108 protein-coding genes and 2 pseudogenes (1 of these 110 only partly in view) are annotated in these 112,575 nt (G+C 72.3%); 46 read left to right on the plus strand and 64 right to left on the minus strand.

Features of this window, described 5'->3' with window-relative positions:
• The 11 genes and pseudogenes from BG482_RS06160 to BG482_RS06210 all read right to left on the minus strand — a co-directional run.
• Positions 1–752, minus strand: a 752-nt coding sequence (locus tag BG482_RS06160) for an aldo/keto reductase (RefSeq protein WP_069767843.1), incomplete at its 3' end; no start/stop codon positions are given.
• 46 nt (positions 753–798) lie between these two features.
• Complete coding sequence (locus BG482_RS06165; RefSeq protein ID WP_069767844.1) at positions 799–1,761, minus strand: sugar kinase; 963 nt, start codon at positions 1,759–1,761, stop codon at positions 799–801.
• The gene (locus BG482_RS06170; RefSeq protein WP_069767845.1) at positions 1,758–2,399 is read right to left on the minus strand and encodes a bifunctional 4-hydroxy-2-oxoglutarate aldolase/2-dehydro-3-deoxy-phosphogluconate aldolase; all 642 of its coding nucleotides are present in this window, start codon (positions 2,397–2,399) and stop codon (positions 1,758–1,760) included. Before BG482_RS06170 ends, BG482_RS06165 begins: the two co-directional genes overlap by 4 nt.
• Positions 2,396–3,157 (minus strand): SDR family oxidoreductase, encoded by a 762-nt coding sequence (locus BG482_RS06175; protein WP_069767846.1) that lies wholly within the window; start codon positions 3,155–3,157, stop codon positions 2,396–2,398. The genes BG482_RS06170 and BG482_RS06175 overlap by 4 nt, the downstream gene beginning before the upstream one ends.
• Entirely contained in the window at positions 3,154–4,197 is a 1,044-nt protein-coding gene (locus BG482_RS06180; RefSeq protein WP_069767847.1) for a zinc-binding dehydrogenase, read from the minus strand. Before BG482_RS06180 ends, BG482_RS06175 begins: the two co-directional genes overlap by 4 nt.
• On the minus strand, positions 4,194–4,631 hold the full coding sequence (locus BG482_RS06185; protein ID WP_069767848.1) for an RbsD/FucU domain-containing protein: 438 nt from the start codon (positions 4,629–4,631) through the stop codon (positions 4,194–4,196). Before BG482_RS06185 ends, BG482_RS06180 begins: the two co-directional genes overlap by 4 nt.
• A pseudogene (locus BG482_RS06190) lies at positions 4,622–5,441 on the minus strand (amidohydrolase). Before BG482_RS06190 ends, BG482_RS06185 begins: the two are co-directional and overlap by 10 nt.
• A complete protein-coding gene (locus BG482_RS06195; protein ID WP_069767849.1) occupies positions 5,434–6,759 on the minus strand; it encodes an L-fuconate dehydratase in 1,326 nt (441 codons plus the stop codon). The pseudogene BG482_RS06190 and the gene BG482_RS06195 overlap by 8 nt, the downstream one beginning before the upstream one ends.
• A 94-nt stretch (positions 6,760–6,853) precedes the next feature.
• Positions 6,854–7,897, minus strand: coding sequence for an ABC transporter permease (locus BG482_RS06200; protein ID WP_069767850.1), 1,044 nt, complete (start codon positions 7,895–7,897; stop codon positions 6,854–6,856).
• Positions 7,890–9,452 carry a sugar ABC transporter ATP-binding protein gene (locus BG482_RS06205; RefSeq protein ID WP_069767851.1) on the minus strand — a complete coding sequence of 521 codons (1,563 nt, stop codon included), beginning with the start codon at positions 9,450–9,452 and terminating at the stop codon, positions 7,890–7,892. Before BG482_RS06205 ends, BG482_RS06200 begins: the two co-directional genes overlap by 8 nt.
• A 56-nt stretch (positions 9,453–9,508) precedes the next feature.
• Positions 9,509–10,573, minus strand: coding sequence for a sugar ABC transporter substrate-binding protein (locus tag BG482_RS06210; RefSeq protein ID WP_069767852.1), 1,065 nt, complete (start codon positions 10,571–10,573; stop codon positions 9,509–9,511).
• Positions 10,574–11,037: 464 nt separating this feature from the next.
• Here BG482_RS06210 and BG482_RS06215 point away from each other — a divergent pair, with 464 nt between their 5' ends.
• From BG482_RS06215 to BG482_RS06230, 4 genes are all read left to right on the plus strand, one after another.
• Positions 11,038–13,269, plus strand: a complete 2,232-nt coding sequence (locus BG482_RS06215; protein WP_069767853.1) for an alpha-L-fucosidase — start codon at positions 11,038–11,040, stop codon at positions 13,267–13,269.
• Positions 13,270–13,533: 264 nt separating this feature from the next.
• Complete coding sequence (locus BG482_RS06220; protein ID WP_079141634.1) at positions 13,534–15,996, plus strand: SpoIIE family protein phosphatase; 2,463 nt, start codon at positions 13,534–13,536, stop codon at positions 15,994–15,996.
• 90 nt (positions 15,997–16,086) lie between these two features.
• A complete protein-coding gene (locus tag BG482_RS06225) occupies positions 16,087–16,326 on the plus strand; it encodes a hypothetical protein (protein ID WP_069767854.1) in 240 nt (79 codons plus the stop codon).
• A complete protein-coding gene (locus BG482_RS06230) occupies positions 16,326–16,709 on the plus strand; it encodes a toxin Doc (RefSeq protein WP_069767855.1) in 384 nt (127 codons plus the stop codon). Before BG482_RS06225 ends, BG482_RS06230 begins: the two co-directional genes overlap by 1 nt.
• Positions 16,710–16,737: 28 nt before the next feature.
• Here the strand turns inward: BG482_RS06230 and BG482_RS06235 are convergent, their stop codons facing one another.
• The 4 genes from BG482_RS06235 to BG482_RS06250 form a co-directional block, all read right to left on the minus strand.
• Entirely contained in the window at positions 16,738–18,201 is a 1,464-nt protein-coding gene (locus tag BG482_RS06235; protein ID WP_069767856.1) for a glycosyltransferase 87 family protein, read from the minus strand.
• Complete coding sequence (locus tag BG482_RS06240; protein WP_069768036.1) at positions 18,198–18,965, minus strand: class I SAM-dependent methyltransferase; 768 nt, start codon at positions 18,963–18,965, stop codon at positions 18,198–18,200. Before BG482_RS06240 ends, BG482_RS06235 begins: the two co-directional genes overlap by 4 nt.
• Before the next feature lie 92 nt (positions 18,966–19,057).
• On the minus strand, positions 19,058–19,714 hold the full coding sequence (locus BG482_RS06245) for a DUF2064 domain-containing protein (protein WP_069767857.1): 657 nt from the start codon (positions 19,712–19,714) through the stop codon (positions 19,058–19,060).
• On the minus strand, positions 19,711–20,430 hold the full coding sequence (locus tag BG482_RS06250) for a glycosyltransferase family 2 protein (RefSeq protein WP_107450410.1): 720 nt from the start codon (positions 20,428–20,430) through the stop codon (positions 19,711–19,713). Before BG482_RS06250 ends, BG482_RS06245 begins: the two co-directional genes overlap by 4 nt.
• Positions 20,431–20,542: 112 nt before the next feature.
• Here BG482_RS06250 and BG482_RS06255 point away from each other — a divergent pair, with 112 nt between their 5' ends.
• Both BG482_RS06255 and BG482_RS06260 read left to right on the plus strand, forming a co-directional pair.
• Positions 20,543–21,265 (plus strand): response regulator transcription factor, encoded by a 723-nt coding sequence (locus BG482_RS06255; RefSeq protein ID WP_069767858.1) that lies wholly within the window; start codon positions 20,543–20,545, stop codon positions 21,263–21,265.
• Entirely contained in the window at positions 21,255–22,367 is a 1,113-nt protein-coding gene (locus tag BG482_RS06260; RefSeq protein WP_069767859.1) for a sensor histidine kinase KdpD, read from the plus strand. Before BG482_RS06255 ends, BG482_RS06260 begins: the two co-directional genes overlap by 11 nt.
• A 100-nt stretch (positions 22,368–22,467) precedes the next feature.
• On the opposite strand, the gene BG482_RS06265 is transcribed toward BG482_RS06260, so the two are convergent.
• The 4 genes from BG482_RS06265 to BG482_RS06280 all read right to left on the minus strand — a co-directional run bounded on the left by BG482_RS06265 (position 22,468) and on the right by BG482_RS06280 (position 25,879).
• Positions 22,468–23,520 (minus strand): NAD(P)-dependent oxidoreductase, encoded by a 1,053-nt coding sequence (locus BG482_RS06265; RefSeq protein WP_069767860.1) that lies wholly within the window; start codon positions 23,518–23,520, stop codon positions 22,468–22,470.
• A gap of 53 nt (positions 23,521–23,573) precedes the next feature.
• Positions 23,574–24,194, minus strand: a complete 621-nt coding sequence (locus tag BG482_RS06270) for a hypothetical protein (protein ID WP_069767861.1) — start codon at positions 24,192–24,194, stop codon at positions 23,574–23,576.
• A gap of 147 nt (positions 24,195–24,341) precedes the next feature.
• Complete coding sequence (locus BG482_RS06275; protein WP_069767862.1) at positions 24,342–24,746, minus strand: hypothetical protein; 405 nt, start codon at positions 24,744–24,746, stop codon at positions 24,342–24,344.
• Entirely contained in the window at positions 24,743–25,879 is a 1,137-nt protein-coding gene (locus BG482_RS06280; RefSeq protein WP_069767863.1) for a molybdopterin-dependent oxidoreductase, read from the minus strand. The genes BG482_RS06275 and BG482_RS06280 overlap by 4 nt, the downstream gene beginning before the upstream one ends.
• Positions 25,880–26,103: 224 nt before the next feature.
• Between BG482_RS06280 and BG482_RS06285 the strand changes: the two genes are divergently transcribed.
• The 5 genes from BG482_RS06285 (at position 26,104) to BG482_RS06305 (ending at position 29,825) form a co-directional block, all read left to right on the plus strand.
• Positions 26,104–26,538, plus strand: coding sequence for a VOC family protein (locus BG482_RS06285; protein WP_069767864.1), 435 nt, complete (start codon positions 26,104–26,106; stop codon positions 26,536–26,538).
• 52 nt (positions 26,539–26,590) lie between these two features.
• Complete coding sequence (locus tag BG482_RS06290) at positions 26,591–26,881, plus strand: hypothetical protein (RefSeq protein ID WP_069767865.1); 291 nt, start codon at positions 26,591–26,593, stop codon at positions 26,879–26,881.
• 238 nt (positions 26,882–27,119) lie between these two features.
• Entirely contained in the window at positions 27,120–28,172 is a 1,053-nt protein-coding gene (locus tag BG482_RS06295) for a hypothetical protein (protein WP_069767866.1), read from the plus strand.
• 333 nt (positions 28,173–28,505) lie between these two features.
• Positions 28,506–28,955: a spore-associated protein gene (locus BG482_RS06300; protein ID WP_069767867.1), complete on the plus strand. Its 450-nt coding sequence runs from the start codon at positions 28,506–28,508 to the stop codon at positions 28,953–28,955.
• A 267-nt stretch (positions 28,956–29,222) separates the two neighbouring features.
• Entirely contained in the window at positions 29,223–29,825 is a 603-nt protein-coding gene (locus BG482_RS06305; protein ID WP_069767868.1) for a sugar O-acetyltransferase, read from the plus strand.
• A gap of 273 nt (positions 29,826–30,098) precedes the next feature.
• Here BG482_RS06305 and BG482_RS06310 read toward each other — a convergent pair whose 3' ends face one another.
• The gene (locus BG482_RS06310) at positions 30,099–30,341 is read right to left on the minus strand and encodes a DUF5302 domain-containing protein (protein ID WP_069767869.1); all 243 of its coding nucleotides are present in this window, start codon (positions 30,339–30,341) and stop codon (positions 30,099–30,101) included.
• Positions 30,342–30,507: 166 nt separating this feature from the next.
• Between BG482_RS06310 and BG482_RS44995 the strand changes: the two genes are divergently transcribed.
• The 5 genes from BG482_RS44995 to BG482_RS06335 all read left to right on the plus strand — a co-directional run bounded on the left by BG482_RS44995 (position 30,508) and on the right by BG482_RS06335 (position 35,263).
• Positions 30,508–31,005: a hypothetical protein gene (locus BG482_RS44995; protein WP_256096283.1), complete on the plus strand. Its 498-nt coding sequence runs from the start codon at positions 30,508–30,510 to the stop codon at positions 31,003–31,005.
• 233 nt (positions 31,006–31,238) lie between these two features.
• Positions 31,239–31,592, plus strand: coding sequence for an STAS domain-containing protein (locus tag BG482_RS06320; protein WP_069767870.1), 354 nt, complete (start codon positions 31,239–31,241; stop codon positions 31,590–31,592).
• 187 nt (positions 31,593–31,779) lie between these two features.
• Positions 31,780–33,537: a diacylglycerol kinase family protein gene (locus BG482_RS06325; protein WP_069768039.1), complete on the plus strand. Its 1,758-nt coding sequence runs from the start codon at positions 31,780–31,782 to the stop codon at positions 33,535–33,537.
• Position 33,538: 1 nt separating this feature from the next.
• Entirely contained in the window at positions 33,539–34,492 is a 954-nt protein-coding gene (locus BG482_RS06330) for a YihY/virulence factor BrkB family protein (protein WP_069767871.1), read from the plus strand.
• Positions 34,493–35,263: a phosphatase PAP2 family protein gene (locus BG482_RS06335; protein ID WP_069767872.1), complete on the plus strand. Its 771-nt coding sequence runs from the start codon at positions 34,493–34,495 to the stop codon at positions 35,261–35,263.
• Positions 35,264–35,466: 203 nt separating this feature from the next.
• Here BG482_RS06335 and BG482_RS06340 read toward each other — a convergent pair.
• The 5 genes and pseudogenes from BG482_RS06340 to BG482_RS06360 form a co-directional block, all read right to left on the minus strand.
• Positions 35,467–37,019 (minus strand): annotated as a pseudogene (locus tag BG482_RS06340) (FAD-dependent oxidoreductase).
• Positions 37,016–37,747 (minus strand): methyltransferase domain-containing protein, encoded by a 732-nt coding sequence (locus BG482_RS06345; protein WP_069767873.1) that lies wholly within the window; start codon positions 37,745–37,747, stop codon positions 37,016–37,018. The pseudogene BG482_RS06340 and the gene BG482_RS06345 overlap by 4 nt, the downstream one beginning before the upstream one ends.
• Before the next feature lie 128 nt (positions 37,748–37,875).
• The gene (locus tag BG482_RS06350; protein ID WP_069767874.1) at positions 37,876–39,072 is read right to left on the minus strand and encodes a lycopene cyclase family protein; all 1,197 of its coding nucleotides are present in this window, start codon (positions 39,070–39,072) and stop codon (positions 37,876–37,878) included.
• Positions 39,073–39,243: 171 nt separating this feature from the next.
• Positions 39,244–39,654, minus strand: coding sequence for a hypothetical protein (locus BG482_RS06355; RefSeq protein ID WP_069767875.1), 411 nt, complete (start codon positions 39,652–39,654; stop codon positions 39,244–39,246).
• A gap of 328 nt (positions 39,655–39,982) precedes the next feature.
• A complete protein-coding gene (locus tag BG482_RS06360; protein ID WP_069767876.1) occupies positions 39,983–40,621 on the minus strand; it encodes a sigma-70 family RNA polymerase sigma factor in 639 nt (212 codons plus the stop codon).
• Between the two features lie 339 nt (positions 40,622–40,960).
• Here BG482_RS06360 and BG482_RS06365 point away from each other — a divergent pair, with 339 nt between their 5' ends.
• The 6 genes from BG482_RS06365 (at position 40,961) to BG482_RS06390 (ending at position 48,097) form a co-directional block, all read left to right on the plus strand.
• Positions 40,961–42,292 (plus strand): polyprenyl synthetase family protein, encoded by a 1,332-nt coding sequence (locus BG482_RS06365; RefSeq protein WP_079141636.1) that lies wholly within the window; start codon positions 40,961–40,963, stop codon positions 42,290–42,292.
• Entirely contained in the window at positions 42,289–43,869 is a 1,581-nt protein-coding gene (gene crtI, locus BG482_RS06370; protein ID WP_069767877.1) for a phytoene desaturase family protein, read from the plus strand. Before BG482_RS06365 ends, crtI begins: the two co-directional genes overlap by 4 nt.
• Positions 43,866–44,924, plus strand: a complete 1,059-nt coding sequence (locus tag BG482_RS06375; RefSeq protein ID WP_069767878.1) for a phytoene/squalene synthase family protein — start codon at positions 43,866–43,868, stop codon at positions 44,922–44,924. Before crtI ends, BG482_RS06375 begins: the two co-directional genes overlap by 4 nt.
• The gene (locus BG482_RS06380) at positions 44,921–46,009 is read left to right on the plus strand and encodes a DUF5914 domain-containing protein (RefSeq protein WP_069767879.1); all 1,089 of its coding nucleotides are present in this window, start codon (positions 44,921–44,923) and stop codon (positions 46,007–46,009) included. The genes BG482_RS06375 and BG482_RS06380 overlap by 4 nt, the downstream gene beginning before the upstream one ends.
• A gap of 210 nt (positions 46,010–46,219) precedes the next feature.
• The gene (locus BG482_RS06385) at positions 46,220–47,464 is read left to right on the plus strand and encodes an NAD(P)/FAD-dependent oxidoreductase (protein ID WP_069767880.1); all 1,245 of its coding nucleotides are present in this window, start codon (positions 46,220–46,222) and stop codon (positions 47,462–47,464) included.
• A gap of 51 nt (positions 47,465–47,515) precedes the next feature.
• Entirely contained in the window at positions 47,516–48,097 is a 582-nt protein-coding gene (locus BG482_RS06390; RefSeq protein ID WP_069767881.1) for a DUF488 family protein, read from the plus strand.
• A gap of 14 nt (positions 48,098–48,111) precedes the next feature.
• Here BG482_RS06390 and BG482_RS06395 read toward each other — a convergent pair whose 3' ends face one another.
• Together BG482_RS06395 and BG482_RS06400 are read right to left on the minus strand one after the other, a co-directional pair.
• Positions 48,112–49,074: a sensor histidine kinase gene (locus BG482_RS06395; RefSeq protein ID WP_069767882.1), complete on the minus strand. Its 963-nt coding sequence runs from the start codon at positions 49,072–49,074 to the stop codon at positions 48,112–48,114.
• Positions 49,071–49,877 (minus strand): MEDS domain-containing protein, encoded by an 807-nt coding sequence (locus tag BG482_RS06400; protein WP_069767883.1) that lies wholly within the window; start codon positions 49,875–49,877, stop codon positions 49,071–49,073. Before BG482_RS06400 ends, BG482_RS06395 begins: the two co-directional genes overlap by 4 nt.
• Before the next feature lie 246 nt (positions 49,878–50,123).
• On the opposite strand from BG482_RS06400, the gene BG482_RS06405 reads away from it, so the two are divergent.
• Positions 50,124–50,618 carry an NUDIX hydrolase gene (locus tag BG482_RS06405; RefSeq protein ID WP_069767884.1) on the plus strand — a complete coding sequence of 165 codons (495 nt, stop codon included), beginning with the start codon at positions 50,124–50,126 and terminating at the stop codon, positions 50,616–50,618.
• A gap of 156 nt (positions 50,619–50,774) precedes the next feature.
• On the plus strand, positions 50,775–50,945 hold the full coding sequence (locus BG482_RS06410) for a hydrophobic protein (RefSeq protein WP_069767885.1): 171 nt from the start codon (positions 50,775–50,777) through the stop codon (positions 50,943–50,945).
• A 40-nt stretch (positions 50,946–50,985) separates the two neighbouring features.
• Here BG482_RS06410 and BG482_RS06415 read toward each other — a convergent pair whose 3' ends face one another.
• Both BG482_RS06415 and BG482_RS06420 read right to left on the minus strand, forming a co-directional pair.
• Complete coding sequence (locus BG482_RS06415; RefSeq protein ID WP_069767886.1) at positions 50,986–51,600, minus strand: dihydrofolate reductase family protein; 615 nt, start codon at positions 51,598–51,600, stop codon at positions 50,986–50,988.
• A gap of 129 nt (positions 51,601–51,729) precedes the next feature.
• Entirely contained in the window at positions 51,730–56,400 is a 4,671-nt protein-coding gene (locus tag BG482_RS06420) for a CHAT domain-containing protein (RefSeq protein ID WP_141746548.1), read from the minus strand.
• A 42-nt stretch (positions 56,401–56,442) separates the two neighbouring features.
• Here BG482_RS06420 and BG482_RS43790 point away from each other — a divergent pair, with 42 nt between their 5' ends.
• Positions 56,443–56,610: a hypothetical protein gene (locus BG482_RS43790; RefSeq protein ID WP_176741317.1), complete on the plus strand. Its 168-nt coding sequence runs from the start codon at positions 56,443–56,445 to the stop codon at positions 56,608–56,610.
• A gap of 15 nt (positions 56,611–56,625) precedes the next feature.
• Here the strand turns inward: BG482_RS43790 and BG482_RS06425 are convergent, their stop codons facing one another.
• The gene (locus tag BG482_RS06425; protein ID WP_069767888.1) at positions 56,626–57,723 is read right to left on the minus strand and encodes a HAMP domain-containing sensor histidine kinase; all 1,098 of its coding nucleotides are present in this window, start codon (positions 57,721–57,723) and stop codon (positions 56,626–56,628) included.
• A 10-nt stretch (positions 57,724–57,733) separates the two neighbouring features.
• A complete protein-coding gene (locus BG482_RS06430; protein WP_069767889.1) occupies positions 57,734–58,492 on the minus strand; it encodes a response regulator transcription factor in 759 nt (252 codons plus the stop codon).
• 227 nt (positions 58,493–58,719) lie between these two features.
• Between BG482_RS06430 and BG482_RS06435 the strand changes: the two genes are divergently transcribed.
• Together BG482_RS06435 and BG482_RS46075 are read left to right on the plus strand one after the other, a co-directional pair.
• Complete coding sequence (locus BG482_RS06435) at positions 58,720–59,817, plus strand: endonuclease/exonuclease/phosphatase family protein (protein WP_079141637.1); 1,098 nt, start codon at positions 58,720–58,722, stop codon at positions 59,815–59,817.
• 394 nt (positions 59,818–60,211) lie between these two features.
• Positions 60,212–62,209: a DUF4157 domain-containing protein gene (locus BG482_RS46075; protein ID WP_069767890.1), complete on the plus strand. Its 1,998-nt coding sequence runs from the start codon at positions 60,212–60,214 to the stop codon at positions 62,207–62,209.
• A gap of 67 nt (positions 62,210–62,276) precedes the next feature.
• Here BG482_RS46075 and BG482_RS06445 read toward each other — a convergent pair whose 3' ends face one another.
• Positions 62,277–63,155: a YihY/virulence factor BrkB family protein gene (locus BG482_RS06445; RefSeq protein ID WP_069767891.1), complete on the minus strand. Its 879-nt coding sequence runs from the start codon at positions 63,153–63,155 to the stop codon at positions 62,277–62,279.
• Between the two features lie 144 nt (positions 63,156–63,299).
• Positions 63,300–63,719: an ATP-binding protein gene (locus tag BG482_RS06450; RefSeq protein ID WP_256096284.1), complete on the minus strand. Its 420-nt coding sequence runs from the start codon at positions 63,717–63,719 to the stop codon at positions 63,300–63,302.
• Positions 63,720–63,941: 222 nt separating this feature from the next.
• On the opposite strand from BG482_RS06450, the gene BG482_RS06455 reads away from it, so the two are divergent.
• Positions 63,942–64,307: an STAS domain-containing protein gene (locus BG482_RS06455; protein WP_069767893.1), complete on the plus strand. Its 366-nt coding sequence runs from the start codon at positions 63,942–63,944 to the stop codon at positions 64,305–64,307.
• Between the two features lie 219 nt (positions 64,308–64,526).
• On the opposite strand, the gene BG482_RS06460 is transcribed toward BG482_RS06455, so the two are convergent.
• The 7 genes from BG482_RS06460 to BG482_RS06490 all read right to left on the minus strand — a co-directional run bounded on the left by BG482_RS06460 (position 64,527) and on the right by BG482_RS06490 (position 70,292).
• The gene (locus BG482_RS06460) at positions 64,527–65,030 is read right to left on the minus strand and encodes an ATP-binding protein (protein WP_069767894.1); all 504 of its coding nucleotides are present in this window, start codon (positions 65,028–65,030) and stop codon (positions 64,527–64,529) included.
• Positions 65,031–65,164: 134 nt separating this feature from the next.
• Positions 65,165–65,503, minus strand: coding sequence for an STAS domain-containing protein (locus BG482_RS06465; protein ID WP_069767895.1), 339 nt, complete (start codon positions 65,501–65,503; stop codon positions 65,165–65,167).
• Positions 65,500–66,786: a PP2C family protein-serine/threonine phosphatase gene (locus BG482_RS06470; RefSeq protein ID WP_069767896.1), complete on the minus strand. Its 1,287-nt coding sequence runs from the start codon at positions 66,784–66,786 to the stop codon at positions 65,500–65,502. The genes BG482_RS06465 and BG482_RS06470 overlap by 4 nt, the downstream gene beginning before the upstream one ends.
• Positions 66,786–67,589, minus strand: coding sequence for an alpha/beta fold hydrolase (locus tag BG482_RS06475; protein WP_069767897.1), 804 nt, complete (start codon positions 67,587–67,589; stop codon positions 66,786–66,788). Before BG482_RS06475 ends, BG482_RS06470 begins: the two co-directional genes overlap by 1 nt.
• A gap of 137 nt (positions 67,590–67,726) precedes the next feature.
• Positions 67,727–67,897 carry a hydrophobic protein gene (locus BG482_RS06480; RefSeq protein ID WP_069767898.1) on the minus strand — a complete coding sequence of 57 codons (171 nt, stop codon included), beginning with the start codon at positions 67,895–67,897 and terminating at the stop codon, positions 67,727–67,729.
• A 146-nt stretch (positions 67,898–68,043) separates the two neighbouring features.
• Entirely contained in the window at positions 68,044–68,889 is an 846-nt protein-coding gene (locus BG482_RS06485; protein WP_069767899.1) for an RNA polymerase sigma factor SigF, read from the minus strand.
• 572 nt (positions 68,890–69,461) lie between these two features.
• Positions 69,462–70,292 (minus strand): hypothetical protein, encoded by an 831-nt coding sequence (locus BG482_RS06490; RefSeq protein WP_069767900.1) that lies wholly within the window; start codon positions 70,290–70,292, stop codon positions 69,462–69,464.
• 308 nt (positions 70,293–70,600) lie between these two features.
• Between BG482_RS06490 and BG482_RS06495 the strand changes: the two genes are divergently transcribed.
• Together BG482_RS06495 and BG482_RS06500 are read left to right on the plus strand one after the other, a co-directional pair.
• Positions 70,601–71,263, plus strand: a complete 663-nt coding sequence (locus tag BG482_RS06495) for a response regulator transcription factor (RefSeq protein ID WP_069767901.1) — start codon at positions 70,601–70,603, stop codon at positions 71,261–71,263.
• Positions 71,260–72,639 (plus strand): sensor histidine kinase KdpD, encoded by a 1,380-nt coding sequence (locus tag BG482_RS06500; RefSeq protein WP_069767902.1) that lies wholly within the window; start codon positions 71,260–71,262, stop codon positions 72,637–72,639. The genes BG482_RS06495 and BG482_RS06500 overlap by 4 nt, the downstream gene beginning before the upstream one ends.
• 29 nt (positions 72,640–72,668) lie before the next feature.
• Here the strand turns inward: BG482_RS06500 and BG482_RS06505 are convergent, their stop codons facing one another.
• Together BG482_RS06505 and BG482_RS06510 are read right to left on the minus strand one after the other, a co-directional pair.
• Positions 72,669–73,460, minus strand: coding sequence for a hypothetical protein (locus BG482_RS06505; protein ID WP_069767903.1), 792 nt, complete (start codon positions 73,458–73,460; stop codon positions 72,669–72,671).
• 246 nt (positions 73,461–73,706) lie between these two features.
• Positions 73,707–74,213, minus strand: coding sequence for an RICIN domain-containing protein (locus BG482_RS06510; protein WP_069767904.1), 507 nt, complete (start codon positions 74,211–74,213; stop codon positions 73,707–73,709).
• A gap of 314 nt (positions 74,214–74,527) precedes the next feature.
• Between BG482_RS06510 and BG482_RS06515 the strand changes: the two genes are divergently transcribed.
• Positions 74,528–75,517: an Ig-like domain-containing protein gene (locus BG482_RS06515; protein ID WP_256096285.1), complete on the plus strand. Its 990-nt coding sequence runs from the start codon at positions 74,528–74,530 to the stop codon at positions 75,515–75,517.
• A gap of 60 nt (positions 75,518–75,577) precedes the next feature.
• On the opposite strand, the gene BG482_RS06520 is transcribed toward BG482_RS06515, so the two are convergent.
• Positions 75,578–78,682 (minus strand): tetratricopeptide repeat protein, encoded by a 3,105-nt coding sequence (locus tag BG482_RS06520; RefSeq protein ID WP_069767905.1) that lies wholly within the window; start codon positions 78,680–78,682, stop codon positions 75,578–75,580.
• Positions 78,683–78,996: 314 nt separating this feature from the next.
• Between BG482_RS06520 and BG482_RS06525 the strand changes: the two genes are divergently transcribed.
• Positions 78,997–79,476 carry a hypothetical protein gene (locus tag BG482_RS06525; protein ID WP_069767906.1) on the plus strand — a complete coding sequence of 160 codons (480 nt, stop codon included), beginning with the start codon at positions 78,997–78,999 and terminating at the stop codon, positions 79,474–79,476.
• Between the two features lie 420 nt (positions 79,477–79,896).
• Here BG482_RS06525 and gdhA read toward each other — a convergent pair whose 3' ends face one another.
• Positions 79,897–81,243, minus strand: coding sequence for an NADP-specific glutamate dehydrogenase (gene gdhA / locus BG482_RS06530; protein WP_069767907.1), 1,347 nt, complete (start codon positions 81,241–81,243; stop codon positions 79,897–79,899).
• 404 nt (positions 81,244–81,647) lie between these two features.
• Here gdhA and BG482_RS06535 point away from each other — a divergent pair, with 404 nt between their 5' ends.
• Genes BG482_RS06535 through BG482_RS06545 form a run of 3 tightly spaced genes read left to right on the plus strand, consistent with a single transcriptional unit; the run spans position 81,648 to position 82,932 of the window.
• On the plus strand, positions 81,648–82,007 hold the full coding sequence (locus tag BG482_RS06535; RefSeq protein WP_069767908.1) for a DUF1330 domain-containing protein: 360 nt from the start codon (positions 81,648–81,650) through the stop codon (positions 82,005–82,007).
• A 53-nt stretch (positions 82,008–82,060) separates the two neighbouring features.
• Entirely contained in the window at positions 82,061–82,477 is a 417-nt protein-coding gene (locus BG482_RS06540) for an SRPBCC family protein (protein ID WP_069767909.1), read from the plus strand.
• Positions 82,477–82,932, plus strand: coding sequence for a MarR family winged helix-turn-helix transcriptional regulator (locus BG482_RS06545; RefSeq protein WP_069767910.1), 456 nt, complete (start codon positions 82,477–82,479; stop codon positions 82,930–82,932). Before BG482_RS06540 ends, BG482_RS06545 begins: the two co-directional genes overlap by 1 nt.
• A 73-nt stretch (positions 82,933–83,005) precedes the next feature.
• On the opposite strand, the gene tatA is transcribed toward BG482_RS06545, so the two are convergent.
• On the minus strand, positions 83,006–83,251 hold the full coding sequence (gene tatA / locus BG482_RS06550; protein WP_069767911.1) for a Sec-independent protein translocase subunit TatA: 246 nt from the start codon (positions 83,249–83,251) through the stop codon (positions 83,006–83,008).
• 148 nt (positions 83,252–83,399) lie between these two features.
• Between tatA and BG482_RS06555 the strand changes: the two genes are divergently transcribed.
• Complete coding sequence (locus BG482_RS06555) at positions 83,400–84,971, plus strand: LCP family protein (RefSeq protein ID WP_069767912.1); 1,572 nt, start codon at positions 83,400–83,402, stop codon at positions 84,969–84,971.
• A gap of 88 nt (positions 84,972–85,059) precedes the next feature.
• Here BG482_RS06555 and mgtA read toward each other — a convergent pair whose 3' ends face one another.
• Positions 85,060–87,726, minus strand: coding sequence for a magnesium-translocating P-type ATPase (gene mgtA, locus BG482_RS06560; protein ID WP_069767913.1), 2,667 nt, complete (start codon positions 87,724–87,726; stop codon positions 85,060–85,062).
• The gene (locus BG482_RS06565; RefSeq protein ID WP_069767914.1) at positions 87,719–88,075 is read right to left on the minus strand and encodes a metalloregulator ArsR/SmtB family transcription factor; all 357 of its coding nucleotides are present in this window, start codon (positions 88,073–88,075) and stop codon (positions 87,719–87,721) included. The genes mgtA and BG482_RS06565 overlap by 8 nt, the downstream gene beginning before the upstream one ends.
• Positions 88,076–88,259: 184 nt before the next feature.
• Here BG482_RS06565 and BG482_RS06570 point away from each other — a divergent pair, with 184 nt between their 5' ends.
• Entirely contained in the window at positions 88,260–88,526 is a 267-nt protein-coding gene (locus BG482_RS06570; protein WP_069767915.1) for a GlsB/YeaQ/YmgE family stress response membrane protein, read from the plus strand.
• Positions 88,527–88,614: 88 nt separating this feature from the next.
• Here BG482_RS06570 and BG482_RS06575 read toward each other — a convergent pair whose 3' ends face one another.
• Positions 88,615–89,580 (minus strand): alpha/beta fold hydrolase, encoded by a 966-nt coding sequence (locus BG482_RS06575; protein WP_079141638.1) that lies wholly within the window; start codon positions 89,578–89,580, stop codon positions 88,615–88,617.
• Positions 89,581–89,880: 300 nt separating this feature from the next.
• On the opposite strand from BG482_RS06575, the gene BG482_RS06580 reads away from it, so the two are divergent.
• The 3 genes from BG482_RS06580 (at position 89,881) to BG482_RS06590 (ending at position 92,276) form a co-directional block, all read left to right on the plus strand.
• A complete protein-coding gene (locus tag BG482_RS06580) occupies positions 89,881–91,014 on the plus strand; it encodes an ABC transporter substrate-binding protein (RefSeq protein WP_069767917.1) in 1,134 nt (377 codons plus the stop codon).
• A gap of 272 nt (positions 91,015–91,286) precedes the next feature.
• Positions 91,287–91,520 (plus strand): WhiB family transcriptional regulator, encoded by a 234-nt coding sequence (locus tag BG482_RS06585; RefSeq protein WP_069767918.1) that lies wholly within the window; start codon positions 91,287–91,289, stop codon positions 91,518–91,520.
• Between the two features lie 261 nt (positions 91,521–91,781).
• Positions 91,782–92,276: a lamin tail domain-containing protein gene (locus BG482_RS06590; RefSeq protein ID WP_069767919.1), complete on the plus strand. Its 495-nt coding sequence runs from the start codon at positions 91,782–91,784 to the stop codon at positions 92,274–92,276.
• A 135-nt stretch (positions 92,277–92,411) separates the two neighbouring features.
• Here the strand turns inward: BG482_RS06590 and glpK are convergent, their stop codons facing one another.
• The 8 genes from glpK to BG482_RS06630 form a co-directional block, all read right to left on the minus strand.
• A complete protein-coding gene (gene glpK / locus BG482_RS06595) occupies positions 92,412–93,929 on the minus strand; it encodes a glycerol kinase GlpK (RefSeq protein ID WP_069767920.1) in 1,518 nt (505 codons plus the stop codon).
• A gap of 24 nt (positions 93,930–93,953) precedes the next feature.
• Positions 93,954–94,799, minus strand: coding sequence for an MIP/aquaporin family protein (locus tag BG482_RS06600; protein ID WP_069767921.1), 846 nt, complete (start codon positions 94,797–94,799; stop codon positions 93,954–93,956).
• 126 nt (positions 94,800–94,925) lie between these two features.
• Positions 94,926–95,237 carry a DUF3592 domain-containing protein gene (locus BG482_RS42400; protein ID WP_107450396.1) on the minus strand — a complete coding sequence of 104 codons (312 nt, stop codon included), beginning with the start codon at positions 95,235–95,237 and terminating at the stop codon, positions 94,926–94,928.
• A gap of 27 nt (positions 95,238–95,264) precedes the next feature.
• On the minus strand, positions 95,265–96,878 hold the full coding sequence (locus BG482_RS06610; RefSeq protein WP_069767923.1) for a carboxylesterase/lipase family protein: 1,614 nt from the start codon (positions 96,876–96,878) through the stop codon (positions 95,265–95,267).
• A gap of 15 nt (positions 96,879–96,893) precedes the next feature.
• Positions 96,894–97,532, minus strand: coding sequence for a GPP34 family phosphoprotein (locus BG482_RS06615; protein ID WP_069767924.1), 639 nt, complete (start codon positions 97,530–97,532; stop codon positions 96,894–96,896).
• A gap of 114 nt (positions 97,533–97,646) precedes the next feature.
• A complete protein-coding gene (locus BG482_RS06620) occupies positions 97,647–98,306 on the minus strand; it encodes a response regulator transcription factor (protein WP_069767925.1) in 660 nt (219 codons plus the stop codon).
• On the minus strand, positions 98,303–99,472 hold the full coding sequence (locus BG482_RS06625) for a sensor histidine kinase (RefSeq protein WP_176741318.1): 1,170 nt from the start codon (positions 99,470–99,472) through the stop codon (positions 98,303–98,305). Before BG482_RS06625 ends, BG482_RS06620 begins: the two co-directional genes overlap by 4 nt.
• A 67-nt stretch (positions 99,473–99,539) precedes the next feature.
• Positions 99,540–100,433 (minus strand): LysR family transcriptional regulator, encoded by an 894-nt coding sequence (locus tag BG482_RS06630; protein ID WP_069767926.1) that lies wholly within the window; start codon positions 100,431–100,433, stop codon positions 99,540–99,542.
• Positions 100,434–100,536: 103 nt separating this feature from the next.
• On the opposite strand from BG482_RS06630, the gene BG482_RS06635 reads away from it, so the two are divergent.
• The 3 genes from BG482_RS06635 to BG482_RS06645 all read left to right on the plus strand — a co-directional run bounded on the left by BG482_RS06635 (position 100,537) and on the right by BG482_RS06645 (position 102,426).
• The gene (locus BG482_RS06635; RefSeq protein ID WP_069767927.1) at positions 100,537–100,902 is read left to right on the plus strand and encodes a nuclear transport factor 2 family protein; all 366 of its coding nucleotides are present in this window, start codon (positions 100,537–100,539) and stop codon (positions 100,900–100,902) included.
• A gap of 59 nt (positions 100,903–100,961) precedes the next feature.
• Positions 100,962–101,879, plus strand: a complete 918-nt coding sequence (locus tag BG482_RS06640; protein WP_176741323.1) for an NAD-dependent protein deacetylase — start codon at positions 100,962–100,964, stop codon at positions 101,877–101,879.
• A 145-nt stretch (positions 101,880–102,024) separates the two neighbouring features.
• Complete coding sequence (locus tag BG482_RS06645) at positions 102,025–102,426, plus strand: hypothetical protein (RefSeq protein WP_218108773.1); 402 nt, start codon at positions 102,025–102,027, stop codon at positions 102,424–102,426.
• 159 nt (positions 102,427–102,585) lie between these two features.
• Here the strand turns inward: BG482_RS06645 and BG482_RS06650 are convergent, their stop codons facing one another.
• On the minus strand, positions 102,586–103,572 hold the full coding sequence (locus tag BG482_RS06650; protein WP_069767930.1) for an NADPH:quinone reductase: 987 nt from the start codon (positions 103,570–103,572) through the stop codon (positions 102,586–102,588).
• Positions 103,573–103,592: 20 nt separating this feature from the next.
• A complete protein-coding gene (locus BG482_RS06655) occupies positions 103,593–104,171 on the minus strand; it encodes a PadR family transcriptional regulator (RefSeq protein WP_069767931.1) in 579 nt (192 codons plus the stop codon).
• A gap of 125 nt (positions 104,172–104,296) precedes the next feature.
• On the opposite strand from BG482_RS06655, the gene BG482_RS06660 reads away from it, so the two are divergent.
• On the plus strand, positions 104,297–104,689 hold the full coding sequence (locus BG482_RS06660; protein ID WP_256096286.1) for an ester cyclase: 393 nt from the start codon (positions 104,297–104,299) through the stop codon (positions 104,687–104,689).
• A gap of 65 nt (positions 104,690–104,754) precedes the next feature.
• On the opposite strand, the gene BG482_RS06665 is transcribed toward BG482_RS06660, so the two are convergent.
• Positions 104,755–105,420 (minus strand): response regulator transcription factor, encoded by a 666-nt coding sequence (locus BG482_RS06665; RefSeq protein WP_069767933.1) that lies wholly within the window; start codon positions 105,418–105,420, stop codon positions 104,755–104,757.
• Entirely contained in the window at positions 105,417–106,592 is a 1,176-nt protein-coding gene (locus BG482_RS06670) for a sensor histidine kinase (protein ID WP_069767934.1), read from the minus strand. Before BG482_RS06670 ends, BG482_RS06665 begins: the two co-directional genes overlap by 4 nt.
• A 213-nt stretch (positions 106,593–106,805) precedes the next feature.
• On the opposite strand from BG482_RS06670, the gene BG482_RS06675 reads away from it, so the two are divergent.
• Both BG482_RS06675 and BG482_RS06680 read left to right on the plus strand, forming a co-directional pair.
• On the plus strand, positions 106,806–107,726 hold the full coding sequence (locus BG482_RS06675; protein WP_069768044.1) for an ATP-binding cassette domain-containing protein: 921 nt from the start codon (positions 106,806–106,808) through the stop codon (positions 107,724–107,726).
• Positions 107,723–108,520, plus strand: a complete 798-nt coding sequence (locus tag BG482_RS06680; RefSeq protein ID WP_069767935.1) for a hypothetical protein — start codon at positions 107,723–107,725, stop codon at positions 108,518–108,520. Before BG482_RS06675 ends, BG482_RS06680 begins: the two co-directional genes overlap by 4 nt.
• Before the next feature lie 52 nt (positions 108,521–108,572).
• On the opposite strand, the gene BG482_RS06685 is transcribed toward BG482_RS06680, so the two are convergent.
• The 4 genes in view from BG482_RS06685 to BG482_RS06700 are tightly spaced (at most 55 nt apart) and all read right to left on the minus strand, a layout consistent with a single transcriptional unit that may run on beyond the window.
• The gene (locus BG482_RS06685) at positions 108,573–110,642 is read right to left on the minus strand and encodes a WD40 repeat domain-containing protein (protein ID WP_256096287.1); all 2,070 of its coding nucleotides are present in this window, start codon (positions 110,640–110,642) and stop codon (positions 108,573–108,575) included.
• Positions 110,643–110,671: 29 nt separating this feature from the next.
• Entirely contained in the window at positions 110,672–111,196 is a 525-nt protein-coding gene (locus BG482_RS06690) for a hypothetical protein (protein WP_069767936.1), read from the minus strand.
• Positions 111,197–111,251: 55 nt separating this feature from the next.
• Positions 111,252–112,325 (minus strand): maleylacetate reductase, encoded by a 1,074-nt coding sequence (locus BG482_RS06695; RefSeq protein ID WP_069767937.1) that lies wholly within the window; start codon positions 112,323–112,325, stop codon positions 111,252–111,254.
• Positions 112,322–112,575, minus strand: partial view of a dioxygenase gene (locus BG482_RS06700; RefSeq protein ID WP_069767938.1) — the end only. Its footprint extends 643 nt past the window's final position; only the last 254 of its 897 coding nucleotides appear in the window; its start codon lies off the right edge, out of view — the gene reads right to left on this strand; its stop codon occupies positions 112,322–112,324. The genes BG482_RS06695 and BG482_RS06700 overlap by 4 nt, the downstream gene beginning before the upstream one ends.

The raw sequence follows: 112,575 nt of genomic DNA on the forward strand, positions 1-112,575 counted from the left end.
GTGGTGGGTGGTGGGGCGTCCTKGTAGTCGTATTTCATGCCTTCGGTGGGTCGGTCGCGGGAGAGGAGTCCGGAGTTGAAGACGCCGACGGCGACGACGCTTTTGTCGTGTTCTGCTGCGGCGGGCAGGACGTCGTCGAGTGCGGACTGRTCGAGGAGGGTGTAGCGGCCGGCGAGCATGACGACGTCGGCGGGGGTTTCGCGCAGGAAGCGGGCGAGCATGGCGGACTGGTTCATGCCGGCGCCGATGGCGTCGATGACGCCTTGGTCGCGCAGTGCGGCGAGGGTGGGCATGGCCTCGTCGGCCGCTTGGCGCCAGTGGTCGTCGGGGTCGTGGAGGTAGACGATGTCGAGGCGGTCCAGGCCGGTGCGTTGCAGGGTCGCTTCGATGGAGCGCAGGATGCCGTCGCGGCTGAAGTCCCATCGGCGGCGCAGGTCGTCGCGGACGACGAAGCCGTCGCTGTCGACTCCGCGGGGTTCTTCGTTGGGCACGAGGAGCCGGCCGGCTTTGGAGGAGATGACGTAYTSGTGGCGGGGGCGGCCTTGCAGGGCGGCGCCCAGGCGGCGTTCGGAGAGGCCGAGGCCGTAGTGGGGTGCGGTGTCGAAGTACCGGATTCCGGCGTCCCAGGCCGCGTCGACGGCGGCTGCCGCGTCGGCGGGCGGGGTGACGCGGTAGAGGTTGCCGATCACGGACGCCCCGAAGCCGAGCGTGGTGAGCGCGACGGGCGTGTGGTGGATCTTCCGCTGGTGCAAGGCGTGCTCCTACGTGCTCCTGGAGGGCGGGCGAGCGGGGTGCCCGTCAGCGTCTGACGTGGGCCGACCCGCCCGCGATGAGGGCCTCGACCTCGGCGAGCGAGGCCATGGAGACATCGCCGGGCGTGGTCAGGCCGGCCGCGAAGCCGTCGCCGGAGCCGATGCGGTCCAGGACCTGCAAGCCGGACATCTGTGGGCCGCGGACGAACCCGGCACGTGCCGACCAGGCGGCGGAGGACCAGTCGTTGACCCCGGCAGAGGGCACTTCCCGCAAGGTCGTCGCGAGCACCTCGGCTCGGGGCAGCAGCCCGGCCACTTCGACGAGGGCGTCCTGCACCTCGTCCGCCTCGACCCGCAGCACCCCCGGGCGGGGTCCGGCCAGGCCCAGGGCGCCCACGACGACATCGGCCTGGCGAGCGAGCCGCAGGTCGGTCTCACGGGCGGCTTCGGCGCCGCCCCGGCCCGCCCACAGGCTGGGGCGGTAGTTGGGGTCGTAGGAGACGGTCACGCCGTGGCGGCGGGCGGCGGCCATGGCCTCGTCGGCGACGTCCGCGGTGGTGTCGGAGAGGCCGGCGAAGATGCCGCCGGTGTGGAACCAGCGCACGCCCGTCGCGAAGACGGCGTCCCAGTCGACGTCCCCCTTGCGCAACTGGGAGACGGCCGTGCCCGCGCGGTCGCTGACGCCGAGGGCGCCGCGGATGCCGTAGCCGCGTTCGACGAAGTTCAGGCCGTTGCGGACGGTGCGGCCGATGCCGTCGTCGGGCGTCCAGCGGATCAGCGACGCGTCGACGCCGCCCTGGAGGATCAGATCCTCGACGAGCCTGCCCACGGCGTTGTCGGCCAGTGCGGTGACGACGGCCGTGCGCAGGCCGAAGCAGCGGCGCAGTCCGCGGGCGACGTTGTACTCGCCGCCGCCTTCCCAGACCTGGAAGGTGCGGGCGGTGCGGATGCGCCCCTCGCCCGGGTCGAAGCGCAGCATCACCTCGCCCAGGGCCACCACGTCGGTCACGGCGTGCTCCTGTCCACGGCCTCTGCGGTCAGCCGGCGGATCTCCTCGTACTCGCCCCGCTGCAGATGGGCGGGGGTGGCCATCCAGCTGCCGCCGACGGCGAGGACAGCACGCTCGGCGAGGTAGGCCGACAGGCGCGGAGCATCGATGCCGCCCGTCGGCACGAACCGCGCCTGGGGGAAGGGCGCGGCGAGGGCGCGCAGCATCGGGATGCCGCCGAGCGGTTCGGCGGGGAAGAGCTTGACGGTGTCCAGGCCGGCGCGCAGCGCGCGCATCAGCTCGGTGGCGGATGCGATGCCGGGCACCACGGGCACTCCCAGCTCGCTGCACTTGGCGATGACTTCCTCGTCGAAGCCGGGGGAGACGACGAAGCGGGCCCCGGCGGCCACGGCCCGTTCCGCCTGCTCGGGGGTGAGGACCGTCCCGGCGCCGACGGTGAGGGCGCCGTGGGCGGCCATCGTCTTGAGCACCTGCTCGGCGTCCGGGGTGCGGAAGGTGACTTCGGCGCACCGGGCGCCGCCCGCCGCGAGCGCGTCGGCCAGCGGGCCGGCGCTCCCCGGGGACGGCACGGTCAGCACCGGCAGGACGCGGGCGCCGTCCAGCATGGAGGCCAGGTCGGTGGTCGCGTCGGTGGTCATCGGCCGAGCCATCCGCCGTCGACGGGCAGGACGACGCCGTGGACGTAGGCGGCCGCGTCGGATGCGAGGAAGACGGTGGCCCCGGCGAGGTCGTCGGCCTCGCCCCAGCGTGCGGCCGGGATCCGGTCCAGGATCGCCCTGCTGCGCACGGGGTCGTCCTGGAGGGCCTGGGTGTTGTCGGTGGCGATGTAGCCGGGAGCGATGGCGTTGACGTTCACACCGTGCGGGGCCCACTCGTTGGCCAGCGCCTTGGTCAGACCGGCGACACCGTGCTTGGCGGCCGTGTAACCGGGCACGGTGATACCGCCCTGGAAACTGAGCAGCGACGCCGTGAAGATGATCTTTCCCTGGCCGCGGGCCACCATCGACGAGCCGACCGCCCGCGACAGGGCGAACTGGGCACTCAGGTTCACCTGCAACACCAACTCCCAGTCAGCGTCGCTGTGTCCGGCGGCCGGAGCGCGGCGGATCGTGCCCGCGTTGTTGACCAGGATGTCCACCGGACGCTCCCGCCCCGCCAGGTCCGCGCCCAGCGCCCGGACGGCTTCGGGATCGGCGAAGTCGGCGCGGATCGCCTCGAACGTGCGGCCCGCGGCCAGGACGTCCTTCTCCACCGCGCTGCCGGCGGACTCCAGGCCGGCGCTGACGCCGATCACGTCCGCGCCGGCCCGGGCGAGGGCGCGGGCCATGGCCCGGCCGATGCCACGCCGCGCCCCGGTGACGACGGCGAGCTTCCCGGTCAGATCGAAGACGCTCATACGGCCGCCCCCTGGGTGTCGTCGGTGCAGTCCACGAGGATCTTCATCACGTCGCCGCCGCCCTCCAGCGCCTCGAACGCGGCGGGCGCCTGCGTGAGCGGGACGACCTTGCTGATCAGCCGCCCGGCCGCGACCGTCCCGTCCGCGACCAGCGCCACCGCCTTCTCGAAATCCGCACGCTCGTACAACCGGGCCCCCACCAGCGTGAGCTCACGCCAGAAGAAGCGGTGCAGGTTCACCTCGCGCGGGCGGGGGTGGATCGCCACCAGACACAGCCGGCCACGCACACCCAGGACGTCGACGGCCGTGTCCACACCGCCCTGTGCGCCGGAGACCTCGAACGCGACGTCCGCGCCGGCGTCACCGGTCCACTGCCGGACCAGCTCGGGCAGGTCGCCGTCGGCCGGATCCCACGCCGTCAGCCCCAACTCCTCGGCCAGCAGACGCCGGTGGGGGCTCAGCTCCACCACCCGCACCTCGGCTCCGGCCGCCCGGGCGACCAGCGCGATGAGGACGCCGACCGGGCCGCCCCCGACCACGACGGCCTTCTCGCCTTCGCGGACCTGGGCCCGGCCCACGTCGTGCACCGCGACCGCGGTCGGCTCCACAAGCGCGGCGTGGTCCAGCGGGAGGTCGCCGGGCAGCCGAACGAGGGTCGTGGCGGGGACGGTCCAGCGCTGCTGCATCGCGCCCGGGGAGTCGATGCCGATGAAGTCCAGGTGCTGGCAGATGTGCTGATGCCCTGCCCGACAGGCCGGGCAGGTGTCGTCCCAGCGAAGCGGCATGACGGTGACCGCGTCACCGGGCGCCCAGCCCTCCACTCCTGCGCCCACGCGCACGATCCGGCCGGACATCTCGTGTCCGAGCACGGCGGGTGTCGACACCCGGGCGTCCATGTCGCCGTGGAAGATGTGCAGGTCGGTGCCGCAGATACCTACGTAGGCAGGGGCGATCTCCACCTGGCCGGGGCCGGGGGCCGGGTTCTCGACGGGCGCGGTGTCCAGGGTGCGGGCGGTGAGGTAACGGACGGCGAGAGTCATCGTGAGGTCAGGGTCCCTTCAGCGCGGACGCCGATGGTCAGCAGCAGGTTGGCGTAGGTGCGGGTGTCGGCGGTGACGATGGCCAGCGCCAGGTCGGGCGAGCGGGCGGCGTCGTAGAACGCGAAGCGTCCGAGCGTGTCGACCGGGAGCGGCGCCAGCATCGAGCGGTACTCGGCGATGGCGGGCGGCTCCGGCTCGCCCTCGGGCGGCACCATCACATGGGCCGCCTCCACGGGCAGGGCGCGCAGGAGGACGTCGAGCACGGTCGTGACGTCCAGCAGGCCGGGGGCCAGGTTGAGGTGGACGGTGCGGGCGCGCTCGCCGGTGGCGGTGCTCGCGGGGTAGTGGCCGTCGGCGAGCAGCACGCGGGCGCCGTGGCCGGCGCCGGCGAGGGATTCGAGGATCCCGGGGTGCAGCAGTTCCGTCAGCAGCACGGCGTCGTCTCCTTCGTCGTGTCGGGGGTCAGGCGGTAGAAGGCGGTCGCGGTGCCGGCGAGCACCGCGTGGATCTCGGTGGCGGAGCAGCCGTGCAGGAGTTCCTCGACGGTGGCGGCCCAGCGGTTCCAGCCGCCCGCGAGGTTCGCGACCGGCCAGTCGGAGCCGAACATCAGCCGGTCGGGGCCGAAGGCGGAGAGCAGGACGTCCCACACCGGGCGGATGTCGTCGACGGTCCACTTCTCGTGGTCCGCCTCGGTGATCAGCCCCGACACCTTGCAGACCACCTGCGGGTGTGCGGCCAGCAGGCGCAACCGGCTCTCCCAGTCGGCCAGTTCACCGTCGGCGATCGACGGCCAGCACGTCGTAGCCGAGCCCGCGCTCGCCGATCGCTTTCAACGCCCTTTCGACCTGCGGCCGTTGGAGCCAGTGCGGGTCAGGCTCACCCTGCACGACATGGCGTACGCCCCGCAGGTGGCGGCCGCCGGGGCCGCTCTGCAGGTCGTCGAGCACGTCGCCGACCGCCGGGGACGTCAGGTCCGCCCAGCCGACGACGGCGCCGATGAGCGGGTCGCCGTCGGCCAGAGCGAGGAGGTCGCGTGTCTCGGGCACGGACGCGATGCACTGGACGACCACCGTGTTCGTCAGTCGCCGTCCCGTGATCGGCCTGGTCGCGGCCGTGCGCAGGTCGGCGGTGCCGAAGGTGCGGCGGATCGGTTCGTGACCGGGCTCGTCCAGCCAGGGTTGCGGCCGGACGGCGAGGTCCCATACATGGTGGTGGGCGTCGACGAGGGCCCGGGGGTCAGACACGGGCTGCCCAGACGGGGCCGTCGGGGTAGGTGTACTCCTTGAGGGACTCGGGGTGCATCTGCGCGCTCAGTCCCGGGAGCGTCGGCGCCAGGTAGTGCCCTTCGACGATGCGGACGGGATCGACGAAGTGCTCGTGCAGGTGGTCGACGTATTCGATGACACGGTCCTCGGTGGTGCCGGAGACGGCGACGTAGTCGAACATCGACAGGTGCTGCACCATCTCGCACAGGCCGACTCCGCCCGCGTGCGGGCAGACCGGCACGCCGTACTTCGCGGCGAGCAGCAGGATCGCGATGTTCTCGTTGACGCCGCCGACCCGGGCGGAGTCGATCTGCACGATGTCCACCGCGCCGGCCTGGAGGAGCTGCTTGAAGACGACCCGGTTGGCGATGTGTTCGCCGGTGGCGACCTTGATGGGGCTGACCGCCTTGCGGACGGCGGCGTGGCCGAGGATGTCGTCGGGTGAGGTGGGTTCCTCGATCCAGTACGGGTCGTAGGGGGCGAGGGCGCGCATCCACTCGATGGCGGGGGCGACGTCCCATCGCTGGTTGGCGTCGACGGCGATCCGGATGTCCGGGCCGACCGCCTCGCGGGCGGTGCGCATACGCCGTATGTCGTCCTCGAGGTCGGCGCCGACCTTCAGCTTGATCTGGGTGAAGCCGTCGGCGACGGCCTCGCGGGCGAGACGGGCCAGCTTCTCGTCGGAGTAGCCGAGCCAGCCGGGTGTGGTGGTGTAGGCGGGGTAGCCCTGGTCCAGCAGGTGGCCGACGCGCTGTGCGCGGCCCGGCTCGGCGCGGCGCAGGATCTGCAGGGCGTCCTCGGGGGTGAGGGCGTCGCTGAGCCAGCGGAAGTCGACCTGGGCGACGAGGTCCTCGGGTGACATCTCACCGAGGAAGCGCCAGACGGGCTTGCCCGCGCGCTTGGCGGCGAGGTCCCAGGCGGCGTTGACGACGGCGCCGGTCGCCATGTGGATGGCGCCCTTCTCCGGTCCCAGCCACCGCAGTTGGGGGTCGTGGACGAGCGAGCGGGAGAAGCCGCCGAGGTCGCCGCAGACCTCCTCGACGGGCCGGCCCACCACGTGCGGGGCCAGGGCCGCGATGGCGGCGGCCTGGACGTCGTTGCCGCGGCCGGTGGTGAAGGCCAGGGCGTGGCCCTCGAGTCCGTCGCCGGCGTCGGTGCGCAGCACGACGTAGGCGGCGGAGTAGTCGGGTTCGGGGTTCATCGCGTCCGACCCGTCCAGGTGTTCGGACGTCGGGAAACGCACGTCCAGCACGTCCAGGGCGGTGATGCGGGCGGATGAGGGCACGGTGGAGGACATGGCGGCAACTCCTGTGAGGGGAAAGGGGGAATCGGTCCCCTGGCGAAGAGACTCGTACGTGGCGCGGGTCGGGCGGCCGGTGAGGCCGCCCGGGTCACTCCTGGACCTTGCCGCCGGTGATGCGGGAGATGGCGAGGGCGACCAGGATGATCAGGCCGTTGAGTGCGCCGATCCACTGGGCGGGTACGCCGCCGAGCGTGAGCACGTTCTGGATCATGAAGAGCAGGAGGATGCCGCAGAACGCGCCGAACATGGTGCCTTTGCCGCCGTTGAGGCTGATCCCGCCGATGACGGCGGCGGCGAAGACGGTGAAGATGTAGCCGTTGCCCTGCGCGGAGGCGACGGAGGCGAGGCGTCCGGAGAGCAGCAGTCCGGCGAGGGCGGCGAGCACGCTGCCGGTGACGATGACGATCCACAGGACCCGGTCGGTGCGGATGCCGGCTGCCTTGGCGGCGTCGACGTTGCCGCCGATGGCGTAGAGGGAGCGCCCGAAGCTGGTCCAGCCGAGCACCACGATCGCGACGGCGAACAGGGCCAGGCAGATCCAGATGGACGCGGGCATCCCGAACCATTGGGCGGTGCCGAGGTAGATCATCGACTGCGGCAGCTGGAAGAAGGTCTGGCCGCCGGAGATGCCGGTGAGGACACCGCGCAGCACGATCAGCATGCCGAGGGTGACGATGAACCCGTTGAGGCCGAAGCGGATGATCAGCAGGGCGTTGATCACGCCGACGAGCGCGCCCACGGCCAGGGTGACGAGGATGGCGCAGGCGCCGGGGAGGAGTCCGAGTCCATGGCCGGCGCCGACGGGCACCACCAGCCAGGCCGCGACACCGGGTGCGAGGCCCATGGTGGACTCGAGCGACAGGTCCATCTTCTTGACGATCAGGATCATCGTCTGGGCGAGGACCAGCAGGGCCATCTCGGACATGGTCTGCAGGACGTTGATGAGGTTGTCGGCCTGCAGGAAGACCGGGTTGACGATCTGTCCCACGATCGCGATGACGACGATGGCCGGGACGAGCGCGAGGTCGCGCAGCCGGGCCAGGGGTATCCGGCCGCCGAGCAGCGCGGTCCGCTTCGCCCCGGGTTCCGGGGCCTTGGCCGCGGCGGTGTCCGCGAGGACGGTTTCAGGCATCGAGGTCCACTCCTTCCATCGCGGCCACGAGGTCGTGGTCGTGCCAGCCGCGGGCGATCTCTGAGGTCACACGGCCCTGGAACATCACCAGGACCCGGTCGCACATGCGCAGGTCGTCGAGTTCGTCGGAGGCGATGAGCACTCCGGTGCCGGTCCGCGCGGTCTCCTCGACCTTGCCGAGGAGGAACTCCTTGGAGCGCACGTCCACGCCCGCTGTCGGGTTGATCAGGACCAGCAGTCTGGGGTCGTCGGCCAGGGCGCGGGCCATGACGACCTTCTGCTGGTTGCCTCCGGACAGGGAGGAGACGGGCAGTTCGGGGCCGGGGGTCTTGATCGCGAGGTTCTCGATCATGGCCCCGGCGAGCCGGTCGCGTCGGCCGCGGCTCAGGAACCCGTGGGGGCCCAGCCGATTCGGCACGGACAGGGTGGCGTTGTCCGCGATCGACATGCCGGGGACGAAGCCCTGGTGGTGGCGGTCCTGCGGGACGAATCCGGCGCCGGCGGCGAGCGCCGCAGGCACACTGCCCGGCCGGGGGCGGATCCCCGCGATCTCCACGCCGCCCGCCGCTGCGGCCCGCAGCCCTACGACGGTCTCGGCGACCTCGGTGCGGCCGCTGCCGGCGGCGCCCGCGAGGCCGACGATCTCGCCGGCCCCGACCTGGAAACTGACCTCGTCGTACCCGTCGCCGCTCAGCGTGCGGACACTCAGCGCGGCCGTGGCGCCGGGGTCGAGGGTGGCGGCCCGTTCCTCGCGCCGGTCGGCCGCCGCCTCGCCGGTCATCGCGGCGACCAGTTCGGTGCGGGGGAGGTCGGTGACCGGCGCGGTCAGGATGTGCCGGGCGTCGCGGAACACCGTCACCATGTCGCAGATCTCGTAGACCTCCTGGAGATGGTGGCTGATGAACAGGAAGGTCACGCCCTGGCGTTGCAGGTCGCGTATGCGGTCGAAGAGGCGGTTGATGGCCGCACCGTCGAGCTGAGCGGTCGGCTCGTCGAGGATGATGAACCGCGCGCCGAAGGACAGCGCCCGGGCGATCTCGACGAACTGCCGCTGCTCGACGCTCAGATCGACCGCCGGGGTCTGCGGGTCGACGTCCACCGACCAGGTCGACAGCAGGTCCTGTGCGCGGCGGCGGGTGGCGTGCCAGCTGATCAGGCGGCCGGCTCCGCGGTCGTGCCGGTTCAGGAAGAGGTTCTCGGCGACGGTCAGCGTGGGGATGATCGTGGACTTCTGGTAGACGCAGGCCACGCGTCGCCGCCAGGCGTCGCGGTCGCTGAGCCGGGGCGCCGGCTCGCCGCCGAAGGTCACCGTTCCCTCGTCGGCGGCGTGAAGACCCGTGAGGACCGACACCAGCGTCGACTTTCCGGCTCCGTTGCGGCCGACGAGGGCGTGGGTCTCGCCGGGCCTGATGGTGATCCGGGCGCCGTCGAGGGCCACCGTCGGACCGAATCGTTTGACTATGCCCGTCGCCTCGACGACGGGCGGGTCCGCGGGCGCCCGTCCGCCGCCCGCCGGGGCGGGCACGGGGGTGACTGCTCGCTCCCCTTCGCTCATCTCAACCGCCTTGTTCTCGTGAGCCGTTGGCATTACCGGTGAGAAAGCCGGAGGGGTCAGCCGAGGTTGTTGCCCCACAGCGACTTGTCGTCGCTCTTCACGCTGGGCACGCCGCCGTAGGTGCCGCCGTCGGCGGTGACGAGCGGGGCGGAGAGCTGGTCCTCGAGCACGCCGTCGCGGACCCGGATGATGGTGCTGTCGTGGTCGGTCTTGCCGGCCTTGAACGTCTTTCCGTCGATCGCGGCCTTGAGGTAGTACAGGGCGTACTTGGCGTAGAGGTCGGCCGGCTGGGAGACCGTGGCGTCGATCTTGCCCGCGGCGATGGACTTGAGCTCCTCGGGGATGCCGTCGTTGGACACGACGAAGACGTGCTTGTCGTCCTTCGGGTCGACCAGCAGGCCCTTCTGCTTGAGGACCTGGAGCGTGCCGGAGAGGGCGAAGCTGGCCTCCATGTAGACGCCCTTGATGTCCGGGTTGGCGGTCAGGTCCGTCTGCAGCTTCTGGGCGGCGACGGCGCCGTCCCAGTTGGTGGCCTCGCCGAACACCTTGATGTTCGGGTAGTCCTTCTTCATGCAGTCGTTGAACGCCTGGGTACGGTCACGGCCGTTGATGGAGTCCAGGCCGCCCTCCAGCATGACGACCTTGCCCTTGCCGCCCAGCTTGGTGCCGAGGTACTGGCACGCCTTCTCGCCGTAAGCGCGGTTGTCGGCGCGCACGACCATGAAGACGTTGCCGGTGTCGGGACGGGTGTCGACGGTCACGACCGGGATCTTCTTCGCCTCGAGCTGCGCGAGGGTCGGGGCGATGGCGGCGGTGTCCTGGGGAGCCATCGCGAACCCCTTGACGCCCTGACTGATCAACGTCTGCGCGTTGGCCGTGAGCTTGGCGACGTCGTTCTGGGAGTTGGTGGTCTTCAGGTCCAGGCCCAGCTCCTTGCCGTACTGGGGCGTGTACTTGATGTAGGAGTTCCAGAAGTCGGTGTCGGAGCGGGGGTAGTCGACGCCGACCAGCGGCTCGTCGCCCGACGACCCCGAAGTGGCGGAACCGCCGGCGCACGCACTGAGCAGAGCCAGTGCGGACAGAGCGGAGACGGCTGAACAGAGGGTGGTTCTGAGTCTCATCGGTGCTTCCTCGCGCCGGTCCCGTAGCGGGAGATGTTTCGCCTCGGCGACATCCGTGTATCGCCGTGGACTAGAGATGGGATGTTTATAGAGGCGCTTCCGGCGCGTTGTCCAGACCCCCGCACGGATCGCAAGGAAAGAGCAGCTCATAAGTGGCGCCCGGACGGGCGAGGTGCGGTTTCACAGAAAGATCCATCCCATCAATCAACATCATGCAGTGGCTCGGTTCGACCGGCGGGCGACACCAGACATGCCATGTTTGACTGAGGGCAATGGGGTCAAAATCGTCACAAGACAGGCAACTCACCTGACGGGTCGGGCACTTTCATCCCTGCACACTGGTTGACATCCCCAGGAGACATGCCGGACCTTCATGCGTGACAAGCGGCACTCTGTGCACAGCAGCCACGCCGACTCGTCTCCCCCGCTCACTCCCCTGCCCCCTCCGTACCAGGGATGTCTCCATGTCGAGTTCGATCAACAGACGCCACTTCCTCGCCGGTGCCACCTGCGTGGCAGCGGCGGCCGTCGCCGGAGGCCTGTTCGGCGCCGGCAGCGCGCAGGCGGCGCCCAGCACCTACACCCCCGACTGGAACTCGCTCGACCAGCACCCGCCGGCCCCGGAGTGGTTCCAGGACGCGAAGTTCGGGATCTACTTCCACTGGGGCGTCTTCAGCGTGCCGGCCTTCGGCAACGAGTGGTACCCGCGCGCCATGTACCAGGCCGGCGACTCCGTGAACCAGCACCACATCGCGACCTACGGCCAGCCCTCGGCTTGGCCGTACCACAACTTCATCAACGGCGCTCAGGACCTGGCGGGCAACTTCGTCAAGTTCGCGCCGAAGCTGAAGTCGGCCGGCGGCAATTTCGACCCCGCCGAGTGGGTACAGCTCTTCGTGGACGCCGGAGCGAAGTTCGCCGGCCCCGTGGCCGAGCACCACGACGGCTTCTCCATGTGGGACAGCCAGGTCAACGAGTGGAACTCGGTGAACAAGGGCCCGGGGCTGAACCTGCTGCAGCTGTTCTCCACGGCCATCCGCGCCAAGGGCCTCAAGCTGCTGGTCGCCATGCACCACGCGTACCACTTCAACGGCTTCTACGAGTTCGCCCCCGCCCAGACGGACCCGAGCCTGAAGAAGCTCTACGGGCAGCTGGGCGCGGCGGCGGAGAACCAGCTCTGGTACGACAAGCTCAAGGAGGTCATCGACCGGGCCCAGCCCGACATCCTCTGGCAGGACTTCAAGCTGGACGCCGTCGACGAGACGCAGCGCCTGAACTTCCTGTCGTACTACTACAACCAGGCCAACAGCTGGGGCCGTGAGGTCGTCGCCACCTACAAGGACGGCCTGAACGGCAAGGGCGAGGTCTTCGACTACGAGCGCGGCGGCCCGGGCGACCTCACCACCCCGTACTGGCTGACCGACGACAGCATCTCCAGCAGCAGCTGGTGCTACACGCAGGGCATCGGCTACTACAGCACCCAGCAGATGCTGCACTCGTTCCTCGACCGGGTCAGCAAGAACGGCAACGTGCTGCTGAACATCGCGCCGATGGCCGACGGCACCATCCCCCAGGCGCAGAAGGACATTCTGCTCGGCATGGGCGACTACCTGAAGCGCTTCGGCGAGTCGGTCTACTCGACCCGCGCCTGGACGGTGTACGGCGAGGGCCCGACGAAGATGGGCGGCGGCGCCTTCACCACTCCGACGGCCGGCACGGCGCAGGACATCCGCTTCACCCGGAACAAGGGCAACACCGTCCTGTACGCCACCGTCCTCGGCTGGCCCGGCAGCTCGCTGACGATCAAGACGCTCGGCTCGGACCGGATCAGCCTCTCGTCGCTCGCCTCGGTCAAGCTCCTCGGCTCCACCGCCGGCACCTACATCGACCTGCCCACGCCGGTCCAGAGCTCCTCCGGCCTCACGGTGACCCTGCCGTCCTCGGCACCGCACAGCGCGGGCGCCTACGTCCTGAAGCTCACGTTCTCCGGCCCGATTCCGGGTCTGCTGCCGAAGTCCGGCGCCATCGCCTTCCAGGACGTCAACTACACGGGCGGCTCCGCCACGTTCGCCCTCGGCGACCACACCGCGGCCGACCTGACCGCCGCCGGACTGGGCGCAGGCACGGTCTCCTCCCTCCGGCCGGCCCCCGGCTACCAGGTGGTCGGCTACTCCGGAGACAACTTCACCGGCACCTCCTGGACCTTCACCGCCGACAACCCCGACCTCAGAGCCACCGGCAACAACGACCGGATCACCTCCCTGAGGGTCCAGTTCAACCCGGCCGCCTACTTCCGCATCACCAACGTCACCGACGGACTGGCCCTGGACAGCGGCGGCAACGTCGCCTCCGGGTCCAACCTCAAACAGTGGACCTGGGACAGCAGCACCAACCTGCAGTGGCGCGCGGAGCCCGTCGGGGGCGGCTACTACCGGCTGGTCAACCGCACCAACGGCATGGTCGCCGACGGCTGGGGCGACGGCAACGGCTCCACCGCCCGACAGGCTCCGTGGAGCAGCGGCAACACCGACCAGCAGTGGACGATCACCCACCGGGGCGACGGCCGCTTCTCGATCGCCAACCGCACCACCGGTCTGGTCCTGGACGGCGGCGGCAACGTCGCCTCGGGCTCCGTCACCAAGCAGTGGACGTACGGCAGCAGCTCCAACCTGCTGTGGACCTTCACGGCCGTCTGACCCCCGGGACGGCGGCTGCGGCGGCGGGGTTCTGCCACGCCGCCGCAGCCGCCGTCACTCCCGCCCGGCTCGTCCCGCCGCCACCCTCGGCAGCGGGACGGCGGCGGGCCCCGCTCACCGAGCCCCGACACGGGTGAACCGCACGCGGAAGGCGGGCGCATCGTCCGGAGCGCCGGAGAGCAGGGGGCGATCTAGCCTGGAAGGAACCACCGGGAAGCAGCCCCGGCGGACACCGCCGTCCGGACGGAGGCGTGGCGCGTGGAAATGGCCGGCATCGAGGACGCCCCCACTGCCGCTGTCGTGGTCGATCCGGACGGCCTGGTGAGCGGCTGGAGCGAGGGAGGGCGTCTGCTGCTGGGCTGGACGTCCCAAGACGTCCTCGGGCGGCCCGTGACCGAACTGCTGGCCGATCCCCCTCCGTCCGGTTTCCCCGGGGGCCATGGCGGCGCCACCGACCATCCGGGGTACATGGCGCTGCGTCACCGGGACGGTCACCCGGTGGATGCCGTGGTGACGGCGCACCCGCTCGTCGGCGCCGACGGACGCGCTCAGGGCCAGGTGATGACCGTGCAGCGCTGGGACCGCCGCCCGGTGATCGCCGACCGGGCCTTCGAGCAGTGCCCCTTCGCGCTGGGCGTCTACGACCCGGAGCTGCGGTTCCTGTGGATCAACGCCTCCTCGGGCCGGGTGATCGCCCACTCCGAGGCGCAGGTGCTCGGCAAGAAGTACCGCGAGGTGCTTCCCGAGTTCGACCGCTCGCTGTTTCCCGAACGGGACGACAAGCCCTACACCGACCAGCTCGCCGAGGTGGCGAGGACGGGCGTGCCCGCGCGCCTCATCACCGTCTTCCAGCCGCGGGGCAGCAACTACGCCAACGCCTGGGCCACCAGCATATGGCCCGTCCGGGACACCGAGGGGAGGGTGCGCGCTGTCGCCAACTGGGGATTCGACATGAGCGCCGAATACTGGGCGCGGCAGCGCCTGCTCATCCTGAACGAGGCCACCGGCGGCATCGGGCGGACCCTCGACGTGATCGGCACCGCCCAGGAACTGGCCCGTACCTCCGCGCCGGTGTTCGCCGACCTGGTCACCGTCGATCTCTTCGCCGAGGTGCTGGGCGGGGAGGAACCGCCCTCCCCGCCCGCGTTCTCCGGCCACCACGCGGTCACGCTGAGCCGCGCCGCCCTTTACGGCGCGAGGGCGGACGACGGCCCGCCTCCCGGGGATCCGACGCCCGTCGGTCACGCGCCCGGCTCCGCCGCCGCCCGCTGCATGGCCACCGGGAGATCCATGGTCGAGCTCGCCGCCGAGCCCGGACCCGGGGGTGAGTGGGCCTTCGGCCCCGGGCTCGCCGCCGACCCGGCCCACTGGCCGCCGGGCAACCCAGTGATCGACGAGGCCATCGCCGCGGACGGGCTCACCGGCCGGATCACGGTGCCGCTCCGGGCCCGCGGCGCGCTGCTCGGCGTCGTCGCGTTCTCCCGCAGCGACCGGCCCGAGGCGTTCACCGCCGACGACCTGATCCTCGCCGAGGAGCTGACCGCCAAAGCGGCCGTCGCCATCGACAACGCCCGCCGGTACTCGCGCGAGCGCACGACCGCGCTGACCCTGCAGCGCAGCCTGCTGCCCCAGCGGCTGCCGAACCCGGAAGCGGTCGAGGTGGCGTCGCGTTACCTGCCCGCCGGGACCGGCGCGGAGGTGGGCGGCGACTGGTTCGACGTCATCCCGCTGTCCGGCGCGCGGGTCGCCCTCGTCGTCGGCGACGTCGTCGGCCACGGCCTGCACGCCTCGGCCAGCATGGGCCGGCTGCGCACCGCGGTGCGCACCCTCGCCGACGTGGACCTGCCTCCGGACGAGCTGCTGACCCACCTGGACGACCTCGTCATCCACCTCGCCGGCGACCTGCGGCCCGACGGTCACTTCCAGCCGACCGGCGAGTCCGGCGCCACCTGTCTGTACGCCGTCTACGACCCCGTCTCCCGCCGCCTCACCCTGGCGAGCGCCGGCCATCCGCTGCCCCTGATCATCGCCCCGGACGGCGCCAGGACCCCGGCGCCCGCACAGCCGGGACCGCCGCTCGGCATCGGCGGGCTGCCGTTCGAGGCGAGCGAGCTCGAGGTGTCCGAGGGCAGCCTGCTCGCCCTCTACACCGACGGACTGGTGGAGAGCCGCGAGCGCGACGTCGAGCGCGGGGAGGACGACCTGCTGCGGGTCCTGAACCAAGACACGGCCGCATCCCTGGAGATCCTGTGCGACACGGTGATGGAGGCCGTCCTCCCCCGGCGCCGCACCGATGACGCCGCGCTGCTGCTCGCCCGTACTCATGCGCTCCGTCCCGACCACGTCGCCGACTGGGACGTCGAACCCGACTTCGCGCAGGTGCCGCGCGTCAGGAAGCTCGCCGTCGACCAGGTGGACGCCTGGGGCCTGGAGGAGGCGGCGTTCGTCACCGAACTTGTCGTGAGCGAGCTGGTCACCAACGCCATCCGATACGGCGAGCCCCCGATCGGTCTCCGGCTGATCCGCGACACCGCCCTGATCTGCGAGGTCTCCGACTCCAGCAATACCGCCCCGCACCTGCGCCGGGCCCGCGCCTTCGACGAGGGCGGCCGGGGCCTGCTGCTGGTCGCGCAGCTCACCCAGGGCTGGGGCACCCGGCACACCGGCAACGGCAAGACCATCTGGTGCGCGCAGACCCTCCCCCAGTCCCCGCCGCACTGGCCATGAGCGCCATGTTCAGCGACAGGGTGCCGTGTGCGCGCAACGGCACTCGCGAGAGACTGGCAGCATCAGGTACCTGCTAGGTACCCTGCTCGTATGCCATCACTGAATGTGACCTTCACCGACGAGGAAATGGAAGGCGTGCGTACGGCTGCCGCGGCCGAGGGCAAGAGCCTGAAGCAGTACATGCACGACCTCGGCGTCCGCGAGATGCACCGCAAGCAGTTCGTCGCCGGCGCCGCCTCATGGGCCGAGAGGCTCCGTGCCGAGTTCGACGAGGCGTTCCCCGACGAGGTTCCCCCGTCGCAGCGCGGCCAGGGAGCTGCTGCCGCCTGATGAGCGACATCCTCTACGTCGACGTCCCCTGGCTCCTGGACGTCCAGGAGGCCGCCCTCGGCAACGACGACGTGTCCGTCACCGACTACTCGGCGCTGGTGGCGGCCGTCGCACGGCACCGGACGCGTATGCCGACGCTCGCGGCCTCCGACCCCGACGTCGCCTGGCGCGCGGCCGCCCTTCTGCACACCGTCGTGCGCCTGGAGCCGTTGCCGCACCGCAACAGCCTCTTCGCCGCCTTCGTCGCGGGCCAGTACATGGACCAGTCGGGGGAAGGGATCGATCCCCCTTACGGGGGCTTCTCGGACCTCGTCAGAAAGATCCGCGAGGCCCGTCTCTCGATCTACGCCGTCTCGGACGTCCTGCGCTCCTGGAGAGTCTGACGCCGGCGGGGTCTCGGGTCCGGACGCGTCAGGGCCGGTCGACGCGGTGCCGCAGCAGGCGGCGGCCCCCGTCGGAGCGCAGACACGCTCCGACGGCGATCACGACGGCCGCAATGCCGTAGGCCCAGGCCTGGAGAGGGAAACCGGGCAGCAGACGGCCGCCGAGGTACAGGGCGGTGCCGGCGAGGGTGACGGTCAGCCACTCCCAGCGTCCGTCCATGGCCACGAGCGCCACCACCAGCAGGGAGTACCAGGGATAGCTCGGCGAGAAGAGGAGCAGGGCGGTACCGGTGACCAGCAGGGCGCCGCGCCAGGGGCGGGCCGGGTCTCCCCGCCACCACACGTACAGCGCGGCCAGCGCGAGCAGCAGCGCCGCGGTCACGCCTGCGGCCGCGTCGGGCAACACGAGCCTCAGCAGGGCGAAGCGGCGTACGTGACCGGGTTCGTAGCCCTCCTCGTGGAGGTAGCCGGGGAGGTAGCCCAGGACGCCCGCGCCGGAGCTCACGACATAGGGCAGGTAGGCGAGCGCCACCGCTGCGACAGCCGCGGCGACGACCCGCAGGACGCGCAGCGGACCGCGCTGCCCGGACAGTGCGCCGGGCAGGACGAGGACGGGCAGGAGCTTGACGGCGATGGCCGCGCCGAGCAGCGCGCCGCGGCGGGTCCCGGCGGTGGCGGTACCGAGGGCGAGCACGACGAACAGCACGCCCAGGGTGTCGATGTGGGCGTTGTTGACCGCTTCCAGGGCGACAGCGGGGCACCATGCCCACAGCGCGGCCCGGGCCGGGGCCCGCTGCGGGTCGCCGCGCCGGCGCAGCACCGCCAGCAGGGCGAGGGTCGTGCCGAAGGCCAGGACCGCTCCCCCGGCCTGGAGCGGCTTGTGGCGGCTGTCGGGAGGGGAGAGGGTGTGCACCGCGAAGAACCAGCCTTCGGCCACGGGCGGGTAGATCGTGGGGACGGTGGGCCGGTTGATGCGGACGCAGAGGCCCTTGGCCGTGTGCGTCAGTCCCCATCCCTCGCAGGCGGCCCGGGTGGGGAACAGCCAGTCGTCGCGCAGGGGGGCGAGTTCCGGTGCGGCCGGCGGGTGGGCGTACGGAGAGATCCCGGCGGCCTGGACCCGGCCGTCCCAGGCGTAGCGGTACATGTCGTTGCTGGTGCGGGGCTGCGCCGTGAGTCCGGCCAGGGCGATCGCGGCCGCGCCGGCGAGGACGAGGACGGTCGCGGCGCGGACCGGGACCTTGCGCACGGTCCACACTGCCGCGGCGAACAGCGTCCAGGCGAGGGCGTAGCCGCCGAGCAGGCGGCCGGGGGTGCTCTCGTGGTCGCCCTTGTGGAGGGTGCCCGCGACGACGACGGCGACGGCGACGACCAGGACCGCGGTCACCGCGATACGGGCGCCCCCGCCCCGTGGAGCGGCGGGTGCGGTGGGGCCCGGGGACGCCGACGGGGCGGGGTGACCGGGATCCCGCAGGCGCGGGCTGGCGGTTGTCATGGGCGGCTCGTACCTCCGCGGCGCATGGGATGTACAGCGTCGGTCCGCCCGGCCGGGCGGTGGAGTTCGAGGAAGACGCGGTCGTCGCTCGTCCACCGGCCGGTGAGGATCCAGCCGGTCGCGTCGGCGGCGTGCAGCAGGGCGGTGGCGCCGACCCGGGCCCAGGGAAAGGGGCGTCCGTGGCGGCCGTCGGCGTCCTCGACGCGGACGGTGAGGCGTTCGTCCACGTCGTGCGGGGCCGCTTCGACCAGCAGGCGCCCGCCGGGACGGAGCAGTACGCGCAGGCGGACCAGCAGCGCCGTCGGGTCGCCTCCGATGCCGACGTTGCCGTCCATCAACAGCACCGTGCCCCAGCGGCCCTCTCGGGGCAGCCGGTCGAAGACGGAGCGCCGCAGGGCGGTTCCGCCCTGTCGCCGGGTGAGGGAGACGGCGGCGGGGCTGACGTCCACGCCGAGCGCGGTCATGCCGCGGGCGGCCAGGGCGGCGACCAGCCGTCCCGGACCGCACCCGACGTCCAGGACGGGCCCGCTGCACCGGTGCAGTACGTCGGTGTCGGCGGCGTCGGGCGGGGCGCAGTAGCGCTCCACGTCCAGCGGCAGCAGGTCGGGCGTCCCTGCGAGAGGCGTCGTCATGCGGCGCAGGTACAGGGGACCGCGGCCGAGTCGCACGGCACGCCCGTAGGGGTCGTCCGTCCAGGGCTCCCCCGGTTCGGTGGGCGCGTACCGGTCGGCGCGTCGCCCGCTCGCCGGGAGCGGGGAGGACAGCGTCACATGGAGGTGGTCCTCTTCGGGCGGTGTCCGCTCGCCTGTCTCGGTCCGGGCGGTGACAGTGGTGCGCGCGTCCTGCGCGACGCCGCTCAACGGACGGCCTGCGCGAGCGAGGCCATGGCGGTGGCGAAGCGGGAGCGGGGCGGGCAACAGGCGGCCACCGAGGCGGCGTCGGCCGCCGTGTCCACGTCGCGCAGCGTCGGCAGTCCTCCGATGCTCAGGCCCGCGTCGACGAGCCTGCGCCGCTGAACGGCTCCGGTGCGGTCGGTGGACATCGCCACGCCCCTGACGAGGGCGCCGGCGCGGGCCGGTTCGGCGAAGCCCAGGGCCCAGAAGCCGCCGTCGGCGGCGGGGCCGAACCAGGCGTCGTGCCCGTCGCGGCCGACCTCGGCCAGCAGGTCCGGGGTGAGCTGCGGGGTGTCCATGCCGACCAGCAGGGCCGGGCCGTCGTCGCAGAGTTCGAAGGCTGCGGCGATGCGCTCGTCGAGGCCGCCGGATCCCTGGGGCGCGACCTCGAAACCGGGCGGCAGCCAGCCGCCGGGGGTCCCGTCGAGGACGAGCACCCGGCGCCGGGCGGGCGCCCGGAGCACGGCGTGCAGGGTGTCGGTCAGGGCGGCCTCGGCCAGAACGGCGGCCTCCTGCGGCGTGTACGGCGGTGTGAGCCGGGTCTTGACCCGTCCGGGCACCGGTTCCTTGGCGATGACCAGCAGGGTGGGCGAGCCGGCGGTCGTGCGGCGGGGGTTCATCGGGCGCCTCCCGGAACGCTCGCGTCGAGGGCCGGCGCGACGGCCGGCGGCTCGGCGAGCACGGTGCGCATGTCGCGCACGGCCTGCCAGGTGCCGCGCCAGGTGCCGGTGACCTTGGAGCGGCCCGCGCGCGGAAGGTAGGGCACATCGGTCTCCGTCACCCGCCAGCCGGCGTCGGCGGCGCGGACCACCATCTGCAGCGGATAGCCGGAACGCCGGTCGGTCAGGCGCAGGGCGAGCAGCGCCTCCCGTCGGGCGGCGCGCATGGGCCCCAGGTCGTGCAGGCGCAGCCCGGTGCGACGGCGCACGAGGCGGGCCAGTTCCAGGTTGGCGAGCCGGGCGTGCAGGGGCCAGGCGCCGAGAGCGGTGGGCCGGCGTCGGCCCAGGACCAGATCCGCGGCGCCGTCGAGGACGGAGGCGGCGACGGTCGGCAGCAGTCCGGGGTCGAGGGAGGCGTCGCAGTCGCAGAAGCAGACCACGTCGGCCGTCGCCGCGGTGAGGCCCGCGTGGCAGGCGGCGCCGAAGCCGCGCCGGGGTTCGTGGACCACGTGGGCGCCCAGGTCGCGGGCGATGTCGGGGGAACCGTCGGAGGAGCCGTTGTCGACGACGATCGCGCGCCAGCCGGGCGGAATCCGCTCCAGCACCCAGGGCAGGGCCTCGGCCTCGTCGAGGCAGGGCAGCACGACGTCCACGGAAGGGGGGGATGTGTTGATCACCTCACTCACTGTACGGACGCAAAAACGGCATAAGGGATTTCGTGTTCTTACGGAACGCTGACGTCACCCGTCGCGTCCGTCGCGGGCCGGTTCCTGGTGTGAGACTCGGTATGTGAAACGCGTACTCGTCGTCGATGACGACCCCACCGTCTCCGAGGTCGTCGCCGGATATCTCGACCGGGCGGGCTTCGCCGTGGACGTGGCCGCCGACGGCCCCACCGCCGTCGCGCAGGCCGCCCGCCGCAAGCCCGACCTGGTCGTGCTGGACCTGATGCTGCCCGGCATGGACGGGCTGGAGGTCTGCCGCCGCATCCGTGCGAACGCGCCGCTCCCGGTGATCATGCTGACCGCGCGCGGCGACGAGGAGGACCGCATCCTCGGCCTGGAGGTCGGCGCGGACGACTACGTCACCAAGCCCTTCAGTCCCCGGGAGCTGGTCCTGCGGGTGGAGTCCGTGCTGCGCCGGTCCGGCGCGCCGACCGCCCCCGCCGGGGCGGCGGAGCCGTGGCTGCGCTCCGGACCCCTCGCCCTGGACCCCACCGCCCGGCGCGTGATCCGCGACGGCGTCGAACTGGCCCTCACCATCCGGGAGTTCGACCTGCTGGAGTTCTTCATCCGGCACCCCGGGCGGGCGACGAGCCGGGAGCAGTTGATGCAGCGGGTCTGGGGCTGGGAGTTCGGCGATCTGTCGACGGTCACCGTGCACGTGCGCAGGCTGCGCGAGAAGGTCGAGGACGACCCGGCCCGCCCGCGCCTGATCAGCACGGTGTGGGGCGTCGGCTACCGCTTCGACCCGCCCGGGAGCCAGGAAGGCGGGGTCGGCGATGGTCGGTGACACGCTCCTCATAGCGCTCTACGCGGCGATCGGCGCGGCGGGCGCCGGACTGGTGGGTGCGGCGGCCCTGCGTGCGCTGCGCAACCGGTCCGTCTCCGTGTCCCTGGCCGTGGTCGCCGCCGTCACCGTGGCGGCGATGCTCGCCGGGACCATGCTGGTGTCGCGCGCGATGTTCCTCTCCGAGCACGACCTGTGGGTGGTGACGATGGTGTGCTCGATGGCCGCGGTCGTCTCGCTCGTCGTGGCGCTGCTCCTGGGCCGCAGCGTCGTCAGGGGCAGCCGGGATCTGGCGGAAGCCACGCGCGCCCTCGGGGAGGACGGCAGCTTCACTCCGCCGGCCGCCGCGCCGACGGCAGAACTCGCTCAACTGAGCCGCCAGTTGGCCGCCACCAGCAACAAGCTCGCCGCCTCCCGGGAACGGGAGCGGACCCTCGAGACCTCTCGGCGTGAACTGGTCGCCTGGATCTCCCACGACCTGCGCACCCCGCTGGCCGGTCTGCAGGCGATGACCGAGGCCCTCGAGGACGGCATGGTCGACGATCCCCGGGTGTACCTCACCCGCATCCGCGCGGAGGTCGGCCGCATGAGCGGCATGGTCGGCGACCTGTTCGAACTGTCCCGGATCCAGGCCGGGGTACTGGCCCTCTCGCCGACCCGGATGTCCGTGTACGACCTCGTCGGCGACGCCATCGCCGGAGTCGACGCGCTGGCCAGGGAACACGGGGTGCGGCTCGTGGGCCACGGCGTCGACGCCGTGCCGGTGGAGGTCGACGGCCGCGAGATGTCCCGTGTCCTGGCCAACCTGCTCGTCAACGCGATCCGCCGCACGCCCGCCGACGGCACGGTCGCCGTCTCGGCGCACCGCGAGGCCGACCGCGTCGTGCTGTCCGTGACCGACGGCTGCGGCGGGATCGCCCCCGAGGACCTGCCCCGCGTCTTCGACACCGGCTGGCGCGGCACGGACGCCCGCACCCCGCCGGCCGGCGCGGGGCTCGGCCTGGCCATCGTGCGGGGCATCGTGGAGGCCCACCAGGGACGCGCGGCGGTGTGCAACGTGCCGGGCGGCTGCCGGTTCGAGGTGCACCTGCCTGCGGTGGTCTGAGACGCACCCGCCGGCAGCGATCTGAGGACGACGACGGCAGGGCCGGCCCGGTGGGTGACCCGGGCCGGCCCTGCCGTCGTCGTGGAACGTGCGGACGATCTCACCCGGCCCGCAGCGGCGCCGAGGCGAACTCCGTCATGCCCTCCGTGAAGGGAACCTGCGGCTTCCAGCCCGACTCGTCGCGCAGCCGCTGGGAGGAGGCGGTGATGTGGCGGACGTCGCCGAGCCGGTACTCCCCCGTGACGACCGGCGTCGGCCCGCCGTACGCCTCGGCCAGCGCACCGGCCATCTCCCCCACCGTGTGCGGCTCTCCGCTTCCGACGTTGTACGCCCGCAGCCCGCCGTCCGGGGACCCGGCGAGCCCGTCCAGGGCCGCGAGATTGGCGCCCGCGACGTCCCGGACGTGCACGAAGTCGCGGCGTTGGCCGCCGTCCTCGAAGACGCGCGGGGCCTCGCCGCGTGAGAGGGCGGACCGGAACAGGGAGGCGACGCCCGCGTAGGGCGTGTCCCTGGGCATTCCCGGCCCGTACACGTTGTGGTAGCGCAGGGCGGCGACCCGCCCTCCGGTCGCCCGCGCCCAGGCGGCGGCCAGGTGCTCCTGGGCCAGCTTGGTGGCGGCGTACACGTTGCGCGGATCGGCCGGAGCGTCCTCTCCCACCAGACCGGCGGCCAGCGGCTCCCCGCAGCTCGGACACGGAGGCTCGAAGGCTCCCGCCTCGAGGTCGGCCACCCTGCGCGGTCCGGGCCGTACGACGCCGTGCCGGGAGCACTCGTACCGCCCCTCGCCGTAGACCACCATCGAACTCGCCAGGACCAGGCGCCGCAGCGCCGCTTCGGCCATCCCGGCCAGGAGCACCGCGGTGCCGAGGTCGTTGCAGCCCACGTAGTCCGGGGCGTCGGCGAAATCCTTGCCCAGTCCGACCATCGCGGCCTGGTGGCAGACGGCGTCCACCCCCCGCAGCGCGTCGGCCACCGCCTCCTTGTCGCGGACGTCGGCGTGTCGCCAGTCCGTCCCGTCGGGGATCTCGGGCGCCGTGCGGTGTGCGGCGGGCAGCAGTGCATCGAGGACGCGGACCTCGTGCCCGGCGGCGACGAGAGCGGTGACGATGTGCGAGCCGATGAAGCCCGCACCTCCAGTGACCAGGATCAACATGCCACCGACCGTAGGGGCCCCCGGCCGGTCGTGGGCCGTTCAGCTCGCGGACGTCAGGGGTTCGTAAGCCTTTCCGGCTCCCGCATCCGTTCAGCCGGCCGGGCCGCCGCGACCGTCAGCAGGGCGAAGGCCGCGGCGAAGCCCAGCATGGTGAACACGCCCTTCGGCCAGAAGATATGGCTGTCCACGAACGACCAGCAGGCGGCGAACAGGACGGCCGCGCCCGGCAGGATCCGCGCACCGTGCCGCCGCCACAGCACCGCGCAGGCGGCGAGCGAGGCGACGGCCAGTCCGTACACCCCGGTCCGGCCCAACTCGTCGCCGGTGGCGAAGAGCCGCCCGGCCGCCCCGTGGACGCCGTGGTCGACCACCGTTCCGGCGGAGATGCCGGCCACCGCGTCCAGGCCGGAGTAGTACGCGGCGAAGCAGGCGCATCCGGCCCACGCGAGCACCGTCAGAACACCGTCCGCATCCCGGCGCGGCCGTCCCCACAACGGGACCACCAGCCCGAGGACGAGAAGAGGGAAGACGGGCAGCAGGACGATGTGCAGGCCCGCCCAGTCACCCGCCGTCGCCGACGTCAGATGCCGGGGGTGCACCAGGCCCGCGGCGGCCAACAGCAGCGGAGGGGCGGTGACCAGCGCCGTGACGCGCGCAGTTCGCAGAGATCGCATCCGCTCACGCTAGGGGCCCGGCAGTGCTCCGACCCGGTCACCCGGTAGGCGTAAGACACCCGTAAGACGTCACTCCCAGGGCGCGCCCGGCAGCTCTTGCCACAGCTCTTCCTACGGCTCTTCCTACGGCCCGACCAGCACGGCACGTCACCGATCAGGCCGCCGCCGTCCGCGTGCGAACCCCCGTGCCGCCGCCCACAGCGCCGTCACCGTGACCACGGCCACCAGTGAGATCAGCCAGTTGCGCGGGTAGTCCAGCGGCAGCACCGACGGGTTGGCCGTCCTTCCCGGCCGTAGCAGCACGGGAAGTGCCACGGCCGTCAACGCGCCCGCGACGAGGAGGGCCCCGCGCACCGGCCCCCGCGTGCCGCCCCGCACCACGACCAGCCCGACCAGCAGCACCGCCGGGGCGATCAGCACGTCATGCAGGAGTGCCGCGCCTCCCAGCCAGACGAGCACGTCGGCCGGGTCACGGACGTCCGTCAGCAGCGACGCCCCCACGCCCATGAGGGCCACACCGACGCTACCCACCACCACCCGCAGCGCCTTCACGCCGTCACCTCCAGTCGGCCCACCCATTTGGTCTGCAGCACACCCGGGCGGTTCGGGGCGATGAGCCGCGCCGGATATCCGTGGTCGGGGTCGAGTGCCTCGCCGTTGAGTCGCAGGGCGAGCAGGGTCAGCGGGTCACGGGCGTGCTCATGGCCCATCTCCGACACCCGGTATCCGCCCCTCAGCTGCAAGGAGACCACCCGTACCCGCGCATGGGCCGGCGCCCCGGCACGCTCCAGCAGATCCACGACGCGTACGCCGCCCCAGCGCGCCGACTTGCTCCATCCCTCCACACAGGCGATCGGCAGCTCCACCTCGTGCTGCGGCAGAGCGCGCAGCTCGTCCAGGGTGAGGGTGTAGGGCTGCGGACCGGCGACCACCAACCGGTACGCCTCGTCGGCGATCCGGCCGACACCGGCCGCCGCCGCCGTCCGGTTCACCGGCAGCGACTGCGGCCCCTTGTCCGGGTCCCGGGGTGCGAACAGCAGGAAGTCCTTCAGCGGGGTGAACGACTGGCCCACGGTGGTGAGCGTGACGGCTCCGACCGCCGCGCCCACCGAGGCCAGCAGCGAGCGCCGGTCCGGTCCGTCCTGCGCGGGCAGGGCGAGCGTCCCCGGCGACCGGCGACTCCAGTGCGCGCTGATCTCCGGCGCCTTGACCGCCACGTGCAGCACCAGCGCCCCGACCACCAGCCAGGCCACCGCGTAGTGCACCGGCACGAAGGAGAACGGCCACGGGTACCACTGCGCGGTGTTCAGCAGCCCGGTCGCCAGCTCGAAGACGGCGCCGGCGACCAGTACCCCCACCGACAGCCGCTCCAGGGCGTGCTTGACCGACTTCAGCGGTGGCCAGGCGAACAACCGCGGATACACCGTCCACAGCTTGGCCAGCAGCAACGGGATCGCCGCGATGCCGGAGGCGACGTGCAGGCCCTGCGTGAACCGGTACCCCCAGACCGGGCGGCTCGGGATGCCGTCGGCCAGCCAGCCGGGCGGATGCTGCATGAAGTGACTGATCAGCCCGGTGACGAAGCACACCGCGAACGCCGCCCCCAGCCAGCGGCCGATCGAGGTCGCCGTGCGGGAATCGTGCAACCGGCCCCGGAACGCCGGCGGAGACACGTGCAGTTTCATGTCCCCATCCCACCTGGACACGTGGCGGGTGCGGAACCATGAAACCCTTACGGAACAGGGACGTTCCGACGGCAGGGCAGCCGCGGTGCCGGAGGTGACGTGCAGGCCACACGTGCACCGGTACCCCCGGCCGACCGAGGAAGGCGCCGTCGGGGAGCACACGGTCACCACCCCCGTCGATGCCGGGAGTTGAGCAGGACAGCACCCCCCGTTACGGTGATCCGATGACATCGATCAGGCAGTTCCAAGTCACCTTCGACTGCGCCGAGCCCGAACGCGTCGCTCGCTTCTGGTGCGAGGTGCTGGGCTACGTCGTACCGCCGCCGCCGAAGGGCTTCGACACGTGGGACGCCTACGACCGTTCACTGCCGCCCGAGGAACGCGGAGCATGGTTCGCATGCAGCGATCCCTCGGGCGTGGGGCCGCGGCTGTTCTTCCAGCGCGTCCCGGAAGGCAAGACCGCCAAGAACCGGGTGCATCTCGACGTACGGGTCGGCACCGGACTCGTGGGCGAGGAACGGCTGGCCACACTCCAGGCCGAGTGCACACGGCTGCTCGCGCTCGGCGCGACACGCGTACAAGTCCTCCTCGCCGACGAGGACAACGAGTCCTGCATCGTGATGCAGGACATCGAGGGCAACGAGTTCTGCCTCGACTGAGCAATGCGACGCGACGGCGAGCCGGCGGAGCGCGCCGAGTCATGGAGGGCCAGTGGGTCTGCAGAACGCCTACGTGGAGAGCGCCGCGCAGGCCGTGTCCCTGCTGGACGCACCGGAAGTGGCCGCCTCGTGGGACCTCCTGACCCGGATGGTCGAGCTGGCTGTACCCATGGACGACCTGGCAGTCAGCGTGGGCCTCAGCGCGCCGAGGCTTCCCCGGGCCGCCTTCGATCCCGTGGTTGCGCTGCTGACCGAGCTCGCCGCCCGGCGCCACGGCCGAGCAGCCCTGCTCCGCGCCCTGACCCGCGCTGAGCGCGGACCGTCTGCCATCAACGTGTTCTGAACGCGCCCCTGCCGTCGGTTCGTCGACGAGGTGGCTGGCCGGCGGGCAGCGGAGGTGGGACCGAGGCGTCGCGGCCCCGGTGGCCGGAGCGATGTCCGCGGGCGGACGTGCCGGGGCCGTAGTCGCCGAGGAGGGCGAGCCGCTGCTCCCGGGATGTTCCCGGGGCCGGCCGGGGCGTCATCGTGCCAGGTCAGTACGATGCGCGGGCACGACTTGCACGAGCACGAAGGACGTCCCCTTGTCTGGCCCACTCCCCTCTCCGGACCCCTCGCAGCCGGCCCACCCGTCGGAGAACACGGCCCGGACGAGGTGGCTGCGGACGAACTCGGCCCGCCTCGGACTCATCGCCGCCGTGCCGATCTGCGGGTTGATCACGCCCGGGCTGGGTGCGGTCGCGCTCGCCGGGGCCATCGTCGCCCTGTGGCGGAAGAATCCCTGGTCGAAGCAGGGCAAGGTGGTGGCGACGATCGCCGCGGCGGCACTGCTCGGCGCGGTCGTTCCTGCTCCTGCGAAGGACGGGGCGCAGGACCGCAGGGCTGCTGTGCAGCAGGTTCCCGCCTCGGCGGTTCCCTCGGTGTCCGCCGCCCCCGCGGTATCGAGGAGGCCGCTGGCTGACTTCCGCGGCAAGAGTCTGGAAGTCGCGTACATCAGGATCGTCAGGACCGGTGCCACCGTCGTGTTCCACGACGCGTCCGACGAGGGTGAGCACATCGAGTTCAGCTCGCGAGGGCTGTGGACGGTGTGCTTCCAGAACGAGACGGGCACCGGCGCGGAGCGGACGGTCGACCTCGGCGCGGTCCGCCGGGGCGACCCGTGTCCCACGCGGGACGGCGGCCCCCTGCCGCTGCCCACCATGCCCGAGTTGGTGTGGAAGACCTGGCTGCAGGCGCGCAAGGAGGTCATCGCTCTCGGGGTGCCCGCCGATCGCGTCCGGGCCCGGGAGGCGTACGTCAACGACACGCTGCCGGAGGAGGGGAAGTACGACGCCTGGCGCGTGTGCGCCCATGACCCGGCGCAGGGCGAAGCGATCCGCACCGACGCGGACGTGACGCTCTACCTCTCCTCCCCCGCCAACGGCTGCCCCGAGTCCCGGCGCGGAGTCGGCACCTCGGCGAGGCTCTCCGACCGCGACGACGACGGCGATCCCGACTACCGAGATCCCTACCCCGGCGACCGCAACCGCACGAGCACCTTTCCCGACGGCTTCCCCCGCGACTCGAACGGCTCGAACGACTCGAACGGCTCCGACGGTCACGGCTGGAACCCCTGCCACCACACCCACTGGTGCTGACGCGCCATCCGGTCACCAGGATCACCGGTCCGCAGGCACAGGGCCGGCCGGCTGACGGCCGGCCCTGTGCCGCCGTACGGGGCTGAACCTGGACGAGGTCCCTGGGCGACGGTCCGTCACCGAGTGAAGGCCCCCTCGTTCCCACCGGCCCGTGCCCATCTCAGCCGTCTACCTGCTGCGCGCCGCACACCGCCCCTTCGGTTGCGCCCCAACTCAGCCAAAAGCGCCGCCAGTTGTGACCGAAAACGGCAGCAATTCCGGCACAACCATCCGAACAGCTCGCCGGTCACATAAGGCAGGAGTAACCAACTCCTAAGTACACAAGGGGGAAATATGCGCTTCACTCACACCATGTTGGGCGCCGCCACACTGGCCGCTCTGGCGGTCGGGGCCACGACCGCCCTGGCGGCACCCGCGTCGGCCACACCCAACACCACCCCGCAGAAGGTCTGCGGAAGCGGCTACAAGACCGTGAACTCCGCCGCCGTCGGCTCGCTGGGCACCGTCTACCTCACCTACAACGCCGCCAACGGCAACAACTGCGTCGCCACCATCCGCAGCAACCCCGGCAACGCCGTGGACATGTCCGCCTGGATCTACGTGCCGGACACCGGCAAGGGCGACGACGACTACGGGCACTACACCTCGTTCGCGGGTCCCACCTACGTCGTCGGCAAGGGCCACTGCGTCGACTGGGGCGGCGGCATCGCCAACACCACCGTCCAGGTGAGCGGCTCCAACTGCGCCTCCCTCAAGGAGCTGCGGAAGACCTTCACCCGCTGACCCTCCCCTGCCGCCCGCCGACCACCGGCCCGGACGACGCCCGGGCCGTCAGGACGGCACCTTGACGCAGGACGCGCAACAGGCCGTGACGGTCTGCCCGCCCTGGCGGAGCCCACCCGGCTCCGCCAGGGCAACACCCTGCGGTTCGAGAACACTCGTGGAAAGACCCATGGTGTGTGCGGCCTACACGTAGGCTCGGAACGCGCGGTCGGCCCGGGGCGCGTCGGGGCCGGTGCCCGAGGATTTCGGCGAAGGGAGCATCCCGTTGTGACGGACACTCACGAGGAAGAAGTCCTGGCTCGGATCGCCAAGGGGCTCGTCTACACCGAGTCGGAAGCGGCCTTCCAGGCCCCTCGCCGCCGCACGGACCAGATCTTCGAGTACAACCGAACCCCGCCGAGCGAAACGGAGAAACGCCGAGCACTGCTCGTCGCGATCTTCGGCTCGGTCGGTGAGCGCACGATCCTGCTGCCCCCCTTCCACGCCGGGTTCGGCAGCAACGTCCACATCGGCGACGACTTCTTCGGCAACGTGAACCTGACATTCGTCGACGACGTGGACATCCGCATAGGCGACGGTGTCATGATCGCTCCCAGCGTGACCCTGACCACCACGGGCCACCCGGTGCACCCCTCGCGACGCGTCGACTTCGGACGGTTCTCCGAACCGATCGTGATCGAGGACAAGGCGTGGATCGGCAGCAACGCGGTGATCCTGCCGGGCGTCCGGATCGGATACGGGTCGGTGATCGGCGCCGGCAGCGTCGTCAGCCGCAGCATCCCCCCGATGTCCGTCGCGGTCGGAGCACCGTGCCGGGTGATCCGCGCGATCACGGACGAGGACCTCACCGCACGCACAGCCGAGGACTAGGGAGTTCACTCGGCCCGTCGGACCGACCGGAGGGAAACGCCTCCTCGCCACCGTCAGGTGAAGGTGATCGGTGCAGCCGACCGCCGGGCCGCCCTGGAGGGGAAGACAGCCCGGACGGGGGCGGCGACGGTCGGCGGAAGCAGTGCGCAGGGCCGGAGATCGCCGCGTGGCCGCACGGCCGGGTCGAAGCCCTGCGGAGTCCGCGTCCCTCCCGCACGGTCATCGTCCGGAACCGGCCTGCCCCGTCCGGTGGCCACTACCGAGGCGTACGGATCAGCCGCCGCTCTTGCGACGGAACGACCGCTGACTCGCCGCCGGGCCGTGCGCGCCGTGAATCTTCGACGTGCCGGCGTTCGCGGCGCCGTCACCGGCGTCCCCCTGCAGGCCGCGCTTGCGCGCCAGAGCCTCGCGGAACCTGCGCTTCAAGTCGTACTGGCCGTCGTCGTCGGGCGAGAGGGAACCGCTCTCGCCGTCGACCGGCTCCGAGCCTTCGGGCGATGCTGACTCTGCGGTCATGGAGACCTCCTGGCACTGGGCAGTGGAATGCACAGCTTGTCATGGCGGACGCCGGTCGAAGCGCCGGCGTCCTGCGTCGCCGACCGCCGATCGGGGGCCCGGGCGGACGGCTTCGCGCATAAGGCATGCGATTGCGGGGCAGCCGCCGGGAATGCGTGGAAACCAGATGTACGCCACGAGCAACGCACACGGTCGGCCTGTGCGCGAGGGCGCCGCACGGACACAGCCCGAGGGAAAGCACCGGCGCACCGGACGACGAGGGGGCCGGTGGCATCGGCGGGTTCTGGCCTACCGCGGCGTCGAGCTGCTTCCGTCGTCGGCGCCGGTGGGCGCGGGAGAGGAGTGCCTGCTGCTGGTGCACATCCGCAAAGTGGTCGGTCGGGTGACCTACCGGGCCTGCGACGAGTGCGCCGAAGGTGTGATCACCGACGTCGTCATCGACGAACCGTTCCGCGACTGCGGGCTGGGCACCAGGGCACTCTCGCACCTCCGTTCCCGGCACCCCGGCGTCGCCTGGCGCACGACGCTCGAAACCCGCCTCACGCGGGGTCTGCTGCGCCGCATGCGCATCCCCAGGACAGCCGAGGAAGGGAGCTGCTCACACCTGCGCGCCGCCCCGGCCGCATCCGCCTCCGCATCCGCCTCCGCTCGAGGAAACCGGTGACCTGCTCACCGCTCGGCCACCGGGACGGGCTGTCGGAGCCGGGCGGACTGTGCGACGCTGCAAGGACAACCAGCCTGGTCCGGTAGGAGACCCCGCGCCGCCCTCGAAGGTCACCACGTGACCGGGACGCGGTACGGGTCGTCCTGCTCGGCTGCACGCGCCCCACTACGCGTGCTCGACGCCCTCGTCCTCACGGGGCGTGATGGGCTCGACCCCGAACAGAGGGGCGGACCGTGAACGTCTTCGGCGTGACGACGCAGCACCATCCCACCCGCACCGTGATCACCGTCGCCGGAGACATGGACCTTCAGACACACCCCCAGCTCGCGCAGGCCGCCTCCCTCGTACCGGAGCACTGCACCTCACTGGAGATGGATCTTTCCGGTGTGTCGTTCATGGACTCCAGCGGCCTGAACCTCCTTCTGCTGCTGCGCCGACGCCTCCAGGCGCAAGGCGGTCGTCTCACCCTGACCGGCCTGCGCCACCAGCCGCGGCACCTGCTCGCCCTCACGGGGACCGACCGACTGCTCACGGCCGACACCGCCGGACACCACCGGCCGCAGGCGCCCCGCCGCCCTCGCGGCTGACATCGGCATCCGGCTCCCGGGCCGTCCCCCTCGTGACCGTCCCCGCCTTGCTGTGCGGCCGGGCGCTGCCCGCTGATCAGCAGTTCACCAGCGGCAGGTCTGCGCCGGGACATCGTGGGCAGACGGTGGATCGGCCTCAACGCCTTTGGCCGACACCGCCGTACCGCGCCGACCCGTGGGAGACATGATGCCGACCGCCGCACCGGAAAGACCGGCCGAACTGCCCGGCGAGAGACCGCGAGCCGCCCGGACCGGCCGCTCGTTCGCGCTGCCCCGAGGCGTGGGACGAACCGCCGCGCGCATCTCAGCGTTGACGGTGTGCCAGGGCGCGCTGATGGTGGGACTCGGGCTGCTCATCACCGGACCCGCCCGGGGACTGTGGCCGCTGACGGTCGAGGACGACGTCAACGAGGGCTTCGAGCACGCCCGGACCGGCACCCTCACCACGATGTCGTACCTCGGCTCGGAAGCCGGCGACACCCTGACGGTGATCGCCGTCACCGTCCTGGCGTGTGCGGGTCTGATCCTGATCCCCCGTCTGCCGATGTGGCGTCAGGCCTCGTTCCTCGCCGTCGCCGTGTCGCTCCAGTCGCTGGTGTTCCTCGTCATCACCGAGTCGGTGGACCGTCATCGCCCCGACGTGGACCGTCTTGACGCCTCACCGCCCACCTCCAGCTACACGTCCGGGCACACGGGGGCGGCCACCGCGCTCTACGGCGGCCTGGCGGTGCTCGCGCTGTCCCGGCTGCGCGGGCCGTGGCGGCGGATCGTGGGCGGTCTGCTGCTCCTCATGCCGGTGATGGTGGCCGTCGCCCGCCTCTACCGGGGCATGCACCACCCCACGGACGTCGTGGGCGGTCTGGCCAACGGCGGCCTGTCCCTGCTGATCGTCGGTCGTGCCCTGTTCACCGACGGGACCGTAACGGCTCCGGTCGGGGCGAGCCCCGCGCCGTCCGCCGAGGGCGCAGGGTCAGACCCGGGCGCACCGGGTCGCGGCCGCACTGCGGTGATCTTCAACCCGACGGTCACCGGCGAAGCCGACCGCGAGGCGCTGCGCGAGGTCCTGGAACGCCACGGTCACCGCGCACCCGTGTTCGTCGAGACCACGGCGGAGGACCCGGGCACGGGTCAGGCGGCCGCCGCGGTCCGTGACGGCGCACGACTGGTCGTGGTCTGCGGCGGCGACGGCACCCTGCGGGCGGCCGCGGACGCGCTGGCGGGAAGCGGCGTGCCGCTGGCTCTGGTGCCCTGTGGCACGGGCAATCTGCTGGCCCGCAACCTCGGTCTGCCGCTGTCCCCCACCGCCGCGCTCGACGCCGCCCTGCGGGGCGCCCCGCGCCGCATCGACCTCGGCCGCATCGAGGGTGACGGCCTCGCCGCCACCCACTTCGCCGCGATGTCCGGGGCCGGCCTCGACGCCGCGATCATGGAGCACACCGACGACCGCGCCAAGTCCGTCCTGGGCTGGCCCGCCTATGTCCTGGCGGGCGTCGGCGCACTGCGGACTCCGCGGATGCGCCTGACCGTCCGGCTCGACGAGGCGCCCGCCCTGCACCGCACGGCCCGCATGGTGCTCATCGGCAACGTCGGCACCGTGCAGGGCGGGACGACCTTGCTGCCGGCCGCCCGCCCCGACGACGGTCTGCTCGATCTGCTCATCCTCGACCCGCGCGGCGCAGGCGGCTGGATGCGCGCACTGGCGACGCTGCTGCGCGGGCGTGCGAAGACGACGCGCCGGCCGTCGGCCCTCGACACCGTCACGGCCCAGGGCGACGACGGACGGGGCGTGCCGGTGGAGTTCTTCACGTTCCGACGGGCCGAACTGACCTTCGGCGACCCGCAGTCCCGAGAGCTCGACGGTGATCCGGTGACGCCCGGCCGCCTGTTGAACGCCGAGGTCAGGCCCGGTGCGCTGACCGTGCTGCTGCCGTCGGAAGGTGCGTGACATGGGTACGGCGACCACGGTCCCCGAGACGCGTGACATGACCGGCGACGAACTGTCCGCCGACGAGGCGCTGATGTCGCTGCGCCGCTACGGCAGCTGGGCGCTGCTGCGCGACTCCTTCGTCCGTTTCCGGTATGCCGACGGCTTCACCCATTCCCGTGCGCTCGCCCTGCAGACGGTCCTGTCGGTGATCCCGCTGGCCATCGCGTTCGTCGGACTGTCCACCACGCTGCACACCGAGAACATAGGCCGGATCGCCGAACTGACCATCCACCGGATGGCCGAGGGGCCCAGCGCCGACGTGGTCGACGACGCGCTCGGCCGCAGCCGCCGCACGGCGGGCGACGGCGCGCAGGTCGCCCTCTGGTTCGGGCTGCTCTTCTCCCTGGTCAACACCACCACCGCGATGTGCCAGGTGGAGCGCGGCGCCAACCGGATCTACGGCAACGAGCGCGACCGCCCGTTCCGGCAGAAGTACCTGCGCGGTCTGGTGATGTCCGTCATCGCCGGACTGCCGCTCGGACTGGGGTTCATCGTCATGGTGGCCGGCGGCGACCTGGCGTCCGCGGCGGTGAGCGTCTACCAGCTCGACGGCGGCGCACAGACAGCCTGGGAGATACTGCGCTGGCCCTCCGGGCTGCTGCTCGCGCTCATCTCGGCCAGCGTCATCTTCCGCCGTTCACCCCGTCGCAAACAGCCCGGATACACCTGGCTGGCCTTCGGCGCCGCCGTGTACCTGGTGCTGTGGACGGCGCTGACCTGGCTGCTGAGCCTCTACCTCGGCATCAGCGGCTCCTTCGACACGGTCTACGGCCCGCTCAGCGCCTTCATGTCGCTGCTGCTCTGGGCCTATCTGACCTCCATCGCCCTTTTCCTCGGACTGGCGTTCGCCGCGCAGCTGGAAGCCGCGCGAGCCCAGCGGTCCGAACCGATCGAACCCGATCCTGGAGTCTGAATGGTTGTGCGAGCCGCGGTCCGGCACCTCCGAGACCACCGTCGCCGGACAGCCGACCGCAGATTCGGCGCCCGGCTGCTGGGAGCCGCCCTCGTCGCCGCCGTCGCGGCCGTGCCCTTCGCGCTGCTGCTGGTCCTCGTAGAGGGCCAGTGGCGGCCGCTGCGCCGCCTGGACGCGGGCGCCGCCGAGCGACTGCACCACACGGCCGTGACCCATCCGGCATGGACCGGTGTCCTGCGCTTCCTGTCCGACTGGGTCTGGGACCCGGCCGTCCTGCGCACGGCCGTCGCCCTGCTCACCGTTTGGCTGCTGTACCGCAGGGCCTGGCGGCTGGCCGCCTGGTCCGCCGTGACGGCGGTGGCCGGCGGACTGATCGGGCTCCTGGTCAAGACGGTGGTCGAGCGGGCCAGGCCGTCCCTGGAGGATCCGGTGGCGCACGCCCCGGGATTCTCCTTCCCGTCCGGTCACGCGATGACGGCCACCACGTCGTTCGCCGTGCTGTTGCTGGTCCTGCTGCCCGTGGCGCCGCGCGCCTGGCGTCCTGTGTGCTGGTGCGTCGCGGTGGTGTCGGTGCTCGGAGTGGGCTTCACCCGGGTCGCGCTCGGCGTGCACTGGTTCAGCGACGTGGTGGGCGGCTGGCTGCTCGGCCTGGCCGTCGTGACCCTCACCGCCTGGGCCTTCGAGGCCTGGCGCGCCGAGGCCGGCCGGGCCCACGCCGAGGTGAGCGAGGGGCTGGAGCCGGAACTCGTCGACGCCCACCCCGAACCGTGAGCGCCGGTCTCGATCGAACGGGCGGGCTCCCCTTCTCGTCGTCCTCGCGGCCGTCCCGCTGGTGGCTCTCCGCCCGTGGGCCCGGTCGTCGAACGCTCATGGCCTGCGGCTACGAAGCCCGGGGCGACAGCGGTCGGCCGAGGCGGCGTTGACGCATACCGGTTGACGGTGGCCGGGTCGACGGCGCCCACCCGCGCACGGGGTCACCCCAGTCGTGCGAGCCCGCGCAGTGCCGCGCTGCGTCCGCGGTCGGGCACCGTCCACAGGGTCTGGCCTCTGACTCCCCAGCGCTCCAGGAGCGCGTTCGCGGCGAGGAAACCGCTCGTGGCCGCACGTTCCATCAGGGCCACGGGCAGGTCCGTGCGCACGAGGTCGCCGGCCACCACCAGTGCGGGATCGGAGGTGCGTACGGTCGGCCGGTCGCGGTATCCGCCGACCGGGAACAGCGGACAGTCCGCCCGCCACTCGTGCCGCTCGTCGACCACCGTCGCCGCGCGCGTCTCCGGATACACCCGGTGCAGTTGCTCCACCAGGCGTTTCTGCTCGACGTCGCGGACCGCACGCTCGGGCAGGGCGTAGGCGTGCAGTTCGACGACGGACCCGCCGGTGCGCGAGGCCCAGCGCGCCGACTCCCCCTCCCAGCGCTCCAGCACGCTGACGTTGTCGAGGGTTCCGTAGCCGCTGGTACCCAGGAAGCCGGGGCGGTCGGCGGCGACCGGGCGGTCCAGCCACAGGCGTGACACGAGGAACGGCGGCGCGGCGCGGAGCCGGGTGATCCGCTCCCGCCAGCCGGCGTCCGCCAGGCGGGGGGAGCGGGCGACGAGGGAGCCGAGGCCTTCGGTGTCCAGGGCGAGGACGGTGGTGTCGTGGCGCCGTTCCGTCGTGTCCGTGGCGACGACGAAGCCGCCGTCCTCGGCGGGTTCGACGGTCTCGACGCGGGCGCCGGTGCGCACGTCGACGCCGTGGCCGCGCAGGTAGTCGGCCAGTGGCTCCCACAGGGCGGCCGGGAAGGGCTCGTCGGGCACGTCGAAGAGCAGGCCTTCCGCCGAGCCCAGGAAGTAGATGTGGAACATCAACACCATCTCCGCCGCGGACAGTCGGCGCGGATCGGCGAAGAAGCTCCGGGAGAACACCTCGAACGCGAGGTGGTGTGCGGCCTCCGGGAAGCGGATCGAGTGGAGGAAGTCATGTGCGCTGACGTCGTCGAGCCGCTCGTAGACCTCGGGGACGCGGACGTCCAGCAGCGGCAGTGCGGCCACCGGGTTCATGCGGGCGAGGTCGCGCAGTGTGAAGGTCGGGCTCAGGGCCACGAAACCGAGGGCGCTCCACGGCGGGGTGCGCGGGACGTGCCGGAAGCTGTCGTGCACGCCGCTGCCGTGGCGGAGCGGGTAGTCGGGCAGGCCACGCAGACGGGCGAGCCCCGGATCGGTGCTCGCAGCAGTCCGCGCAGGTTGTAGTACTGCCGGAAGAACGCGTGGAAGCCGCGGCTCATGGTGACGGTGCTGCCGTCGGAGAGGACGGTCGGCCGGCCGGACAGCCGTCCGCCCAGGGCGGGACCGCGTTCGTAGAGCGTGACCCGCACGCCCTTCTCGGCCAGGCCCGTGGCGGCCGCGAGCCCCGCGATGCCGCCGCCGACGACCGCCGCCGTCACGGGGCGGCCGACGGCGACGCGTGGTGTGCCCGGGGCGGGCAGGACGGTGCGGGCGCGCCGGTCCCGGCCGCGGCGGGCGGCGTCCGGTCGCCGGGTTCGGGTCATCGGCCGTCCTCCGCGGCCGGGCCGGGGCGGCGGGCGACGACGGTGTGGGTGATGCCGGTCTGCCAGCCGGGCAGGGGCAGCGCCCTGACGTCCTGGAAACCGGCGGCGCGGACCCGGGCGGCGAAGCGGTCCGCCGTGTCGAAGTCCACGACGCTGCGCCACAGGTGCCGGTACAGGTCGCCGTCGCCGAGGAGGGTGGCGACGGGCAGGACGAGTCCGCGGCACACCCCGGTCCACACCGCGCGGTGGACGCCCCGGCCGCTGAGCGTGTATTCGTGCACCGCGAGACGCCCGTGCGGCGCGAGCACGTCGCTCACCGCGCCGAGCACCGCGTCGGGGTCGGTGACGTTGCGGAAGAGGTAGGCGGCGAAGACCGCGTCGAAGGGTCCCCGCACGCCTGCTTCCGCCAGTCCTTCGGCGGGGGCCCGTACGAAGGTCACCCCGTCCCGCCACGGTTTGCGCGCGGCGCGCTCCAGCATCCCGGCGGAGGCGTCCACCGCGGTGATCTCGGCGCCGGGGAGGACCGCGGCGAGGGCGGCCGTCGAGGCGCCGGTGCCGCACCCGAGATCCAGTACGCGCAGTCCGGCGCCGCCGTCGGGCAGGCCGAGGCGGCGCGCGGAGCGGCGCAGGTGGCCGTGGTAGCCGGGGTTGGCGGCGACCAGGGTGTCGTAGCTGCGAGAAGCGTGGTCGAACGCGGCGGCCAGGTCCTCGTCGCGCAGCAGGGTCATGCGGTCTCCTCTCGTGGGCGGGCGGCCTGCCGGGGTACGGCCGGGGCAGCCGGAGCGGGGCGGGGCGGCGGCGGAGGTCTCCGCCGAGTGGTCGGGGTGCTCGGGGCTCGGGTCGTGCTTCGTGTCGCTCACCGGCCGGCAGGGGGCGGCTTGCGGGCCAGCCAGGGCAGTTCCGCCGCGCAGCGCAGCATCGGCAGGACGGGGGTGCGGACGCCGACGGAGAGGTCCTCGTGCAGGCGGGTGCCGCCGTCGAGGAATCGCAGCAGCCGTTCCATCGGCACCCCTGCGAAGAGCCGCCCGAAGAACGCGGCCCCGTCGACGCGGCCGGTGTCCAGTGCCCGCAGCATCACCGCGTCCATGGCGCGCGAGCGGGCCGAATGGGCGGGCGGCGGCATCGGGTGGCGGCCCGCGCGCAGGGCGTCCGCGACGGTGCGGGTCTGGCGCTGGACGGCGGAGAACGTGTAGCCGGTGGACGGCCGGGTGGCGCCCCCCGCGGCGCCGATGCGGAAGACGGACGGCGCCGGCCGGCGGAAGAACCGGGCGTCGGTCATGGGGATCACGCCGGTCTCGGTCGCGGTGACGTCGAAGCCGCCGAGGCGCAGCACGTCGTGGGTGTAGCGGCGCAGTTCGCGCTCGTACGCCTCGCGGGGCAGGACGGCGCCGGAGAACAGGGTGTACTCCACGAGCGCCTCATGACGTCCGGTGGGCAGGAGGTAGCCGAAGGCGAGGCCCCGGCGCGGCTGCGGCACCCTGAAGTCCATGAGGTCGACCGTGCCGGGGTCGAAAGCGGGCCGCTCGGTGCGGACGAACCAGCCGCGGAAGTGCTGCAACAGGGTGGTCCGGGCCGCGGGCAGGCGGGCGAGCGGCCGGGAGTCGAAGACCCAGCGGGCGTGCACCGTCACCGGGCGGCCGTCGGCGGCACGGGCACGGATGTCGGCTCCGTCGGCCCCGCCGTTCACCGACTCGACGGTCGCCTCCAGTCGCCTGACGTCGTCGCCGTGCGCCAGATCGCGGGCCACCAGGCGCTCGAAGTCGTCGGAGCGCAGCATCTTGTAGCGCAGGGGGGCGATGTCGTCCTCGATCGGCTGCCCGGCCCGGCCGTGCACCCGCAGCCTGCGCCATTCCGCGGTCAGCGCGGCATCGTACGGGCCGGGGCCCGGCTCCCAGAAGCACCAGGTCCGGCTCGGCGGGCGGAGCGGTCCGGGCGGCGCGTCCACCAGGACGGCGGACACGCGTCGGGCCCCGGGGGCGGCCTGCGTGAGCCGGTGGGCGAGGGACAGCCCCGCCGCTCCCGCGCCCAGGATGGCCACCTCAGCGTGCACCACGAGCCGCTCCCTCCGGTGTGTGCGTCCCACCGGCGGTGTGCGGGCAGCCGGTGACCTGTCGGAAGCATTCACCCCGGAGGCGCTCCACGGATGCAGGCCTCGCCGGGGTCGTCGCCCGTCCGGGGCCCGACTGCCGGACGGACGAGCGCGGGGGGAGGTGAGCGGCCGGTCTCAGCGGTTCGACTCGCGGTGCCGTCCGGGCCGTAGGCGGGCGCGCAGGCGGGCGACGCAGCGGGCGACGGCCCGCGCCGCCGCGGCGGGGCATCGCAGGACGCGGACTGCGGCGCGCCGCACTGGGTGGGCGGTCGCTGAAGGAGTGGGCGGCGGCGGGGGACGGTCGGCGGCGAGGTGAGCGCGGATTGCGGTCCACACCCGGGTGGGTGGCGCCTGGAGGGTTTCACCCGGTCGGGTCAGACGCCCCGCGGCCGCGGCGCGTTCGTAGGCGGCCAGCCGTTCCCGGCACGGACGGCACAGGTCGAGATGGCCGGCCGCGGCCTCGTCCCAAGGCGCCCGGCTGCCGTCGAGGGCGCGGGAGACCAGTGCCGCGTGGGGGATGTGGGGCAGTGCCGGGCGTTCGGCCACGCCGTCCTCCTGACGTCCTCACGGTCCGCCGCGCGGGCCCCCGCGCGACGGACGCGCGGTCCTCAGGCGGGCAGGGCTCCTTGTGACGGCTCTACGGGCACCACTACGGGCACAGGAGCGACGCCGGATGCACCGGCGCCCGACTCACCGGGACCGGCGGGGAGGGGGCGGAAGGGCGGGGCGCCCGGAAGGCGCGGCAAGGTTCGGGGCGGGCAGGCGGCGGAACGGTCGGAGGCGATCGGAAGCGGTCGGCGCCGATCGACCCGCGCCCCGCAACGTTCAGAAGTCGCATCGTTTTCGCATCGAATTACCCTCTGCTCGCCAACGGTTACCTTCTGCGGTCGCTGACGCCCTCGTCGACGCCCTCCCCCTGGAGGCAGCGACCGAGCCGGTGCAGGCCGCGCCGGGCATGGCTCTTCACGGTGCCCAGCGGCCAGCCGGTGAGGTCGGCGATCTGCGGCTGCGTCAGATCGTCGTAGAAGGCCAGGGTGAGCACGCGGCGCTGGGCCGCGGGCAACCTGGCGAGCTCGCGGCCGATGAGGACGCGGTCCAGGACGGCGTCCGGCTGGGTGTAGCCGTCCGCGGACCCCACGGACATCCGCGCACCGGCCGCGGCCACGAGTTCGGCCCGCCGGGTGCGCGCCGCCAGGGCGTCGGCGATCTTGCGGCGGGTGATGCCGACCAGCCACGCGCTCAGCGTGCCGCGCTCGGGCGCGAATCCGGCTCGGCCCCGCCAAGCGGCCAGGAACACCGTCTGGGTGACGTCCTCCGCCTCGCGCGCGTCTCCCAGCGAGCGCCGCCCGAGGGTGTAGACCAGAGCGCCCCACCGGTGGTAGGCGGCGACGAGACAGGCCTCGTCGCCGGCCGCGAACCCCGCGGCGAGTTCCTCGTCGGCCAGGGAGTCCTCGGCCGGAGCCCACAGCGGGATGCTGTCGATGGCCGGCTCGGTGACTTGGCGTGCCGTCATGATGCTGCTCCTCGTGCGGGCGGTGACCGTGCCGTCTCTCGGGGCGGGCGGCCGGGGGACCTGGTCTCCGAGAGCGGCCCCGCCTGCCGTGCTCGCGGTCGCCGTCGGCGACCGCCACTCCCCCACCATGCGAAGCGCGCGAGCGATGCGACAACTTGCGTCGTCCTTGCATCGTTTCTCCGCCGCGGCCGCCCTCGTGAGCCCGTGCGTTCCGTCGCCCCTTTCGGCCCACCGGCCGAGAACGACCGCACGTTCTCCCCGGATGGCGCATCCGGGGACGCCCCTGTCGCGGAAGGCATTACGTCAGACACCCAGGCGACCGAGGCGAGAGGAACCGGGATGCGTCCCACCGAGGCGAAGGATCTTCCTGTGGCCCAGAAGGCACCGGACCCTCACACCGTGCGGCCCGCAGGCGGGTTCCCCCTGCTCGGAGAGGACCTCCCCGCCCCGGGCGCACCCTCGGAAGCGCGCAGGCCCCAGCGGCTCCGGCTGGACGGCGCCGCCCTGGAGGACGTCGACGGGGATGTGCCCGCCGCCGTGGGCCGCCTCCTCGACGACCTTTTGAGCGAACGGGTGGAACGCGCCGTCGCCCTCGACCCGGTCTTCGGGCACGACCTCGCCGAACGCGTCGCCGCCTTCACTCTGGAGGGGGGCAAGCGCATGCGTTCGCGGTTCGTGTGGTGGGCTCTGCGGGCCTGCGGCGGCGGCCCGGTCGAGGCGGAAGCCGCCCTGCGGGTCGGCGCCGCCCTCGAGCTGATCCAGACCTGCGCACTCGTCCACGACGACGTCATGGACGGCTCCCGGCTGCGTCGCGGCCGGCCCGTCCTGCACGCGGACGTCGCCGCCCAGTACGCCGGCGCCGTAGCGCCCGAGGCCGGCCGGCGCTTCGGCGAGGCCGCAGCGATACTCGCCGGCGACCTCGCCCTGGCCTGGGCGGACGACACGGTCGCGGACATCGAGATGGAGCCGGACACCGCCCGCAGGGTGCGCGACCTGTGGAGCACGATGCGCACGGAGATGGTGGCCGGTCAGTACCTGGACATCCAGGGCCAGGTCACCTCCTCCGTCTCGCTGGCCCGTGCCGTGCGCGCCGCCTGTCTCAAGAGCGCGCTGTACTCGGTGGAGCGTCCGCTGGCGCTGGGAGCCGCTTTGGCGGGCGCGGACACCGCGCGCACGGCCGCCCTGTGCTCGGCGGGCCGTTGCGTCGGCATCGCGTTCCAGTTGCGCGACGACCTCACCGACCTGTTCGGCGACCCCACGCGCACCGGAAAGCCGACGGGCGGCGACATCCGGGCGGGCAAACCCACGTACCTGGCAGCGGTGGCCCGGGCCCGGGCGGAGTCCACGGGTGACCGGCGCGCCCTGGCCGTGCTGCGTCGTTCGCTGGGCCGCGCCGATCTCTCCGACCGAGGGCTCGGCGAGGTCCGTGAGGTGCTGGTGACCACCGGTGCCCGTGACGTCGTCGAGGCGAAGATCGACCGGCTGGTCTCCCAGGGCATGCGTCATCTGGACTCCGCGGCGCTGGAGCCGCAGGGCCGCAGGCGTCTGCGGGAGCTTCTGCACGCGGCGGCCGGCACGGTCCCCGTGCCCGCTCCAGGACCCTGCGGAGCGGACCAGGGCATGCCTGTCTCCGCGCTGCTGACCGTCGGCGCCGAGGGAGGTGTCCGATGACCCGGACCGTCTCCGGCCCCACGGATCACGTGGTCGTGGTGGGCGCCGGGCTCTCCGGTCTCGCGGCCGCACTGCACCTGCTCGGCGCGGGTCGCCGGGTCACCCTCGTGGAGCGGGACGCGCTGCCCGGGGGCCGAGCCGGACGACTGGAGCGCGGCGGCTACCGCATCGACACCGGTCCCACCGTGCTGACCATGCCCGACCTCGCCGACGAGGCGTTCTCCGCGGTCGGCGAGAACCTGCGCGACCGCGTCGACCTCGTCCCCCTGCACCCCGCCTACCAGGCGCGGTTCGCGGACGGCGGCAGCCTGGACGTGCACACCGACGCGGCGGCGATGGAGGCGGAGGTCGAACGGTTCGCCGGAGCCGACGAGGCCGCGGGCTACCGGCGGCTGCGCCGATGGCTGGAGCAGCTGTACCGCGCCCAGATGCGTCGCTTCATCGACGCCAACTTCGACTCCCCGCTGCAGCTGCTGACCCCGGACCTGGCGCGGCTCGCCGCCCTCCGCGGGTTCGGACGGCTGGACGCGGGGATCGGCCGTCACCTGCGCGACGAACGTCTGCGCCGAGTCTTCTCCTTCCAGGCGCTCTACGCCGGAGTCGCCCCGGCTCGGGCCCTCGCCGCATACGCCGTGATCGCCTACATGGACACCGTCGCCGGCGTGTACTTCCCCCGCGGCGGCATGCACGCCCTGCCGCAGGCCATGGCGGACGCCGCTGCGCAGGCGGGCGCCGACCTGCGCTTCGGACGGACCGTGACCCGGCTGGAACGTTCCGCCGGCCGTGTCACCGCCGTCGTCACCGACCAGGACCGCATCCCGTGCGACGCCGTGGTCCTGACCCCGGACCTTCCGGTCTCCTACGGCCTGCTCGGTCGCCCCCCGCGCCGTCCGCTGCGCATCAGACACGCCCCCTCGGCCGTCGTCCTGCACGTCGGCACCGACCGGACGTGGCCCGGACTCGGCCATCACACGCTGTCCTTCGGCAGGGAGTGGCGCCGCACCTTCGACGAACTCACCCGTGACGGCCGTCTGATGAGCGACCCGTCGCTGCTCATCACCCGTCCCACCGCCACCGACCCGACGCTCGCCCCGCCCGGTCACCACCTCCACTACATCCTTGCCCCCTGCCCGAACACCGACATCGGGCCGGACGCCGCCGCCTGGGGCGATCTCGGCCCGCGCTACCGCGACGACGTCCTGCGGGAACTCGACCGGCGCGGCTTCGACGGCATCGCGGAGGCGATCGAGGAGCAGGTGCTCGTCACCCCGGCCGACTGGACGGCCCAGGGGCACGCGGCCGGCACCCCCTTCTCGGCCGCCCACACGTTCGCGCAGACCGGACCGTTCCGGCCGCGCAACCTGGTCCGCGGCGCCGACAACGCCGTACTCGCCGGATGCGGCACCACACCGGGCGTCGGCGTCCCCACCGTGCTGCTGTCCGGCAAGCTCGCCGCGGCCCGCATCACCGGGCGGCACGCGGCCGTCGTCCCCCGGCGTCCGCGTGCCGTACCGCGCGTGCCGAAAGCGCCCGCCCTGCCGGACGTGCCGACCGTGTCCAAAGGAGCACCTTCATGACGGTCCGTGAACTCGACGCGGCGGGCATCACCGAGCCGGCGCTGCGCGACGCCTACGCGCACTGCCGGCGGCTCAACGCCCGGCACGGCAAGACGTACTTCCTCGCCACCCGGTTGCTGCCCGTGGAGCGGCGGCCGGCCGTCCACGCCCTCTACGGCTTCGCCCGCTGGGCCGACGACATCGTCGACTCCCTGGACGCCGACATCCCCGCCCGACGCCGCGCCGCCGACCTCGCCCGCCTCCACGAGCGGCTCCAGCGGGGGCTGCGGGAGGAGAGCAGCGCCGAGCCGGTGGTCCTCGCACTGGCCGACACGGCCCGGCGATACGGCATCGACCACGGCCACTTCGGCGACTTCATGGCGTCCATGCGCAGCGACCTGGAGGTCACCGACTATCCGACCTACGACGACCTGCGCGCGTACATGCACGGCTCCGCCGCGGTGATCGGGCTGCAGATGCTGCCCGTCCTGGGCTCCGTGGCCCCGCGCGAGGAGGCCGCCCCGCACGCGGCCGCCCTCGGCGTCGCCTTCCAGCTGACCAACTTCCTGCGCGACGTGGGCGAGGACCTCGACCGCGGACGCGTCTACCTGCCCGCCGATCTGCTGTCCGCGCACGGCGTCGACCGGGAACTGCTGCTCTGGAGTCGAGGCTCCGGCCGCCGCGACCCGCGCATCACCGCGGCCTTCAGGGCCTTCGAGGACCTCACCCGCGGCGTCTACCGCGAGGCGGCGCCCGGCATCGCGATGCTCGAACCCGTGTCACGTCCCTGCATCCGCACGGCCTTCGTGCTCTACGGCGGCATCCTCGACGCGGTCGCCGCCGACGGGTACGCCGTCCTGCACCGGCGTGCCGTGGTGCCCCGGCGACGCAGGGCCGCGGTGGCCGCCGACGGGCTGGTGCGTCTGACGGCAGCCCGGGCGAAGGCGCGCGCGGCCCGCCGCAGGACGGTGTCCACCGAGCCTCCCGCCCGGTCCGGCGCGCCCGGACGGTGCGCCGGAACGCACCCGGCACCCCGGGCCGTCACCGCGCAGCCACTGCACAAGGAGGTCAGGTGAACCCCCGTCGTCCCGTCCGTCGCGGACGCCTCCCCCTCTCGCTGCGCAGGGACCCGGTCGCCTGGGAGCGGCAGCTTCCGACATGGCGCGAGGCCCGTCCGGCGGTCATCGCCCAGGCGCTGAAACGCGCTCAGGCGCGCCCTTCGGGCAACTGGTTCGTCGTGGGCGCGACCCGGGACGTCCCCGCCGACCGGCCGCTCGCCCGGACGATCGCCGGACAGGAGGTCGTCGTCTGGCGCGACGCCACGGGCCGTCTGGTCGCCGGACCGGGCGTCTGCCCGCACCTGGGCGCACCCCTGCGCGACAGCCCGGTCAGGTGCGGCACTCTCGTCTGCCACTGGCACGGCCTCGCCCTGAAAGGCGCACCGTTCGCGGGCTGGGAGCCGCTGCCCGCCTACGACGACGGCGTACTGGTCTGGGTGCGCCTGGACGACGTGGGCGGGGAACCGCCCCTGGAGACGCCGGTCGTGCCGCCGAGGCCCGCCCTGACCCGGGCGGTGACCGCCGTCTACGTGGGCGTCGGCGCCTGCGAGCCGGAGGACGTCGTGGCCAACCGGCTGGATCCCTGGCACGGCGCCTGGTTCCACCCGTACTCCTTCGTCGACCTGACCGTCGTCGACACTCCCGCGACGGCGGGGAAGGCGCCGGCGAGGACGGAGGACGGAGAGGCAAAGGGAGAGGGAGCCGGGGAGGCGGGCGGCGAGGGCGCGGCGGCGCAGGAGGACGGATTCGTCGTCGATGTCTCCTTCCGGGTCGCCGGACGGCTGGTCGTCCCCGTCCGCGCCGTGTTCACCGCGCCCGAGCCGCGCACGGTCGTCATGCACATCACGGAGGGCGAGGGCCGCGGCTCGGTGGTCGAGACCCACGCGACCCCGCTCGGCCCCGACGACCGGGGCAGGCCTCGCACGGCGGTGGTGGAGGCCGTCGTCGCGGCGTCGGACCGCCCCGGCTTCGCCGTGGCCCGCAGGATGTCGCCGCTGCTGCGCCCCCTCGTGCGGGCCGCCGCCGGACGCCTGTGGCGCGACGACCTCGCCTACGCGGAGCGGCGCTGGCAGCTGCGCTCGACGGGGCGCTTCCCCGGCTGAGCCGCCCGCCGTAGCCCGCCGTAGCAAGCCGACCGCCACGCGGCCGCGCCGTCGCGTGGACCGGCCGGGACCAACCGTCAGCGGACCGGGACCGTCCCGAGTCGGTGTCGTGGTGCATCCGCGCGCGGGGCCTGCGCCGAAGAGAGGTCGACGGTGCTTCGACGTGCGGCGGCCCACACCCCGTGCAGCACGGCGACGGAAGGAGACGAAGTGACCGCAGGCGGGCGTTCCCCCGACGTGGTGGTGATCGGAGCGGGCGTCGCCGGCCTCGCCTGTGCGCAGGACCTCCTCGCGGCCGGCGTCGCGGTACAGGTCCTGGAGGCCTCGGACGGGGTCGGCGGCCGGATGCGCTCCGATCTCGTGGACGGCTTCGTGATCGACCGCGGCTTCCAGGTCTTCAACACGTCCTATCCGCAGGTCCGACGACGTCTGGCGCTGTCAGACCTGTCCCTGCGCCCGTTCACCCCGGGCGTGCTCATCCACACCGGGACCGGCAGGCGCCGCCTGACCGACCCCGTGTCTCATCCGTCCACGCTCGTCGACCTCCTGTCGGGGCGGGTCGCGGGACCGCGCGATCTGACGGCCCTCGGCGCCCTCGCCGCCTCGGACGCGCTGCTCCCGCCGCGCCGGCTCAAGCGGCGCTCCGATCGCAGCACGAGGGCGGCGCTCGCCCGGGCCGGGTTCACCGACGCCTTCGTCGAGCGCTTCTTCCGTCCCTTCCTGTCCGGGGTGTTCCTGGAGGACCGGCTGGAGACGTCCGCCCGGGTCTTCCACCTGGTGTGGCGCAGCATGCTGCGCGGGACCCTGTGTCTGCCCGCGGACGGCATCGGAGCCGTCCCGCGGGCGTTGGCGGCGGCGCTGCCGGAGGGGGTCGTGAGACTGGACACTCCGGTGGAGAGGCTGACCGACGAGGGTGTCGAGACCGCCGCTCGTGCAACCGTCCCGGCGCGCGCCGTGGTGGTCGCCACCGGCCCCGGAGCGGCCGTGACGTTGATGCCGGACGTGACCATGCCCGCCTACCGTGTGGTCACGACGTACTACCACGCCCCGGCCGAGGCTCCGCTGCGCGAGCCCACGCTGCTGGTCGACACCCGGCGTCGCTTCCTCAACACCTGTGTGCTGAGCGAGGTCGCCGCCTCCTGTGCGCCGCCCGGCCGGGCACTCGTCGCCACCTCGGTTCTGGGCGCCGACGCCGAGGGCCGGGAGCGCGCTCTGCGTGAGGCGCTGAGCGAGGTCTACGCGACCGACGCCGCCCGTTGGCCCGTGCTGGCCGTCCGCACGGTTCCCGAGGCGCTGCCGGCGATGGCGGCACCTCAGGAGCTCACGCGCACGACCCGGGTGGCCCCGGGCCGGTACGTGTGCGGGGACCACCGGGCCACGGGCTCGGTCCAGGGCGCGATGGCCTCGGGCACCCGCGCCGCCCGGGAGGTGCTGCGCGACCTGCGCCGCCGGTGAGCACGGGATGCCGGCGATGCCTTCCGGCCGGTCATCTGTTGCACTCGGTGTATGGACGTGGACCGGACCGGACCTCCCGGGGAGCTGCGGGCGCCCCCGCTCGAACTGGTCACCTTCGGCCACAGCACCGCGGAGCGGGAAACGCTGGCGAGGCTGCTGCGGGAAGCCCGCATTGCCGCCGTGGTGGACGTCAGGACCGCTCCCGGTAGTCGCCGTAGCCCGAATCTTTCACGGCAGCGTCTGGCCGAGTGGCTGCCGGAGGAGGACATCGCCTACCGGTGGGAGAAGCGCCTCGGCGGCTTCCGGAAGCCGCCGCCGGACTCACCCGACACGGTCTGGCGCAACGCGTCGTTCCGCGGCTATGCCGCTCACACCCGCAGCCCGGATTTCGTCGCCGCCATGGACGAGGTCATCCGTCAGGCGGCCGGCCTGCGGACCGCGGTGATGTGCAGTGAGGCGGTGTGGTGGCGATGCCACCGACGTCTCATCGCCGACTTCGCCGTGGTGGCGCGCGGACTGCTCGTCCACCACCTGATGCACGACGGGCGCCTGACGCCGCACACGCCGACGCCGGGCGTGCGTCTGCGCGGTGACGGCCTCCTCGTGTACGACGACGCCTCGGCACCGCGGTGATCGCGCGCGTCGGCTCAGTGGGGGACGTCGACGTGGAGGCGGATGGTGGTGCCCTCGTGGCGGGTGGAGCGGATCTCCACGAGGTCGCAGAGCTGCTGGGCGAGCCACAGACCGCGGCCGCCGATCTGGTCGACGGTGGGGCGGGTGCGGCCGGCCATCACGTCCGGGATGTAGCCGGCGTCGCGGAACTCGCACAGGAACGTCGAGTCCTGGGTCCAGGTGCGGAGGGTCCCCCGGCCCCCGCCGTGCCGGATGCTGTTCGTGGCGATCTCCGTGACGGCGACGGCGAGCTTCCTCTGCTGATCCTCCGTGACGCCTGCTTCCGATGCGCACCCCGAGACCTTGGCACGGACCGCGGCCAGGTCACCGTGGGTGAAACTCAGCTCCTGGAAGGGATCGCACGGAGGGTTGAGGACGTCGAAGGGGTACTCCTCGGCGGTGAGGTACCCCTCGTTGCGCACGAAGTGGCCGTCCTGGCGGACGAACGGGTGGCAGCGGGACAGGGACTGCAGGGCGCTGCGGTCGTCGTCCGCGTCGTCGTAGGGGCACAGCATCGACCAGGCGGAGCTGCGGGCGAAGGCCCGGTTCAACAGCCATTCGTGATACCGCAGCTCAGAGAGGTGCGCAGCGCTGCGGGCCTCGCGCCAGGCCGTCTCCCCGATGCCGCGTACCGGCCTGTCCCCCTCGCCTCGCTCCTTCATCCAGTCCACCCAGGCGCCGACCAGCCGGCCCGGGTTGGGCCCGAGCGTCGTGATGTCGACGAAGGTGACGGCGGACTCGTCGCCGAGTTCGTGGCGCAGGAGCGACGCCTTGTCCGAGGGGACGGCGACGACCACGGCCTCGCCGCCCGCCAGCGCCTCGTGGATGTACCCCAGGGTCCCGGACAGGAACTGCCCGACCCCGCGATAGGGGTAGAACTCGTGGCGGAACGGAGGCTGGGCCGCTTCGGACGGATGCGCGGGCGGGATCGTGGTCATGCTGCCATCACCACCGGCAGGCCGGCGGCCGCGTATCCCGCGAGCTCCCAGCACAGGCGCACGGTGTCGTTGGCGCCCTCCACGACGATGCGGCGGTCCGGAAGATGGCGGGCGGCGTCGACGAGTGCGTGCATGCCTGCGGCGTCGATCATCTCCAGGGTGTCGAAGCGCAGATTCACCTTGGGCGAGAAGCGCATCGCCGCGCGCAGCGCGGTGTTGAACGCGTCCGCGCCCTCTGAGTCGATCACTCCGTCCACGCTCCAGACGTCGGCACCCGTGCTGTACATCCGAAAGGCCGGACGCTCAGCGCGTATGCCCATCTCGTGCGGGTGCACACCTGCCACATGTTCCAGCGTAGGCCTGTCCCACTGCGAAGGCCGGAAGGCGCACACCACGATGGCATTGCTCTCCGAGGCGAACTCGTCGAGCTTCAGCTCCTGGGCCACCAGTTCCTCGGCCCCGCCGGGCGCTGCGGCAGGCGCCCGCTCGGTCAGCACACGCACCGAGCGGTAGCCCTCCAGGGCCGCTGTACGCGCTTCCCGGCGCACCGCGGCCAGGAAGGAGTCGGGGTCCGCGTCGCGCGGGGGATCCAGGATCACCGAGGCGGAGGGCACAGCGTCACGGGGAAGGCCGAGGACGGCGCTGGCGGAGCCGACCACCACGATCTTGTCGCCGTACAGAGCGCCGTCAGCCACGTAGGCGAGCACATCGGCAGGGGACGTGTCGGCCGAGTCCTGGTGCCAGCAGATGTGGTCACCGAGTTCGACGTCGTCGAACGTGGCAAGCGTCCGCGCCGCTCTCACCTGGTCCCCTTTCCGACCTTCCCACCCGTCCGGGATACAGAGGGTACCGGGCCGGGCGGCTGGGCGTTGAGCCGAACGGAGATCCACCGGGGCCCCCGACATCCGCCTGCCCGAGCGGGGGTCGCCTACGCCTGCACATGATCCGTACCGGGGCGGGCGGCCTTGAAGGGGGAACCCGCGCCCCCGGACTCCGCCGAAGCACCGGACAGGACGTCCGGGCCCGGGCGGCTCCGTTAGCGTGTCCGGATGCCCTCCGTGAACCTGCGCCACGCGGCGCGCGCGATCATCCTCGATGCGGACGACTGCGTCCTTCTCTGCCGGTTCTCGATTCCCGATCCGGCGGGAACGGTGGTCTGGGCAGCTCCCGGCGGCGGGATCGAGCCGGACGAGACGCCGCTCGCCGCACTGCGCCGCGAACTACGGGAAGAGGTGGGTCTCGCGCTGACGACTCGTCCGCCGCACGTGTGGCGCCAGGAGGTCGTGGCGCCCCTGCACGCCCCGGGCTACGACGGCGTCGTCAATGACTACTTCCTCGTGCGCACCGCCAGGTTCGACGCCCGTGGAACGTTCTCCGACGCCGAACTCGCCGCGGAGAACATCACCGCGCTGAAGTGGTGGCGCCCTCAGGAGATCGCCGCTTACGACGGGCCCGACCTGTTCGCCCCCCGCGGCCTTGCGACTCTGCTGCCGGCGTTGATCGCCTCCGGTGCGCCCGCCGAGCCGCTGCCGCTCGGGCTGTGAGCGACCGGAGCGTGCCAGGGCGCGGGCACGAACCGGTGGGGTGAACAGCGGTGACGGAACCGGGTCCGGTTCCCGCAGAAACGGTGAAGAAACCAGGTGATTCGACCGTGTGTTCCTGGATTTGCCGGGCACCAGGACCGCTGGAGGTCGATAACTATGGTTCCCCTGCTTCTCGTTCTGCTTCTGGCCCTGATCCTGTTCGGCGCGGGCTTCGCGCTCAAGGCACTGTGGTGGATCGCCGTCGTCGTGCTGGTCGTCTGGCTGCTCGGCTTCGTCATGCGCAGCGCGGACACCGGCGGCCGCCGGGGCCGCTGGTATCGCTGGTAGCCCCGCGCACAACCGCCGTCCTGTGGGCGCGGCCTCGTCGTCAGAGAACGTCGTAGGTCAGATGCGTCGCGGTCGATGTCGTGGTCACGCTGCGCTGGACCAGCGTGCGCGGCGCGTTGCCGGTGAACAACGGCGTTCCGGCGCCCAGCACGACCGGCGCGAGGTGCAGGGACAAGATGTCGACCAGCCCGGCGGCGAGCGCCGAGCCGATCGTGGCGCCGCCGCCCATGAGGACGACGTCCAGGTCCTTGCCGCTGCCCGACGACGCCGTCTCCGCGCGTCGCCGGGCCGCGGCGACGGCGTCGGACAGCCCGGTGGTGACGAACGTCCAGTCGAGTTCGGTGAGCCGCACCGAGCTCGGCGGCGAGCTCGTCACGACGACGAACGCGGGCTTGCCGACCTCGCGGGCTCCGTAGCCGACCTCGTCGTCCCAGCCGCCCGGTCCGCCGACCACGTCGAAGAGCCGTCGGCCGAGGAGGACGGCACCCGAGCGGGCGGCCCCCTCGCGAAGGATCCGGCGGTCTCCGGGGTCGTCGGAGAAGGCCCAGGAATGCAGAGCCTCGCCCCCGACGCCCAGGCCGTTGTCCGGGCCGGGCTCGGGGCCGGTGACGAAGCCGTCCAGGGAAACCGAGATGTCGGCGATGATTCGCGTCATGCCAGGGCAGACCGGATCGACCGCCGAGACTCATCGCTCGCGCCGGAAGCACCCGGCCCCGGCCGCCTTCGCGCGCCGCTGACCGCGGTGCCTCGGCGGCCGGCCCGCCTTTGCGGCAGGGACGTCGGGTCAGGCGCCGGCGTGCACGTGGGCGGCCCACAGCAGGGGGGCTCTAGTGCGGTCGGAAGGGGCCGGCAGTCCGTGGCCGTCGCGCACCTTACGGACCGCCGCGTGCAGCGCCCGGGCGGAATCGGCGCAGTCCCCTCCCATGACGCCGTCCCGCAGTCCGGCGTAGAAGAGATCGGCGACGGTCACCGCGGTCCGGTCGTCGATCTCCCACAGGGTCCCGATGACATGCGGAATGCCGGCGAGCTGGAAGGCGGACGTCAGATGGATGGCTTCGTCCCGCAGTGCGGGCGTGTCGACGACCGCGGTGCGGCACGCGGACAGATAGGCCAGCCTGGTCCGGTCGAGCGCGACCGGCGCGAGCCCGGCCACGGTGAGCGGATCGTCCGCGTGGTCATGGAGCAGCAGCAGGCTCTTGGAGGGATCGACGGGGTCGCTGGCGCCGTGACAGGCGAAGTGCGCGATCGTGCACTCCGGCAGGTGGGCCAGCACGCTGGCCTTCGTCGGCACGCCCGCCGACGGGCCGGCCACTACGGCGTCGGCCGCTACCGGGTCGGCCGCTAGGGGGTCGGGCGGTGCCGAGTCGGCCGGTGCGGCAGGGGGCCCGGGCTCCCGCAGCAGCACGGGACCGGGCAGGCGGGCCCGCAGCATCGCGACTTCGGCGTCGACGAAGCCCAGCCGACCGCCGCCGGGCAGCCCGGGGGTGGTCGGCATCGCCACGATCAGGCTCCGCGGAGCCGCGAGCGGCCGGGCCGCGGGAGACGACGCCCGTTGGCGGGCGTATCCCAGCGCCCGCACGGTGGGCGTGTAGGACGAGACGGCCCGGTCCATCACCGTGCGCGGGCGGGCTCCCCCGGCCGGGGCCGTGTGGTGGCCCGCGGCGTGGACGGGCAACTGACCCAGCAGACCACCCGGCGCCCACCACACCCGCGGCAGCTTCTCCTCGCCGGACTCCCCGGACTCGCCGGACTCGCCGTGCTCGACCGCGAGGTGGCCGTCCCGCTCCAGCGCTTCCATCACGGGACCGACGGCCTCGTCCCACAGCCACTGGAGCACCTGGCCGAGGGTTGTCCGCGCTTCCTGCCGAACGCGCAGGTCCGATCCGGACACCGCGACGCGCCGCGCCTGCCGGAAGCGGTCGATCTGCTCGGTGACCCGGGCCGGGACGAGTCCGGGCAGCCGCTGGGCGGTGACGCCCCCTGGGGTGAGCAGCAGCGCGTCGCTGCGGTGGTCGCTGATGTTGAACACCACCACCGGGCCCTGGTCCGCCTGGGCGAGGAGGTCCTCGGTGGCGGGCGGCAGCACGAAGGAGGCGAAGCCGTCCAGGGCGCGGATCTCGTCCAGGACACCGGTGAACTCGTCCACCGTCAGGCGCCGGTCGCGCGCCTGCTGCTCCTGCCGCAATGCCTGACCTGCGGCCTCGGCTGCACCTGCGTCTGCTTCGCCGTCCGTCATGCCCGTCGGCACGTCGAGACGCTCTCGCAGTTCCACGAACCGTCGCGCAAGGTCCGGCCGGTGCTCACGCAGGGCGGTCAGATCGCCGCGGGTCTCCAGGGCCTGGCCGAGCAGGACCGCCCGGCCGGCCTCCAGGAGCCTCAGGGCCTGCTCCGCGCGTCCGGCATCGCTGCCGACCGGGGAGGCCAGGGCCAACGCGGCGGCTTCGGCGGCCAAACCGGCGAAGCCACCGATCGCGTACTGCTGGTCGCCGCGTTCGAGACGGCGCGGAGCCGTCTGGGGCAGGAGCAGCACCGCAGCCTCCGCCGCCTGCGCCGCGCGTTCGCCGTCACCGGACTCCGCCAGCAGACGAGCCGCGCCGCGTGCCGCCCAGATCCGCAGTGAGGCCGTCGCCGAGGCTGCCTCCGATGCCTCCAGCCAACAGGAGACGGCCTCGCCGAGGTCCGCCGCGGCTCCGCTCAGCCTGCGCCTGCTCTCCAGCGCGTTTCCGAGGTTGAACAGCCAGATCGCGCGGGTGGGGTGGTCGGCGGGAGCGATGGCCACCGCCGAACGGAAATGGTCGATGCCGGTGTCCAGGTCCGCCGGGACACCGGTCCGCCTGAAGCGTCCCAGCAGGGCGCTGCCGAGGTTGGACAGCCGTGTCGCCCGGCTGGGGTGGTCCACCGGGGTCGCGGCCACGTCGGTGGGCGCGCCGGTCTGCTGGGCCGCCCTCAGAAGCACGCCGCCGAGACTCGACAGCCACATCGCCCTGTCTGGGTGGTCGGTGGGAGTGGCGGCCACGGCCTCCCGGAAGTGCATGACGGCGGCGTCCAGGTCCGCCACGACGCCCGTCCGCTCGAACCGCCTGTGAAGCGTGCCGCCGAGGGCGGCCAGCCGCATCGCGCGGGCGGGGTGGTCGGCGGGGGTGGCGGCCAACGCTTCCCGCTCCACCGCGACGGCGATGCCCAGATCCGCCAGCCGGCCGGTCCGCTCGAACCTTCTCGCCAGCGCGTTCCCCAGGTTGACCAGCAGCAGGGCACGGTCGGGGTGGTCCTGGGGGGTGGCGGCCACCGCCTCCCGCAAGTGGTCGACGGCCGCGTCCACGTCGGCCGACGCACCGGTCCTCTCGAACCTGAGGCGCAGCGCGCCCGCCAGGGCCGACAGCCTGCCGGCGCGGTCGGGGTGATCGTGAGGGGTGACCTCGACCGCCTCACGCGCCGCCGCGACGGCCGTGTCGAGGTCGGCCGCCTCACCGGTCCGCTCGAACCTCCTGTGCAGCGCGCCCCCGAGGGCGGACAGCATGCCGGCGCGGTGCGGATGGTCGGCGGGGGCGGCGGCCAGCGCCTCCCGGAAATCGCCGACGGCGAGGTCCAGATCCGTCGGCACGCCGGTCCGCTCGAACCTCCTGCGCAACGCGTTTCCCAGGTTGACCAGCCACATCCCGCGGTGGGGATGGTCGACGGGGGTGACCGTCACGGCCTCCTGTCCCGCCGCGATGGCCGCGTCGAGGTCCGTCAGGGCTCCGGTCCGGTCGAATCTCGTCGCCAGTGCGGTGGCGAGAGCGGACAGGAACCCGGGGCGGTCGGGGTGGTCCGCGGGGGCGGCGGTGACCGCCGCGCGGTGCACCGCGACGGCCTCGTCCAGGTCGGTCGGCGTACCGGTCCGCCCGTACCTCGTGAGGAGTGCGCTGCCGAGGCCGGACTGCCGTGCCGGGCGGTCGGCGTGGTCGTCGGGGGTGGTGGCCAGTGCTTGCCGGAGGTGCCCGACGGCCAGGTCCAGGTCCGCCTCCTCACCGGTCCGGTCGAACCTCGTGTGCAGCGCATCGCCCAGATTCGACAACCGCATCGCGCGCTCCGGATGATCGGAGGCGGTGGCGGCCACCGCCTCACGACCCACCGCGACAGCCCTGTCCAGGTCCGCCGCCGCGCCCCTCCGCTCGTACCTCGTCACCAGTGCGCTGCCCAGGTTCGACAGCCATGTCGCACGGTCGGGGTGGCCGGGCAGCGGTGCGGCCACCGCTTCCCGGAAGTGCCCGACGGCCAGGTCCAGGTCCGCCTCCTCTCCCGTCCGGTCGAACCTCCGGTGCAGCGCATTGCCCAGATTCGACAACCGCATCGCGCGCTCCGGATGATCGGAAGCGGTGGCGGCCACCGCCTCACGACCCACCGCGACAGCCCTGTCCAGGTCCGCTGTCACACCGGTCCGGGCATACCTCCTCAACAGGGCGTTCCCCAGGTTCGACAGCCGCATCGCGCGGTACGGGTGGTCGGCGGGAGTGGCGTCCACCGCCGTACGCCCCACCACGACGGCCTCGTCCACGTCCGCCGTCACACCGGTCCGCTCGAACCGCAGTCCCAGGGAACTCCCGAGGTGGGAGAGCATCGTGGCCCGGTCGGGGTCGTCGGCCGCGGCGACGGCCACAGCCTTCCGCCCCACCGCGACGGCCATGTCGATGTCCGCTGTCACACCGGTCCGCTCGAACCGCAGCCGCAGCAGGTGGCCGAGGGAGGAGAGCGTCCGCGCGCGGTCGGGGTCGTCGGCGGAGACGAGGGCCGCCGCTTCCTGCCCCGCCGCGACGGCCGCGTCCAGATCCTCCGGTGCGTCGGTGCGCACGAACCTCTTTCCCAGGGCGCTCCCGAGCATGGACAGCGCACCCGCACGGCCCGGGTGACCGACCGGGATGGCGGCGACCGCTTCCCGGAATCGGCCGATGGCTGTGTCCATGTCCGTCAGCGCGCCGAGGCGCTCGAACCTCACCTGCAGCACGAGCCCGAGAACGGACAGGAAGGCGGCCCGGTCCGGGTGATCGGGTACGGCGGCCAGGATGCGTTCCCAGAGAGCCGCCGTGGCGGAGAGCAGGTCCGGGTCGTGGGAGACCTGCAGGCGCTGGAACATGTCGAACGCTTGCGGCACAACCCCGTTGGCGATGAGCGGCACCAGCAGTTCCGGCAGCCCGGGCATGTCGACGACGTAACACGGGGCGAACGCCTCGGCGGCCGCGCCCAGTTCCGCGTCGCCTCTGTCGACCGGCAGCGCCTGGTAGCGGTACCAGTGGAACCAGCCGAGGAGGAACCCGGCTTCCGCGTCGCCCGCACCACGACTCGACGCCAACCGCCGCGCCTCGCGCAGCGCTTCGGGTTCCAGCACGGCTGACAGGTCACGGCCGCGGGCGATCCGCGCGAGCCGTGCTCCCAGCGCAGCCAGTCGTTCGTCGCGCACTCGTGCCCCCCGATTGTTCACGCGCAGCGATCGTAGTGGCACATTCCGTGATACGGCGGCCAGTTGGACGGACTCGTCCTTCCCGGCGCCCTGAATCTCGCTGTTGCCGCCGCCGACACCTGCGCCACTCTGCTGGAGGCCGCCGTCCGCCTCCACGCCCGCGATCCGCCCTACCGGCTCGGCCCGGGCTCCGAGCCCCTCGCCACGAATCCGGCGATGCCCTCGTCGTAAGGGCGTGGTGATGCACTAGCCATCGGCGGGTTGAGCTGCCGTCGGCAGTTCCACGGTGATGCGGAGCCCGCCGGCAGGACGCGCGGTGAGGGTGAGAGTTCCGTCGTGTGCGTGGGTGATGGTCTTCACGATGGCCAGGCCGAGGCCGACGCCCGCATGGTCGGCGTGTATGCGCTCCGTGCCGCGCTGGAACGGTTCGGTGAGTGTCGAGGCCGCCTCTGGAGTGAGCTTCTCGCCGGTGTTCTCGACGCAGAGCATGACGGTCTCGGCGCGAACGCCGGTACTGACCCACACGGTGCCCTGCTCAGGGAGATTGTGGACGATCGCGTTGTGCACCAGGTTCGTGGTCAGCTGCAGCAGAAGCGCCCGGGATCCGATCGTGGGGGTGATGTCGCCGCCGGTCTCGAGGGTGACGCCACGCTGCTCCGCGAGGGGCACGAGCGTTTCGACGGCCTCGTCCGCGAGGAGGGACAGGTCCACGGGTTCTCGGGTGAACGACCTCTGTCCGGCGCGGCTGAGCAGGAGCAGTGCTTCGGTGAGGTTGATCGCTCGCGTGTTGACGGCGTGGAGCCGCTCGATGACTTCGCCGGCGTCGTGGTCCGGATCGGTGCGGGCCACGTCGAGAAGCGCCTTCGAGATCGCCAGCGGGGTGCGCAGCTCGTGGGAGGCGTTGGCTGCGAACCTCTGCTGCTCGGCGACGTGCGCTTCGAGCCGGGCGAGCATCCTGTCGAAGGCGTCGGCGAGTTCGCGGAACTCGTCCTTGCCTCCCGGCAGTCGGATCCGGTGGGAGAGCGATCCGGTCGAGGCCAGGCGGGCGGCCTCGGTGATGCGGGTCATGGGGGCGAGCATCCGCCCGGCGAGGATCCACCCTCCGACGAGGCCGAAGGCCAACAGGAGCGCGAACACCGCGGCTGCCCTCGGAGCGAAGACGCGCAGGAGGTTGGACCGAACGGGAAAGACGCCGGGGTCGGGGGTGTCCATCGAGCCGGTCATCATCAGCGCGCGGTCGGGGACGTAGCGCAGCAGGAACACCCACACCGCCGCGAGCAGCAGGACGCCTGCGAGCATGAGGAATCCGGCGTAGCTGAGGGTGAGCTTGGCGCGGACACTCATTCCGGACGCTCTATCCACGTTCGCCTCCCTCGTCGCCCCTGTCTCCCTCGTCGTCCTCGTCGCCCCTGTCTCCCTCGTCGCCCACGGGGACCTCGTGTCGGGTCTCCGGTCGGACGTCCATGCGGTATCCGACGCCTGCCACGGTGGCGATGATCCAGGGCTCGCCGAGCCGTTTGCGCAGGGCCGAGACGGTGATGCGGACGGCGTTGGTGAACGGGTCGGCGTTCGCGTCCCACGCCCGTTCCAGGAGTTCTTCGGCTCCGACGACACCGCCTTCGGCGCCGACGAGGACGTCGAGCACGGCGAACTGCTTCCTGGTCAGCGCCACATAACGGCCGTCCCGGTAGACCTCGCGGCGGAACGGGTCCAGCCGGAGACCCGCGATCTCCCGCACCGGCGGCCGGTTGTGGGCACGTCTGCGGTCGAGCGCTCTGAGCCTGAGCGCGAGCTCTCGCAGTTCGAAGGGTTTCGTGAGGTAGTCGTCGGCGCCGAGTTCGAATCCGGTGGCCTTGTCGTCGAGACGGTCGGCTGCGGTGAGCATGAGGATCGGCATGCCGCTGCCGGAGGCGACGATGCGTCGGGCGATCTCGTCGCCGGAGGGCCCGGGAATGTCCCGGTCCAGGACGGCGATGTCATAGGCGTTGGTGCTCAGCAGTCCGAGGGCTGTGTCCCCGTCACCTGCGATGTCGGCCGCGATCGCTTCCAGCCGGAGGCCGTCGCGGACGGCTTCGGCCAGATACGGTTCGTCCTCGACGAGCAACACGCGCATGCCGTCGATGCTACGAGCCGGTGCATATCGTCGGCGTATCGAAAACCGCATACGCGCCGACAACACCGCGCCGCCTTCACTGGCCGCATGACGCGAACCCCACCAGCCCTGACAGGCGCCACCGGAGCGACCACTCGCTCCCCGGCGGGCCCCGGTCACAGCCTTCGGCGCCGCCCCCGCCCGGAACCCGAGGATGCGACCGTGACCGTCGGTGACCGAGGACAGCGATGACTCGGGTGGACGCGGCGGAGACCGGGCAGAGCGGCACCGGACCGGGGAGTGCCGACTCCGGTTCCCGGTGGGCGGACATCGGCAGGCGGGCGAACCTCCGCCGGCTGATCCGCATCGCCTCCCGGCCCGGGCCCTGGAAGCGCGGCCCGGTGCCCGCGGCGCTGGCGCTGCTGCTGGGCATGTTCCTGTTGCTGCACGCGGAGATCCCGAACCGGATCGGGCACCTCGGCAGTCTGGCGGAGACTGTCCTGCCGTGGTTCGGCCTGTTCGTACCGGTGCTGCTGGCCGCCGCGCTGTGGCGTCGCTCCGCCTCGGCGGTGGCCGCGCTGCTGCTGCCGGTCGTGGTGTGGCTGAACCTCTTCGGCGGGCTGCTCGGTGACAGGGCCCACGCTGGCGGCGACCTGACCGTGGTCAGCCACAACGTCGGCGCCGACAACCCCGACCCGGCCGGCACCGCCCGCCACCTCTCGGCTTCGGGCGCCGACCTGCTGGCCCTGGAGGAGATCACCCCGCAGGCGAAGCCGGTGTACGAGAAGGGGCTGGCGAAGGCGTACCCGTACCACTCGGTGCTGGGCACGGTCGGGCTGTGGAGCAAACTGCCGCTGTCGGACACCGAGCCCGTCGACATCGCGATGGACTACGGACCACTGGCAGCCACCAAGCCGGCCGGCGTCAAGGCGACGTACGCCCGGTCGCTGCGTGCCACGGTGGCCACGCACCGGGGTCCGCTGGCGGTGTACGTCGCCCACCTGGGATCCGTGCGGGTGAATCCCCGGGCCGGCTTCTGGACGGACTCGCGGGATCGAGGCGCACAGGCGCTCGCCAAGGCGGTCGCCGCCGAGCGGAACGAGCGGCTGGTGCTGCTCGGCGACCTGAACGGCGCCACGGACGACCGCGCGTTCGCCGGCATCATGTCGCGGTTGCGCTCCACCCAGGTCGCGGCCGGGAGCGGCTTCGGCTTCACCTGGCCCGCGAAGTTCCCGGTGGTGCGGATCGACCAGATCCTGGTCCGGGGTGTGAGGCCGGAGAGCTCGTGGTCGCTGTCGGCCACGGCCAGCGACCACCTCCCGGTCGCTGCCCGAATCAGTTGGTGACCACCGCAGACGAGCGGTGCGCTCTCCGGGTTCGATGGTGGCCGGGGTTCGTGTGGCGGCCCGGCATCGGTGGTGACCGGGATCCCTGGTCACCGACATCGGTGGTGACCAGGATCGGTTGTGGTGGGGGCGCGTGGTGGCCGGGTCCGTGGCCGCTGAGACCCGGGGCGCAGCCGTCGTCGCGGGAACGGAACTGCCGACGGGTGCGGAAGCGGCCTCGCCGCTCGGCCGTGCGCAGGAATCCGACACCGGAGCACGTCTCGCCCGGGTCGGCTTCGGGCAGACGCGGGCAGGTGACCGGGACATCTCCTGCCCTCAGGTCTGCCCTCGCGTACCTTGCCGCTCCGCCGCCGGTCCGTGAATGCTGGTGGGCCCGCCTGTGAGGAGAGTGCTGGTGCGTGCGCAGGAGAAGCCGACCGACAGGAGCGGTGACGGTGGGAACCGTCCCCGCCCGCTCACGGCGAGGCCGGCCACCCCGGCGGCCGCCCTGCTCGCCCTGCAGCGCACGGCGGGCAACGCGGCGGTCTCGCGCGCGGTCGAGGAGCAGCGCCACGAGCATGACGCGCACTGCGGTCACGGCCCGGCCGTCCAGCGCTCGGCGGTGCACCAGGTTCTGCGCTCTCCGGGGCGGCCGCTCGATCCCGCACTGCGCTCCGAGATGGAGGGCCGGTTCGGCGGCGACGACTTCAGCGCGGTACGGGTGCACACCGACGCGGTGGCCCAGCGGTCCGCCGCGGACATCGGCGCGAAGGCCTACACCTCCGGCAGCCACGTGGTCTGGGACGGACAGGACAAGCACACCCTGGCGCACGAGTTGGACCACGTCCGCCAGCAGAGCAGGGGGTCGGTTCCCGGTACCGACAACGGGTCGGGGCTGCGCGTGTCCGACCCGTCCGACTGGGCCGAGCGGCAGGCGGAGGACACGGCCCGGCGGGTGATGAGCGGTGCGGCTCCCGTCCAGCGTGCCGTGGAAGCCCCGGCAGCCCCGAACGACTCGGCCGCACCTGTCGGGCACACGGTGCAGCGCAAGGGGCCCGACGAGCTGAAGGGGCAGATCACCAGACCGGAACCGCAGGTCCGTACGCTCGCCTCCTTCATGCGGAAGAAGTCCGAGCAGGGGAATCCGGTGACGTCACCGGTGGCACAGGCCGTCGCGGCGTACGACAGTTCCCCGGTCCGGGACCCGGGGACGTGCATGGCCCAGCTGAACGCCATCCTGATCGACGCACTGGACAGGAAGGCGGACGGCCCGAGGCAGGCGGACGTCGACTACCTGGACGAGGTGGTCGGGGTGGTCCGCAACGAGCTGGCCCTCGTGGCCGCCCAGCACGACCGCGACCTGCAACTCCCGGCGGAGGCGCAGCTCCCGTACAAGGACATGACCGACCAGGGCACGCTCTGGAAGGACGCGATGTTCGCGCAGGGCACGGTCAACTTCGGCATGTCCGGCTCCAGTTACATCCGGGAGATGTCCGAGCTGAACCGGCACGACCTGAAGAAGGAGATCGGCGGCCGCGGCGAGGACGCGTGGGTGGCCGACGTGCGGGGCAAGCTGGAGAACCAGCTCCGTGCGAGCGTGGTCGCCCACTACACCGCCAAGGCTCGGGCCGAGGCCATGCTGGAGTCCGACAAGAGCCTCAAGTCGAAGACGGCGCTCGACCGGGAGAACCCCAGCGACCGGCACAACACGATGAACGTGGACGAACTGGTGCTGGCCAACCACGGGTTCGTCTTCTTCTACATCGAGCACCCGGGCAAGTCGGGCCGCAAGTCGCGCTTCGGCGTCGGCAAGGAGGGCGAGGGCGACGGCCAGGCCCGCATCGAGCTCGGCATCAATGAGTCCGGCCTGCTCAGCCAGGGCTGGATCATGCTCAGCGACTTCATCCAGCGCGACTACCCGCAGCTCATGGCGCATCCGGACCGGCCCGAGGAGACGGTGCACGGGAAGTCGGGTTCGGCAGGCCTGGTGAACGTGCGTGAGTTCCAGCGCGGGCTGCCCACGGACGACGAGTTGATGGAATCGCTCATGGCCTTCGGCGACGTCAAGGACACCGAGCAGCGCCAGGCGCACGCGTTGGCACGGCAGAACGCGTACGGGGACGGGCGCAGCCAGATGGTCTACGGCCCGGACAAGAACCTCAAGCGACCCGAGCTGCTCCACAAGAACATCCTCGCCGGCTCCGACATCATCCCCGGCCTGGTCGAGCGGGCCGTGGTCGAGATCATGCGGTTCGAGGAGTCCAACCCCCGGCTGGCGAACCGGCTCAAGGCCATGAACGGCGCCGACCTGATGGACTACCTGTTCCGGGACCTGCTGCGCCCCCAGGCGATGATCCCGAACACCGTGGACCTGTCCAAGGCCGACATCACCTTCACGGACGGCGCCGCCTGACGCCCGCGGCGGGAGCCACCGGTGAGGTCGGTGGACCGAGGCGCCGGCGGGGAGTACACGGCACCGCTCACACGCTCACCGTCGCCGTCTCGGCCGAACGCTCGTCGACGGGCTTGGACAGCTCCGCGTTGAACTGAGCGCCGATCAGGAGGGACAGGTTGGACAGCCACAGCCAGACCAGGAAGACCACCACTCCTGCCAGTGAGCCGTACAGGCGGTCATAGGTGCTGACGTGGGCGGTGTAGAGGGCGAACCCGAGCGAGACCGTCAGCAGCAGCCCCACGGCCAAGGTCCCACCGGGTGCCATCCTCCCGACGGGGCGGGAGCACGCCGGTCCTGACCGGTACAGGACGAGCACCAGGGCGACGGCGACGGCGGCCACGACCGGCCATCGCAGGGTGTCCCACGTGGCCTGCGGCGCGGTCCCCAGGTCCAGGACGTGGCCCAGACGCCGGGCCAGGCCGCCGCTGAGCAGCAGCGCGAGCGTGGAGATGAGCAGCAGCGAACTCAGGACCAGGGCCGTGAGAACGATGCGCGGGGCCGTGCGCCAGACCGGCCGGTCCGCACTGGTCCGGTGCATGGCGTACAACGCCCGGCGGAAGACGCTCAGATAGCTGCATCCCGACCAGAGGGCTCCCGTCCCCCCGACGAAGATCAGCGTCCATGCCGTCGACGACTGTTCGGACATCTGCCGCAGGGTGCTGCGCAGCAGCGCGCGCGACTCGGCCGGGGCGGCCTGCGCCATGCGGTCGATGACCTCGGGCTTGGCCGTGGGCACGGTCAGCCCCAGGATCGAGAGGATGACCAGCAGCAGGGGAAAGAGGGCCAGGACCGCGTAGTAGGTCAGCGCAGCCGCCCAGTCCGTGACGTCGTCGTTCCAGATGGTCACCGGCGTCCGGCGCAGCGCCGCCCACCATCGAACCGTGCGACCGTCTGCAGCATCCATGACGGGGATGCTCTCACCCTCCGCTGCCAACCCGTCCCCCAGCCCTGCGATGCGACACCGTCCGGTGTGTGTGTCCCGCATACCCCGCCACGTCCTCGGTAGCCGGACGATCCTTCACCCGAGGCCGCGGCCGACGCTCTCGGCTCAGCGGCGGGCGGCTGCGCCGTTGTGCGGGTCGGTGAGGGCGATGCGTGCCGTGATGCGCTTGCCGACCGGCTCCTGCTCGGTGAACAGGTTCTCGGTGAGGGCCTTGACGATCTCCAGGCCGTGTTGGCCGATCCTCTCGGGATCGGCGGCCCGGGCAGCGGGCACGGTGGGGTCGCTGTCCCATATGACGACGTCCACGGCGTGGGCGGTGACGCGCAGCTCCATCAGGACGGGGCCGGGGGCGTACTTGCGGGCGTTCGTGACCAGCTCGCTGACCACCAGCTGGGTCAGGCCCAGGGCGCGCTCGGAGACCGGCAGGCGGTGGTCGGAACGGGCCCGGTCGAGAAAGGCGAGGGCGTGCTGACGGGCCTCGGCGATGCAGCCGTCGTCCCCCTCCAGCGCGTAGCCCGCCCGCATCACGTGCTCATCCGGTCCCGTACATCCGACACCGTCGCCATGAGATCCCACGTATCTCGCCCCCACTCCCCCGTTGACGTGCGCAGGTACCCGTCTCGGCGTCCCGCATGCCACCAGAGGCGCCGTCCGGCACGGCCCGTCTTGGTGCATGCCGCCGCACCGGTGGGGCAGAATCGTCCGAGCACGCCCTGAGCGGGCAAGCCTAGGCGCAGCCGAGGAGACGTGAACGACATCCCCAGGGAAGACCGGCCCAATCATCTTTCCGTCCAGCCCGCAGTGGTCGACGGCGTCCTCGTCGTGAGCGTGGAGGGCGAGATCGACCACGACGTCAAGGACGTCCTCAGCCAGGCGTTGCTGTCCGACGACGGCGCGCCGCCCCCGCGCATCGTGGCGGACCTCAGCGGCGTGACCTTCATGGACTCCAGCGGCATCAACGTGTTCGTCACCGCCCACCGGCGCGTGAGCGGCGCTCAGGGGTGGCTGCGCATCGCCGGCGCCCAGGAGTCCGTCGTACGTCTGCTGCAGCTGGTGGGCGTCGACGAGATCATCCCCTGCCATCCCACCGTGGAGGAGGCCATGAACGCCTGAGGGCGGGACGCCTGACGTCGGGTCGGCCGGTGCAGGTGCAGCAGCCGGCCTCCATGACGGCGACCGGCTTGCCCTGGGCGGACTCCTTGCGCAGATCGTCGCGGCAGGTGGGGGCGTTGCGCAGCATCAGGGTGCCTGCGATGGACGTCGCCGCGTTGCGTACGACGCTATCGTCCGGGATCCGGCGGCGTCAGAGTCGAGGGTGCGACTTCGCGGTGTTCAGCCCGGGAAGAGGGCGGGAAACGCAGGTCCGCCGAAAGCGGTGCCGTTCTGGTTCCGGGCCAGGGAGAGATGGGCGGTGACCAGCTTTCCCGTGGCGCGAAGGGCGACGACGACTTTGTCGCTGACGGTGTGCACCAAATGCATTCCATGACCGCCGATGCGACGCGGGTCGGCCTTCTTCGGCGCCGGCTTCTCGGTGGAACTGTCCCAGACGGTGATCGTCAATTCGTCGTCGGTGAGCTCCAGGGTCATTCCGCAGGGGCCCGGGGCGTGCAGGATGGCGTTGGTCACCATTTCGCTCGTGGCGAGCTCGGCGTCGACGGCGAAGGTGTTCGGCACCACCGCGCAGCCTATGCGCCGGGCGTGGCCGAGGAAGGCCCGCAGGGCTTGGCGGGCGTCCGCGGCGCGAGCCGCGCCGTCTCCCCAGATCGCGCCGTAGCGCAGCGGGGCGCCGTCCTCATCCTCTTCGTCTGCCGTCTGCTTCCTCAGCGGGGTGACCATAGGGGCTCTTTCGTCGCGTTCACGGCTTTTCGGTGCTTGGTCTGCTCTCCTCCTCCGTTTACCCGGGCGCCGACCGCCCACACCGTGGACGTTCCCGACGCCGCTGCGGCTGCCCGAGGACCGGTCCCGCGCGGTCAGGGCCGGGTGGCCGCGTCGCTGTCGGGGTGGAGGGAGAAGATCTGGTCGAGGCCGACGACGTGCAGGACGCGCAGGGTGTCGGCGGGGACCGCTGCGAGCGCGACGTCGGCCCCTGCGGCCTGCGCGAGGTTGCGGGCCGCGATCAGGGCGCTGATGCCGCTGGAGTCGCAGAACTCCATGCCGGCCAGGTCCAGGACGAGGCGCTGACCTGGCCGGAGGAAAATGCTGGGGAGCAGGTCGGCCAGCTCGGTGGCATGCGGATAGGCGAGTTCGCCGATGATCTCCAGAACGGGACCTGTCAGGGCGTCTCGGGTGGTGATCTGCAGCGGGCTCATTCGCGGGTTTCGGTCCTGGGGTCGGGCGCGGGAACGCCGAGGGCGAGCAGGGCGGTGTCGTCGTCCAGTCCGTCGCCGAAGTCGTCCAGCAGGCCGGTGAGGGCCTCGATGACGGCGTGCGGGGACTGTCCGGCGTGGCGGGCGGTGAAGTCGCGCAAGGCCTCGTCCCCGTACAGGTTGCCGCGGTCCTCGCCGGTACGGGCCTCGGTGAGGCCGTCGGTGTAGAGCAGCAGGGTGTCGCCCGGCGCGAGGACGGTGTCGGCGGTGGCGAAGCGCGCGTCGGGCAGGGCGCCGACGAGGAAGCCGCCCGGGGTGGGCAGGAAGTCGGCGGTTCCGTCGGCGCGCAGGACGAGGCCCGGGGGGTGGCCGCCCGAGGCGAGCCGGACGGTGGCTCGCCCGTTCGTCACGTCGGGTTCGACGATGCCGAATATGGCGGTGCAGTAGCGCGGGTCGCCGCCGGTGTATCGCTCGTGAAGCACCCTGTTGAGGGTGGCGAGGGCGGAGACGGGGTCGGAATCGTGCATTGCGGCGGTCCGCAGGGTGTAGCGGGTCAGTGAGGTGACCGCGGCGGCCTGGGGGCCCTTGCCGCACACGTCGCCGAGGAAGAAGGCGAAGCGTTCCCCGTCGACGGGGAAGAGGTCGTAGAAGTCGCCGCCCAGCCGGTCGGGAGACGCGGCGCGGTAGTGGACGGCCGTCTCCACTCCGGGCACCGACGGCAGCGAATCGGGCAGCAGAGACTGCTGGAGCACGGCCAGGGCGTCCTGGAGCCGGGTGCGGTCGGCCTCGGCCTGTCTGCGCGCTTCCTCGGCCTCCTTCCTGGCCCGCAGGAGTTCGGCTTCGTAGGCGCGGCGGTCCCGGGCGTCGAACAGGGTGGTGCGGATCAGCAGCGGCTCACCGTTGCCGCCCTGCTTGATCGCGGAGGAGACCAGCACCGGCATGCGTCCGCCGTCGGCCCGTCTGATCTCCAGGGCGATGCCGCCGATCTCGCCCTGCATGCGCAGCAGGGGGGCGAAGTGCGTCTCGTGGTACAGCTTGCCGCCCACGCTCAGCAGGTCGGTGAACCGCATCCGGCCCACCACGGCGTTCCGTTCCAGGCGGAGCCAGCCCAGCAGGGTGTTGTTGATCTTTGCGATGGTGCCGTCCATCAGCGTGGACAGATACCCGCACGGCGCGCTCTCGTACAGTTCCTCGGCACTGTCCTCCAGGAGTGCGGCGAACGCCGCGGCGGCGGTCTGCTCGTCGCCCGTGCCCTGCTGATCGGACTGCTGCCCGGTCCGGCACATCAGGCCTGACTCGCCAGGAAGGCGGTGATCGCCTCGTTGGTGGCCTCCGGCGCGGACAGGTGCGGGCAGTGCCCGGTCGCGTCGAGCGTGACCAGCGTCGAACCGGGAATCGCCTGGTGGACGAACGCGCCCACCTCGCGGGGGGCGATGACGTCCTGGGCGCATTCCAGTACCAGCGTCGGCACCTGGACGGTCTTCAGCTCGTCCCGGCTGTCGGAGAGGAACGTGGTCCGGGCGAAGACGCGCGCCATGTCGGGGTCGGTGGCGCAGAAGCTGTTGGTCAGCTCGTCGCCGAGTTCGGGCCGGTCCGCGTTGCCCATGATCACCGGCGCCATCACCGCCGACCAGCCGAGATAGTTGGACTCCAGGGACGCCAGCAGCTCGTCGATGTCCTCGGCGCTGAACCCGCCGCGGTAACCCTCGTCGTCGATGTAGCGCGGGGACGGAGCGACCATCACCAGCGCCCCGATGCGCTGCGGCGCGAGGTCGGCGGCCAGCACCCCGATCATCGCGCTCACCGAGTGCCCCACGAACACCGCGTCGTGCAGGTCCAGTGCTTCGCACACCTCCACCACGTCACGGGCGTAGCCGTCGAGGGAGGCATAGCGGTCCTCCGAGAAGGCCGACGGATCGGAGCGGCCGGACCCCACGTAGTCGAACATCACGACGCGATAGTCGCTGCTCAGGGCCGGTACGGTAAGCCGCCACATGTTCTGATCACAGCCGAACCCGTGCGCCAGCACCACCGTCCGCCCGTGCGGGTTGCCGGTGACGGTGACGTTGTTCCTGCGATCGATGTCCATGTGCCCCACCCTCTCAGATGCAGCTCGCCGCACCCGCCCAGCCGCGGATCAGCACCCGCCGCACCCGTCTTCTTCACACGCTGCGCATACAGAGGCCGCCGGGCCGCGGTACGCGTGCGCGCGCGTGCGAAGTCCAGTCACCATCGATACCAGCGGCCACGGCCACCGCCGGTTGTGGTGGAACGCATGACGAAGCCGAGCAGCCACAGCACCAGGACGGCCAGGGCCACCCACCACAGAATCTTGACGGCGAAACCGACGCCGAAAAGAATGACGGCGAGAAGCAGCACGAGAAGCAGGGGAACCATACTTATCGACCTCCTTTCCTTTCGCCTTCCCGGCCTTTTCTCCAATATTCACGGCCCGCACCCGCCGATGTCTCCGCCCGGTAAGGACCGAATCGCGATTTCGACCGACCGCCACAACGGGCTGACATCACCGTCGGGCGGTCCTCTCAGTTCTGGGTGAGCAGGCCTTCCCGCAGCCGGGCGAGCGTGCGCGACAGCAGCCGCGACACATGCATCTGCGAGACGCCCAGGCGTTCGCCGATCTGGGCCTGGGTGAGTTCCTCCACGAACCGCATGTGAATGATCTGCCGGTCCCTGTCGTCGAGTTCGCCCAGCAGGGGGGCCAGGGCGTGGAAGTCCTCCACCAGCTCCAGGGCGCCGTCCTCGGCGCCGATGAAGTCCTGAAGCGCCGACTCGCCCTCCTCGCTGCCGCTGATCGTGGCGTCCAGGGAAGAGGAGTTGTAGCCGTTGGCGGCCAGGCGGGCCTCACGCACCTCTTCCTCGGGAAGGCTCATCAGCTCCGACAGCTCCTTGACCGTCGGGGTACGTCCGAGCCGGCTGCGCAGCTCCTCCGTGGCGCGCGCGAGATGGACGCGGGCTTCCTGCAAGCGGCGGGGAACGTGCACGGCCCAGGTGGTGTCCCGGAAGAAGCGCTTGATCTCACCCACGATGTAGGGGATCGCGAAGGAGGTGAACTCCGCCTCCCGGGACAGGTCGAACCGGTCGATGGCCTTGATGAGGCCGATCATGCCGACCTGGACGATGTCCTCCATCTCCTCCGGTCCGCGGCCGCGGAACCGGCCGGCCGCGAAGCGGACCAGGGACATGTTCATCTCGATCAGCGTGTTCCGCGCGTAGCTGTGTTCCGGAGTGCCTTCCTCCAGCACCGCCAACTGGTCGAAGAACAGCCTCGACAGCGCACGCGCGTCCTTGGGAGCCACCCGAGAGGGATCGGCGATCTCCGGCAACTCGTGCACCTGCGTGTCCGTTGCCGTCGTGCTCATGAGCGTCATGACGTACCCCTCCCACCGTCGAAGCCCGATTGCGGGTGCCGGACGCCTGTGACCGGCACAGCGGCGCGACTACCCCCGCGTCTCGCCTCTATGCCGGCGCGCGGGAACTCGTGTCCATCGAGTCGGCGGCACGGTGGGTCCGCCGCGGTGCGGGTGACGCGTGTTCAGGAGAGTGTCGGCGGCCCGAGGCCGACCGCCGCCTGCCGCGCATCGACGGTGGCGGCAGAGCCACATCGACGTCCGGGGCGGGACGTCGCAGGACGCTTTCGGCGCCACGGCCCGGGCCGCCCGCCGGTTCGGTCAGAGCGAGCGCGCGGGCGTCCGGCACGGCCCGCACGCCCCGGCCGAGCGAGAGGGCACCGGGCCTGCGCCGACTCCCGCCGGGCGCCGGGCCGCCCGCCGGGTCGGCTCCGCGGGCCGTCCGATCCCGGGGGCGAGTCGGCGTGAGCACGCCCTGTCCGGGAGCGGCAGTGCCACTCGGGCGACGATCGCGGGGGGGGGCAGCCGCCCGACGACGGCTGCCGCACCGTCCGACCCGCCCAGCGATCACCTAGTGCGTGCCGTCACCCGGTTCAGTGACTTTGCGCGTTCGCCTCCCCCACGTCCTTGCGTGTCACGGCCAAGTGGACGACCAGCCCGAGGATGACCGTCAGGAACAGCCCGCTCGTGACGACCGTGCCCAGCCCGATTCCACCGTCGTCGGTCGGCTGGGAGAGGTAGTCCCCGATCGATGCCCCCAGGGGGCGGGTGAGGATGTAGGCGATCCAGAAGCTCCACACCGCGTCCAGGCCGAGGGCGAAGTGCGCGATCGCCACGGCGGCGATGGCCAGGGCGAACAGGACCGCCGCGAGCCAGTAGCCGAGGTCCATGCGCTCGGAGACCAGGTCGCCGCCCGCCGTTCCGAGGGCGAAGGTGAAGAGCACGGCCAGCCAGTAGTACGCCTCGCGGCTCGTGGTGTCGATGCTGTGGATGGAGAGGGTGCGCTCGCGCCGGTACCAGACGACGAAGACGACCGTGAGGAGAAGCGCGAACGCCCCGGTGCTCGCCTCCAGCGGCACACCCATGTTGTCGGTGAGGTTGTCGCTGATCAGGGTGCCGACGACGCTGATGAGGGCGACGGCGAGCCAGTACACGCCCGCGCGGTACGCCGTGGTGCGGAACTGGACGACGAGGACCACCGCGAGCAGCGCGCTCATGAGCACGGACACGCCGGTCAGGCCCAGGCCGGCCTTCTCGTCGAGCAGGTCGGCCGCGGTCTCGCCGACCGTCGTGCACAGGACCTTGATGATCCAGAAGTAGGCGGTGACCTCGGGGACCTTGTTCCAGCGCAGACGGTGGGCGGGGTGAGCGGAAGCTCTCGTGCCCGGTTCGGCTTCGGGGGTCTCGGAGAGTTCATGGGTCATGGGCAGGGACGTTGCCAGCGGTTACCTGAACGCATCCTGACTGCCACGCGGCTTCCCCTGCCCGCCGGGTCCGTCCTGATCACCATGGGGCCATGCACACTCACGCCGCGTTCTGGCTGTGGCATCGTCTACAGTGCAGTAGACCGTCTACATGATTGTAGTCAGTCGGATGGCACCGCGCCGCCTTCACGCCACGTCCGACGGCCCGCGAGAAGGATGAAGGGGCCGACGGGTTCGCCGACGCGGTCCGCGGCCGGCCGTCGGCCCTGAGTCGGGAACAGCCCTCAGTCGGGAACAGAAGGAGCTCCATGCGTCGGACGATCCTGGTCGTCGAGGACGATCACGCCCTGCGTGACGTACTGATGCGCGGATTGCGGGACGAGGGCTTCGCCACCGTGCCCGCGCCGGACGGCGCCACCGCCCTGCGGCTGGCGACCGCCGGCATCTCCGCCGCCGTGCTCGACATCGGGCTGCCCGACGCCGACGGGCGGGACGTGTGCCAGGCGATGCGCGCGAACGGATTCCTTTGCCCCGTCATCTTCCTGACCGCCCATCACCGGCTGAACGACCGGCTCTCCGGGTTCTCCGCCGGTGGCGACGACTATCTGCCCAAGCCGTTCCACCTCGCCGAACTCGCGGCCCGCCTGCGAGCAGCCCTCAAGCGGGCCGCGCCGCCGCCTGCCGCCATGACAGGAGACCTGGCACTGGACCCCGTCCGACACATGGCCAGCGTCGGTGGCACCCGGGTCGATCTCTCACCGACCGAGTTCCGTCTCCTGGCTGCGCTCATGGCGGCTTCCGGCGCCATCGTGCGCCGCCGCGAGCTGGTCAGGGCGGCCTGGCCGGAAGGTGCCCTGGTCCACGACAACACCCTCGACCAGTACCTGACCCGGCTGCGCCGCAAGTTGCGCGAGGCCGGCAGCGACCGGACGATCGGCACGGCCCGCGGAATCGGCCACCGCCTGTCATGAGGGGTGACCGCCACCGGCCGCGACCCGCCGTGACCGCTCTCCTCCACCGTCTGACCCCCCGCACGCTGCGCGGCCGGCTCTCCCTCGTGGCGCTCACCACGGCGGCGCTGCTGATGCTGGTCCTCACCGTCGCCTTCAACGCCGTGGCCGGCCGCCGCCTTCAGCACCAGGCGGACGACGAACTGCGCACCCGCGCCGCCGCCGTCGCCACCACCGTCGACACCAGCGGCCCGAGGGTGCGCGTCCTGGAGACCTCCGACGACCAGCTCCTCGACACGAACGTGTGGATCTACGCCGGCCGACGCCTGCTGGAAGAGCCGCCGACCGCCGGCCCCCTGACCCGCGTCGCCGACGCACTCGCCGGACGCGGCGGACAGCAGTGCGTCACCGCCCATGTCCACGGCCCCCTCCGGCTGTGCTCCCGGCCGGTGTCCGGAAGCCACAGCGACGCCACCGTGGTCACCGCGCTCGACCTGTCCCCCTACCGGAGTTCGGCCGACACCCTGCTCCTCGGTTCACTCGCCCTGGATGCCGTGATGCTCGCCTGCACCTACGCTCTGACACGGCTGGCGGTCGGCCGTGCGCTGCGCCCTGTCCGCACGATGACCGACCAGGCCACCCAGTGGAGCGTCATCGCCTCGGAAGAACGCTTCGGCCAGCTGCGGCACCCGGCCGAACTCGCCCGCCTCGGCACGTCGTTGGACGCCATTCTGGACCGCATCCGCACCCTGTTGCGCCACGAGCGACAGCTCACCGGAGAACTCTCGCACGAGCTGCGTACACCGCTGAGCCGGATCATCGCCGAACTCGACTGGTGGCAGGCCCGCCCCCGCACAGACGACCAGACCCACGCCACCCACAGGGTCATCACGGAAGCCGCCGAGTCCATGCGCGCCATCTGCGACACCCTCCTGGGCGACGTCCGTGACGGCTCGCTCGCCGCTCCGGGCGCCGCGGAGATCGTGCCCACGCTGAAGCGGCTCACCGAAGTCCTGGACATCCCGCCCCACTTGACGGCAACCGTCGAGGGTCCGCACCTGGAGGCCGGGGTCCCGCCCGCCCTCCTCGAACGCATCGTCAGCCCGCTCCTCGCCAACGCCTGCCGCTACGCCCATGCCGGCGTCACCGTCCGGGCCCACCGCGCACCCGACGGCGTGTGCGTCGACGTCGTCGACGACGGACCGGGCGTACCGTCCTCGTTCGCCGGACGGCTCTTCGAGCCCGGTCGACGCGCCGATCCCCGTGACGGACACGACGGAGCGGGCCTGGGGCTGCCGCTGGCGCGACGCCTGGCCCGCTCCGTCGGCGGGGAGGTGGCGTACGACCCGGGGCACACCCCGGGGGCACGGTTCGTGGTCAGCCTGCCTGCAGGGTGACGGCGGCAGCGCTCGGCGTCACCGGCGCGTCAGGCCGTGATGTCGCGCCGGACGTCCTTGCGGGAGGCCGCCAGGTAGCCGACGAAGCCGAGGATGGCCACCGTCCAGGACAGCGTGACCGGCCCCAGGCCCAGGTCGAGTCCGCCGCGGCCGTGGCCGACGGCCATCCAGTCGGCGACCGAGGCCCCGAGGGGACGGGTGATGACGTAAGCGGCCCAGAACGCGGCCACCGCGTTCAGGCTCCCCCACCGGTGAGCGACGGCCGGAACGGCGATCGCGGCGGCATACAGGACGGCGGAGCCCAGGTAGCCGAGGCCGATCGTGGCGGTGAGGTCGCCCGCCGCGGTGCCCAGTGCGAACGTGGCCAGCACGGCGGTCCAGTAGAAGGCCTCGCGGCGCCGGGTGTGGATGCTGTGGATGGACAGGGTGCGCTCGACCCGGTGCCACAGAACGAAGACGGCGGCCAGCGCGGCCATGAAGAACGGGGTCGAGAGCGTGTACGGCACGCCGAGACCGACATGCAGGACGTCGGCGGCCATCGTGCCGAACACGCTGACCATGACGATCGCCGTCCAGTAGATCCAGGCCACGTACCGACGGACGGCGAACTGCACCGCCAGCGCAGCCACCAGGGCGAGACCGCCGAGCCCCACAGCGGGGATCGGGCCGAGCAGGTGGGCCAGGAAGTCGGACGCCGTCTCGCCCATCCCGGTGGTCAGCACCTTGATGATCCAGAAGTAGACGGTCACCTCCGGCACCTTGCTCGCCGCGTGACGGATGTGGCCCGCGGGCCGGTCGTGAGTGAGGTGATCAGTCGACATGGCAGGCACGATGACACGCGGGCCGGCCCTCGCCCCAGACCCCTTTGCCAGAGTTTTGGCGCTTCCGGTACGGGAGTTGCCCAAGCCTCGGCCGGACCTGAGCGCAACCTGAACACAGTGGCCGATGCGCTGGTCAGCGGCGTGCGGCCGGGGTATCGGCGGCCTCCCGGCACCGGATCGGCGACCGAGAGGCCCGACGTCGACGCCCGGGCCCTCCCGGGGCCCCGGTGTCCACTGCTGTCGTGTCTAGTGCTGGTGCCACCAGTCGTAGTGGTCGGAGGGGTCGCACGTCGTGGTCCGCGGGATCGTGCGATTGGCGACGCTCGGGGTGGTCATGCACAGGCCGCTCTGCGCGCTCTGCCACACCGCCACCGACGGGTCCCCGGGCCTCGTGGTGTAGATGCGCCAGAGCTGGACGGCCCGGGTGCTTCCGAAGGCGTCACAGGCCGACAGCGTGATCGGGGCCTCCCCGAGCCCCGGGGAGGCGGTGATGCACCATCCGGTCCTCTGGTTGATGAAGCGGTACATGCCGCCTCCCCAGAACTCGGCGAGCCACTTCTCGTCGGATCCGCCGTCGCAACTCCACATCTGGAGTCTCGCGGCGTTGTCGACGTCGCTGTCGAGGCAGTGACTCGAGTTCCAGATACGGATGTTCGTCGCACCCGCGGCCTGGGCGGGTGCGCCGGTCAGCGTGAGGGCCGAGACCGTCAGTGCCGTGATGACGAGCGAGATCAAGGTCCGTCGTGCGGTCATGAGGCAACTCCCGTTTCTCACAGGGCGATTGCTGGTGCATCCGGGCGGACGCGCCGAACTCGCACGGTACATGCCATCCACGCCGGAACGGTTCATTCAGCTCATTTTGCCTAAATAGCCCATGGGCGACGGTCGGGTTAGGCGGCTCCGAAGAGGGGCACTCGCCCTGCTCGCCCCGGCGGGGCGGGACGGGCGTCCGGGCAGGGAGTCTTGGGACACCTTTTACGCGACACGTGCAACCCAGGACGGCTCCGTGGCCGTCTCACAGTGAGTCGGGCCCGTGGGGCCGAAGAGCGAGAGAGCGGGGACAGGTCGTGGGACGGCGCAAGGGCGGCATAGGGATCGCACTCGTCACGGGTGTGATGCTGGTGGGTGCGACGGCCTGCGGCGGGTCCGGGGGCGGCAGCGACAAGGCGGGCGGCAGCGACGCGAAGGCCTCGGGCACGCCCGCGAGCTCCTCTCCGTCGCCGACCAAGCCCGCCGGCCCGCCGATGCTGCTGGACACGATCACCCCTCAGACGGGGACCACGGTCGGCGTGGCCATGCCGATATCGGTGGTCTTCACCGACCCGGTGGCGGCCAAGGCGCGGGCCACGGTCGAGAAGCACCTGAAGGTGAGCGCCTCGCAGCCGGTGGCCGGCGCCTGGCACTGGTTCGGCGACAGGCGCGCCGACTGGCGTCCGAAGGACTACTGGCCGTCCGGCACCACGGTGAAGGTCGACGCCGACATGAACGGCGTCAGCAACGGCAACGGGCGCTTCGGCGTACGCGCCTACACCCACACCTTCAAGGTCGGCGACGACGTGCGCGCCGCTGTCTCGGTGACCGGCCACACCATGAAGGTGACCCGCAACGGCAACGCCGTACGCACCCTGTCGATCAACGCGGGCAGCGCCCAGTACCCGACGTGGAACGGCACTATGGCCGTCATCGACAAGGAGAAGGAGGTCCACATGACCTCCTGCAGCGTCGGCATCAGCTGCGACAAGGGCAGCCCCAACTACTACGACCTGACACTGCCCTGGGACGTCCATCTGACCCAGTCCGGCACCTATGTGCACTACTCGACCGGCGACCCGAATCCGGGCAGCGGCAGCGCGCGCGGTTCGCACGGCTGCGTCCACCTCTCCATGTCGGACGCCAAGTGGTTCTACGACCAGGTCAAGCAGGGCGATCCCATCACCATCACCGGCTCGCCCCGGGCCAAGGCCTCGGCCGACAACGGTTACGCCGCCTTCAACCTGGGCTGGGACCAGTGGCTCGTGGGCAGTTCCTCCGGGGAGCAGACGACCTCCACGCTGTGACGCCCTGAGCGGCCCCGCCTCACCGTCTGACGATGTCGGCGGTGAGGCGGGGCCGTTGGGCTACCCGGCCGTCATCGCCATGAGCGTCTTGCGCGTCTCCTCCGCGCGGGGAGAGCCCAGCGCGGTGTACAGGGACAGCGCCTGGCGAAGGTGATCGACGGCGGGTGCCTGCTCCCCCCGGGCCTGCCGGACGAGAGCCGAGCCGATGTGGGCGCGCGCCTGTTCCTCCTGCTCCCCGATGCCGCGGGCCAGGTCCAGCGCCGCCGCATGGGCCTCCAGGGCCTCGGCGTGCCGTCCGGCGCCGTGCAGTGCCTCGCCCAGGCCGTTGAGCGCGCCCGTCTCGCCGTACGGTTCTCCGGTCCGCCGGAAGTGGGCCAGGGCCTGGCGCTGATGCTCCGCGGCCTCCTCGTGGCTGCCCTGCCGGCACAGCGCGTCGCCCAGGTTGGACAGCGCGTGCGCCTCTCCCCCGGTGTGTCCGAGCCGCCGGAACAGAGCGAGCGTCTGCTCGAAGCGTGCGGCCGCGGCCGCGTGGTCTCCCAGCCGCGCCAGGACGATCCCCAGGTTCCCGAGGGCGCTGGCCTCCCCGAAGGTGTGGCCCGTCTGCCGGTACAGTGCCAACGCCTGCTGATACCGCTCGATCGACGCCTGGTAGTCCTCCAGCAGTTCCTGCACGATGCCGAGGTTGTTCAGCACGTCGGCTTCGCCGTGGGGGTCCCCGACGGCGCGAAACAGCTCGACTGCCTTCTCGTGGTGTGCGGCGGCCTCCTGGTATCCGCCCTGCAGCTCGTGCAGCACGCCCAGGTTGGTGAGATGGCGGGCCTCCCCTGCCCGGTAGCCGATGCGGCGGCACAGGGTCAGCCCGTCGGCGTGCTCCCGGCGGGCGCTCTCGTAGTCGCCGAGGCGCCGGTGGACCGCGCCGACACAGACGAGGACGTCGGCCTCGCCACGGACGTCCCCCACCGCGCGGGCGGCGCGCACGGCGTGCTCATGGACGGTCAGCGCGTCGGCGAAGTGCCCCGAGCGCTCGTAGTGGCGGTGGAGCGTGGTGGCGATCCGCACGGTGTGCCGGGACGGTCCGGGCTCCTCGGTCCTGGAGCACAGGGCCACCAGGGAGGGCTGCGCGGCGCGCAGCCAGTCACGGCACTCGTCGGCCGTGCGCAGCGGCGGCAGACCCGTGCCGGGCGGCTCGACCACGGGACGCAGATGCCGTTCGGCGGGGTACAGCACGTCCATGGCCGCCGACGCCGCCGTGAGACAGTGGTCCAGCAGACGGGTCACGGCCGCGTCGCGCTCCGCCGCCCCGTCGTGCCGGCCCGCGAGCTCCGCGGCGTAGGCGCGCAGCAGATCGTGCATGCCGTGGCGGCCCGACCCGCTCCGGTGCACCAGGTGCGCCCGGGAGAGCACGTCCAGGCAGCGCCGCGTCCGTTCCACGCTCTCGCCGACGAGGGCGGCGGCCGCGTGCACGTCCACGTCGGGCCCCGGGTGCAGGCCCAGCAGTCGGAACAGCCGCGCCTCCTGGTCGGGGAGGCGGTCGTAGGACCAGGAGAAGACGGCCCGGACAGCGGCCCGGGGATCTCCGTCACCGGAGTCCAGCAGATCCAGCCGCCGCCGGCGGTCGCGCAGTTCCTCCACCAGCCGGGCCAGCGGCTCCTGATGACGCGACAGCACCAGTTCGGCCGCCACCCGCAGGGCCAGGGGCAGCCACCCGCACTGTTCCGCAAGGGCGGCGGCGGCCCCGGGGTCGGCGTCGACACGCGGCCCGATCAACGCCCCCAGCAGGGTGAGCGCCTCCTGCGGGGAGAGCACGTCGAGGACCATGCGGTGTGCTCCGTGCACCGAGACCAGGGACGACAGCGAGTCCCGGCTCGTGATCACCACTTTGCACGTCGGGCTCCCGGGCAGCAACGGGCGCACCTGCGCGGCGGAGGCGGCATTGTCGAGGAGCACGAGCATCCGGCGTCCGTCGACGGCTGTGCGGTAGCGTGCCGCCCGGTCGTTGAGCCGCAGCGGTATCTCCTGACCGGGCACGCCCAGCGCCGTGAGGAACCCCGCGAGGGCCTGGGCGGCGGAGACCGGCTCGTCCGGGTCGTAGCCGCGCAGGTCGACGTAGAGCTGTCCGTCGGGGAAGGCGTCACGCATCCGGTGCGCCCAGCGCACGGCGAGCGCGGTCTTGCCCACGCCCGCGGTCCCCGAGACGGCGGAGACGACCACGGCCGTTCCGCACTCACCGGCGTCCGGACCGTCGGCGGCGATCAGCCGTCGGGTCAGCTCGGCCAGTTGCTCCTCCCGGCCACTGAAGTGACTCACGGCCATGGGGAGTTGAGCGGGGACGGGGACGGCGGGCGCTGCGGCCGCGGAGGCGGCGGGAGGGGGGCCGGCGCCCTGCGACTCCTCCCGTCCGGCACCGCGCAGCATCTCCTCGTACACCGCCCGAAGTTCACGGCCGGGCGTCACACCCAGCTCCGCCAGGAGCTGCCGGCGGATCCCGGTGTACGCGTCCAGCGCCTCGGCCGTCCTTCCGGCGTCGGCCAGGCTTCGGACCAGCGCCACGGCGAGCGGTTCGCACAGCGGGTGCTCGGCCAGCAACGGCTGCAGCACCGTGGGCACTTCCGCAGGCTTCTTCTGTCGCAGCAGGGCGCCGGCCCAGGCGAGCGCCGCTTCCACCCGCTCCTGCGTCCAGGCCGTCCGCGCGCGCTCCGCCCACGCTCCCGGCAGCCCCGCCAGCGGCACGCCGCGCCACAACTCCAGCGCCTCCCGCAGCAGTCGGGCCCGGCGCTCGTCGGACAGGTCCGACTCGCGCCCCTGCACCACGAGCGAGCGGAACCGGAGCAGGTCGACGGCATGCTCGTCCGCCTCGAGAACATAGCCCCCGCCGGTGCGGCTGATGCGGAGCGGTGTCGGGGACGCCTGGGCCTCACCGCCGTCCGCCGCGGCCGCCACGTCGTCGAGGAGCCGCCGCAGACGGCTGATGTGCGCGTAGAGGACCGAACGGGCCCCGTCGGGTGCGGCGGTGTCCCAGACGCGTTCCACCAACGTGCTCACGGGGACCGGCCGGCCGGCGTCGGCCGCCAGCGCTGCCAGGACCGCTCGTCGACGCGGCTGCCCGGCGTCGACCACACGCCCCGCGACGCGCAGTTCCAAGGGTCCGAGCAGGTACAGGTTCATCGTGCCTCACGTGGGGACGGACGGTGGAACGGCAGGCCGGCGGCGGGAATCCTCGCCCGCCGGGCGGGCCGGGGCGCCCGACGGCCGTCCGTCATCGACTCCGAGGCCGTCACCGGACACCCGCCACAAGGTTTTCGCAAGGTTCACGGTAGATCCTCAACTCACGTGCCGTCAGGCGGATCACGGCAGACGCCGTGTGCCGCCGAACGCCGACGCCGGCTCGCGCAGGCTCCCGGGGGGAGCGAGGTCGCCACCCCCTGCCGCGGTCGCGCGAGGCGTGGGCCGAGCCGACGCAACGAGAGAATGGAACCGCCATGCGCAAGATGACGTCCCGGGTGAACCGGACGGCCGTCGCCGTCGTCGCCACCGCCTTCATGGCCTCCGGAGCGGTCGTCGCCGGGGCGACGACCGCCTCCGCGGACGGGTGCGTGGGTCCCCTGTGCGGCGCGGTGAAGAACAGGACCGGCGAGACGATGCACTACACGATGAGCCTCGGCGAGGGCCCGCACTTCTGCGACGTGTGGAACTGGGGCGGGGGCACCGGCAGCGAGTTCAAGCACGCCAAGTGCAAGCAGGAGTCGTTCGGCAACGGCACGCGGGGCGGCAACGGCACCGGCAAGGACGTCGACGCCTTCACCTTCGCCGGCCACGGTTACCACGAGCGGTTCTCGCGGGTCGGCACCTGGCACTGGCGCGCGAAGGGCGTCTGGACGAAGATCCGGAGCGGGGAGATCGCCGACTGCGGCATCGGCGACGACAACGAGGTCTGGTGCACCGTGCTCGTGCAGGCCTGAGACGCCCGCAGACGGCTGCGCGCACACGCCGCGCAGCCGTCCCCCGCCGGCTCCGGTCCCACCCCTCCGCTTCCGCGGCTGTGGAAGCGGACGGCGCAGCGCACCGGGAGCCGGGTGACCCGCACGCGGGCCTCGGGGCGGGCCCGACGAACGTCGACCACGCGTGGACCGGCGCGCACAGGGGACGCGCCGGTCCACGCGGCCGGCGACGACGGTCCGGTACCTGGTCGGCCTGACGACCGGGGACTGCGACACGGTGCCCGCGGACGCTGTGGAACGGCGAGCCGGACACGGCTCCGGGCGGGGCCCGCGCTCACCGCGTCGGGCCCCGCCCGGATCTTTCCTCGCCAGGCCGGGTCCCCACAGGGCGCGGGCGCCGCTCGCCGTGCGCCCCCTGACTCGGCGTCCGGCCGGTGTGCGTTACACGACGCCCTGAGCCGTCATCGCCTGAGCCACACGCAGGAAGCCCGCGACATTGGCCCCCAGGACGTAGTCGTCCGGGGCGCCTCCGTAGGCGTCGGCGGTGTCGCGGCACTGGGCGTGGACACTCTGCATGACCGCGGCCAGCCGCTGCTCCGTCTGCTCGAAGGTCCAGACGTCCCGGGAGGCGTTCTGCTGCATCTCCAGCGCCGAGGTGGCCACGCCGCCCGCGTTGGCGGCCTTGCCGGGCCCGAACAGGATGCCCGCCTCCCGGAAGACCTCGATCGCCTCCGGCGTGCAGGGCATGTTGGCGCCCTCGGCGACGGCCCGGACGCCGTTCTTCACCAGCGCCGCCGCGTCCGGTGCGCCGAGTTCGTTCTGCGTGGCGCACGGCAGGGCGACGTCGCAGGGCACGTCGAAGACCGAGCCCCGCTCGGAGAACCGTGCGGTGGGCCTGGCCTCCGCGTACGCCGACAGTCGCGCACGCCGAGCCTCCTTGATCGTCTTCAGCAGCTCCAGGTCGACGCCGTCCGCGTCGACCAGGTACCCGGAGGAGTCCGAGCAGGCCACCACCGAACCGCCCAGCGCGTGCACCTTCTCGATCGCGTAGACCGCCACGTTCCCGGAGCCGGACACCACGACCTTACGACCGTCGAAGCCGTCTCCGCGCGTGGCCAGCATCTCCTGCGCGAAGTACACCGCGCCGTAGCCGGTGGCCTCGGTCCGGGCCTGGGAGCCGCCCCACGAGACGCCCTTGCCGGTCAGCACCCCCGCCTCGAAGCGGTTGGTGATCCGCTTGTACTGACCGAACAGGTAGCCGATCTCCCGCCCCCCGACCCCGATGTCGCCCGCGGGGACGTCCGTGTGCTCGCCGAGATGCCGGTACAGCTCGGTCATGAACGCCTGGCAGAAGCGCATGATCTCCCCGTCGGTACGGCCCTTGGGGTCGAAGTCCGAGCCGCCCTTGCCGCCACCGATCGCCAGTCCGGTCAGCGCGTTCTTGAAGATCTGCTCGAAGCCCAGGAACTTCACGATGCCGAGGTTGACGCTCGGGTGGAACCGCAGGCCACCCTTGTAGGGGCCCAGCGCGCTGCTGAACTCCACCCGGAAGCCCCGGTTGACCTGCACCCGGCCCCCGTCGTCCACCCACGGCACCCGGAAGATCAGCTGCCGCTCCGGCTCGCACAGCCGGTCGGCGATGAACGCGTCGACGTACTCCGGATGCGCCTGCAGCGCCGGAGCCAGCGTGTGCAGCACCTCGCCCACCGCCTGGTGGAACTCGCTCTCCCCGGGATTGCGCCGGCAGACTGCCGCGTAGACGGCCTCGATGTGAGCACTGGGATTCATACGCGTCTGCTCTCCTGTTCGTCCGCCAGGCACTCTCGCCTCGTCGGCACGCCTGGCCGCTGTTCTGTCCATGAATACGCGCGACAGGGGTCACCGTGTCAGGGAGAAGTCGGCGAGGGCGGGACACGAGGCCCTCGTCGCCCGCTCCCGCCCCCGAGTTCACCTGCTTCGCCCGAACGTGCGCGCTTCCCTCGATATGACGACCCTTCGAGCCGTCGACGCGTTGATTCCCCGCCGGTGGGACGTCCCGTGTCCGGTGATCCGGCGACGGGTGCGCCGCGCGTGCGCCCGACGGGAGTTCACGGGCGTCCGAGACGTGCGTGCTTACCCCGGGGGTCATCGACGCCGGTCTGTCCCGGTGCCAGGCTCGTCGGCATCAAGGAGTCGACGAGCCGGAGGACGCCATGACCGCCTATGCGATAGCGCACCTGCAGGAAGCCGCGCCGCACCCGGAGACCGCCGAGTACATGGAGCGCATCACCGACACCATGACGCCGTACGGGGGCCGCTTCCTCGTGCACGGCGCACAGCACGAGGTGAAGGAGGGCCGCTGGCCCGGACACGTCGTGATGATCGGTTTCCCCTCGCTCGACCGGGCGCGGGCGTGGTGGGACTCGGCCGCGTACCAGGAGATCGCTCCGCTGCGTTCGCGGCACATCGAGGGCGACATCATCCTGGTCCCGGGCGTGGCCGACGGATACGACCCCACCACCACGGCCCAGGCGATACGGGAGGCACTGCCCGCCCAGCAGCTCGACAAATAGTCTGCGCGCAGATAATCTGTACGCACATCATTCAGTCGAGGAGGCCGACCCCCATGTGGAAGTACGAGCACAGCATCGAGACCAGCGCCGCCCCCGAGGAGATCTGGCGACTCTGGGCGGACGTCGAGAGCTGGGGGGCCTGGAACGCCGAGATCGAGAAGATCGAGATCGACGGCCCGTTCGCGCCGGGCGCCCAGATCACGATGACGCCGCCCGGGGACGACCCGGTGCTGCTCCGCGTCGCCGAGGTCACCGACGGCGAACTGTTCGTCGACGAGGCCCGCTTCGGGGATCTGCTGCTGCGGACCGTCCACCGGATGGACCGGATCGACAACGGCCGCGTCCGGGTGGTCTACCGGATGGAGATCACCGGCCCCGGCGCCGACGAGGCCGGGGCCCACATCGGTCCGGGCATCACCGCCGACTGGCCCGACACGATGGCCGCGCTGGTCGAGCGGGCCGCGCGCTGATGCCTCTCAGCCCTGACGACAGCCCCGGTCTGCTGCTCTGGCACGCCACGCTGCGCTGGCAGCGCGACCTCGCCGCGGTCCTGGCGCCCCTCGGCCTCACTCACGTGCAGTTCGTGCTGCTCGCCTGCGCATGGTGGCTCAACTCCCAGGGCGAGCATCCCAACCAACTGACCCTCGCCCGCCAGGCGGGCACCGACGTCAAGATGACCTCACAAGTCCTGCGCACCTTGGAGCAGAAGGGACTCGTCGAGCGGGAGGTCGACCCGGCCGACACCCGCGCCAAGCGACTGCGCGTCACCGACGCCGGCGCGGACCTGGCCCCCCGCGCGATCGCCGCCGTCGAGCTCGCCGACGCGCGCTTCTTCCAGCCGGTCCCCCTGGACGAGGCCCTGCCCCTGCTCCGACGCCTGGCCCGTCCCGACCCCGAAACGCCCCCGCCGACCGCTTCGCCGTGACACCGGGGGCGACAGCGCGGCCGCGGCGGCTCGGCTGACGCGACCCCCGCGCGGCCGTCGGTTTCCGTGCCGCTCAGCGGGCGGCGCCGTTTTCCGCGCCGGTACCGGCGGAGGTCCGTGTCGATGCGGGTGTGGATGCGGACGTCGAGTCGACCGGGGCCTCGGCGTCGCCCTTCATGGCCCTGGCCTCGCTCTTGAGGATGCGCATGGACTTGCCCAACCCCCGTGCGGCTTCCGGGAGTTTCTTCGAGCCGAAGACCACGATGATGACGATCGCCACGATCAACAGATGCCAGGGTTCCAGGCCGTTGCGGAGCATCCCGCTCACCTTCTCCGTGTCGGGCGGGGTTCGCGGGGCGCGGGACACCGCCTGCAATGATTGCTACATTGCGCAACTGTACAACCCTTGGATGGGGTCAGTCGTCGTCCCCTCCGTATGAGTTCGGCGGACGGATGAGGGCGCACGTATGACTGTTGACCACCGGACTGCCCCGGCGGAGCGCGGGCGGCAGGCGGGGCCGCCGCACGGCGGCGGAGGCAAGCGCAGGGACGGCGGCGGGCGGGGCAAGCGCCGCCGACCGCTGCGCACCGCACTGATGGCGGCTTTGGCCATCGTGGTGCTCGGCGCTGCCGGCCTCGGCTGGATCTACTTCAGCCTGAACGGCGACATCGACACCTTCGACGCGGGCGGTCTGTCCACGGACCGTCCCGACGCCGGTTCCTCCAAGGGCGAGAACGTCCTGGTCATCGGCTCGGACGCGCGCACGAACGGCAACAGTGCGCTGGGCGGCGGCCAGGCGGACGACATCGGCAGGTCGGACACGGCGTTCCTGCTGCATGTCTACGCCGACCACAAGAACGCCATAGCGGTCTCCATCCCACGCGACACGCTCGTCACGATCCCGCCCTGCAGACTGCCGAACGGCACCTGGACGAAGACGCAGACGGGCACACAGTTCAACGAGGCCTACTCCGTGGGCGAGACCGCCGAGGGCAACCCCGCCTGCACCCAGAACACCGTGGAGAAGCTGACGGGCCTGCGCGTCGACCACACGGTCGTCGTCGACTTCAAGGGTTTCGCCTCGCTGACGAAAGTGGTCGGCGGGGTCGAGGTCTGTCTGCCGCAGAACATCTACCAGGGCGACCTGAACCCGCACCGCGCCACCAAGGGCAAGCTGCTGTTCGGCAAGGGCGAGCAGACGGTCTCCGGGCAGCGGGCCCTCGACTACGTCCGGATACGGCACGGCATAGGCGACGGCTCCGACATAGGGCGCATCAAACGCCAACAGGCCTTCGTCGGCAGCCTGATCAAGAAGGTCAAGAGCGACGGGCTGACCCCGGGCAAGCTGCTGCCCCTGGCGAAGGCCGCGACCAGCTCGATGACCGTCGATCCCGGTCTCGGGACGGCGGACAAGCTGATCTCCTTCGCGATGTCGCTGAAGGACATCGACCTGCACAACACCCGGTTCGTGACCATTCCCTGGCGTTACGACGGCGAACGCGTCGCGATCGTCGAACCGGACGCCTCCGCGCTGTGGGGGGCGCTCAAGGCCGACCGCACCATCGACGGCAAGGACGCCGGCGGCGCCAAGGGAACGAAGACGAACGCCGCCTCGGCGTCACCCGGCGCCGACGGGCGCGTCTCGGGCGCCGGCATCGCCGTGTCCGTCTACAACGGCACCACCACCGGCGGCCTGGCCTCCACCGCCGCCGCCATGCTGACCGCGCACGGCTTCACCGTCACCCGCACCGCGAACGCCGTCGGACAGAACCACACCACCACGGTCGTCCAGTACGGGCCGGGGATGAGGGGCCAGGCCGAGACGGTCGCGCGGCTCTTCCCCGGCGCCCGGCTCGAGTCCCTCACCGCCTCTCGCGTCAACGTGGTCCTGGGCTCCTCCTACACCGGGGACCGCGACCCGTCCGCCTCGGCGGCCCCGAGCGCCGCCCCGGCGGCCGTCCCGACCTCCGTCGCGCACGACTCCCGCACGGCGGACGCGGATCTGTGCTCCGACCTGTCGTACGGCTCAGGCGGCTGAAGCCGACGCGGGAACCGGCAGGTGCGGCAGATCCGCTGACGCTCAAGCGAATTGACGAAGTGTCAGGCCCGCTCCGGCGATCGGGTCCTCAGCGGCTCCGCTGACGCGCTCTCACCGCCATCAGCCCGGCCGCGTAGAGCGCCAGGACCGAGGCCAGGAGAACGTAGTAGAGAGCGGGCAGCGGTGTGAGCCCGAGCGGCGAGCCCAGCGGCGAGAGCGGAAGCAGCAGTCCTGCGGCGGTGAGCGCGCCGGCCGCCCAGCCCACCGGGCCGGACGCACCGCCTTCGGCCCGCAGGCGACCGGTCCGCAGCAACAGCATCACCAGGGCCTGGGTGACCAGGTTCTCGGTGAACCAGCCCGAGTGGAACACCGCCTCGTCGTCCAGGGCGTCGGGGCCGTGCAGGGCGAGCGCGAGCACGCCGAAGGTGGCCAGGTCGGCGACGGCGTTGAGGGCGCCGAAGCCGACGATGAACCGCAGCAGCGCCCGGGGGCGCAGCACGGTCGGACGCCGCAGGACCGCGGGGTGGGGACGGTCGCGGGCGAAGGCGAGTTGGGCGGCGTCGAAGCACAGGTTCTGCGCCAGCACCTGAGCCGGGAGCATGGGCAGGAAGGGCAGCAGGAGACCGGCCGCGAGCATCGCTATGACGTTGCCGAGGTTCGAGGAGAGGGTGACGTGCAGGTAGGCGGTGATGTTGCCGCCCGCATGCCGTCCGGCCGTGATCGCGTGGCCGACCGCGGTGAGGTCCTTCTCCGCGAGGACCACGTCCGCGGTCCCCCTGGCCACCGCCACCGCGTCGCGCGGGGCGATGCCGACGTCCGCCGTGCGCAGGGCGGGCAGGTCGTTGACGCCGTCGCCGAGGTAGCCGACGGTGTGCCCGCCGGCGCGCAGGGCGGCGACGACACGGGCCTTGTGCTCGGGGGCGCAGCGGGCGAAGACGGCGACACGTGACGCGGCCTCGGTGAGCTCGGCGTCGCTCAGGGCGTCGATGCGGTCGGCGGTGAGGACGGCGTCCGGGCCGACGGGGACGCCCAGGTCGCGGCAGGCGCGGACGGCGTTGCCGGGGTGGTCGCCGGTGAGGATCCGGACGGCGACGCCCCGGTCGGTGAGGACTTTCAACGCGTCCCCGGCGGTGGGTGCGAGAGCGTCCCGCAGGGTGACGAAGCCACGGCAGGTCAGGCCGCGTTCCTCGGTTCGCGTGCGGTCGTGCGGCAGGGAGAGGTGGGGCCCACGGCCCGGGCGTATTCGCGCATGGGGGATGTCGGCGGTGGCGATCGCCAGCACCCGCAGTCCCTCGTCCGCGTATCCGGCGGCTCGCGCCAGCAGCCGCGCACGCTCTTCGTCCGTGAGGTCGCAGCGCTCGAGTACGGTCTCGGGGGCCCCCTTGACGACCAGCGTGTGCACGCCGAGCCGGCCCGGGGTGCGCACGACGGCGGTGGCCAGGCGGCGCACAGGGTCGAAGGGGACCGCGGTCACACCGTCACAGGCCGTGCAGTCGTCCTCGTCGGCGGCGTCCAGGAGCGCCTCGTCGAGGGCGTCCGGGGCGGGCAGTTCGGCGAGTTGGAGGGTCCACCAGGCGTTGATCGCGGCCCAGCGCAGCACCTCGGGGTCGTCCCGGCCCTCGGGGTCGACGGCGCGGTCGTAGACCGGGCGGTCCTGGGTGAGGGTGCCGGTCTTGTCCAGGCAGAGCACGTCCATGGCGCCGAGGTCGTGCAGGGCGGGCAGCCGCTTGACGATCACCCGGTGGCCGCGGGCCAGCAGGGCGGCTCCGCGCGCCAGACAGGCGGTGACGACGACCGGGAGCATCTCCGGGGTCATGCCCACCGCCACCGCGACGGCGAAGGGCAGGGTCTCCAGGCCCCGGTCGCGCAGGGCGGCGTTGGCCATCAGGACGAGCGGCGGGGTCAGCAGCATGAACCGGATGAGGATCCAGGAGATCCCCTGAACGGACCGGTCGAAGGCGCTCGGCTCGCGCCGGGACACCGCGGGGCCCCGGCCGCCGTGCGTGGCGGCGAGCCGGGTCCGCCCGGCCGTCGCCACGACGACCGCGGAGGCACTGCCGGAGGCGACGGCGCTGCCCTGGAAACAGAGTTCCCGGCTGTCGAACCCGCCGCCGACCATGGCGCCCGTGGCGTCCTTCGGCACGGGGGCCGACTCGCCGGTGAGCACGGCCTGATGCACGGTCAGGCCGTGGGAACGCAACAGCCGTACGTCGGCCGGGACCAGGTCGCCAGGGCCCAGACGGATCACGTCGCCGGGCACCAGCTCGTCCACCGGGAGCTCTCTGGCGCGCGGCGCGTCGTCCTCTTTACGCCGACGCAGCACGGTGGCCGTGCCGGCGACCAGTCCGCGCAGCGCGGCCGTGGACCGGTCGGCCCGGTGCTCCCCGGACGCTCGCAACGCGCAGCTCACCACGACCAGCAGGAGGATCACGCCGGCCGTTCCCCAGGACGCGACGGCCGCAGACACCAGTCCGAGACACAGCAGCACGCCGGTGAACGGATCGCGCAGACTGCGCAGGAACACGCGCGGCCATGACGCCTCGCGGTACGCCGGCAGGACGTTCGCCCCGGAACGGGCCTGGCGTGTTTCGGCCTGCTCCTCGGTCAGCCCGCGGGGCCCGCTGTCCAACTGCCGCAGGGTCTCCAGGACGGTCGCCGCACCGGGCTCGCGAGCGGCCGCGCCCGCCGGCCGCCTGCCCGGGGCCGCAGAACTCCCCCCGGCGTCGGGCTGCGGGGCGGCGACGGTCTCAGGCACCGGCCCTGCGCAGGCTGCGCACGGGCGCCTTCCGTGCGCGGGCCGCCAACTGCCCGACCATCACCCGCACCACGGTCACCACGTCGGGGTCGTCCACGAAGTAGATCTGGCGTCGCCCGTCCCGCCGTGCGCGGACCAGACCGGCCAGCTTCAGTTTCGCCAGGTGCTGGCTCACGGCGGGCAGCGCCCCGCCCACCCGGTCCGCGAGGTGGGTGACGTCGCTCTCGCCCTGGGACAGCGCCCACATGATGTGCAGCCGAGCGGACGACGCCAGCAGCCCGAAGGAGGCCGCAGCCTCTTCCAGCACCTCGGCCGGAGGATCCTCGAAGCCACCGATGTCCGCAGCCACAGCCCTCTCCCGTCCCGTCCTCGTCGCCGCCACCGCCCGGGCGGCCGCCCCAGTTTAGGTGCGACCCGGATTCCTCCGCTCCGCACCGCAACCGCCCGGGCCCCGCACCGCGTCTCCACCTGCGCCGACTAAAGTTGCGCAACCGGGCAACCGACACATCCGACACCTCTGGAGGACGTACTACGTGGGCATCATCGGCTGGATCATCCTCGGCCTGCTCGCCGGGGCCATCGCCAAGATCCTGCTTCCCGGGCGCGACCCGGGCGGCTTCATCGGCACCACCCTCATCGGCATCGCCGGCGCCTTCGTGGGCGGCTGGATCTCCGCCCGGTTCTTCGACCGCCCGGTGGAGAAGCACTTCTTCGACCTCTACACCTGGGGCGCGGCCGTCGGCGGCGCCCTCGTACTGCTCGTCGCCTACCGTCTGCTGTTCGGCAACTCCCGGGACTGATCAGCGTGTCCGCCGTCGTCCATCGTCCATCGTCCGTCGTCGTCGCCGCTGCCGACGGCGACGGTGACGGCGACGGGCAGGGGGACGCTCAGCCCCGGAGTTCGGTGAGGAAGTCCACGAGCGCCGCGTTCACCTCTGCCGGACGCTCCTGCTGCGTCCAGTGTCCACACCCCTTCAACCTGATCGGCTCGCGCCGCAGGCTCGGCATCAAGTCCGGCAGCGACGCGATGAGTTCAGGAGTGCCCGGGAACGCCGGCACCAGATCGCGGTCCCCGTACACGTACAGTGCGGGCACGCTCACGACAGCCTGGTGCCACGCCGCCGTCAGCTCCCAGTTCCGGTCGATGTTGCGGTACCAGTTCAGCGCGCCGGTGAAGCCCCGCGAGAAGCTGTCGGTCAGGACGTCGAGGTCGGCCTCGGTGAACCACTCCGGCAGGACCTCGGGATCGGACATCGTCTCCAGCCACCCCCGCCCGTGCTCGACCAGGGGCTGCCTGCCCTCGGCCGCGGTGGGGGCGTCGCCGGAGGCTATGTAGAAGAACTTCCGCAACGTCGTGCGCGGGTCCTTTGCGAACTCCGCATCCGCAACGCCGGGCCGGTTGAAGTAGTTCCAGTAGAACCGGCCGCCGAACATCCGGTCCATGGCGCCGAGCGGAGGCTCCGTCCCCCGGAACGGCGGCGGCACGCTGAGCCCCGCCACTCCCAGCACCACGTCCGGCCGCAGCAGCGCGGTGTGCCAGGCCACCGGCGCGCCCCAGTCGTGACCGACGACGTACGCCTTCTCCTCACCGAGTGCGTGGATCAGTCCCACGACGTCGCCGACCAGGTGAAGGATGCTGTACGCGTCCACGTCGTCGGGGTGATCGCTGCGGCCGTATCCCCGCTGGTCGGGTGCGACCACCCGGAAGCCGGCGGCGGCCAGCGGGCCGAACTGGTGTTGCCAGGAATGCCACGACTCGGGGAAGCCGTGCAGGAGGACGACCAGGGGACCTTGGCCCTCCTCCGCGATGTGCAGCCGGATCCCGTTCACGTCGATCATTCGATGCTCAACCATGTGCGAAAGCATAGACCTCGTGATCTTCGCGCAGCGGCCGCCCCGACCCGGGAAAGCGGCCGCCACGGCCTCACCCGCGACGACTGTCGCCCCGTCGGTCAGGACCGCGACCGGCGCACGGGGGTCGGCCGGCCGGCGTTCAACCGTTCGATTGAATGTCCGATTCAACCTGCCTGAAGCGTTGCCCATCCACCCGGGGCCACAGCACGATGGACGGCATCCGACGGTCCCGGCGGCCCCGCACAGCGGAGCCGGACGACGGGTTTCCGGTTCACCCCCCACCCGAGAGGTCTCCTCAGCGTGCCCAGTTTCAGCAGACGACGCGTCCTGACCACCGGCGCCGGCGCCGCCCTCGGCCTCGGCGCCCTCACCGCCACCGCGAGTCCGGCCGCGGCCTCTCCGGCGGGCCTCCTCGGCAGCGGGCGCGAGGAGTCGCGCACGCTCGACGAGCTCTACCGCGCCGCGCTGGCGGAAGGCGGCAGGCTCGTGGTCTACGCCGGCGGCGACACCCCGACCCAGCAGGACGCCACCAAGGCGGCCTTCAGGGCCCGCTTCCCGGAGATCGACCTGACCCTGATCGTCGACTACAGCAAGTACCACGACGTACGGGTGGACAACCAGTTCGCCACCGACACCCTCGTCCCGGACGTCGTGCAGCTCCAGACGCTGCAGGACTTCGACCGCTGGAAGCAGCAGGGCCGACTGCTGCACTACAAGCCGGCAGGCTTCTCCCGGGTCCACGACGCGTTCAAGGACCCGCAGGGCGCGTGGGTGGCCACGGGCGCCATCGCCTTCAGCTTCCTGTACGACACCGCGTCGGTCGGCGCGAAGCGGCAGCTCACCCCGCACGACCTGATCGACCCGAAGTGGAAGGGCATGATCGCCTCGGCCTACCCGCACGACGACGACGCGGTCCTGTACCTCTTCAGCCTGTACGCCCGCACGTACGGCTGGGACTGGGTGGCCGCGTTCGCCGCCCAGGACGTGCAGTTCGCCCGGGGCAGCAACTCCCCCGGCGACGCCGTCTTCGGCGGACGGAAGGCGATCGGCGTCGGCACCGCCGGGTCCGCCGTCAGTTCCTCTCCCGTGACGTTCGCCGTCTCCGGCGGTCACCCGTTCATGGCCTGGGGCCAGCGCACGGCCGTCCTCAAGCGGGCCCGGAACTCCACGGCGGCCAAGCTCTTCCTCAACTGGCAGCTGTCGACGGAGCGGCAGAACGGCTCCTTCAACGGCTGGTCCGTCCGCACGGACGTCACTCCCCCGGCCGGTCTGAAGCCGATCTGGACCTACCCGGACGCCCACGTGGACGGCTTCCCCCGCTTCATGGCCGACCGCGCCGAAGTGGAACGCTGGAAGCAGACGTTCGCCCTGTACTTCGGCGAGGTCAAGGGCGACCCGACGCCCGGCTGGCTCGGACTGCACCCGGGGGCGTGACGCCGCTCCGGGGTCGGCCTGCCGAGGGGACGATCAAAGCGATTCCTGTCGGCCCCTGATCTGTACCGAACGCGAAAATAGTCCTATATTTCTGTCTACCTCTGCCGGGTGATGTGGTGCACCGAGCGCCGCTTCGACGGTCTGCCCGAAAGCGGGTGGCCGAAGTCCCACGCGGAGGTTGTGGTGATGTTCTTTCGCTCTGCCGGTCGCTTCTTCCCGCACCCGTATGCCGACGGCGTCGATCATGCGGCAGGGCTCCGGGGAGGCAGCGCGTGAACTGGCGTGACCGGGCAGCATGCCGCTCCGAAGATCCCGAACTCTTCTTTCCGATCGGCGAGGACGGCCCGTCGCGACTGCAGATCGAGCAGGCGCGGGCCGTCTGCAACCGCTGCCCTGTCGTGACGGACTGCGGCAGCTGGGCGTTGCGCAGCGGTGAGTACGACGGCATATGGGGCGCGATGACGGCGGGTGAACGCCGGGCGCTGCGGCTCTGGCGCAGAACCTGAGCCGGCGGACCGCCGATGCCGTGAGCATACGGAGGCCAGGGCGAGGAGGTCCCTGCAGCTCGACGAGCACGGGGACCCCCCGCCGGCCCGGGACCACCGCCGGTCCAGACCCGAGCCCATGCGGTCCGGTCCGTCGCGAGGGCAAGGGCCGCGGCAAGGACGACGGCACGCCCTTCACGATTCACACACAACAGGCACACCTGATCATCACCTTCGATATGCTCCTGGCGCTCCATTCGCACCACCGAGGGGGGATTCCTCATGCGTATGCGCCACACCCTGGCCGCTGTCGCCGCCGCGGGCGCCATAGCAGCGATCACCGCGGGCCCGGCCCAGGCCACCGAGTACTCGTCCGCGCTGAAGATCAAGGGCGTCCAGTACGACGCCCCGGGCGCCGACTCCAACCGGTGCTCCGGCGGCAACACCAAGAACGAGTACCTGACGATCAAGAACTACTCGCGGACCACGACGGTCGACCTCAGGGGCTACGTCGTCAAGGACGCCGCGGGCAACAAGTTCACCTTCACCGCCGGCCACCGGCTCGAGCCCGGCGACTACGTGAACCTGCGCGGCGGCAGGGGCACCGACTCCGACGCCGGCAATGTCGTCTACCGCCAGAACTGCAACTTCGTCTGGAACAACGACAAGGACACCATCTACCTGCTCAAGCCCACCGGCGCCAAGGCGGACGTCCACTCGTACACGAAGCGCGCCAACGACGCCGACGGCAACGGTTACATCACCTACCACGGCTAGCGCCCGCGCACCCGCCCCGCCGTGCGTCTCGACCCCGGCTCCCGCGGGTGCTCGGGGCCTACCCGGGCCGTGGGCCGACGCAGGACGTGGGCAGGCGCCGCCCGTTGCTCACGGGCGGCGCCTGCCGTCGTCGGGCTACTCGACCTTGGCCCAGTCGAGCGTGCGCTCGACCGCCTTCTTCCAGCCCGCGTACCCTTCCGCGCGCTGATCGTCGGACCACTGGGGCTCCCAGCGCTTCGACTCCTGCCAGTGGGTGCGCAGTTCGTCGGTGTCGCGCCAGAAGCCGGTGGCCAGACCCGCCGCGTAGGCGGCGCCGAGCGCGGTGGTCTCGGCGACCACCGGACGGCTGACCGGTACGCCGAGGACGTCCGCCTGGATCTGCATGCACAGATCGTTGGCCGTGACGCCGCCGTCGACCTTGAGCACGTCGAGGTGGACTCCTGAGTCCTGCTCCATGGCCTCGACCACGTCGCGGCTCTGGTAGCAGATGGACTCCAGCGTCGCCCGGGCCAGATGACCGTTGTCGTTGTACCGGGCCAGGCCGACGATCGCGCCGCGGGCGTCGGAGCGCCAGTACGGTGCGAACAGGCCCGAGAAGGCGGGAACGAAATACATGCCGCCGTTGTCCTCGACGGTGCGCGCCAGCGTCTCGCTCTCCGCCGCGTCGTTGATGATCTTCATCTGGTCGCGCAGCCACTGCACGGCGGACCCGGTGACGGCGATGGAGCCCTCCAGGGCGTAGATCGCCGGGCTGTCACCGAACTGGTACGCCACCGTGGTGAGCAGCCCGTGCTGCGAACGGACCAGCTCCGTACCGGTGTTGAGGACCAGGAAGTTGCCCGTGCCGTAGGTGTTCTTGGCCTCGCCCGGCGCGTAGCAGACCTGTCCCACCGTGGCCGCCTGCTGGTCGCCGAGCACCCCGGTGATGGGGATGGCGGCACGCAGCGGCCGGGAGGTGCGGGTCACGCCGAACGCCTCGCGGTGGGAGGACGGGTTGATGGTGGGCAGCATCTGACGGGGGATGCCGAAGAAGCCCAGGAGTTCGTCGTCCCAGTCGAGGGTCTCCAGGTCCATGAGCATGGTGCGACTGGCGTTGGTCACGTCGGTGGCGTGGACGCCGCCGTCGGGGCCGCCGGTCAGGTTCCACAGGACCCAGGCGTCGGTGTTGCCGAAGAGGGCGTGGCCCTGTTCGGCCGCCTCGCGGACGCCCTCGACGTTCTCCAGGATCCACTGGATCTTGCCGCCGGAGAAGTAGGTCGCCGGCGGCAGTCCCGCCTTGCGGCGGATGACGTCGCCCTGGCCCGAGCGTTCCAGGGCCGCCGCGATGGAGTCGGTGCGGGTGTCCTGCCAGACGATGGCGTTGTAGTAGGGACGTCCGTTGCGCGGGTCCCACACCACGGTGGTCTCCCGCTGGTTGGTGATGCCGATCGCGGCCAGGTCCTCGGGGGCGAGGTTGCCGTGTCGCAGCGCGTTCTGCATCACCGAGTTGGTGCGCTCCCAGATCTCCACCGGGTCGTGCTCGACCCATCCCGAGCGCGGAAGGATCTGGGCATGCTCCAGCTGGTGCTTCGCCACCTCGTTGCCGGCGTGGTCGAAGATCATGAATCGGGTGCTGGTGGTGCCTTGGTCCACCGCGCCCACGAAGTCAGCCATGGATTGCCGCCTCTGCTGTGGGGGTCATTCCTCGGGGGCCGGGACGCGGCCGGGAGGCTCCGGCTCCGCCGTCGGCAGGAACCGGCCGATGAAGGCCTTGTAGAGTCCGGCGCCGAGCAGGCCGCCGAGCAGGGGACCGACGATCGGCACCCAGAAGTAGAGATTCCCGTACTGATCTCGCCATGCTGTGCCGTAGCCCGTGATGAAGCTGGCCAATCGGGGCCCGAAGTCACGCGCCGGGTTGATCGCGTATCCCGCGTTGGTACCCCACGCCATGCCGATCGCCACGACGATCAGACCGACGATGAACGGGGCCAGGTTGGCGCCGGGCGGGGTGTTCAGCAGGTCGGTGACGGCGAGGATCAGCAGGAGCAGGATGGCGGTGCCGATGATCTGGTCACGGAACGCGCCCCACTCGTGGACCGGCAGGTTGGGATTGCCGTTGGCGGGGAGCGTGGAGAACACGCCCTGCGTCTTGATGGTGTGTCCGGGGTCGGCCTTCGCCAGTGCTTCGGTGTAGTTCCACCGCACGATGAGGGCCGCCACGAAGGCGCCGGCGGTCTGGGCCAGGGCGTAGGGCGCGACCTTGCTCCAGGGGAAGCCCTTGAACGTGGCCAGGGCGACCGTCACCGCCGGATTGAGGTGGGCGCCGCTCAGTCGCGCGGCGACGTAGACGCCCAGGGTGACGCCCAGGCCCCAGGCCCAGGCGATGCTGTCGTGGTTTCCGAGCCCTCCCGGCGGCGTCGTGAGCGCTCCACCGGCGACCACCTGGGCCACCACGCCACAGCCGAAGAGGATGAGAATCATGGTGCCGGCGAACTCGGCCGACACTTCGCCGACCAATCCGGACCTTTTGAATCGCTCAGCCATGGAAGCCCGCTTTCCCGCCGGCGCGGAGCCGGCACGTCGACTGCTCGAGGTCTCCCGTACAACAGCATAGGGCGATCATGGACCAAACGCACAAATGGGAAGATCTCCGCAGGCCGGTGGCGACGGTCAGAGGCCGAGCGGCCGGATGAGCAGCCGGATGAGCAGCGCCAGCAGCGTGGTCCCCGTGAGCAGCGATCCCACGACGGCGAACACCCGGTCGGCCGTCGTCGCGTCCCAGCCCTGGATCTCGAACCGGCGGGGGTCCGCCACGTCGTACCGGACCGTCACCGCGGCGCCCACGCCGAAGCGGCCCTCGACGGACACGCGCCCGAACCTGGACGGGTACTCGCACGCGGTGCCGTCCTGAGTCGTCCGGGCCGCGACCGGGTGGTGGAACCTGGCTCCGTCGTCGTTGCGGCTGACGCGGTGGCGGACGATCCGCCCCCCCCCGGCGTGAGCCGAGGGTCACCGTGCGCGTGAGGCGGCGCTCACAGCCTCTCCCGGCCTCAAGGCGTCCCAGAACGCGCAGTGGTGGCGGCGCTCCGTCGTGCGGGTGGGGGCGATGTGGTCCGGCGCCAGGGACAGGACCGTCCGGCGGGGCCAGTGCGGCGTCGAAGGGCCGTCCGGGTCGCCGGTGCGGGCGAAGCGGGTCCAGTAGTCGATCATGGAATCGGCCAGCCGGTGCTGTGCCGCGGTCAGGTCGCGCGGGCGGCCGCCCAGATCGAACAGGTAGGGCAGCTCGCTCGCGTGCGGGGCGCCGAGCGGGAAGGGCGGCGTGCCCGGCGTGAGCGGCGGGGCGTGCTCGTCGGCGAACTCGTAACGCCAGACGTGCGTCCGGGCGGCGAGCAGACCGGCGGCGTCCGCCGTCGGGCAGGCGAAGTCGGCGTCGCCGATGACCGCGCCGAACACCGGGCCCCCGTCTGTTTCGTGCACGGGGTACTCGCGCACGATCGCCTCGGCCTGCCCCGGCGAGGGGAAGAAGGCGGCCACGACGTCCGGCCAGGTGCCGGGATCGACCGGATTGCCCGCCTGGACGATCCCGGCGGCCCAGCCGTTGCCCTCGTCGTGGTTGCTGCCGATGAGCACGGGGACGCGGTGGAAGCGGCCGGCGGCGATCGCCGCCGCCGGGTCGTCGGGCAGCAACGGAGTCGCGTACGCGGGCTGTTGATCGGATTCCTGGGCGGCGAGCAGCCGTGTGACGTCCACCCGGCGCAGGCAGGCCATGACGTCGCGGGCGGAGCCGCAGCCGGCCTTCGCCGCGAGGTCCGCGCCTGCTGCGCGCGCCGTGGACAGCGGGACCGAGGACGGCGCGAAAGGCCGGTCGGGGCGGCCTGTGCACGGACCGCTCTCGATGATCGCCCGGTCGAAGAGTCCCGCGGCGGCGGGTGAGGCCAGCTGGGCGCAGACGCTGTAACCGCCGGCCGACTCGCCGGCCAGGGTGACGTTGCGCGCGTCGCCGCCGAAGGCGCCGATCTCGGAGCGGACCCAGCGCAGCGCCGCCTGCTGGTCGGCCAGACCGAAGGTGCCGGAGCCGGGCAGCCCGCCGTGCGCGAGAAATCCGAGCGCGCCGAGCCGGTAGTCGACGGTGACGACCACGACGTCGCCCCGGGTTGCCATGCGGTGGGCGTCGTACGAACCGCCCGCTCCGGTGGTGAAGCCGCCGCCGTGCAGCCAGACGACGACCGGCCGAGGGCGCGCCGGTCGTGCGCCGTCGGGCGTCGTGACGTTCAGGCGGAGACAGTCCTCGTCGGTGCTGCCGCCGGGCACCTCGCCGGCCGGCTGCGGGCAGGCGCTCGCCGGGCGGGTGGCGTCCCGTACCCCGGACCAAGGGGCGGCCGGGCGGGGCGCCGCCCAGCGCAGCCCGCCCGTCGGGGGCGCCGCGTAGGGGATTCCCTCGAAGGTGCGGTAGCCGTCGTGGGCCGCGCCCCGCACCGGCCCGTCGTCGGTGCGTACGGTCGTGGCGGCGGGCGGCGGGTCGGGTTGGGCCGAAGCCGTCTGCGTCCGCGTGAGGGCCCCGGCCGTCACGAGCACGGCGGTCATGGCGCAGCCCAGGGTGGTCAGGACGCGGTGCATGCTCATCGTCTCCCCATCGGGTCAGCTGCCGCCCATGCCGCCCTGCGCGGCGATCATGGTCGTCGGCAGCGCGCGTACGGCCTTCTCCAGGCCGGGTGCGAGGGCGGCGAGGCCCCGCGTGCAGGCGTCGATGCGGGACCGGAAGGTCTTCCGGTCCCGCCGTGACACGACCTGGCGCACGCGGCCCGCCGCGGCCAGCGCCAGCAGCGCGGCGTCGGCTGCGGGAACGTCCCGTACGGGGCCGCTCCCGTGCAGTGCCGCGTGCACCCGGGCGCGCAGGGCGGCGGTCTCGGCGCGGTCCGTCACCGTCAGCCGTCGAGTGCCGAAGCGGGTGCGGGGCTCCCGCACGGCGAGGAGCCCCGCCCGGGCGAGCCGGTCCTCCACCTGCGTCAGCGTGTGCTTGCGGTGGCGGCGCACGAGGTGCTTCCAGCCGTGCCCGGCGGCGGCGTCGCGCAGTACCCCGTCCAGGACGGGGTCGCCTGTCGGCTCTGCGCCGGACACGGTGACCGTGCCGCCGTCCTCCCCCAACCGGCCGCGCAGCGCGAGGTCGATCAGGGCGGCGGCGCGCACCAGCAGCTCCGTCCGGCGACGGTCGTACGGGCCCTCGGCCGCGTCGTCGTGGGCGAGCAGATACATGAGGCAGGCCAGGTCGTCGATCACACCTCGACGTTATGGGCGGCCGTCCCCGTCGCGGATCGGCCGCGGGAAGGGACTGGCACTGGGAGCCCAGGAGGACCGCCGCCCGTTCTCCTCCCTGAGGAGGAGAACGGGCCCTCAGGGGCGGCGGGGTCGCACCAGGCCGTGGTCGTAGGCGGCGACCACGGCCTGGACGCGGTCGCGCAGGCCGAGTTTGCGCAGCACCGCGGTGACGTGGTTCTTGACGGTGGCTTCCGACAGGCGCAGCCGTTCGGCGATCTCCCGGTTCGACAGCGCCTGTCCGATGAGGGTGAGCACCTCCCGCTCGCGGCCCGAGAGGTCCTGCAGGGAGGGCGGCGGCGCCGTATCGGGCGTGGTGCGCAGGAAGCGGTCGAGGACCCGGCTCAGCACCGTCGGCGCGAGCAGTGCGTCGCCACGCGCGGTGAGGCGGATCGCGTCGACGAGTTCGCTGGGGCGGATGTCCTTCAGCAGGAAACCGCTGGCCCCGGCCCGCAGGGCGTCGACCACGTGCGCGTCGACGTCCCAGGTGGTCAGCACGAGCACCCGGGCCGGGCTGCCGCCCCGCGCGATCTGCCGGGTCGCCTCGATGCCGTCCACGACGGGCATGCGCACGTCCATCAGCACCACGTCCGGCGTCAGCTCCCGGGTCAGCCGCACCGCCTCCCGGCCGTCGGACGCCTCACCGACCACCTCCAGGTCGTCCCGGGCGTCGATGATCATGCGGAAGCCGGTCCGCACCAGGGTCTGGTCGTCGGCCACCACCACGCGCAGCGTCATGACGCGCCCTCCAGCGGCAGCTCCGCCGCGACCTCGAATCCGCCCCCGGGCCGGGGACCGGCGCGCAGGCGGCCGCCCACGAGCCGGGCGCGCTCCCTCATCCCCACCAGACCGCGCCCCGCTCCCGCGGCAGCGGCCGAGCCCTGCGACGCCCGTCCGTCGTCGGCGACCGTGATCCTCACCCACGCCCCGTCGACCGCCACGCGCACGCTCACCCCGGCCGCGCCGGCCGCGTGACGCAGCGTGTTGGTCAGGGCCTCCTGGACGATCCGGTACGCCGCCAGGTCCACCGCGGCCGGCAGCCCGTCGGTGACGCCCTCGCGGCGCAGGTGAACGGTCATCCCGGTCGCGCGCACGGCGTCGGCCAGTTCGTCCAGACGCTCGAGCGAGGGCCCCTCCGACCGCTGGTCCGGGGCCCCGCCCTCCGGCGCGTCGGGGCCGAACGCGCACAGCAGCAGGCGCAGTTCGCCGAGCGCCGAACGGCCACTCGTCTCGATGGCCCGCAGTGCCTCGCGGGCCTGTTCGGGCTGCCGGGTGAACACGTCGTCCGCTGCGCCGGCCTGGACGACCATCACCGACAGGGTGTGCGCCACGACGTCGTGCACCTCCCGGGCGATCCGCGCGCGCTCCTCCACCACGGCCCGGCGCATCTCCGCCCGCGTGCGGGCCTGCTGCGCCCTGCGCCACTGCCCCGCGGTCCAGGCCAGGACGACCGTCAGCAGATAGACCGTCAGCCCCGCGGGGCCGCCCGCCCAGAACGCCGCCGATCCCGGCAGCCACATCGCCGCCAGCGCGCGCACCGACACCCGCCGTGGTCTGGTGGCCGACAGCACGCACAACGCGATCTGCGCCGCGAGCAACGCGCCCGTCAGGGTGACCGCGGGCAGCAACGCCCACACCGCGAGGCCCGCCGCCGCGGTCCCGGCGAGTACGGCGACCGGGGCGCGCACCTGCCACCTCAGCGCGCAGGCCTGCGCGAGGACCAGGCCGACGGCCATGACCGCCCGCGGGCCGTGGCCTGCGCCGGCGACGAGCACCGAGACGCCCGGGACGGCGAGCACCAGCCCGGCCGACCACCACCACAGCACCCGGGCCACCCGAGGCGACGGCTCACCCCGCGTCTCCCCGTCGAACACGTCGTCCGGCTGCCTGCTCCTGCGGTCCACGCCCCGACACTACCCAGCGACGCCCGCGAGACCGTTCACCGTCGAGCGCCCGTCCCGTCCTGGGGTGCTACCCGTGCGCGGGGGCGGCCTTGCCGAATGCTCGCCGACCGTGCGCGAGCAACTCGCGCACCGCCGGGTTGCGCGGGTCCCTCCAGATCAGCGCGAGCAGGGCCGGTGTCTCGAGGTCGTCGACGACGTGCGCGGTGAGCCGGTCGCTGTGGCCCGCGGCCATCGAAGTGCTGAGGACGGCGACGCCGAGCCCGCGGGCGGCCAGATCGGCGATGGCGTCCGCGGCACTGGCTTCCAGCGCGATCGCGGGGCGCAGGCCCTGTGCGGCGCAGGCACGGTCGAACACGGTGCGCAGGCCTGTGCCGGGCGGCATGCACACGATGGGGTGCGCGGCCAGATCCCGCAGAGCGACCCGCCGTTGCCGCGCCAGAGGATGTCCGGCCGGAACCGCCGCGACGAGCCGCTCGCTGACGATGGTCAGCGCGTCCAGCCCGTCCGGGAGGGTCGCGGTCCCGGTGAGCGCCACGTCGACGGCGCCGGCGCGCACCTGCTCGACGAGCCGGTCGGAGTTGTCCTCCAGCAGCGAGATCTCCACGGCGGGATGCGCCCGGTGGAACGCGGCGAGCGCGTCGAAGAGCGGGGTGAGGGTGCAGCCGATGACCATGCCGACGGTGATCCGGCCCCGCAGCAGGGCGCTCACCTCGTCCACCGCCTGACCGACCGCTCCGGCCGCGGCGAGCGCGGCTCGCGCGTGGTCGAGCGCTGCCTTCCCCGCGACGGTGAGCGCGACGGTGCGCGCCGACCGGTCGAACAACTCGGCGCCCAGTTCCCGTTCCAGGCTGCGGATCTGCGCGCTGACGCCGGACTGGCTGATGTGCACCCGCTCGGCCGCCCGCGTGAAGTTCCGCTCTTCGGCGACCGCGACGAAGTACTCCAGTTGCCTGAGCTCCATGACCAGGGATTCTAGCTCCGATGAATTCCATCTGTTGGACTTCTGATCGCCGGGCGACCACGCTGGAAGGAGGTCGGAGCCCCACCCACCCGAGGAGGAAACCGTGCCGGAGTACGAGAAGGCCATGCGCCCCGAGGACATCACCCGCCTGTTCGTCGAGCGATCCAACGCCGGTGACGCGGCCGGGGTCGCCGCCCTCTACGAGGAGGAGGCCGTGATGGCCTTTCCTCCCGGCGAACTGACGGTGGGGCGGGAGGCGATCCACGCGCTGTGGGAGAAAGTGCTGGCCAACCGCCCTCGGTTCCAGCCTGAACCACCGCTTCCGACGCTGGTCAGTGACGGTATCGCCCTGACCTCTACCCCGCCGAAGGACGGTGCCGGCGCCCGGGCGCAGGTCGTCCGACGCCAGCCGGACGGAAGCTGGCTGCGGCTGCTCGACCAGCCGGAGTTCGTCCGCCCCGCCGACTAGACGCCCTCGGCGCACGAGGGCCACGGAGGCAGCCCGTTCCGTACCCTGGCGGCATGCGCATGCGCCCCACCCTGAGCTGGACCCCCACCGGGGACCCGCTGCCGGGCACCACGGATCCGCGGCAGGTCACCGATGCGCTGAGCAACGGGGGCGTGCTGGTGCTCAGCGGGGCCGGCATCTCCACGGAGTCGGGCATCCCCGACTACCGGGGGGCGGGCGGCAGCCTGAGCCGGCACACCCCGATGACCTACCAGGACTTCACGGCCGACCCGCAGGCACGCCGCCGCTACTGGGCGCGAAGCCACCTCGGCTGGCGCACCTTCGGCCGGGCCCGCCCCAACGCCGGGCACCGGGCCGTGGCCGCGTTCGGCCGGCACGGCCTGGTGTCGGGCGTCATCACCCAGAACGTCGACGGACTGCACCAGGCCGCCGGCAGCCGGGACGTGGTGGAACTGCACGGAAGTCTGGCGCGGGTCGTCTGTCTCTCCTGCGGCGCGGCCGGCTCACGGCGTGACCTCGCCCTGCGGCTGGAGCAGGCGAACGCGGGCTTCGCTCCGGTGGCCGCGGGAATGAACCCGGACGGCGACGCCGACCTCACCGACGAACAGGTCGGGGACTTCGTCGTGGCGCCCTGCACGGTCTGCGGCGGCATCCTGAAACCGGACGTGGTGTTCTTCGGCGAGGCCGTTCCGCCGGCGCGCGTCGAGACCTGCCGCGCACTGGTCGAGCAGGCGACCTCCCTCCTGGTCCTGGGCTCCTCGCTGACGGTGATGTCCGGGCTCCGGTTCGTACGCCAGGCGGCCCAGGCCGGCAAACCGGTCCTGATCGTCAACCGGGATCCGACCCGCGGCGACCGGCACGCCCTCACCCGGGTCGCGCTCCCGCTGGGAGCAGCCCTGGCGGCCGTGGCCGACCGGCTGGGCATCCCCCTCGACGGGCAGCCGCAGCCGCCGGGTGATGCCGTCGCCACAGGCTGAGGCCGTCGCCAGGAGGCGAGCGGGACGGCTCGGTGCGAGCCACCGAGGGCAGCCGCACCTGTGGTGGATCCCGGCCGGTGAAATCGGTCGAGACCTCATGCGGGCCGTGGCACGATGAGCGCCATGACGACGAACCGAAAGGCCCATGCCGCGTAGCCGGCCCGGTGCGGCCCGAACCGCGCGCCAGGGGAGCCGAGTTGCCGAGTCGGTGATCGACGGCCTGTCCTCGCGCGCGCTCTGGGAGATCCGCCGTTTCGAGCGCACCCGCAACTATCTGAGTCCGGGCGACGTCGGCGCGGCCGTGCGCCTGTGGAAGGACTATGTCCACCGCCCCGAGCGCGAGCTGTGGCACGACTACGAGTGGGGCGATGTCCACGGGGACTGCTGCGGCGACGCACTCGAAGCCCGTGCTCTCCTCGACACCGTGACGCAGGCCCTCACGCCCCGAAGCGCCCGTGAGCTCCGCACGCTCGTCGCCCGGTCGGACGCCGTCTGGAACCGACCGTCACCGTCGTACGAGGCGGACGGCGGCGTAAAGCGAGGCTGAGAAGTCGTCCCTTTCCGACTGGCGGAGCCGGGCAGGCAGATTTCGCCGGTCAGTGCGTTACCGCTGTTGTCGCCGACGACCATGGCGATGCGGGACATGAGGGTGGTGTCCGTGGCGCCATGCCAGTGCGCAACCGCGTTGACGGCGAACCCGGTCGTTCTACGGGATGGTGAGCAGGATGCGGCCGTGGCCGCCGCCGGCGTCGACGTGGTCGTGGGCCTTGGCGATGTCGCCCAGCGGGTAGCGGTCGCGGACGTCGACGGTGAGGGCGCCGACGGCGGCGGCGGAGGTGAGGTCTCGGGCGGCCCGGCGCTTGGCCTCGGCGGGGAAGTCGTCGCTGCCGAGCAGCCGCAGGGTGACGTTGTTGAACAGCAGAGGCCAGAAGGGGATCTCGGTGCGGTCCGCGCGGGTGGCGTAGGCGGCGATGACGGCCTCGTTGGCGGCGACGGCGTTGTCGAGGTCGGCGTTCTCGGACAGCGCGACCTCGACGATGCGGTCGACGCCCCGTGGCGCGTACGAGCGGATGGCCGCTGCGGGGTCGCCGGTGTCCAGGGCGACGGCGTGGGCGACGACGGCCGGGTCGACGCGGTCGAGGTCCGCGGTTCGGCGGACGGTGGCGATCACGGTGGCGCCGGCCCAGTGGGCGAGCTGGGCGGCCAGTGAGCCGACGCCGCCGAGAACTCCGTGGACCAGGACCAGCCGGCCGTCGACCGGGCCGTCGGCGAAGACGGTGCGGTGGGCGGTGATACCGGGGATGCCGAGGCTCGCGCCCAGTTCGTCGCTGAGGTGGTCGGGCAGCGGGACGGCCAGATCCGCAGGGACGACGGTGTACTGGGCGGCCGTGCCGAAGGGGCGGTAGGACTGGGCCCCGTACACCCAGACTCGTTGCCCGACGCGGCGGGCGTCGACTCCGGCGCCCACGGTGTCGATGACTCCGGCGCCGTCGCTGTGCGGGATCACCCGCGGGAAGGGCATGGACGAGCCGAGCCAGCCGCGCCGCTTCTTGGTGTCACCGGGGTTGACGCCCGAGACGGTGACGCGGACGCGGACCTCGCCGGGGCCGGGGCCGGGGCCGGGATCAGGGAGTTCACCGACGTGCAGGACATCGGCGGCGGGGCCCTGGTCGTCGTACCAGGATGCAAGCATGGGGGTACCTCCGTGGACAGTCAGCTCGCGGGAGCGGCGGGCGCATGCGGATCGCTGTCGGTGCATGCGGTGTCGAATGCGGGCGGCTCCTCCCCGAGGGTCTCGCGCAGCCAGGTCCGTTCGGCGCGACTGGTGGCGCGGGCGGTGAGCAGCATGCCCCGCCGGTAGGGGTCGGCGATCTCCTCGGCACGCAGGGGCCGCTCGTCGTCGTAGAAGAAGCTCGCCGGTTCTTCCAGGAACTCCAGCCGTCTGCGCAGCACCGCGTGCCGTTCGGCCACGTCGGGCAGGTGGGAGAGGAATGCCAGGACGACGTAGAACCGGGTGAAGTCGGTGATCTCGTGGTCGGCGGGCTTGCGCAGGCGCTGAAGCATTTCGGCCCGCCCGGCCGCGGTCGGGCTGAGCACGTACCGGGCCGCCCCCGCCGCCGGGTCGGCGCGTCGCTCGATCAAACCCGCCCTGGTCAGACGATTGATCGCCGGATACAGGCTGCCGTCACTGACCGGCCGCGTGTAGCCGGTCAGCTGTGAGACCCGGCGGCGCAGCTCGTGTCCAGGCAGGGGGCCCTCGGCGAGGAAGCCGAGTATCGCGAGTTCCAGCATGAGTCCATCTTCGCATGCGAACATCGAATCGATGTGGACATCGATTCGATGCTACGGTGCAAGTACCCGCCCAAACGTCTCTGGAGAGGCACAGCAAGATGCCATCGCAGTCCACCGAGTCAGTGATGAAGCGTTTCGTCGAGTTCATCAACACGGGCAACGAGGATCTCGCCAGCGAGGTCATTTCTCCGGACGCGGTGTTCCACGCACCAAGCCACCCGGAACCGCTGCGGGGGCCCGATGGGTACATGGAAGTCATAGGGATGATGCGCAGCGCCTTCCCCGACGTCCAGTGGACGCTGGAGGAGACGGTCACCGAAGGCGACACTGTGGCCGCGCGGTTCACCATGCGGGGAACCCACGACGGTGAATTCTTCGGGATCCCGGCGAGCGGCAACAAGATCTCGGTGCAGGCCATGAACTTCTACTACCTGGCCGACGGCCGGATCGTCGGCGAACGGGGCCAGCCCGACCTCCTTGGGGTGCTGCAGCAGATCGGTGCCGTACCGGGGCCGTGAGCCCAGTCGCGCCGGGTACCTTCTCGCGCGCTCCGGCACAGCGGAGCCATCTCTTGGTCTCGCCTTCAGCGGGGCAGGGTGACGAGTCCCGACTCGTAGGCGGCGATGACGAGTTGGACCCGATCCCGGGCCCCGAGCTTGGTGAGCAGCCGTGACACGTGCGACTTGGCGGTGGCCACCGTGATGAAGAGGTCCTCGGCGATCTCCGCGTTCGACCGGCCGCGTCCGACCAGCGTCAGCACTTCCCGTTCCCGTTCGGTGATGCCCTCGACCGGCCGTGGGGGGCGGTGTGGGGCGGGCGCGGGACGCGCGACGAAGTCGGCGATCAGACGGCGCGTCACCCCCGGCGCGATCAGTGCGTCGCCGGCGGCGACCACGCGGATCGCCGCGAGGATGTCGTCCAGCGCCATGTCCTTGACGACGAAGCCGCTGGCGCCGGCCCGGAGCGCACCGTAGACGTGGTCGTCCTCGTCGAAGGTGGTCAGGACGAGGACGCGGATGGCGGCCGGGCCGTCGGCTGTGATCAGGCGGGTGGCCTCGATCCCGTCCATGCCGGGCATCCGGATGTCCATCACCACGATGTCGGGGCTGGTGTCCCGCACCAGTCGGACGGCTTCGGCGCCGGTGGCCGCTTCACCGACGACCTCCAGATCACTGTGGTCGGCCATGATCACCCGCAGGCCGGACCGGACCAGCGGCTGGTCGTCGGCGAGTACCACCCTCACGGTCATCGTGCCTCCTCGCGCACTCCGGCCGGCACGGGCAGCGGCAGTCGCGCCGCCACCCGGAAGCCGCCGCCGGGTCGCGGCCCGGTGCTGAGCTCGCCGCCCAGCAGGCCGACCCGCTCCCGCATCCCGATGATGCCGAAGCCGTGGGCCGCGCCGTTCGCGCCCGCGCCCCGCCCGTCGTCGACGACCTCGACGGACAGTTCGTCGTCCCCGTAGTCGATGACCACCCGGCAGTGCACGGCCCCCGCGTGGCGCACCACGTTGGTCAGCGCTTCCTGCACGATGCGGTATGCGGACAGTTCGATGTCGGCCGGCACGGGACGCCGCTCGCCGCTGCGGCACACGTCGACGCGCACGCCCGCGCCCACGGTCGCCGCCGCCAGCTGTTCGACGTCCGCCAGTCCCGGCGAGGGCGCGAGGAGCGACTGCTCCGAACCTGCGGCGGGGCGGCCCGCCCGACGGAGCGAGACCAGTGTGCGCCGAAGGCCCGACAGGGTCTCCCTGCTGGTCGCCTCGATGGCCCGCAGGGCCTCGCGCGCCTCCACGGGCTGGGTCTCGATGACCCGGCTGCCCACACCGGCCTGGATGGCGATGACGCCGATGCTGTGCGCGACCATGTCATGCAACTCCCGTGCGATCCGCAGCCGTTCGGCAGTCACGGCCTCGGCCACCTCCTGTGTGCGCAGCGCGGCCGCGTGCTCGCGGCGCTCGCGGCTCAGCAGACCGGCCATGCAAAACGCGGCCATCGCGAGGAACGCGACCAGCCCGTTGACGGCCAGGTCGTCCCCGTGTGTGAAGCCGCCGATCAGCAGGAGCTGCACGACGCCGGACACGGCCACGGCAGTGGTCCAGGACCGCCGCGCGCAGGTGGCGACGAGGAAACCCAGTACGAGGTCGACCGCCAGACACGACAGGAACTGCCCCTGGTAGGACGCCGTCCCGTTCGGCTGCTCGGAGCCGGGAGGGCCCACCACCACGGCCACGGTCCCGAGGAGCGCCAGCCCCAGAGCCAGGCGCGGACTGCGGCGCACCACGGCGGCGAGCAGGCTCACCGCCAGCAGCGCACCGACGCCGTGGACGGTGCCGGACGCACGCGGAGCGACCCCCACCAGCAGGCCGATCATCAGGACGTAGCAGGCGCCTCCCGCCCACGCCGAGGCATCGGTTCTCGTCATCGGCTGCCCTCCCTCCCGGCGACCACACCGAGGTGGGCGGCGTGCGCAGAGGATGAGGTGATCGTGGTCTCGGGGTTCACGCCGCGAGACTAACGGGCCGTCACCGGCTCGGCATCAGCCCGGGGACGTACGCCCACGGGACGATCTCCGGCCGCATGGTTGCCGCCCAGGGCCTCATGCCCGGACGCGGGTCCTCCCGGCAGTGTGGACACCGTGATCGAAGTCAGCGAACTCACCAAGCGGTACGGCGGCAGGACGGCCGTCGACCTACTCTCCTTCACCGTGCGACCGGGCCGGGTCACCGGGTTCCTCGGACCCAACGGAGCGGGCAAGTCCACCACTTTGCGGATGATCCTGGGACTGGACGAGCCCACCGCGGGCGCCGCCACCGTCAGCGGCGTGCCCTTCCGGCATCACGCGCGCGGGCTGCGGCATGTCGGCGCCCTTCTCGACGCGGGGCAGATCCACGGTGGACGCAGCGCCGAGGCCCATCTGCACGCGCTGGCCCGGGGCAACAACATCTCGCGGCGCCGGGTGGGCGAGGTGCTGCGGGAGGTGGGGCTGTCCGCGGCGGCCGGCCGCCGCGTCGGCGGGTTCTCCCTCGGCATGAAGCAGCGGCTGGGCATCGCCGCCGCGCTCCTCGGCGACCCGCCCGTGCTCATGTTCGACGAGCCGGTCAACGGCATGGACCCCGAGGGCGTGCTCTGGGCACGCCGGCTCTTCCGGCGCCTGGCCGCCGAGGGACGCACGGTGTTCCTCTCCAGTCACCTGATGTCGGAGATGGAGAACACCGCCGACGACTTGGTCGTCATCGGCCGGGGCCGCCTCGTCGCCGCCGAGCCGCTCGCGGACTTCGCGGCCCGGGGCACCCGTCGCAGCGTCGTGGTCGGCACACCCCTGGCCGCGGATCTGGCGGCCCTGCTGACGGCGGCAGGCGCCTCGGTCCGGACGGACGGTCCGGCGGGCTCGGAGAAGCTCACCGTGACCGGACTTCCGGCGGACCGGATAGGAGCGATCGCCTTCGACAACCATGTCCGGCTCGAGGAACTCACGCCTCGTGCGGCCTCGTTGGAGGAAGCCTTCATGCAGCTCACCGCAGACAGCGTCGAATACACGACAGGACAGCCCCGATGACCGCCCTCGCCGCGCCGCCCGCACGCTTCCGCGACCTGCTCGCCGCCGAGTGGATCAAGGCACGGTCGCTGCGCTCCACCCCCTGGACGATCGCACTCACCGCCCTGTTCGTCGTGGGGTCCGCCGCCGTCTCCACGCTGGCGGACGACGGCGCGGGCTCCGGCCCCGCCGGTTTCCGGCCCTTCGACGCCTACCCCGCGGCCGGCTACTGGACGCTGATGCTCGTCGCCGGAAGCATGGGCGCGCTCACCGTCGTGAGCGAGTACGGCAGCGGTCTGATCCGGACCACCACCGTGGCCGTTCCGGCCCGCGGCTCGGTCGTGCTGGCCAAGGCGGCCGTCACCGCGGCGCTGTGGACCGTGGTCGGCACGGCCCTCTCCGTCAGTTCCTTCTTCGTCTCCCAGGCCGTCCTGGACGGGCGTGGCGGCGGCGTTCCGATCACCCATCCCGGGGTGTTCCGGGCGCTGACGGCGTCCGCGCTGCTGGCTCCGGTCTGCGCCCTGGTCGGTCTGGGCGTGGGCGTTCTGCTGCGGCACGCCGCCGGGACCATGGTCACCAGCGTCTTCGTCCTGCTGATGCTGCCCACCATGTTCTCGGAGAGCGACCGATGGTCGGCGGACGTCAGACACGCACTGGTGGCGGCCGCCTGGAATCGCCTGGTGCAGCCCTGGGACCCGGGTTCGGGATCCCTGGCCTACACCGCCACGGTCCCCGGCTCCTGGACCGTGTACGCGCTCTGGCCGCTGATCATGGTGGCGGTCGCCGTGTTCGTCGTGCGGCGCCGTGACGTGTGAGAACGGGTGGGCGGGGCGGGGCAGGTGAGCGCGCCTTCCGGTCCGGGCGGGTTCACCGTCGGGTGAGCGGGAGGCCGAGGACGCCGCGGTCGTGGCCGACGATCAGGCAGGGGCCCACGGCGGCCAGACAGGTGAGCGCCACGTCGAGGGCGATGTGCCGCAGCGTGCCGGTCTCCGGTTCCCATACCCGCAGGCGGCTCCCTGCTCTGCTGCCGACGACCAGGACGGTGCGCCCGCCGTGCAGAGCGACGGCGGTCATGACCGGAAGGCCGGCGGTGCCTGTCGCCGCGGGAAGGCCGTCACCGACCGGGAGACCGGTCGCGGGGTCCCACAGCATGACGCCGCCGCGGTCGTCCCCGGTGGCCAGCAGGGTCCGGGCGGGTCCGGGCACCGCCGCCACGGCTGCTACCCGGTGGCCGGCGTCTTCGAGGGCACCTCGGCTCAGCTGTACGGCGATGCCGCTGTCCCACGGGTCGTCGACGGCCGGGTCCCAGACCTCGACACCGCCTTGGCCGTCCGAGGCCGCGATCACCGTACGGCCGGCCGCGACCGGGACGGCGGCGAGCGATCGGATCGGACGACCATAGGGGTTGAGGCGCCCGACCGGCTCAGCGGTGCCGGGATCCCGTGACCTGACCGCGCCTCGACGGGTGGCGGTGACCAGCAGGGTCCGGCCGTCGGGGAGGGTCGCGGCGCACATCCCGGTCACCGCGTCGGGCCGGTGGCCGGCCGGTTCGCGACCCGGCCGGCCGAACTCCGGCTGCGCGGTGAGCAGTCGTGCGTCGGCCGGATCCCACAGGGCGATCGTCCCGCAGTCGCCTCCGCTCGCCAGAACGACCACGCCCTCGGGCCGGGGCAGGGCCGTCAGCGAGGTGACGCGGTCGGGATGTCCTGCCAGCGGGGCGTGGACGAGCCGGCCGTCGACCGGGTTCCACAGGAACACCACTCCCTTGTCCCCACCGCCGGCCACGAAAGCCGGACGACCGGGACGGGACACGACCGTCAACGACTCCACGCTCCCGATCGGATCGGGCCCGGAGTCCGCGAACACCGTTATGGGACCCCACAGCGTTCCGTCGGCCGCGAGCAGGGCGTTTCCGTCCTGGCGGAGCCGGGTCACCGCTTCGCCAGGCCGGCCGGCCGGGGCCGGCTTCGGTTCCGCCCCCGGCCCCTCCTCGGCCGTCCACGCCGGTGTGTGACGGCTCCTGGGCTGTGCACCCGCCGGGTTCTCCGCCAGGCCGTCGGCGATCGTCCAGGTCTGCTCGCAGTTCCAGCAGCGGAAGTTCCCGGTGAGCAACATCAGTTGGCGCGCCCGCTTGCTTGCGGCCGGCCGCGGAGTGCCCGCGACCGCGACCAGGCCGGCGGCCAGGCACAGGACGGCCCACCCCTGCGCCGCGTGGGGCACCCCCGCGGCCGCGACATCGCGTGCCACCCGGAGGTAGGGCTCCCATCCCGCCCCGAGCGTCTCCTCCGGCGGCTCCTGCTCCAATGCCTTGGCGACCGCGCCCCAGGGCCCCGCTCCCCGAACGCTCCGAGCGGGATCAGGCAGCTCCGGAACCGCGAAGGGCGGGCTCGTCAGGTCCACGAAGAACTTCAGGATCTCGGTGTCGGCGTCGCACTCGCGGCACATCAGCTGCAGCCCGGGTTCCTGGGGCGCGAGAGGCCACAGGGCCGCGGCGGTGTGGTGACCGGCGAAGGCGAGACAGCTCAGCGCGAGAAGGGCGGCGACTTCCGCGGGAACGCCGGCGAGAAGACTGCGTACGGCCGCCCGCTCGGCGAGCCGGAGGGCGGCGCCGAACCCCGCCTCGAGATCCGCGGGGACGGGATGTCTGTCCTCCGCGGTCACGATGAATCCCAGGTCGATCCAGAAATCCACGGACCGGTCCGGGGGCAACTCCGCCGCCGCCTCGATGAGATGGGGCAGGGCCGCATAGGCTCCGTCGTAGACGGTTCCGTCGTCCAGCAGGCCTTCGGCCAGGTTCGCCCAGCTCTTGCGCCAGGCATCGCCGCTCCCCGTGGCGACCGCGGAGGCCATCTCCGCCAGCAGCGCCGTCACCTCGTCGACCGTCACACCGTCGAGGTCACGCCAACGGGTGCTGTGCAGGGGCAGCTTCGCAGTCATGGAGCGATTCTCGCAGTCGGCGCCGACAGTCAGGGAGCGGGCTGCACTCCGGCGACCGTGCGCAGGCCGAGCGTCGTGTGCAGGATCAGCCGGGGCAGCCTCTCGTCGGTGCGGTGCGGCTGGTCGAGGACGGCGCACAACCGAAGCACCAGGTCCTCATCGGGTTCGTCCAGCAGGATGCCGCTGATCATCCACTCCAGCATCACACCGTTCTCCTCGTCGATCGCGTACGCGGCTCGCGGGCTGACGCTGCGCCGGTGATCGGCCCCGGTCACCGCCGAGCCGATCCACCACCCGCCGTCGACGGGCTCGAACGTCGCCTCGTAGAAGATCTGCCCCGTCGAGATCCTGCGCACGAAGGCCACCCGCCCGCCGACCATGATGTCCCATTTATCACTCATGTCCCGCGCTATGTGGCCCTGTTGGATGCGGGCCCACTGCGCGGGCGTCCAGGTGCGGGTGGGCAGCAGCGTCATGGGCACCGGGTCGGCGATGTGGACGACACGGGGGACGCGATCCCTGGGCGGCGGTTCCTCGGACTCGGGCGCGGACATGCGGGTCAGCGTACGAGTGCGCGACACCGCCCGGCCAGGGCGGCCGGGCGAGCTCTCAGCAGGCCGGAGGCCGTCCGGACCATGCGGCGTGCAGGAGCCGGCCGAGGCCTTCCGCGGTCACCGCGCGAGGGTTGGCGTAGGGGTCGGCCAGGGCGACCTCCACGATCCGGTCGATGTCGCCCTCCGCCATGCCCAGTTCCCGCAGGGAGCGCGGGGCGCCGAGGCGGCCGGCGAGCTCCCACAGACGGGCGGCCGGGTCGCCGGATGCGCCGAGGGCGCGGCCGAGCGCGGCCGCCGCCTCGGGCGCCGCGCGCTGGTTGTAGGCGAGGGCGTGCGGGAGGACCACGGTGTGGGTGGGGGCGTGCGGGAGGTCGAGGGCGCCCCCGAGGACGTGGCAGAGCTTGTGGTGCAGCGACATGGTGGTGGCCCCGAGGCAGGCGCCGCACAGCCAGGCGCCGTACTGGGCACGGGACCGGGCGTCGAGGTCGGCGCCGTCCGCGACGACGTCCGGGAGCGCGCCGGCCAGCGCCCGTACGCCTTCCTCGGCCATCAGGTCGACGATCGGCGAGGCGTCCGGCGCGTACAGTGCCTCGGCCGCGTGCGCGATCGCGTTCATGCCGCTGGTCGCGGAGACGGCCGCGGGCAGGCTCACGGTGAGCGCGGGGTCGTACAGCACCGACACCGGCAGGACGCGCGGATCCCGGCCCGTGCGCTTGACGCCGTTCTCCGTCAGACCCCAGACCGGCGTCATCTCGGACCCGGCGTATGTCGTCGGCACCGCGATGATCGGCAGTCCGTGCCGCAGGGCCACGATCTTCCCGAGGCCGATGGCCGAGCCGCCGCCGACGGCGAGACAGCCGTCCGCGTTCACCTCTTCCGCGCGTCTGCGGGCCTCGGCCGCGGACTCGGCGGGCACGTGCACGCGGGCGTGGGGGTGGACGGCCGCCACTCGGGCGCCGGCGAGGGCGGCGACGGACTCGGCCAGCTTCCGCTGCCCGGGCGAGCACAGCACCATGACCTTCTCCAGGCCGGCGCGGTCGATCTCTTCGGCGAGCCGGTCGAGCGCGCGGACCCCCATCACCACACGCATCGGCAGCGCCTGGTAACTGAAGGCCGACGGGGTGTTCATCGGGCGTCCTCGTGCGTCCGGGGCCCGGTCTGCTCGGGCTCGACGACGATGTCGAACTCGGCCATGCGGAAAGGGGCGGTGACCCGGTAGGCGCGGGCCTTCTCCACGTCGTCGACCTGCGCGAAGTCCACGACGAGGCTCTCCTTGACGGCGAAGACGGCGTCCGAGTCCTGGTAGGGGCTGCCGGCGACGAAGAGGTGCGTCGTGAGCGGTCGGTGGCCGTCGGCCTCGACGACGAAGTGGATGTGGG

Origin of the sequence: Streptomyces sp. LUP30, assembly GCF_001746365.1 — a bacterium.
GTDB lineage: Bacteria > Actinomycetota > Actinomycetes > Streptomycetales > Streptomycetaceae > Streptomyces.

Coding starts and splice junctions, on each gene's coding strand:
- BG482_RS06170 (WP_069767845.1), bottom strand. CDS start 2,399: ATGACCACCGACGCGACCACCGACCTGGCCTCCATGCTGGACGGCGCC.
- BG482_RS06175 (WP_069767846.1), bottom strand. CDS start 3,157: ATGAGCGTCTTCGATCTGACCGGGAAGCTCGCCGTCGTCACCGGGGCG.
- BG482_RS06180 (WP_069767847.1), bottom strand. CDS start 4,197: ATGACTCTCGCCGTCCGTTACCTCACCGCCCGCACCCTGGACACCGCG.
- BG482_RS06195 (WP_069767849.1), bottom strand. CDS start 6,759: ATGTCCTCCACCGTGCCCTCATCCGCCCGCATCACCGCCCTGGACGTG.
- BG482_RS06200 (WP_069767850.1), bottom strand. CDS start 7,897: ATGCCTGAAACCGTCCTCGCGGACACCGCCGCGGCCAAGGCCCCGGAA.
- BG482_RS06205 (WP_069767851.1), bottom strand. CDS start 9,452: ATGAGCGAAGGGGAGCGAGCAGTCACCCCCGTGCCCGCCCCGGCGGGC.
- BG482_RS06210 (WP_069767852.1), bottom strand. CDS start 10,573: ATGAGACTCAGAACCACCCTCTGTTCAGCCGTCTCCGCTCTGTCCGCA.
- BG482_RS06215 (WP_069767853.1), top strand. CDS start 11,038: ATGTCGAGTTCGATCAACAGACGCCACTTCCTCGCCGGTGCCACCTGC.
- BG482_RS06220 (WP_079141634.1), top strand. CDS start 13,534: ATGGCCGGCATCGAGGACGCCCCCACTGCCGCTGTCGTGGTCGATCCG.
- BG482_RS06225 (WP_069767854.1), top strand. CDS start 16,087: ATGCCATCACTGAATGTGACCTTCACCGACGAGGAAATGGAAGGCGTG.
- BG482_RS06230 (WP_069767855.1), top strand. CDS start 16,326: ATGAGCGACATCCTCTACGTCGACGTCCCCTGGCTCCTGGACGTCCAG.
- BG482_RS06235 (WP_069767856.1), bottom strand. CDS start 18,201: ATGACAACCGCCAGCCCGCGCCTGCGGGATCCCGGTCACCCCGCCCCG.
- BG482_RS06245 (WP_069767857.1), bottom strand. CDS start 19,714: ATGAACCCCCGCCGCACGACCGCCGGCTCGCCCACCCTGCTGGTCATC.
- BG482_RS06260 (WP_069767859.1), top strand. CDS start 21,255: ATGGTCGGTGACACGCTCCTCATAGCGCTCTACGCGGCGATCGGCGCG.
- BG482_RS06265 (WP_069767860.1), bottom strand. CDS start 23,520: ATGTTGATCCTGGTCACTGGAGGTGCGGGCTTCATCGGCTCGCACATC.
- BG482_RS06270 (WP_069767861.1), bottom strand. CDS start 24,194: ATGCGATCTCTGCGAACTGCGCGCGTCACGGCGCTGGTCACCGCCCCT.
- BG482_RS06280 (WP_069767863.1), bottom strand. CDS start 25,879: ATGAAACTGCACGTGTCTCCGCCGGCGTTCCGGGGCCGGTTGCACGAT.
- BG482_RS06285 (WP_069767864.1), top strand. CDS start 26,104: ATGACATCGATCAGGCAGTTCCAAGTCACCTTCGACTGCGCCGAGCCC.
- BG482_RS06300 (WP_069767867.1), top strand. CDS start 28,506: ATGCGCTTCACTCACACCATGTTGGGCGCCGCCACACTGGCCGCTCTG.
- BG482_RS06310 (WP_069767869.1), bottom strand. CDS start 30,341: ATGACCGCAGAGTCAGCATCGCCCGAAGGCTCGGAGCCGGTCGACGGC.
- BG482_RS44995 (WP_256096283.1), top strand. CDS start 30,508: ATGTACGCCACGAGCAACGCACACGGTCGGCCTGTGCGCGAGGGCGCC.
- BG482_RS06325 (WP_069768039.1), top strand. CDS start 31,780: ATGCCGACCGCCGCACCGGAAAGACCGGCCGAACTGCCCGGCGAGAGA.
- BG482_RS06330 (WP_069767871.1), top strand. CDS start 33,539: ATGGGTACGGCGACCACGGTCCCCGAGACGCGTGACATGACCGGCGAC.
- BG482_RS06335 (WP_069767872.1), top strand. CDS start 34,493: ATGGTTGTGCGAGCCGCGGTCCGGCACCTCCGAGACCACCGTCGCCGG.
- BG482_RS06345 (WP_069767873.1), bottom strand. CDS start 37,747: ATGACCCTGCTGCGCGACGAGGACCTGGCCGCCGCGTTCGACCACGCT.
- BG482_RS06360 (WP_069767876.1), bottom strand. CDS start 40,621: ATGACGGCACGCCAAGTCACCGAGCCGGCCATCGACAGCATCCCGCTG.
- BG482_RS06365 (WP_079141636.1), top strand. CDS start 40,961: ATGCGTCCCACCGAGGCGAAGGATCTTCCTGTGGCCCAGAAGGCACCG.
- crtI (WP_069767877.1), top strand. CDS start 42,289: ATGACCCGGACCGTCTCCGGCCCCACGGATCACGTGGTCGTGGTGGGC.
- BG482_RS06375 (WP_069767878.1), top strand. CDS start 43,866: ATGACGGTCCGTGAACTCGACGCGGCGGGCATCACCGAGCCGGCGCTG.
- BG482_RS06390 (WP_069767881.1), top strand. CDS start 47,516: ATGGACGTGGACCGGACCGGACCTCCCGGGGAGCTGCGGGCGCCCCCG.
- BG482_RS06395 (WP_069767882.1), bottom strand. CDS start 49,074: ATGACCACGATCCCGCCCGCGCATCCGTCCGAAGCGGCCCAGCCTCCG.
- BG482_RS06405 (WP_069767884.1), top strand. CDS start 50,124: ATGCCCTCCGTGAACCTGCGCCACGCGGCGCGCGCGATCATCCTCGAT.
- BG482_RS06410 (WP_069767885.1), top strand. CDS start 50,775: ATGGTTCCCCTGCTTCTCGTTCTGCTTCTGGCCCTGATCCTGTTCGGC.
- BG482_RS06415 (WP_069767886.1), bottom strand. CDS start 51,600: ATGACGCGAATCATCGCCGACATCTCGGTTTCCCTGGACGGCTTCGTC.
- BG482_RS06425 (WP_069767888.1), bottom strand. CDS start 57,723: ATGAGTGTCCGCGCCAAGCTCACCCTCAGCTACGCCGGATTCCTCATG.
- BG482_RS06430 (WP_069767889.1), bottom strand. CDS start 58,492: ATGCGCGTGTTGCTCGTCGAGGACGAACCGTATCTGGCCGAAGCCGTC.
- BG482_RS06435 (WP_079141637.1), top strand. CDS start 58,720: ATGACTCGGGTGGACGCGGCGGAGACCGGGCAGAGCGGCACCGGACCG.
- BG482_RS06445 (WP_069767891.1), bottom strand. CDS start 63,155: ATGGATGCTGCAGACGGTCGCACGGTTCGATGGTGGGCGGCGCTGCGC.
- BG482_RS06450 (WP_256096284.1), bottom strand. CDS start 63,719: ATGCGGGCGGGCTACGCGCTGGAGGGGGACGACGGCTGCATCGCCGAG.
- BG482_RS06460 (WP_069767894.1), bottom strand. CDS start 65,030: ATGGTCACCCCGCTGAGGAAGCAGACGGCAGACGAAGAGGATGAGGAC.
- BG482_RS06465 (WP_069767895.1), bottom strand. CDS start 65,503: ATGAGCCCGCTGCAGATCACCACCCGAGACGCCCTGACAGGTCCCGTT.
- BG482_RS06470 (WP_069767896.1), bottom strand. CDS start 66,786: ATGTGCCGGACCGGGCAGCAGTCCGATCAGCAGGGCACGGGCGACGAG.
- BG482_RS06475 (WP_069767897.1), bottom strand. CDS start 67,589: ATGGACATCGATCGCAGGAACAACGTCACCGTCACCGGCAACCCGCAC.
- BG482_RS06480 (WP_069767898.1), bottom strand. CDS start 67,897: ATGGTTCCCCTGCTTCTCGTGCTGCTTCTCGCCGTCATTCTTTTCGGC.
- BG482_RS06485 (WP_069767899.1), bottom strand. CDS start 68,889: ATGACGCTCATGAGCACGACGGCAACGGACACGCAGGTGCACGAGTTG.
- BG482_RS06490 (WP_069767900.1), bottom strand. CDS start 70,292: ATGACCCATGAACTCTCCGAGACCCCCGAAGCCGAACCGGGCACGAGA.
- BG482_RS06495 (WP_069767901.1), top strand. CDS start 70,601: ATGCGTCGGACGATCCTGGTCGTCGAGGACGATCACGCCCTGCGTGAC.
- BG482_RS06500 (WP_069767902.1), top strand. CDS start 71,260: ATGAGGGGTGACCGCCACCGGCCGCGACCCGCCGTGACCGCTCTCCTC.
- BG482_RS06505 (WP_069767903.1), bottom strand. CDS start 73,460: ATGTCGACTGATCACCTCACTCACGACCGGCCCGCGGGCCACATCCGT.
- BG482_RS06510 (WP_069767904.1), bottom strand. CDS start 74,213: ATGACCGCACGACGGACCTTGATCTCGCTCGTCATCACGGCACTGACG.
- BG482_RS06520 (WP_069767905.1), bottom strand. CDS start 78,682: ATGAACCTGTACCTGCTCGGACCCTTGGAACTGCGCGTCGCGGGGCGT.
- BG482_RS06525 (WP_069767906.1), top strand. CDS start 78,997: ATGCGCAAGATGACGTCCCGGGTGAACCGGACGGCCGTCGCCGTCGTC.
- gdhA (WP_069767907.1), bottom strand. CDS start 81,243: ATGAATCCCAGTGCTCACATCGAGGCCGTCTACGCGGCAGTCTGCCGG.
- BG482_RS06535 (WP_069767908.1), top strand. CDS start 81,648: ATGACCGCCTATGCGATAGCGCACCTGCAGGAAGCCGCGCCGCACCCG.
- BG482_RS06540 (WP_069767909.1), top strand. CDS start 82,061: ATGTGGAAGTACGAGCACAGCATCGAGACCAGCGCCGCCCCCGAGGAG.
- BG482_RS06545 (WP_069767910.1), top strand. CDS start 82,477: ATGCCTCTCAGCCCTGACGACAGCCCCGGTCTGCTGCTCTGGCACGCC.
- tatA (WP_069767911.1), bottom strand. CDS start 83,251: ATGCTCCGCAACGGCCTGGAACCCTGGCATCTGTTGATCGTGGCGATC.
- BG482_RS06555 (WP_069767912.1), top strand. CDS start 83,400: ATGACTGTTGACCACCGGACTGCCCCGGCGGAGCGCGGGCGGCAGGCG.
- BG482_RS06575 (WP_079141638.1), bottom strand. CDS start 89,580: ATGGTTGAGCATCGAATGATCGACGTGAACGGGATCCGGCTGCACATC.
- BG482_RS06590 (WP_069767919.1), top strand. CDS start 91,782: ATGCGTATGCGCCACACCCTGGCCGCTGTCGCCGCCGCGGGCGCCATA.
- glpK (WP_069767920.1), bottom strand. CDS start 93,929: ATGGCTGACTTCGTGGGCGCGGTGGACCAAGGCACCACCAGCACCCGA.
- BG482_RS06600 (WP_069767921.1), bottom strand. CDS start 94,799: ATGGCTGAGCGATTCAAAAGGTCCGGATTGGTCGGCGAAGTGTCGGCC.
- BG482_RS06610 (WP_069767923.1), bottom strand. CDS start 96,878: ATGAGCATGCACCGCGTCCTGACCACCCTGGGCTGCGCCATGACCGCC.
- BG482_RS06620 (WP_069767925.1), bottom strand. CDS start 98,306: ATGACGCTGCGCGTGGTGGTGGCCGACGACCAGACCCTGGTGCGGACC.
- BG482_RS06630 (WP_069767926.1), bottom strand. CDS start 100,433: ATGGAGCTCAGGCAACTGGAGTACTTCGTCGCGGTCGCCGAAGAGCGG.
- BG482_RS06640 (WP_176741323.1), top strand. CDS start 100,962: ATGCGCCCCACCCTGAGCTGGACCCCCACCGGGGACCCGCTGCCGGGC.
- BG482_RS06645 (WP_218108773.1), top strand. CDS start 102,025: ATGCCGCGTAGCCGGCCCGGTGCGGCCCGAACCGCGCGCCAGGGGAGC.
- BG482_RS06650 (WP_069767930.1), bottom strand. CDS start 103,572: ATGCTTGCATCCTGGTACGACGACCAGGGCCCCGCCGCCGATGTCCTG.
- BG482_RS06655 (WP_069767931.1), bottom strand. CDS start 104,171: ATGCTGGAACTCGCGATACTCGGCTTCCTCGCCGAGGGCCCCCTGCCT.
- BG482_RS06660 (WP_256096286.1), top strand. CDS start 104,297: ATGAAGCGTTTCGTCGAGTTCATCAACACGGGCAACGAGGATCTCGCC.
- BG482_RS06665 (WP_069767933.1), bottom strand. CDS start 105,420: ATGACCGTGAGGGTGGTACTCGCCGACGACCAGCCGCTGGTCCGGTCC.
- BG482_RS06670 (WP_069767934.1), bottom strand. CDS start 106,592: ATGACGAGAACCGATGCCTCGGCGTGGGCGGGAGGCGCCTGCTACGTC.
- BG482_RS06680 (WP_069767935.1), top strand. CDS start 107,723: ATGACCGCCCTCGCCGCGCCGCCCGCACGCTTCCGCGACCTGCTCGCC.
- BG482_RS06685 (WP_256096287.1), bottom strand. CDS start 110,642: ATGACTGCGAAGCTGCCCCTGCACAGCACCCGTTGGCGTGACCTCGAC.
- BG482_RS06690 (WP_069767936.1), bottom strand. CDS start 111,196: ATGTCCGCGCCCGAGTCCGAGGAACCGCCGCCCAGGGATCGCGTCCCC.
- BG482_RS06695 (WP_069767937.1), bottom strand. CDS start 112,325: ATGAACACCCCGTCGGCCTTCAGTTACCAGGCGCTGCCGATGCGTGTG.